Source organism: Paenarthrobacter sp. Y-19, assembly GCF_029223985.1.
In the GTDB taxonomy this organism is placed as follows: domain Bacteria; phylum Actinomycetota; class Actinomycetes; order Actinomycetales; family Micrococcaceae; genus Arthrobacter; species Arthrobacter nicotinovorans.
On the sequence record NZ_CP119414.1, the window covers coordinates 2,853,174 to 2,966,732 of the forward strand.

Consider the following 113,559-nt stretch of genomic DNA (forward strand, 5'->3'; position numbering starts at 1 on the left):
AAGTCGCCGGGGTCGAACTTATCCCTGGTGAAGCCTTGCTCGGCGTCCGTCTCGTGGATCCGAGCAGTCTGGCCGCGCCAGGATCCGTGCCGGTGCCCGAGGGCCTCCAGGAAGTTTCCGTGCAACTCGACGCACAGCGGGTTGTTGGCGGACGACTGGCTGCCGGGGACACCGTAGGCGTCGTTGTGCTGGTCGGTGATTCGGGGCAAACAGAGGCTGACGCGTCAGCTCAGCTCGTCTTCCACAAAGTCCTGGTTACCAGCGTTCAGCGCGCCACAGCTCGAAACACCAACACTGCCCAAGCAAGCTCCGAGCAGGCGAATACCCAACTGCCTGAGGGCTCGTTCATAGTGACGCTCGCACGGAGCGACATCGACGCAACCAAGATCGTCTATGGGGCCAAGTACGGGGACATCTGGCTGACCAAGGAACCGACTGACGCGAAAGAAAGTGCTCGCGTCACCATCAAGAAGGCAGAGGTGCTCCAATGAGCCGTTTCCTTGTAATCACGTCGGATGTTGAGTTTGAAAGGCGCGTACGGCAGGCGGCATCCGGCTTGCATGGCGATGTCCAATCCATCATCGCGGACTATCTGCCCCAGGGGCCAGACGATGTCCTCCGGGTCCTCTCCGGCGAACTGCTCGAAGTCCTCGTGCTTGGCCCCGGCCTCCACGTCGATGATGCCATTCGGTTGGCGAGTCTCTTTGACCTCCAATACCCCGAAATCAGCGTCGTCCTGGCTGCGGGGAATGCAGCCGAAGTGGCGCTGCCGGCCATGCGGGCAGGTATCCGCGACCTTCTGGACCCAACCGCCGACGAGTCTTCCATCCGTGTCCTGCTTGAGCGGGCAAGTCTCGCATCAGCAGGCCGCAGACGTGGATTGGGCGCCCAAGTCGACGGGACCCGGCAAGGTGGCCGGATCATTGCCGTGATGTCACCCAAAGGCGGAGTGGGGAAGACGACGATTTCGACCAATTTGGCCGTCGGGCTCGGACGTATCTCGGCGATGAAAGTGGTCATCGCCGATCTCGATCTTCAGTTTGGCGATGTAGCTTCCGGCCTACTTCTCGAACCCGAAAAAACCATTGCGGATGCCGTCATAGGCGCAGCAGTTCAGGACAGCATGGTGTTGAAGTCCTATCTGACCGTGCACCCTGCTGGTATTTATGCTCTATGCGCGCCCCGTAATCCCTCGCAGATTGACCAGATTTCTGCCGAGCAGGTAGGGCATCTTCTTGAGCAGCTGGCCGAGGAATTTGATTACGTCATTGTCGACACAGCACCAGGTCTTGGCGAACACGTTCTGGCGACACTGGAACGAGCCTCCGATGTCGTTTGGGTGTGCGGAATGGACATTCCGAGCATCAGGGGGCTCCGCAACGGTCTTGAGGTCCTGGACGAGATTGGGTTGATCCCGGAACACCGCCATGTGGTGCTGAATTTCGCTGATAAGCGCAGTGGCCTCACGCTGGCTGACGTGGAAGCCACCGTTGGTTGCCCCGTGGACGTCACATTGCCACGATCACGTTCGCTCCCCTACTCGACCAACAGGGGCGTACCTGTACTACAGGACGGAGCCAAGGACGTGACGCTCAGGGGCTTCCGCCAGCTCGTTGAACGCTTTAAGCCCGGCTGGGAAGAACGGCCACACAAGCAGCTGCACAGAAGGGCGGTAGTCAAATGAGTCTCGCAAAGCGCCTCCAGTCGGTCCGGGGCACAGGACAAGAATCAACTTCCGTTGGGCCGTCGGGCGATCCCTGGGCTATATCAACCACACATGTTCCTGACTACCTCGCTGCGTCACCGCTGCCAGGAGGAATCACCGAGGATTCAAGCCAAGCGTTGGGAGCGGTTAAAGAGCGCACCAGCAACGCGCTGTTTGATCGAATGGGCTCACGGATTTCGGACACAAGCCTCGATGAAGGCGAACTCCACCGGTACGTCAAAGAAGAACTCCGCGCGGTCATCGACGAGGACGACATACCCCTGACGCCTTCTGAACGACAACGTCTCGTGCAGGAGATCGCGGACGACGTTCTGGGCCTTGGTCCTCTTCAACGGTTCCTTGACGACAAGGACGTCACAGAGATCATGGTTAACGGCGCGGACAGGGTCTATGTGGAAATTGCCGGCAAACTCCATCTGACCAATGTCCGCTTTACTTCCGAAGAACACTTGCGCAGGATTATCGAGCGGATTGTGTCCAAGGTGGGCCGCCGCATCGACGAATCATCCCCGCTAGTTGATGCCAGGCTTGTCGATGGTTCCCGCGTCAACGCAATCGTTCCTCCGCTCGCAGTCAGTGGTTCGTCTCTCACGATCCGCAAGTTCGGGCGGGTACCTTTGACCGCACAGAATCTCGTTCAACTGGGAACCATGAGTCCCGAGATCATGGAACTCCTGCAGGCCTGCGTCCAGGCACGGTTGAACATCATAGTCTCGGGCGGTACGGGAACCGGCAAGACCACCCTCCTGAACGTCCTGTCATCGTTTCTTCCTGCAGACGAGCGAATCATTACGATCGAGGATGCCGTGGAACTGCAGCTGCAACAGTCCCACGTTGTTCGATTGGAGAGTCGTCCGAGCAATATCGAGGGTAAAGGCGAGATCGCTATCCGGGATCTCGTCCGTAACTCGCTGCGTATGCGCCCGGACAGGATCGTGGTCGGAGAAGTACGCGGCGGCGAGGCCTTGGACATGCTCCAGGCCATGAACACCGGACATGACGGCTCCATTTCCACAGTTCACGCGAATTCGCCGCGAGATGCCATGGCCCGCCTTGAGACGCTGGTCCTGATGGCTGGGATGGATCTCCCACTCCGCGCAATCAGGGAGCAGATTTCTTCCGCAGTGAACCTGGTCGTCCAAATCTCACGGTTGCGTGATGGAACCCGGCGCATTACCCATGTGACAGAAGTGCAGGGCATGGAAGGCGACGTGGTGACCCTCCAGGATGCCTTCACCTTCGATTACTCCGCCGGAATGGATACCAACGGACGATTCCTTGGAAGGCCGGTACCGACAGGAGTCCGGCCACGATTCGTCGATCACTTCGCCGACCTGGGCATCCGCCTTTCACCGTCTGTCTTCGGATCAGCAGCTATTGGAGGTGGAAAACGATGACTGCTACCAACCCGCTGATACTCGTCGCCGGATTGATCCTCGGTCTCGCGGCACTGGCCATCAGCCTGTTCCTCATCCCGCGGTCACGAAACTCGGAAATCGCGTTGTCGCGGAGGCGTCCCAACGCGGACAATGAAGGTTCGGTGCTGACGCGGGTAACGAATTCGGCCGTCGCCCTGGTGGACAGCAATGTATCCGCAAGCCGTGCTTCGGGAACCAGGCTCCTCTTGGAGCAGGCCGGATTGCGCACGCGACCCGCCGACTATGTTCTGTTGGTCATCTGCGGCACTGTCACCGGCGGGCTGATCGGCTTTGTCCTCGGAGGACTCATCGGAACCATCCTCTTTGCCATCGGGGTACCACTAGCCGCGCGCCTCGTGCTGAAGGTCAGGACATCGCGGCGCCGTGCGCAGTTCGAGGCTCAGCTGGGCGACACCCTGCAGATGCTGTCCGGAAGCATGAGGGCAGGTCACAGCCTGCTCCGGGCAGTCGACGCCGTTGCCCAGGAAGCACAGTCACCCACCCGGGACGAATTCGCGAGGATCGTAGGCGAAACCCGTTTAGGACGCGATCTGCGGGACGCAATGATGGAGGCTGCAGGCCGTCTTCACAGCGAGGACTTCCTGTGGGCCGCGCAGGCCATTGAGATCCATCGCGAGGTAGGCGGTGACCTGGCTGAAGTGCTGGATCACGTAGCCGAAACAATTCGCGAACGCTCTCAAATCAAGGGCCAGGTCCGGGCGCTCAGCGCAGAGGGTCGCCTGTCGGCATACGTCCTTATAGCGCTGCCCACCGGCATGTTCTTCTACCTCAGCCTCGCCAACGGCACCTACATCCGGCCGCTGTTCACCAACCCCATCGGGTGGGTCATGCTGGTGGTCGCCGTCATTCTTCTGGGCGTGGGTACGTTCTGGCTCAGCCGCGTCGTCAAGATCAAATTCTAGGGAGCGACCATGAATCTCATCGCTTGGGCTGCCGTTGCACTGATCGTTCTTCCCGTCGCCTTCATGGCATGGGCTTTCATTTCAGTGGACCGAGCTGGCCTCGCCACTGTCCGTACCAACCTTGGCCGAAGCGCAGGAGCCACAGCCGAGCTTGGACCGCAGTCCTCTGGGGAAACCCTGAAACGCCTCGCGGCCCGGTTGACTCCCAAGGCTTATACGGTTTGGCTCGATAAATTACTCGCCAGGTGGGGACGTCCAGCCGGAATGCCACTGGGACGTCTCCTTGTCCTCAAGCCGATCCTGGCCTTGGGGGCGGGAGCCGTCGGCCTATTCTTCTTTCTCCGGGCACCGTCCGGACCCGGCTTCCTTCTGTACCTCGGCGCAGTCTTCCTGGTCTACTTCATCCCTGACCTTCTGATCCATGGCCGGGCTGCCGAGCGTCAAAAGGCTATCCAGACTGAACTGCCAAACACCCTTGACCAGATGCTTATTTCCGTAGAAGCCGGCCTTGGCTTTGAAGGCGCAATGGCAAGGGCAGGACAAAATGGATCCGGACCTTTGGCCCTTGAAATTCTTCGCACTCTTCAGGACATGCAAGCCGGACGCAGCCGCAAGGAAGCCTACGTTGCCCTTGCTGATCGCGTCGATGTCCACGATCTAAGGGCATTTGTAGGCGCAGTCGTGCAGGCGGATACCTACGGTATTGCAATCGCCAACGTCCTACGCACCCAAGCCAAGCAGATGCGGGTTAAGAGGCGTCAGCGAGCCGAGGAACAGGCCATGAAACTGCCTGTCAAAGTCCTCTTCCCACTGATGTTCTGCATCCTGCCCGTGCTGTTCATCGTGATCATGGGTCCGGCGGTCCTCAACGTCATGAATAACCTGGCCGGTTCCTTCTAGGATCACCCCACCCATAGACCGGCACTTCGCGGATCCCAGACCACGGAGTGCCACAACGGCCCCCTTCCGGTACCCAGAGCCGGGAGGGGGTCCTCCAACGTCCGGGCTAACAACATCCGGGCGAGGACAGGAAGGCTACTCCCGCCGGGCCCGCGTCAATTCAGCCCTGGCGAGCAGCTCACTGTCCGACGGGTAGGCCACTTCTTCGAGGACCAACGGATGAGGCGCGGCGAGCACCGACTTGGCATCGCGTCGGCGCTCCAACAGCCGCGAGTGCAGCCATTCAGGAGTTTCCAGCCCCTCCCCCACCCGCAGAGCCGAACCAACCAACGAACGCACCATGTTGTGGCAGAAAGCGTCAGCCTGAACGGTAGCCACGATGACGCCGTCGCTTCCGCGATCAAACGAGAACTTCTGCAGCTCACGGATGGTGGTGGCACCTTCCCGGGGTTTGCAGTAGGAACGAAAATCCTGGAGCCCCAACAAGGACCGGGAACCCTGGTTCATCAAGGCAACATCCAAGGGCGCCTTGTGCCACAGCGTGATCCCACGAAGCACCGGGTCCCATCTCCCCGGACCGTCTGCAATCCGGTAACTGTACCTGCGCCACAACGCCGAGAAGCGCGCGTCGAAACCCTCCGGCGCCAGACCGGCGTCGTGCACTTCCACTGCACCGGTGAGGTCGCCGAGGATACGGCTCAAGGCTCCGCGGAGGCGTCGCAAAAGGGCGACGGCGGGATCAAGTTCGTGGCCACGCGGCAGTGAGAGCCACTCGGCTTCGGTGACATCGAGATGTACTACCTGGCCGCGGGCATGGACGCCGGCATCGGTGCGGCCGGCAACAGTAACGCGGACGGGTCGTTGCAACAACAGCGCCAGTGCTTCTTCCAAAGAACCCTGCACGGTACGCAGCCCCGGCTGCAATGCCCAGCCGCTGAACGGGCCGCCGTCGTAGGAAAGATCCAGCCGGACACGCAAAAACCCGCCGCCCCCCATAACGGGGGCAGCGGGTTTTCGTTCGTTCATAGACTTAAGTCTACTGTGAAGAATTCAGTGAATTACTTCTTGTCCTCAGCGGCCGGAGCCTCTTCGGTTTCAGCAGCTTCAGCTTCCGGAGCCTCTTCGGTCTCAGCAACTTCAGCGGCAGGAGCCTCTTCAGACTCAGTAGCTTCGGTTTCGACGGCTTCGGTCTCTACGACCTCTTCCTCGGCAGCCGGAGCAGCCTTGGCAGCAGCAGCGGTTGCTTCAGCAACAACGGCCTGCTTCGGGGAAACCGGCTCGAGAACGAGCTCGATGACAGCCATGGGAGCGTTGTCGCCCTTGCGGTTGCCGATCTTGGTGATGCGGGTGTAGCCACCATCGCGGTTGGCAACGGCGCCGGCGATGTCGGTGAACAGCTCGTGGACAACGCCCTTGTCGCTGATCAGGCCGAGAACGCGGCGGCGGGAAGCGAGGTCGCCACGCTTGGCGAAGGTGACCAGACGCTCTGCGTACGGCTTGAGGCGCTTGGCCTTGGTGACCGTGGTGGTGATGCGCTTGTGCTCAAACAGAGCAGCTGCCAGGTTCGCGAGCATCAGACGCTCGTGAGCCGGGCCGCCTCCGAGGCGCGGACCCTTAGTGGGGGTAGGCATAGTTATTTCTCCTGTTGTGTAAGCCGGTCAGGTCCATTGCTGGACCCGGCGGCCAAGATCTGCTGTTTAGAGCTCGTCGTCGCTGAACGCGGCGTCGTCCTCTTCGATGGCTGCGGCGCGGGCTGCGAGATCGAAACCGGGAGGGGAGTCCTTGAGGGACAGACCCAGTTCGACGAGCTTTGCCTTGACCTCGTCGATGGACTTCGCACCGAAGTTACGGATGTCCATCAGGTCAGCCTCGGAGCGGGCAACGAGTTCACCCACGGTGTGGATGCCCTCACGCTTGAGGCAGTTGTAGGAACGGACGGTGAGGTCCAGATCCTCGATCGGCAGAGCCATGTCGGCTGCCAGGGCAGCGTCCGTCGGCGACGGGCCAATCTCGATACCTTCAGCTGCGGTGTTCAGCTCACGAGCCAGACCGAACAGTTCCACCAGGGTGGTGCCTGCGGAAGCAACAGCATCGCGGGGAGCGATTGCCTGCTTGGTCTCGACGTCGACAATGAGCTTGTCGAAGTCGGTGCGCTGCTCAACACGGGTAGCTTCCACGCGGAAAGTTACCTTCATGACCGGCGAGTAGATCGAGTCAACCGGAATACGGCCGATCTCGGAGTCGCCGGACTTGTTCTGAGCTGCCGAAACGTAGCCACGGCCGCGCTCGATGGTCAGTTCGAGTTCGAACTTGCCCTTCGAGTTCAGAGTGGCAATGTGCAGATCCGGGTTGTGGAATTCGACGCCGGCCGGCGGAGCGATGTCCGCGGCGGTGACGACTCCGGGGCCCTGCTTGCGCAGGTATGCAACAACCGGCTCATCGTGCTCGGAGGAAACCGAAAGGTTCTTGATGTTCAGGATGATCTCAGTGACATCTTCCTTGACACCGGGAACCGTGGTGAACTCGTGCAGCACGCCATCGATCCGGATGCTGGTTACAGCGGCACCGGGGATGGAGGAGAGCAGGGTACGGCGGAGGGAGTTTCCGAGGGTGTAACCGAAGCCCGGCTCCAGCGGTTCAATGATGAAACGGGAGCGGTTCTCGGATACAACTTCTTCAGACAGGGTGGGGCGCTGTGCAATGAGCACTTAGGTTTCCTTTCGGCGAGCATCCGCTATATGACGCAACACAGGTGGTGGAAATCGGCTTCGGTTTCCAGCCTGACCAGCCGGGCCATGCTGATGGAAACAAAACCTCCATAGCAGGCCCGGCCAGTCAGGCAGGGAGGACCTAATTAGACGCGGCGGCGCTTCGGGGGGCGGCAACCGTTGTGGGCGCTGGGGGTGACATCCTGGATGGAGCCAACCTCGAGGCCAGCGGCCTGAAGTGAACGGATTGCGGTTTCGCGTCCGGATCCCGGTCCCTTGACGAAGACGTCAACCTTGCGCAGACCGTGCTCCTGGGCGCGCTTTGCAGCGGCTTCGGCAGCCATCTGGGCAGCGAACGGGGTGGACTTACGGGAGCCCTTGAAGCCAACCTCACCGGCGGAAGCCCATGAGATAACAGCACCGTTCGGGTCCGTGATGGACACGATGGTGTTGTTAAAGGTGCTCTTGATGTGCGCCTGGCCAAGCGCAATATTCTTCTTATCCTTGCGACGCGGCTTACGAACCGCTCCACGAGTCTTCGGGGGCATTGTTTCTCCTACAGAAAGTTATCGGGGGAAAACCAGGTCAATCCCGAGGGATTAACGTCCGGCCTTCTTCTTGCCGGCGACGGTGCGCTTCGGGCCCTTGCGGGTACGAGCGTTGGTCTTCGTACGCTGTCCGCGTACGGGCAGGCCCTTGCGGTGGCGCAGGCCTTCGTAGCTGCCGATCTCAACCTTGCGGCGGATGTCAGCGGCTACCTCGCGGCGAAGGTCACCCTCAACCTTGTAGTTGCCTTCAATGTAGTCACGCAGCTGAACCAGTTCGGCGTCAGTCAGGTCCTTGACGCGAACGTCAGCGCTGATGCCGGTGGCAGCCAGGGTTTCGTGTGCACGGGTCTTGCCCACGCCGTAGATGTAAGTAAGCGCAATTTCCAACCGCTTTTCGCGGGGAATGTCTACGCCAGCGAGACGAGCCATAGTGGCGGTACTCCTTGAATAAACCGGAGGTCGTAGGCAGTACACCCGCACGTTCCGTGCGGCCCCAGCCTCCGACCGGGGGTTCGCTGACCAGGCTCTGTAATGCAGTCCTGGCACAGCTTGTGCTGCCTTTATTTACTTGCGTGGGCTAGCAACCCAGGTTTGCCCTTGCGGGCGCTGATTCCCGGAAGGGGAATTAGCCCTGGCGCTGCTTGTGGCGCGGGTTCTCGCAGATCACCATGACCCGGCCGTTACGGCGGATCACTTTGCACTTGTCGCAGATCTGCTTGACGCTCGGCTTGACCTTCATGGCGTTCCTTTGCGTGTTTTGCAGTTGATCTGCTGGAGCGGCTTGGGCACTATTGCCCTGCCGCCCAGCAATTTACTTGTAGCGGTAGACGATACGACCACGTGTGAGGTCGTATGGGCTCAGCTCCACCACTACCCGGTCCTCTGGGAGAATCCTGATGTAGTGCTGACGCATCTTCCCAGAGATGTGTGCGAGAACGACGTGCTTGTTGGTGAGCTCAACGCGAAACATCGCATTGGGCAGCGCCTCAGTCACAACGCCCTCGATCTCAATGACCCCGTCCTTCTTGGCCATATCCTCCGCTAACTGTTGTTTGCCACCGTCCTCCGATGAGGCACCGAAGATCCAGCGGACGTTTTTTTGTTTGCTTGACCGCCTTGGAACCACGACACCAAAAAGGGCGCGGCCGCACAGACAACCAACAAATAACTCTACGCCAATCAGGCTGGAAAGTTAAATCCGACCATGGTAGCGCACGCGTCCCCCGCCGTCACTCCCCCGCTTGGCGATAAGCCGGGAAGTGACCGGCCGCCGTCGTGATGCTTTCGGCCGCCAGGACGCCGTCCAGAATGGCCAACCGGACCGCCTCGGCCGCCGCGCTTTGGAGGGTGATCAGCGATACCTGCCGCGCTTGTTCGGTGCTGCGGTCAAGAGCGACGGAGCCTGTGGCCAGGGCGAAAATGGTGTCACCGTCCGCGAGGGTGTGGGAAGGATCCAGGGCCCGCGCCAGCCCGGCATGCCCGGACGAGGCAGTCCGCTTGCACTCAGCCACATCCAGCACCGCATTAGTAGCGATCACCACGAGCGTGGTGTTGAGTCCCTGGGGTTCGACCCGCGCTGGCTTATCCTCGGCCTGCGGGACTGGAGCCCGGCCGCGCGCGTCTATGGGAGGAACGACCGAGCGCGCAGAGGGCTGCAGGTCCGCAGGACCAAACTGGGGCGAACCCAGCGCGTTAACCACCGCCAGCGCACCTACGATCACGCCGCCGTCGAGAGTGATCGAGGAGCTGCCCACACCGCCTTTGTACTGTCCGCGGGCAACAACGGCACCGGTCCCCGCGCCGACGTTTCCACGTTCGACGGCGGCATGGTCGCCTGAGGCGAACGCTGCCGCAGCTGCCCGGTAACCCATGTCGGCATCGGGTCGGGCGCGCACGTCGCCACCGCGCCCGAGGTCGAAGATGGCAGCAGCGGGAACGATCGGCACGACAGTTCCAGGGACGGCGAAGCCGCGGCCCTGTTCCTCACACCAGAGTTGGGCACCCGTGGCCGAAGCCAAACCGAAAGCACTGCCGCCGGTCAAGACCACGGCATCGACCGTGGACACCAAGGTGGTCGGGTCCAGGGCGTCGGTCTCGTGTGTGCCAGGGCCCCCGCCGCGGACGTCAACGGAACCCACGGTTCCCGGTGGCGGAAGGACGACTGTTACGCCGCTCAGCCACCCGCCGTCGTTCTTCTGCATGTGCCCAACCCGGATACCCGGGACATCGGTGATCGCCGTCATGGGTCCATTCTCCACCCCCGGGCCGGTCATGAAACGGGAGTCGAACCTCAAATACGAACTCGTGAGTAACGCCCGGTAAACGGGTCCGGAAGTGTAAGACAACTCTCGCTACGAAGGACCGTTTTGGCCCGGCCACGCGGCGTCAATGTGGTGAGCTAGGCCTGTCTTCGCCGCCCCTGGCAGGGAGCAGGCGCCCCGCATTCCGCCGAAACCGTGAGTAATACATGACTGTCCCTTTGATGAACAACAGCACCGCCGTGCCCGCAAGACGACGCTGGTCCGGTCGCAGCCGCAAGGACTTCGTGGTGTTCCTTGCCATGGCCTTGCCCAACCTGATCCTGATCGGCACGTTTACCTACTGGCCCCTGATCAACAACATCTACTACTCCACACTGGACTGGACCTTGGGCTCGGCCTCGGCCACCGTTGTCGGGCTGCAGAACTACGTCACGTTCTTCACCAGTGAGGATGCGTCCAAGGTCCTCGGAACCACGGCCATCTTCACGGTGTTCACCGTAGGCGGCTCCATGATCCTTGGCCTACTGGTGGCCCTCGCACTCAATTCGAAAGTCCGTGGAACCACCTTCGCCCGGTCAGCGGTGTTCGCGCCCTACGTACTCTCCGGAGTGGGTGTTGGCCTGGTGTGGCTGTTCATCTTCGATCCCGGTTACGGAGTGCTGGCCTGGATCCTGCGCGGACTCGGGCAACAGAGCCCGCAATGGATCAACGACCCGCAGCTGTCCCTGGTGATGGTCATCATCGTCTACGTGTGGAAGAACCTGGGCTACTGCGCCGTGGTTTTCCTGGCAGGGTTGCAGTCCCTTCCCCGCGACGTGATGGAGGCCGCGGCACTGGATGGTGCCAACAGTTTCCGGCGGTTCTTCAACATCTCTTTGCCGCTGCTCTCCCCCACCACGTTCTTCCTGCTCATCACCACCATGCTCAGCTCCTTGCAGGCCTTCGACCTCATCCGCATCATGACCCCTCTGGGCAACGGCACCAGCACGCTGATCTACGAGGCGTACCTGCAGGCCTTCGGGGCATACAACCGGGCAGGCTATTCGGCCGCAATTTCGGTGATCCTCTTCGCCATCCTGCTGGTCATCACCGTCCTCCAACTGCGGTTCGTTGAGCGAAAGGTCCACTATTCATGAGCGCCCCTGCACCTGTCGTCGTGCGTGAAGAACGCCAACAGACTGCTTCACCGGAGGGTCCGCCCGCCAGGCCCAACCCCCTGTCCAGGTCCAATCTCCTCCAGACCGTGGCCACCGGCTATGTTCCCCTGATCGTCGCAACGCTGGTGGTCTTCCTGCCGCTGCTGTGGATGCTCCTGAGTTCCTTCAAGCAACCCGGCGAAATCGTCACCATGGACCTTCGGATCCTTCCCCAGTCACTGAACCTGCAGAACTACGTCACGGCCATGACCACCGTTCCGTTCGCACAGTTCTTCGCCAACAGCCTGATCGTCACCATCGTGGGCTCGTCGGTCAAAGTGGTTCTGGCAATCCTCACCGCCTATGCCTTGGTGTTCGTGCGCTTCCCGTTCAAAAACGTGATCTTCGTGCTGATTCTTGTGGCTCTTATGGTCCCCGCGCAGGTGTCGATCCTGCCCAACTACATCCTGATCGCCGGCATGGGCGGAAAGAACACCCTGTGGGGCATCATCCTTCCCGGGCTCGGCACGGCGTTCGGCACGTTCCTCCTGCGCCAGCACTTCCTGACGCTGCCGCCGTCGATCCTTGAAGCGGCGGAGATTGACGGCGCCGGACACTGGCGCAGGCTGTGGCAGATCATCGTTCCAGTGTCGGTCCCGTCGATCGCCACCGTGGCGCTGGTGACCGTGGTCAGCGAATGGAACGACTACATCTGGCCCCTCATCATCACGGACCGGCCCGAAACCATGACGCTTCCGGTAGGACTGACACTCCTCCAGAACTCCGAAGGCAACGGAGCCGGCTGGGGAATCCTCATGGCCGGCGCGGTACTGGTGATCGTCCCCATCCTGCTGGTCTTCGCAGCACTCCAGCGCTACATCGTTGCCGGTCTGACCCAAGGCAGTGTCACCGGTTGATTCTCCACCACACCATTCGCATCAAAGTCAGTAATTGAGAGGAAGCATCATGCGCACCAACCTTGACCGCCGCCATTTCCTGGGATTGGTAGGCCTCGGAGCCGGAGCAGCGGCCCTCGCCGCATGCGGCGGACCGTCGACGGCGGGCACGGCAGACGCCGTCGACACCGCCACTATCGACTTCAGTGGCGTCAAGCCGGCCGCCTCCATCGACTTCTGGACGAACCACCCCGGCAAGTCGCAGGATGTGGAAAAGGCGATCATCGAGAAGTTCCACGCCAAGTTCCCCGATATCAAGGTCAACCTGGTCACCGCGGGCGCCAACTATGAAGAGATCGCGCAGAAGTTCCAGACGTCCCAGGCAGCCAAAACCGGTCTGCCCGGGCTGGTTGTGCTCTCCGACGTTTGGTGGTTCCGCTACTTCTCCAACGGCAGCATCATCCCCATCGATGGCCTGGTGAAGCAGCTGGACATCAAGATCGACGACTTCCAGAAATCGCTGGTCGACGACTACAAGTACGACAACAAGCAATGGGCCCTTCCGTACGGCCGTTCCACCCCCTTGTTCTACTACAACAAGGACCACTTCAAGGCAGCAGGCCTGCCGGACCGCGCACCGGCCACGTGGCAGGAGTTCGCCGAGTGGGCTCCCAAACTCAAGGCCACCTCCGGAGCGCAGTACGCCTACATCTACCCGGCCCTGGCGGGCTATGCCGGGTGGACGCTGCAGAACAACCTGTGGGGTTGGGGCGGTGCCTGGTCCAAGGGCTGGGACATCACCTGCGACTCCAAGGAATCCGTGGCCGCGCTTCAGTGGGCCCAGGACTCCATCTACAAGGATGGCTGGGCCGGTGTTTCATCCAAGGAGGCCGCAGACGACTTTGCCGCAGGAATCACCTCGTCCACCATTTCTTCCACGGGTTCGCTCCTGGGGGTCCTGAAAGCAGCCAAGTTCAACGTGGGTGTCGGGTTCCTTCCCGGCGGTCCCGAGGTCCCGAGCAGCGTCTGCCCTACCGGCGGTGCGGGTCTCGGCATTCCCAGCGGCATCACCAAGGAGGAGCAGCTGGCCGCGGCAACCTTCCTTAAATTCATGACCGAGCCGGAGAACACTGCCGCGTTTTCAGCCGCCACCGGCTACATGCCCACCAGGCTCTCGGCAGACATGTCCTCTGTTCTCGCGGCCACTCCACAGATCAAGACAGCCATGGACCAGCTCGCTGCCACCAAGGTCCAGGACAACGCCCGCGTGTTCCTGCCGGGCGCCGATCAGGAAATGGCCAAGTCAGCAGCCAAAATCCTCACGCAGCAGGGCGATGTCCAAGCGACCATGACCGAGCTGAAGAAGACGCTTGAGGGCATCTACACCAAGGACGTCAAGCCGAAGCTGAAGTCCTGACCCCTCTGGAAAAAACAAAAGAGCGCGGCTACTTCGGTAGCCGCGCTCTTCCTTTTGGAGCAGTTACGGGATGGGGACAGGTACGACGCCGAGGGGCGCCAATTGCTCTGCGCCTCCATCGGGGGCGGACAGCACCCAGATGCCCTTTTCATGCACTGCTACGGAGTGCTCCCACTGGCAGGAACGCTTGCCGTCAGTGGTAACCACGGTCCAGTCGTCGTCGAGGGTGGCCGTTTCGATGTCGCCGCGAACCAGCATTGGCTCAATCGCAAGGCACAAGCCCGGGCGGATCTTCGGACCACGGTGGCTGGTCCGGTAGTTCAGGACATCAGGTGCCATGTGCATTTCGGAACCGATGCCATGGCCGACGTAGTCCTCCAGGATGCCCAGCGGCTTGCCCGGGACCGAGGAGACGTAGTCATCGATGGCGTTTCCGATGTCTCCCACGAACTTGCCCTTGGCCAAGGCAGCGATACCCCGCCACATGGCGGCCTCGGTGACGTCCGACAGCCGCTGGTCCTCGGGATCCGCGGTGCCCACGATGACCGTCCGCGCCGAGTCGGAATGCCAGCCATCCACGATGCAGCCGCCGTCGATGGAAATGATGTCTCCGTCTTGGAGGACACGTCCACCGGGGATGCCGTGGACCACTTCCTCGTTGACGGAGGCGCAGATGGTCGCCGGGAACCCGTGGTATCCGAGGAAGTTGGACTTGGCTCCTGCGTCATTGAGGACTGCTGCAAAGACGTCGTCCAGGTCCTTGGTGGTGACGCCGGGCTTGGCAGCCGCAACGGCAGCGTCCAGTGCCCTGCTCAGGACAAGCCCGGCCTGCTGCATCGTACGCATCTGCTCGTTGTTCTTATATTCAATGCGGGGCTGACCGAACGCCATGTTCTCCTCTGGAAGGTTTGCTGTTGGGACCGATCAGGCCCCGTGCTCCAACCATTTTCCCGCATCCGAGACCGTGGTCGAAATTGGCTCGATTCCCAGCTCGTCCCGCAGCCGGTCCAAACGGTACGTCCGCTGCTTTCCTACCTGGCTGACGGCGTAGCGGGTCAGCTTCGGAGCACGGCCTGTAGCCCGCGAAGCTGCTTCCGAAACGGCCGCGAGCGCCATGGCCGCGGGCTCCGGAAGGTAGGTGACGGGGACATCGCTGCGTCCTGAAACATCGAGTACCTGCCTCAATACAGCCCCCAGCTCCACAGGCTGGGCATCCCCCACGTTCACCGCACCACGCACCGTCGACTGGCAGGCGGCCAGGACGGCCCGTGCCAGGTTGTCTACATGGGTCAGTTGATGTTTCACCCCGGGGTGCCCGATGCTGAGCAGCCGCCCTGCACGAATGTTGCTGACGAGGCGGGGCAACAGCGTCCGGTCACCCGGGCCGTACACGGCGTGGGGACGCAGTGCCACGGCATCGCCGTGTTTCCTGGCTTCGACGTCGGCGAGAGCCTTGCTGCGTCCATAGGCATTCAGGTGTCGCGCAGCAACCTCATCTTCGGGACGATCCACGCATGGTTCCCACCACGGATAGACGCTGGAGCTTGAGATATGGACCAGGCGTGTCCCGGCGAACGCTTCGGCGACCGCCCTTGTCCCCTCGACGTTTGCCCGGTGAAAAACGGCAGCTTCTCCCCAGTCGGCCACGTGGGCACCGGCGTGGACAACCGCATCCACGCGCGGAAGCCGGGCAGGCGGCAGCCCCGCCAGGTCCCAGTACTCCAAGCCCTCTCCCTGGCGGCGGGCATAGCGGACGACTTCCCAGCCACGGGCTTCCGCCGCATCCGCCACGGCTCCTCCAACGAACCCCGTCGCGCCTGTCACTGCAATCCTCACGTGGCCTCCCCCGGGTCCCGGCGTGCGGCAAACATCCCGCGCAGGGCCACCCGGTCCGGCTTCCTGTGCCTGCCGGAGGATGGGATGGATTCCACGACTTCGATATGGTCCGGAAGGGCGGACTCGTCGATGAGCATGGGCAGTTCCCTGGCCAGCCGGGACTTCAGCTCAACAGCGGATTGGTCCGGTTCAGGGACCACCGCCAGCCATACCGCCTCGTCTCCGATAGTGTCCGGTACCCCCACCATGACGGCAGTCCGAACCCCTTGCACAGCTGCGATGACCGGCTCATACAACGCGGGGTAGATGTTTGTCTTACCCCGGATGATCATGTCCTTCTTGCGTCCGATCATGACCAGCCTGGGCGCACCGGTTCCTCCGTGGTCCAGCCGGACGAGGTCGCCAGTGGCGTGCTCCACCATGGGGTCCTCGCCCAAGTAGCCACGGCACATGTTCGGCCCACGGGCGAACAGCTCGTGGTCGGCTGTTACGCGGATCCCGACGGCGGGCAGCGGCTCCCCGAGGAAGTCGCCCTCACCGCTGCCATCGGGCGCAGTGAACCCGGCTTCGGCGCCGGACGCGAAGGCCAGTTTCTCCCGGCCATCGGCAATGGCGATGGGCAGCACCTCGGTCATGCCGTAGATGAGTTTGAACCCGACCCCGGGCAGGAGCTTCATTGCCCGTTCAAGGAAGGGAGCAAGGATGGGGGCGGCCCCCAGCATCACTGTTCTCAGTGTCGCGGGCAGAGTGACGGAACCGTCTTCGATGGCGTCCAGGATGGGCGCCAGTTGGGAGGGCACCAGGAAAAGGTGCGTGGCGGCGTCGTACGACGTTTCTTTGCCGGCCACGGCACCCAACTCGCCGGCCAGGCGAAGCGGGTCGATGTGAGCCGAGAAACCATAACCGGGCATCGTCCAGTGGGCGCCGGCGATCAAGGCCGGAAGGCCCATCATGAGCTGCTCGGAGTGGATCCGGTCCCCCTCACCGAAGCTGCAACGCGTCGATAATTGCCCGAAACCTGCTGCCAGGGAACCCCTCGTGTGAATGACCCCTTTGGGTGAGCCGGTGGTACCGGAGGTGAAGATGATCACCGCTTCCTGTTCGGTCACCGTTTCTGTGGGTCTGGCGGACTCTTGCCCCTGAGGGAGTGTTGCCGCAAGCCCTTTTACCGGCGAAGCGCCGCGGGGGACGCCGGGGAGCCACGGCCCGGAGTAGTAGTGGCGGACATCCATGGCCCCGTAGTCCGGGAGCAGCAGGCCGCGGCCGCGTGCGATGGGACGGAGCGGGCTCCTGGCGCTGACGGCATACAGGAGTGACTCCGACGCGGCCCAGCGCGGCGCAGCGAGTTCTGCCCGGTCCCGGAAGAGCGAAGGCCCTATGCCGGGATCGATGAACACCACGGAGCCGCCCGCCCGGACCGCTCCAAGTGCCAGAATGAACGCTTCGGGACTGGGACGGACCGAGAAGAGCATCCGCTCCCCTGTCCCGAATCCGTCATCCTGCAAACGCCGGGCCGTGGCCTCAATGCCATCCACCAACTCGCGGTACGTGATGGTACGACCGGGCCGGACGCCGTCGTTTCTCCGCCGTGCCCACGGTAGCCGGCTTTTGCCTGGTGCCGTGATGGCGGGACGGTCCGGAACACGGTCCGCCACGGCATAGACGGCGGTGATCAGATCCTCTGCCATCAGGGGTAGGCCGGGTGTCTCGTCAGGCATGGGCCAACTCCAACTTCCGATACCCGGGAATCAGCACTCCCCTGCTGACCTGGCGGGCAGCGATCAACCACGGCCGCTGGGCGTACATGTCCAGGAGCATCTCAAGCGTCGTGTTGATTTCCGCCATGGCAAGCGGCATGCCGATACAGAAATGCGGTCCGGCACCGAACCACAGTTGACGTGCCTTCTGTGGTGTCGCCTGTGCCGGATCAAATCCACCCAGGCTCTTGGCTGCGTGGATGGTTGAGAGCAGGATCCTGTCCCCGGCGAAGACCTTCGTACCGCCTATGGATCCATCAACCACTGCGTCCCGCAGCATCATGGGCGAAGGAACCGTGAAGCGCAGGGCCTCGTTGACGGCGGCCGGAACAACGGACCTGTCCGCGGCCAGTTCACTGAGCCGTCCACTGTCAGCAAGCAACGCCACCAGCCTTGGCACAAACGACACCAGCGTCTCAGTGCCCACCATCACGAACGCACTGATGATGCCCATGGCTTCGTCCTCTGACATACCGAGCTCACGCAGCCTGCCGGGGAAGGTACCCGGGTCGCTTTCCCCGTACGCCGTCCGGACCGGTCCAGCCAAAACCGCGACGGCGGATTTTCCCTTGGCCACTTGGCCCGCCGTCAGCGTCGGCCGGCCCAGGCGGACAAGCGACGAGATGGAGGAGCCGAGGTCGAAAAGCTCCCTGTCCGCCAGCCTCCCCGGGGCATCGTCGGGGACACCCAGCAGGCGCGAGATGACCCCGCCGGCCAGTTCTTTGACGCAGTCCACCAGATCCACGCGGCCGTGCGCGTCCAAATCACCGTGCAGGCGCGCCTTCAGAACTGCCGCTGCCGGTTCCACGATGCCCTCCACGGAGCGGGGAGTGAAAAGGTCACCCAGGCGCCGCCGCAGCAGCCTGTGTTCCTCACCATCCATGTTCACCAAGGCCTTGGGCCCCACAACGGGGGTCCACAGCGCACCCGAGCCTGATGGGCCGTTCTTGACGTAGGCGTCCTGGCTCATCAGCACCTCCCGAACCAGTCCCGCTTCGCTGACCAGCACACCGAGTCCCGGGATACGAACCACAGGACGCATGGCACCCAGGCCGCGGATCACGGGATACAACACGGGGTGGGCTCCCAGATGGACGCGGCGCTCCCAACGTTCCGCCGTACTCTGCAGGTTGATCGCTGCAAGGCCCCGCATCACCGGATATCCACGTGTTCGGGGCGGTACCGGTGGTCCGCGTACCAGGCGAGAGTGTTCTTCAGCCCCCACGCTTTGACCCGTCGGGAGGAACCGAACACCACAACATCGCGTCGCAGGGCGTAATTACGCGTCAGTTTACGCACCCGGTTGGACAAGGCGCGGTCCTCATGGAGATCTTCGATCCTGGTCCTGGGGAAACCCCCGGAGCGGTGATACATGTCTGCTGTGATGGCCATGTTGCAACCAGGAAGCATCTGGTACGGACCCAAGTATCCCTCGCCCTTGTTTCCCGGGCGGATCCGGCCGAAGAACGACGCCACCTCGACGGCCAACAACATCATGATCCGCTCACGGGCAGTTATGCCCTCGTCCTCCCTGGGATTCAGCTGTCCGGCAACCAGCTCCAGGCCGTCATCGAATGCAGCCATGATCCGCTCTGTCCAGTCCGGTGCGGCCAGGCAATCGGCATCGGTGCGGGCCAGCCACCGCGCACCGTGCTCCACGCCGAAGCGCATGCCGGTATCAGCTGCCGCGCCCGTGCCCTTCTCGCTGTCGTGAACCAACCGGATATCCATCCCCGGGTGCGCTGACGCGAACTCAGTCACGATGGCGCAGCTGAGATCCGTGGAACCGTTGTCCACCACCACTACCGTGAAATCCTGAAACGTCTGCGCCGCCAGCGAATCCAGTGCCTGCCGTACCAGCTTCTCTTCATTGAGCATCGGCATGGCCACGCATAAGGACTTTGTGGAAGCCGTACTCGCAAGCCTGTTGCGCACCTCTTGCGGGCTCACAGCCGCACCACCGCCATTCCCAGGCTCACGCCGCCGCCCAAACCGACCAATGCCACCAGGTCCCCGGGTCCGGCCCTGCCACTGTCCACGGCAAGCTTCAGTTGCAATGGAAGGCTGACGGAGGCGAGGTTGCCGAAGTCCTCAACGGAATGAACCAGCAGTTCCGCAGGCACACCGGCACCTTCGGCGAATATTTGCCGGTACGGTGCGCTGACCTGGTGTACGCAGACGACAGCGAAGTCCGTCCACGCGAGGTGCATCTCCGCGAGAGTCGCATCAAGGATGTCGGAGCCGAGGTCCAAGAACGCATCCTTGAGCTTTTCCCCGTCCATGTTGAAGTAGCTGGCCTCTGGATCACGGGGGAAGGCCGACCCTCCCGCCGCCAAGGTACCCACGGACCAATGGCTGCTTCGCGCGGTGAAGCCCATGGCCAGGATTCCGGCCGCCCCGTCTGCAGCTGCGGCGGGATCAACCGCGGCCTCCAGCAACACTGCTGCGCCGCCGTCGCTCATGGTGTACCCGGGGAAGCTGGAGGCGAATGTCGGGAAGTCCGGCACCGACCACCGCACCGCCCGGGAAGGCGACTCCCCCGTGACCACCAGAACCCTCCCATAGCGCCCTCCGGCGATCAAAGCGTCGGCAACCTCCATACCGTTGAGGAAACTGTTGCAGGCGTTCTTGACGTCCATCACAGGGCATGAAAGTCCCAGTTTCGCTGCCACCATGTGTCCCGTAGCGGGTTCGACCATGTCCTGGCTGGCAGAGGCAAAGACCAGCAGGTCCACGTCAGGTGCCTGCAATCCGCATTCCGCCAGGACCTTGGCAGCGGCGTTGGCGGCCAGATCCGACGCCTGCTCCGTCGGGGACATGACACTCCTGGAGCGGATTCCCGTGACCCGGCCAATCAGACCCGTCGGCACGCGGAAGCCAGGGCTGGATTCGGCAATGCGGCGTTCGACGGCGGCCGTATCCAGCCGCGTCGGTGGCAGGTAGACCTCAAGCCCCGAAATCCGGCTACGTCCTGACAGAGCTGTCTGCATGCGCTTCCCCCAAGAATGTGCCGCTTCAACGAAAAAGGGTGTGTCCCGCACCCATGGTACGGGACACACCCTTCACTCCAGCTCCGGTTCCCCGGCTATGTGGAAAAACGCTAGACAGCCTTGGCCGACTCGATGGCTGTGAGCACGCGGTCGGTAACTTCATCGATACCGCCGATGCCATCCACCTGAGTAAGGATGCCGCGCTCAGCGTACTTGGCCACAACGGCTTCGGTCTGCTCGTGGTAGAGGTCAAGACGGTGACGGATCACGGCCTCGTTGTCGTCCGAACGTCCCGTTTCCTTGGCACGGCCCAGAAGGCGTGCAACCAGTTCTTCGTCATCCGCGGTCAGCTGGAGCACGACGTCGAGCTCCTGCTCACCCTCAGCGAGGATCTGGTCGAGGTAGTCAACCTGCGCGGTGGTGCGCGGGTAGCCGTCGAGCAGGAAGCCGTTCTCGACGTCGCTCTGGCTCAGTCGATCGCGAACCATGTTGTTCGTGACGCTGTCCGGAACGAAGTCACCGGCGTCCATGTACTTCTTGGCTTCGATACCCAAGGGCGTTTCACCCTTGACGTTGGCACGGAAGATGTCGCCGGTGGAGATTGCGACTACGCCGAGGCGCTCCGAAATCCGCTCAGCCTGCGTACCCTTGCCCGAACCGGGAGGTCCAATGATCAGCATTCTCGTCATCGCAAAAGCCCTTCGTAGTGACGTTGTTGTAGCTGCGCATCAATCTGCTTGACGGTTTCCAGGCCGACACCCACCATGATCAGGATTGACGTGCCACCGAACGGGAAGTTCTGGTTGGCATTGATCAGGACGAGTGCAACCAGTGGAATCAACGCCACGAAGCCCAGGTAGAGGGCTCCAGGCAAAGTGATCCTGGAAAGCACGTACTGCAGGTAGTCCGCGGTCGGTTTACCCGCCCGGATGCCCGGAATGAACCCGCCGTACTTCTTCATGTTGTCCGACACTTCTTCAGGGTTGAAGGTGATGGCTACGTAGAAGTAGGTGAAGAACACGATCATGGCGAAGTAAAGCGCCATGTAGATGGGATGGTCGCCACGGGTGAGGTTGTTATTGATCCACTCAACCCACGGGGCCATCTGCTCCCCTGGCTTCGGCTGGTTGAACTGCGAAATCAAGCCGGGCAGGTACAGCATGGAGGAAGCGAAGATGACGGGCACGACGCCGGCCATGTTCACCTTGATGGGAATGTAGGTGCTGGTGCCGCCCACGGTGCGACGACCAATCATGCGCTTGGCATACTGCACCGGAACACGGCGCTGCGACTGCTCCACGAAAACCACCAGGGCCACCGTAAGCAGGCCGATGGCAAGAACGATGAAGAAGGTTCCCGGGCCCTTGGTCTCCCAGATGGAGCCAAGTGAGCGGGGGAAGCCGGCTGCGATGGAGGTGAAGATCAGCAGCGACATGCCGTTGCCGACGCCGCGCTCGGTGACGAGCTCGCCCATCCACATGATCAGGCCCGTGCCCGCTGTCAGCGTGATGATGAGCAGGAGGGTGGTGATGATGCTCTCATCGGGGATGATCGGCAGGTTGCAGCCGGGCAGCAACTGACCCGAGCGGGCCAAGGAGACCAGGGTTGTGGCGTTCAGCAGGCCCAGTGCGATGGTGAGGTACCGGGTGTACTGCGTCAGCTTGGACTGCCCCGATGAGCCCTCTTCGTACAGCTGCTGGAACCGGGGAATAACCACCCGGAGCAACTGCACGATGATGCTCGCCGTGATGTAGGGCATGATGCCCAAGGCAAAGATCGAGACCTGCAGCAACGCGCCGCCGCTGAACAAGTTCACCAGCTGGTAGATGCCCTGCGAGGTGTCACCGTTGTTCAAGCATTGCTGGACATTCTGGTAGTTCACACCAGGCGAGGGGATGAAAGCTCCCAAGCGGAAGATTGTGATGATTCCCAGCGTGAACAACAACTTGCGTCGCAAATCAGGCGTCCGAAACGCCCGGCCGAATGCGCTTAGCAAGCGTCCTCCTGAGTAGAAAGTACAAGGATGTGGTCGGGCTCAATGAAACCCAACAACCGAGTCTAACTGCTTGTGACGCCGTCGGAATAATCGAGAGTCCACAACCACCAAAAAAATCCCGGTATCCGGGGCCGAAGCCCCGCATACCGGGATTCTTTGTTACAGCGGGCTGATGCCCCACAAACCCTTAGAGGGCGGTGGTGGATCCGCCTGCTGCGGCAATCTTTTCCGCAGCGCTGGAAGAGAATGCGTGCACGGTGACGTCAACCTTGACGGTGATGTCGCCGGTGCCGAGCACCTTTACGGGCTGGTTCTTGCGAACGGCACCCTTCTCTACCAGGGACTCAACGGTGACGGTGCCACCTTCCGGGAACAGCTCGTTGAGCTTCTCCAGGTTTACAACCTGGAATTCAACCCGGAACGGGTTCTTGAAGCCGCGCAGCTTCGGCAGGCGCATGTGCAGCGGCAGCTGGCCGCCGGCAAAGCCAGCCTTTACCTGGTAGCGGGCCTTCGTACCCTTGGTACCGCGACCAGCGGTCTTACCCTTGGAGCCTTCACCACGACCAACACGGGTCTTGGCTGTCTTGGCACCCGGGGCGGGACGCAGGTGGTGGACCTTCAGAGTGTTCTGCTTCTCAGCAGCCTCTGCGGCGGTCTTGTTCTCTGCCATTACTTCGCCTCCTCTACATTCACGAGGTGCGGAACCGTGTTCAGCATGCCAACGGTCACGGCGTCAGCGGTACGGACAACGGTGTGTCCGATGCGCTTCAGGCCGAGGGACCGAAGGGTGGCGATCTGGTTCTGCTTGGCGCCGATGACGCCCTTGATCTGGGTGATCTCCAACTTGGCGTCGGAGGGAGTCAGGTTCTTAGCCATGACTAAACACCTGCCTTCTGGTTCTGGAGCGCGCGCACCAGAGCAGCAGGAGCAACCTCGTCCAGCGGCAGGCCACGGCGGGCAGCCACGGAAGCGGGCTCTTCGAGCTGCTTCAGAGCGGCAACGGTCGCGTGAACGATGTTGATCGCGTTGGAAGAACCGAGCGACTTGGAGAGGATGTCGTGGATACCCACGCACTCCAATACCGCGCGGACCGGACCACCGGCGATAACACCGGTACCGGCGGAAGCCGGACGCAGCAGGACAACGCCTGCAGCAGCCTCACCCTGCACACGGTGCGGGATGGTGTTGCCAACGCGGGGAACGCGGAAGAAGGACTTCTTGGCCTCTTCTACGCCCTTTGCGATAGCAGCGGGAACTTCCTTGGCCTTGCCGTAGCCAACGCCGACCATGCCGTTGCCGTCACCGACGACGACGAGTGCGGTGAAGCTGAAGCGACGACCACCCTTGACGACCTTGGCAACGCGGTTGATGGTGACAACGCGCTCTACGAACTGGCTCTTCTCGGCTTCACGACCGCCGTCGCGGCCACCACGGCCACCACGGTCGCCGCGGCCCTGGCCACGGTCGCCACGCTCGCCGCGACGTCCGCCGCGGCGGTCATCGGTAGCGGGTGCGGTCTCAGTTGCTTCAGCAGCTACAGCTTCAGTCACCTGAATGTCCTTTTCGTTATTTTCAACGGTCACAGTGCCAGCCCACCTTCGCGAGCACCGTCAGCGACGGCGGCGATGCGGCCGTGGTACTTGTTACCGCCACGGTCGAAGACAACAGCTTCGACGCCTGCAGCCTTTGCACGCTTGGCAACGAGCTCGCCGACGCGCTTGGCCTTGGCAGTCTTGTCTCCGTCAAGTGCACGAAGGTCAGCTTCCAGAGTGGAAGCGTAAGCCACGGTTACACCCTTGCTGTCATCGACAACCTGGACGAACATGTGGCGTGCCGAACGGTTGACGACCAGACGAGGACGTGCAGCCGTACCGGTGATGCGCTTGCGGATACGAAGCTGGCGACGGTTGCGTGCAGCCGACTTGCTCTTGTTCGTACGCTTCTTGTTAATTGCGATGGCCATGGTTTACTTACCAGCCTTTCCGACCTTGCGGCGGATGACTTCGCCGGCGTAACGGACACCCTTGCCCTTGTAGGGGTCGGGCTTGCGCAGCTTGCGAATGTTGGCAGCAACCTCGCCGACCTGCTGCTTGTTGATACCCGCAACAGAGAGCTTGGTCGGACCCTCTACTACGAAGGTGATGCCTTCGGGTGCAGAGACGTTAACCGGGTGGCTGTAGCCCAGAGCGAACTCCAGGTCAGAACCCTTTGCCTGAACGCGGTAACCGGTACCAACGATTTCAAGCTTCTTCTCGTAGCCCTCGGTAACGCCCTGGATCATGTTGGCGATCAGGGTGCGGGTCAGGCCGTGCAGCGAACGCGAGTTGCGCTCGTCGTTCGGGCGGGTGACCGTGAGAGTGTTCTCTTCCAGGGAGACCTCGATCGGGCTGGCCACAGTGTGGCTCAGCTCGCCTTTGGAACCCTTGACGCTGATGACGGAGCCATCGAGCTTGACCTCAACTCCGGCAGGAACGGTGATGGGGAGACGTCCAATACGTGACATTATTCTCTTCCTTTCCCGTTACCAGACGTACGCGAGGACTTCGCCGCCCACGCCCTTCTTGCCGGCCTGCTTGTCAGTCAGGAGGCCGGAAGAGGTGGACAGGATTGCGATACCCAGGCCACCCAGCACGTGAGGCAGGTTGGTGGACTTCGCGTAAACGCGGAGACCCGGCTTGGAGATGCGGCGGACGCCAGCGATGGAACGCTCGCGGTTCGGACCGAACTTCAGGTCGATGGTCAGCTTCTTGCCAACCTCGGCGTCCTCTTCCTTCCAGCCGGCAATGTAGCCTTCAGCCTTCAGGATGTCGGCAACGCGTGCCTTCAGTTTGCTGTACGGCATGGACACAGTGTCGTGGTATGCCGAGTTTGCATTGCGCAGACGCGTGAGCATGTCTGCGACAGGATCTGTCATAGTCATTTGGGCTATAGCCCTTCCTCGTACCGGTTTCCGCTGCGCTTGCCCTTACGAGCCTGCGCGGTCGGACCTGTCACGTAGTTAGTTTTCGGTCTTGAACGGGAAACCAAGCGCCTTGAGCAGCGCGCGGCCTTCGTCGTCGGTCTTGGCGGTGGTGACAACCGTGATGTCCATGCCGCGTACGCGGTCGATGGAGTCCTGGTCGATTTCGTGGAACATAACCTGCTCGGTCAGACCGAAGGTGTAGTTGCCGTTACCGTCGAACTGCTTGCCGTTGAGGCCGCGGAAGTCACGGATACGCGGCAGAGCCAGCGAAACCAGACGATCCACGAATTCCCACATGCGGTCTCCACGCAGAGTTGCGTGTGCACCGATCGGCATGCCTTCGCGCAGCTTGAACTGTGCGATCGACTTGCGGGCCTTGGTTACCTGCGGCTTCTGGCCGGTGATGAGGGTGAGGTCGCGGACAGCGCCGTCGATCAGCTTGGAGTCCTTGGCGGCATCTCCAACACCCATGTTCACAACAACCTTCACCAGGCGGGGAACCTGGTTCACGTTCGCGTAGTTGAATTCGTCCTGCAGCGACTTCTTGATGGTCTCTGCGTACTTCGTCTTCAGACGCGGAACGATCTTGTTTGCGACAGTGGTCTCAGACAGTGTTTCACTCATCAGATGTCCTTCCCGGTGGCCTTGGACACGCGGATACGGACGGTCTTGGTAGCGCCATCCTTCTCAACGGTGTCGAGACGGAAACCAACACGGGTCGGCTTCTTGGTCGACGGGTCAACCAGAGCAACGTTGGAAACGTGGATCGGGGCCTCAACGACCTCGATGCCACCGGTCTTGGTGCCGCGCTGCGACTGACCGACCTTGGTGTGCTTGGTGACGCGGTTGATTCCCTCTACCAGCACGCGGTTGGTGGCCGGGAATACGCGCAGGACCTTGCCCTGCTTGCCGCGGTCGCCGCCGCGTTCCTGCTTGGCGCCGGTGATGACCTGAACGAGGTCACCCTTCTTGATCTTAGCCATGGACTAAAGCACCTCCGGGGCCAGCGAAACGATCTTCATGAACTTCTTGTCGCGAAGTTCACGACCAACCGGGCCGAAGATACGGGTACCGCGGGGGTCACCGTCGTTCTTCAGGATCACAGCTGCGTTTTCGTCAAACTTGATGTAGGAACCATCCGCACGGCGGCGTTCCTTCTTGGTACGAACGATGACAGCCTTGACGACGTCACCCTTCTTTACGTTGCCGCCAGGGATAGCGTCCTTGACGGTGGCGACGATGACGTCGCCGATGCCTGCGTAGCGACGACCGGATCCACCGAGAACGCGAATGGTAAGGATTTCCTTAGCACCCGTGTTGTCGGCGACCTTGAGTCGCGACTCCTGCTGAATCAATTTCTACTCCTTGCGTCGCGCCGGTTCTCAGACCGAAATCATGCATACGGAATGAGCCTTGCGGAACGGTTGATCGGGGTGTCTCTTGACCTGCCTGGATTTTGCCAGAACAGGCCTAAACGCCCGTGCCACAAGCATCAGCTTCCCTTGCAGAAAACTCTGCGCGGGGCTGTATGCAGCGGCACGATTGTTTACGAGGTAGTGGACGACGCACAAGTGGCGCCATACAAACTCAATATCCTAGCACGTTCAGGGCCAGTAACCGAACCGGCCGGGAAAGCGGAAAGGCCCGCATTCCATAGGGAATGCGGGCCTTTCCAGTGAATCTCTGCCAGGCGTGCCCGGCGTCGGATTTACTTGGCCTTTTCGAGGATCTCCACCAGACGCCACCGCTTGGTAGCGGACAGCGGGCGGGTCTCAGAGATGAGAACGAGGTCGCCGATGCCGGCGGTGTTCTCTTCGTCGTGAGCCTTGATCTTCGAGGTGCGGCGAATAACCTTGCCGTACAGAGCGTGCTTTACGCGGTCTTCAACCTGAACAACGATGGTCTTTTCCATCTTGTCAGAGACAACGTAGCCGCGACGCGTCTTACGGTAACCGCGCTGTTCAGCGCTGGCTGCTGCTTCCGTCACAGTTTCCTTCTCGCTCACTTGGCGTCCTCTCCAGCTTCAACCTCGGCCTTTTCAGCCTTGGCAGCCTTCTTGGACTTCTTTTCTTCCTTGGCTTCCACAACCGGTGCGGCAACCTCGGCACGAATGCCCAGCTCGCGCTCACGGAGAACGGTGTAGATGCGTGCGATGTCCTTCTTTACCGCGCGCAGGCGACCGTGGTTCTCCAGCTGTCCGGTGGCGGACTGGAAACGCAGGTTGAACAGCTCTTCCTTGGACTTGCGGAGTTCTTCAACGAGACGCTCGTTGTCGAAACCGTCCAGCTGTGCGGGTGCGAGATCCTTCGACCCTACTGCCATTTCTATTCACCACCTTCGCGACGCACAATGCGTGCCTTCAACGGCAGCTTGTGGATTGCCAGGCGCAGGGCCTCGCGAGCTACCTCTTCATTGACACCGGAGAGTTCGAAGAGAACCCGGCCCGGCTTGACGTTTGCGACCCACCATTCCGGAGAACCCTTACCGGAACCCATACGGGTTTCAGCAGGCTTCTTCGTCAGCGGACGGTCCGGGTAGATGTTGATCCAGACCTTGCCGCCACGCTTGATGTGGCGGGTCATCGCGATACGAGCGGACTCGATCTGACGGTTGGTTACGTATGCCGGGCTCAGGGCCTGGATACCGTACTCACCGAAGCTGACCTTGGTGCCGCCCGTAGCAGCGCCGGAACGTCCCGGGTGGTGCTGCTTACGGTGCTTGACTCGACGTGGGATAAGCATTTAAGCCTGTCCTCCTTCTGCTGCGGGGGCAGCAGCTTCAGCGGCCGGTGCTTCAACGGCAGCAGGTGCTGCCTCAGCTGCCGGACGGTCGTTACGACGACGGCGGTCGCCACCCGGGCGGCCCGGACGGTCTCCTGCACGGCCACGGGACGGAGCAGCAGCTGCCTGCTGAGCCAGTTCCTTGGCGGTTACGTCACCCTTGTAGATCCAAACCTTCACACCGATGCGGCCGAAGGTGGTCTTGGCTTCGTAGAAGCCGTAGTCGATGTTCGCGCGGAGGGTGTGCAGGGGCACACGGCCTTCGCGGTAGAACTCCGAGCGGGACATTTCTGCGCCACCCAGACGACCCGAGCAAGCAACACGGATGCCCTTGGCACCCGCACGCTGTGCGGACTGCATTGCCTTCTTCATCGCACGCCGGAAAGCCACGCGGGAAGTCAGCTGCTCAGCGATGCCCTGGGCAACAAGCTGTGCTTCCATCTCGGGGTTCTTGACCTCGAGGATGTTCAGCTGGACCTGCTTGCCCGTGAGCTTTTCGAGCTCGCCGCGGATGCGGTCTGCTTCGGCGCCGCGGCGACCGATGACGATGCCCGGGCGTGCCGTGTGGATATCCACGCGGACACGGTCACGGGTGCGCTCGATCTCGACCTTGGCGATGCCGGCGCGCTCCATGCCGGTGGACATGAGCTGACGGATCTTGATGTCCTCGCGGACGAAGTCCTTGTAGCGCTGTCCGGGCTTGGTGCTGTCAGCGAACCAGTGCGAAACGTGGTCGGTGGTGATGCCGAGTCGGAACCCGTGCGGGTTTACTTTCTGTCCCACTTAGCGAGCCTCCTCTTTCTCGGGGGTTGCCACGACCAACGTGATGTGGCTGGTCCGCTTCCTGATGCGGTAGGCGCGGCCTTGGGCACGCGGCTGGAACCGCTTCATGGTCGGGCCTTCATCAACGAATGCTTCGCTGATGAACAGGTCGCTGTCGTCGAATGCAACGCCGTCACGGTCCGCGAGGACACGTGCGTTGGCCATTGCCGACTGAAGTACCTTGAATACCGGCTCCGAAGCTGCCTGGGGGGCAAACTTCAGAATTGCCAGAGCCTCATTCGCTTGCTTACCACGAACAAGGTTGACGACGCGCCGGGCCTTCATAGGCGTTACGCGGATGTGACGCGCAATAGCCTTGGCTTCCATTGCTTTCCTTCTCTCGTCTAAGACGTAAAGTCAGGCGCCTTAGCGGCGCTTGCCCTTACGGTCGTCCTTAACATGGCCGCGGAATGTCCGCGTGGGAGCGAATTCGCCGAGCTTGTGCCCGACCATCGACTCTGTGACAAACACCGGGATGTGCTTGCGTCCGTCGTGTACGGCGATCGTGTGCCCGAGCATGTCGGGGATGATCATCGAACGACGGGACCAGGTCTTGATGACGTTCTTGGTGCCCTTATCGTTTTCCCGTGCGACCTTCACAAAGAGGTGCTGGTCAACGAAAGGACCTTTTTTCAGGCTGCGTGGCATGTGTCCAGGCTCCTATCGCTTGTTCTTGCCAGTACGGCGGCGACGAACAATAAGCTTGTCGCTCTCTTTGTTCGGACGGCGGGTACGGCCCTCAGGCTTGCCGTTCGGGTTAACCGGGTGACGTCCACCGGAAGTCTTACCTTCACCACCACCGTGCGGGTGGTCAACCGGGTTCATGGCTACACCACGGACGGTCGGGCGAACGCCCTTCCAGCGCATGCGGCCGGCCTTGCCCCAGTTGATGTTCGACTGCTCTGCGTTGCCGACCTCGCCGACGGTTGCGCGGCAGCGCACGTCAACGTTGCGGATTTCACCGGAGGGCAGACGCAGCTGGGCGAAACGACCTTCCTTGGCAACGAGCTGTACCGAAGCACCTGCGGAACGTGCCATCTTGGCGCCGCCACCCGGACGCAGTTCAACTGCGTGGATTACGGTACCAACCGGGATGTTGCGCAGCGGCAGGTTGTTGCCCGGCTTGATGTCAGCGTCGGGGCCAGCCTCGACGAAGTCACCCTGGGACAGCTTGTTGGGGGCGATGATGTAACGCTTGGTGCCATCAACGTAGTGCAGGAGTGCGATGCGAGCCGTGCGGTTCGGGTCGTACTCGATTTCGGCAACGCGGGCGTTGATGCCGTCCTTGTCGTGACGACGGAAGTCGATCAGACGGTACTGGCGCTTGTGCCCACCACCCTTGTGACGGGTGGTGATCTTACCGGAGTTGTTACGGCCGCCGGTCTTGTGCAGCGGACGCAGCAACGACTTTTCCGGAGTCGATCGCGTGATTTCAGCAAAGTCGGCTACGCTCGAGCCGCGACGGCCCGGGGTAGTCGGCTTGTATTTACGGATTCCCATAATTTATTTCCTCGTTAAAGTGGTCTCCGCTACGCGAGCGGACCGCCGAAGATGTCGATTGTGCCTTCTTTGAGGGTGACAATCGCACGCTTGGTGCTCTTGCGCTGTCCCCAGCCGAATTTGGTGCGCTTGCGCTTACCGGCACGGTTGATGGTGTTGATCGAGTCAACTTTGACCGAGAAGATCTTCTCTACGGCCAGCTTGATTTCGGTCTTGTTCGAGCGAGGGTCCACCAGGAAGGTGTACTTGCCTTCGTCGATCAGACCGTAGCTCTTTTCCGAAACGACGGGTGCAAGCACGACGTCGCGCGGATCCTTGATGGTGGTTACGCTCACTTGGAGGCCTCCTCGTTCTTTGCCTTGTCAGCGACGAACGCCTCGAAAGCAGCCTTTGTGAAGACCACGTCGTCGGAGATGAGCACGTCGTAGGTGTTCAGCTGGTCTGCGTACAGAACGTGAACATCCTGGAGGTTGCGCACGGAAAGTGCAGCAACATCGTTGGCGCGCTCGATAACGACGAGCAGGTTCTTGCGCTCAGTGACAGAGCGCAGCGAAGCCAGTGCGTCCTTGGCGGACGGCTTGGTGCCGGCTACCAGTTCAGCGATGACGTGGATGCGTCCGTTGCGGGCGCGGTCAGACAGGGCGCCGCGGAGTGCAGCAGCCTTCATCTTCTTGGGGGTGCGCTGGCTGTAGTCACGAGGTGTCGGACCGTGGACAACGCCACCGCCGGTCATGTGAGGAGCACGGATGGAACCCTGACGGGCGCGGCCGGTGCCCTTCTGCTTGAACGGCTTGCGACCTGCACCGGAAACCTCGGCGCGGGTCTTCGTCTTGTGAGTACCCTGGCGAGCAGCAGCGAGCTGTGCGACGACGACCTGGTGCAGCAGCGGCACGTTGGTCTGGACGTCGAAGATCTCTGCAGGCAGGTCTACCTTGACAGTGCTAGTCATTGAACTAGGCTCCCTTCACGGCGGTGCGTACGAGTACGACCTGGCCGCGGGCACCGGGGACGGCACCCTTGATAAGGAGCAGCGACTTCTCAACGTCAACAGCGTGAACCGTGAGGTTCAGCGTGGTGTGACGCTCGGCGCCCATGCGGCCGGCCATTTTCAGGCCCTTGAAGACGCGGCTCGGGGTGGATGCGCCACCGATGGAGCCAGGCTTACGGTGGTTCTTGTGGGCACCGTGGGAAGCGCCAACGCCGTGGAAGCCGTGACGCTTCATAACACCGGCGAAGCCCTTACCCTTGGAGGTGCCGACGACGTCGATCTTCTGGCCGGCTTCGAAGATCTCAACAGAGAGCTCCTGGCCCAGCTCGTAGGATGCGGCGTCTGCGGTACGCAGTTCGACGACGTGGCGGCGAGGGGTAACGCCAGCCTTTTCAAAGTGACCAGCCAGCGGCTTGGTGACCTTGCGGGGGTCGATCTGGCCGTAGCCGATCTGGACGGCGACGTAGCCATCGACATCTGCGTTGCGCAGCTGCGTGATGACGTTGGAGTCAGCCTGGACGACAGTTACCGGGATGAGCTTGTTGTTCTCGTCCCAGACCTGGGTCATGCCGAGCTTCGTGCCCAGCAGGCCCTTTACGTTACGGGTTGCGGTCATAGTCTCTCAGCACCTCCCTAGAGCTTGATTTCGATGTTCACGTCTGCAGGCAGGTCGAGACGCATAAGCGAGTCAACGGCCTTCGGCGTGGGGTCGATGATGTCGATCAGACGCTTGTGAGTACGCATTTCGAAGTGCTCACGGCTGTCCTTGTACTTGTGAGGAGAGCGAATAACGCAGTAAACGTTCTTCTCCGTGGGCAGCGGCACCGGGCCGACTACCGTTGCGCCTGCGCGCGTGACCGTCTCAACGATCTTCCGCGCTGAAACATCAATGACCTCGTGGTCATATGACTTCAGCCGGATGCGGATTTTTTGTCCCGCCATGTCGCCTGACTCTCTTTCAGCTAGTGCTGCTCTAGTTAGGGCTGCTCTGTTTACTTACCTGTTGATGTGGCCGCCGAGGCGTTTGAGGTTTTACCACCACACGCCGCACAAGCTGAATCCGGATATTCCCGGGTTCCTCAACCTGCCGGCGCACCGACCCCCGCGGTCGGGCGTGTCGCGATTTCCACGCAGACTCGACCGCATTCCATGGGGTTCAGGGTTATGTTTGGGCTTCAACCTGGACCCTGACACCCGGCATTATCCGGATCGGGACACGAAGAAGCGCTTGAACAACTCATCCAGTATGGCGGAAATCCGGAGCAAAGGCCAATCGGCCCGCATTGGGCATTGCCCGACCCCCGCCAACTGGGGATGATGGTGGCATGTCCGTCCAGGATTCAGGCTCAGTGGAAGATCTCGCTGCACGCCTGCGGCCTGGTTTCACGTTAGGGGTAGCGGCGGCCGCCTTCCAGATAGAGGGTTCCCTCACGGCTGATGGACGCGGCCCGTCCGGGTGGGACGCTTTCGCGGAAAAGCCAGGAGCAATCGTCGACGGCGGCTCCCCCACCGTGGCGTGCGACCATTACAACCGCGCGGATGAAGACATAGCCCTGATGCAGGAGCTGGGCGTCGATTCCTACCGTTTGTCATTGTCATGGCCGAGGATCCAACCCGACGGTCGAGGCGCGGTCAACCAGCGCGGCCTGGACTTCTACGACCGTTTGTTGGACAAGCTCCTGGCCGCCGGCATTTCACCCATGGTCACCCTGTACCACTGGGACACCCCGTTGGCCCTTGAACATGAGGGCGGCTGGATGAACAGGGACACTGCCCAGAGGCTCGCCGAGTATGCCGCTGTGGCCGCACGCCGGTTCGGCGACCGGGTGGACCACTGGGTCACAGTGAACGAGCCCGTTTCCGTTACCCTGCAGGGTTACGCATTGGGTGCGCACGCCCCGGGCCGCCAACTCCTGTTCGACAGCCTGCCTGCAGCCCATCATCAGCTGCTGGGCCATGGCCTGGCAGTCAAAGCACTCAGGGCAGAGGGGGCTAAGGGCAAGATCGGCCTGTCCAATATGCACTCCCCCGTGCGGCCGGCCAGCAACCGGCTCTCGGACCGTCTGATGGCTGAGGCCCTGGACCTGATACTGAACCGCATTTACGCCGACGCGGTCCTTCTTGGCCAATACCCCAAGCCTTCGCTTCCCCTGTGGCCTTGGTTCCGCTCCCTGGGTCCCGTGCTCGACGGTGACCTCGAGACAATAAACCAGCCCTTGGATTTCTACGGCTTGAACTACTACTACCCCATCAAGGTGGCTTCCGGGCGGGGGCCTGCCGAGATCCCTACCGGGCAGGCAGAAGAGATGGCCAATATCCCTTTCCACCTTGCCGCCTACCAAGAGTACGAGACCACCGGCTTCGGCTGGCCCGAGGCCCCGGAACAACTCGCCACGGTTCTCCAGGAGATGAAGCAGCGGTACGGGGAGGCCCTGCCACCAATTTTCATCACGGAGGGCGGCGCGAGTTTTCCGGAGCCCGCCCATGTCGACGGACCTGTCCCGGACACCAACCGCATCGCGTATCTGGCTGAGCATCTGGGCCACGCCGTCACCGCGACGGGTCCCGGCGGCGCTGCGGAAGGCGTGGATCTGCGCGGTTATTACGTGTGGACGCTCCTGGACAACTTCGAGTGGGCAGCGGGCTACTCGCAGAGGTTCGGCCTGGTCCACGTGGACTTTGAAACCCTGGAACGGACCCCGAAGGAATCGTTCTACTGGCTCAGGGCGCTGGCTCGCGCGCGTAGCCGCAACGAGTAGCGCAGCGGGGTTAAATCGCTATCGGGTTTGACCGCGGGCGCCGGTCAGGCAGCCGGCGTCACCGCCCGAAGCTACTGGTTCTTGTTGGCGCGCCGGATGCGCTTGGCACGCTCGATCTCTTGCCGGAAGTTCTTGCGCCCCCACAGCACCCCACCGCCGATGGCCGCTATCACTGCCAGGAAAATCAGGAATTCCACACCGTGCTCCTCTTCGTAGAATCCAACCCTATCGGACGCCACCATAGCCCCGCGAGGACGCCGTGTCATCCGAACCATCGCCGGCGGCCGGGCCTTGGGGACCAGCGGGCGGCTTACGGTTCAAGCGCCACACCGCAAGCACAATGAGGCCCACGGCTACCAGGGCCAGCATTGCGAAGGCATAGGTGCGAAGCGCCCACATGATGCTCAGCACCACGCCGATGGCCCCCCAAGCCACCAGCAGGCGCTCGGCTACGACAAGTCCCACGGCGAGCAGCACCACGTGTGCCACAAGTACATAAAGTTGCTGCCCGGAGCTTCCACCAAAGATGGTGCCCGCGGATGTCAGGGATAGGATCCCGGCTCCGATGCACAGGCGCAGCAGGCCTTCCCCGCGCTGTCCCCTGATGTAGCGCAGTCCTGCCAAAACAGCAGCTGCCACGACGTACCACTGGGCAGTCCAGAACCAGTCGGGGCTGGCACCACCAACGAACAGCAAGGCCCGCTGCAGGGCAGCCACGGCTATCACCCCGGCAACTTCTCCGGCCAGCCATTTCCCTCGGGGAAGTTCAGCCACCACCACTGCGCCCGCAGCCAACACCACTACGAAGGCCATCAGGGCAGTCTCGTCGTGGATCATGCCCGCCACCGCCGCGGTCGCCAGGCCGGCGACCGCGGTGCCGGCCAGGGATCTCTGGCGCCATAGCTGACGGCGAATCGCAGGCGGGCCAAAGACCTTCGCCGCGTACAAGCCGGCTGCCGTACCTCCGGCGCCCAGGAGCCAGACGGCGTAGTGGGCCCACACGTCCGACGGCAGGTTGCGGAGCAAGCCCTCGACGGCGGGTACCGCACCGAACAGGGCCGCTGGTGCGGCCGCAGCGTAGAGACGAGGCAGGCGTTCCACGTGGGAGGCAGCGAACAGGACGCCGGCCAGTGTCAGCACCGACAACCCGGTCAGGGCGTAGTCAATGCGCAAGGTCAGCACGACGCCGACGAGAACGAAGGCCAGCGACGACGCCAACCAGAACCAGCGCTCCGCCGCGATCAGGGTCGTCGAGCCAGGCTTTTGGATCCGCGACGGGAAGGCAATCCGGAAGACAACCAGGCAAGCAGCGAGTCCGAACAAGGCCACTGGCACCTGCGACCCATTCAAGAGCGGCTGGGCCAGCCACGTATAAGAAGGGAATCGAAGCGCCGGCCCCGAAACCAGTACCAGGACCCCGACAGCAGCGGCACCCAGGTATTGGGCGCCACGGAGCCCGAGGAACCGCCAGGCGATAGCCACCGCTGCCGGGACGATGACCAAGCAGGCCATAACCACCCAACGGCCACCGCCGTCGTAATTCCCGGACGCCAAGTAGGCCAAAGGAAGCAACAGTTGCGCACCCAAGGCGGCCCACGTCGTCGGCTGTTGGAAGGCAACATCAACGTGGCGGTGACGCAGATACAAGGTCACAAGGTGCTGGAGCAGCAGAAGCAGGGCCAGCACGATGGTCACAGCGGCCGACGAGTCCGTAGCGTCCGCCACCACTACGGTAATGAGGGACGCCCCGAGAATCCGAAGCCCCAGCAGATAGGCGCCACGTATGCGGGAATCCCGGGCCAGGCCCATCATGACGGCGCTGCAGCCGGCAAAGACGCCCAGGAGGATCTCGACGTCGCGGACGTACCCGAGCCGAAGCGGCACAAGCAGTGCCAACGCGGCCGGAGCAAAAATCCAGGCGCCAGCGCGACCACGCAGGGCCACGGTGCACGCCGCCGCAGCGAAAGCGGTGGCGACGGCTGCCACCCCTGCTTGCCAACTGTCCCTGGGCAACCACCCTCCCGCTGCCACAGCAAACGACAATGCGGTGGTGGCTCCCGCCATGACCGCGACCGTCACCGCTGCGTCCACCACGGAAGCCCGCGGGAACCTTTGCTGGAACCGGCCTGTCAGGGGGAATGCCAACTGCAATGCTGCAGCAACTGCTACGACAAGCGGAATCCCAGGGGTCTCCCCCGCGGTCTGCACGTTCCACCCACCACGCAGCGCGTCCACATAGGCAGAGGCCATCAGCAAGGTTCCGGCAGCACGTGCAAGCCACCAGTACCCTTGGCGAGGATTCGCCGACCGGACCCGCAGCGCGGTAACGCCGAAGTATGCGGTTGTTACCAGGAGCACCAAGTTCGCCAATGTGAGCGATACAGCAGCGGCGGCTACGGCACCGGCAACGTTGGCAGTGACGGGGGCCAGCACCTCCCCGACGGTTGGCGTCCACGTCTCCCGGCCGGTTCCGATGCCCTTTCCCGAGGGCAAAAGCAGCATTCCGGAGGCCAGCCCCGCGGCCAGGACCAGAAGAACCGCCACCGAAACACTCGGACGCCCCGCGGCGTGGTCAACGAAGGGCAGCAGCAGGAGCGTGGCCATCGCGACGCCCCCGAACACAGCTGCAGTCGCCTGCGGTGCCACAAGCCGGACACCGCGCCGCCTCATTATTGCACTGCCAAGTTCCTGAACGGCCGCCGCAGCAATGAGCGCCAGCAGGGTGTAGGCAGCCCTTTCCTGGCTGTACTCAAAGATGGCTGCCACAGTGCTGGGGACGGCCGCGGTCAGTGCTATCCGGCCAGCCAGGACCAAGTGCTGACGGTTGGCTGCTGGTCGAAGCAAAGCGGTCAGAAGCCAGTAGGAACCAGCCGCTGCCAAGAGCACGGCAACCGGCAGTGCCCCCAACAGGACTGCGAAGACGAGGCCGTTCCCCGCTACGGCAGCTGGCGCAAAAAGGACAGCGGCGGTGGGCACCGGACCCCTGGCAAGCCTCCAACCCAACACCATGGAGGTCACCATGCTCACGTACAGGGGCATCTGGACGGGGAGATCGAAGTTGCCGAAGCCCAGAGCCGCCGTCAGTACGGCGGCGGCCGCCAGTTGCAGGCCCCAGCACGACACCGCGTCATTCCATCGCAGGCTGGGAGCCAGCATGGCGCCACCGAACGCAACCCCCAGTGACTGGACGCCGAGGCAGAGCACCGCCGCCAGCAGCACTGCGCTGACGTCGGCTGTGGCATCCCACACCAGACCCAGGAGGGACAGGGTCAGCGCCGCCCTGGCCGCATAGAAGTGTTGAAGCCTGTACCGGGCGCGGGGCACCAGGACCATCACTGTGAAGTAGCAACCACACATCAGCATCACCAGGGCATACTCACCGTGGGACAAAAGGTGCGGCGTGCAGGTTACTGCCAAGGCCACCAGCGGAACAACATAGGGGTGCAGCAACATCAGGGGGCGCACATATAGCGGAGGAATCCAACGTGGACGAAGCAACGCACCCAATGTCAGGACGATGGCAACACCGATGAGCGCAGTGAAATACCACACCAGCGCACCGCCAAGGATGGAGACTCCCGACCATGCGGTGGAGACAACGAAACTGATCGACAAGTAGGCCAGGATCTTGTTGTCCAACTTGACCGCCGTATACGCATAGACCGCGGTCCCCAGCAATGAGGTGGCCAGCCAGGCAGCGGGGCCGTTGTGCAGAACGAAGTTGTACATGGCAAGGCCGGTAACGGGAATGAGGGCGAGTCCGGTCCCTACAAAGGCCGTGGCCGCCGGCCGCAGTCGCGGGATCTTCGCATGGATAACCAATCCCGAGACGTAGAACAACGCCGTGATGAACCAGATCCCCGCGAAACGGAACAGTTCCGGAAGGCTGGTTCCTACAAACAGGGCCCCCGCGGCCACCAACAGGAGGCTAGCGACATAGAGGGTGATGTTGATGTTCTGTTGGTCGCGGCGGGCTTTCCTCGCCGCCACCTCTGCGGGCGACTCCCGCACCGGCGGTGGTCCCTGCACCGGGGGCGGACCCTGCACCGGTGGCGGCCCCTGCACCGGGGCTCCTGCCGGCTGGGCCGGCCGCTGATGTACGGGCGCTGGCCCTGCATACGAAGGGCGCCCGGGTGGGAACGGCACAGGGACGCGCTGGGGTGCAACAGTCCCCTGGCTCGTGGGCAGGACAGCGGCAGGCGCAGACTGTGCCGGTGGCTGTGCACTGCTCCCTTGGCGCTTGGCCTCGGCGTCACGCCAACCTGCCATATGTCCGGCCAGGTAGCCCGCCTGGTACTGGGCGCTCGGCATCCCGGGGCGGGTACCATCGCGAAGCGCCGCCCGGCGCCCTTGGCTCCGGCCCAATGCATTGCCGACCACCCCGGCTATGGCAAGAAGCATCACGATCAGCAGGGCGTTCATTGCGACTCCTCGGTATCACTGGCATAGGGCGTCAACCAGTGTTTTATCCATTCGATAGATAAATAATAGCAAAGAAGAACCCCACCACAGAAGCGGTGGGGTTCTTCCGAGCAAACTACCGGCTGGGCCGGGAGATCACCGATCTACAAGCAGTGACTACTTGATGATCTTGGTGACACGTCCCGAACCAACGGTGCGGCCGCCTTCGCGGATAGCGAAGCCGAGGCCCTCTTCCATAGCGATCGGCTGGATGAGCGCAACGGTCATCTCAGTGTTGTCGCCAGGCATAACCATTTCCGTGCCTTCCGGCACGGTGATAACGCCGGTTACGTCCGTGGTACGGAAGTAGAACTGCGGGCGGTAGTTGGAGTAGAACGGGTTGTGACGTCCGCCTTCGTCCTTGGAAAGGATGTAGACGTTTGCCTCGAAGTCGGTGTGCGGGGTGATGGAACCCGGCTTGACGACAACCTGGCCACGCTCGACATCGTCGCGCTTGAGACCGCGGAGCAGGAGGCCACAGTTCTCGCCGGCCCATGCTTCGTCGAGCTGCTTGTGGAACATCTCGATACCGGTAACCGTGGTCTTCTGGATCGGGCGGATGCCAACGATCTCGACCTCGGAGTTGATGGCGAGGGTTCCACGCTCGGCGCGGCCCGTAACAACGGTTCCACGACCGGTGATCGTGAAGACGTCTTCGATCGGCATCAGGAACGGCTTGTCGCGGTCACGTACGGGGTCCGGAACGGACTCGTCGACAGCTGCCATCAGATCCTGGACGGACTTGACCCAAACCGGGTCGCCTTCCAGAGCCTTGAGACCGGAAACGCGAACAACCGGAGCCTCATCGCCATCGAAGCCCTGCGAGCTCAGGAGCTCACGAACTTCCATTTCGACGAGGTCGAGGAGTTCTTCGTCATCAACCATGTCGGACTTGTTCAGTGCGACCAGCAGGTAGGGAACACCAACCTGGCGGGCGAGCAGAACGTGCTCACGGGTCTGAGCCATCGGACCATCGGTTGCAGCAACCACGAGGATTGCGCCGTCCATCTGGGCAGCACCGGTGATCATGTTCTTGATGTAGTCAGCGTGACCGGGGGCGTCTACGTGTGCGTAGTGGCGCTTCTCGGTCTGGTACTCCACGTGGGAGATGTTGATGGTAATACCGCGCTGGCGCTCTTCCGGAGCGGAGTCGATCGACGCGAAGTCGCGCTGCTCGTTGAGATCCGGGTACTGGTCGTACAGCACCTTGGAAATGGCGGCAGTCAGCGTCGTCTTACCGTGGTCAACGTGACCAATGGTGCCGATGTTGACGTGCGGCTTAGTCCGCTCGAACTTTGCCTTTGCCACAGGTTCCTCCTAGAACGATTTCAAGTGAAGTGCTCCTCGGCCGCGCTTTTCGCGGCAGAAACTTTAGCAAGTCTACTTGGGGGCTTGGTTTTGGTGAAATTGCAGATTCAGGAACCAATGATAGTTCCTAGAGCCTGTTTGCGCAGGGGCCGGGCTGCGGCTCTCGCCACAGCCCCGCCTCAAGCGCTTAGATGCCTTCCCGATACCGGAATTGCATCCGTTACCGGGAGATTACTCGCCGCGGGTTTTCTGGATGATCTCGTCGGCTACTGCCTTCGGGACCTCCGCGTAGCTGTTGAACGTCATGGAGTACACGGCGCGACCCTGGGTCTTGGACCGCAGGTCACCGATGTAGCCGAACATGCCGGACAGCGGAACGTGTGCACGGATAACCTTCACACCTGCTGCGTCCTCCATGGACTGCATCTGGCCACGGCGGGCGTTCAGGTCACCAATAACATCACCCATGTATTCCTCAGGTGTGCGGACCTCAACATCCATCAGCGGTTCAAGCAGAACAGGGTTCGCCTTGCGTGCGGCTTCCTTGAAAGCCATACGTCCGGCGATCTTGAACGCCATTTCCGAGGAGTCAACATCGTGGGACGCGCCGTCGATCAGCGTGGCCTTGATGCCGACAACCGGGTAACCGGCCAGGACGCCGTCGTTCAGTGCATCCTGGATACCGGCGTCGACAGACGGGATGTATTCGCGCGGAACGCGGCCACCAGTGACCTTGTTCTCGAACTCGTACAGTTCGCCCGAAGAGGTGTCCATCGGTTCGATCGCAATCTGGATCTTTGCGAACTGACCCGAACCACCGGTCTGCTTCTTGTGCGTGTAGTCATGACGCTCGACTGCGCGCTTGATGGTTTCGCGGTAGGCAACCTGCGGCTTGCCGACGTTTGCCTCGACCTTGAATTCGCGGCGCATGCGGTCCACCAGGATGTCCAGGTGGAGCTCGCCCATGCCGGCGATAATGGTCTGGCCCGTGTCTTCGTTGAGGGAGACCTGGAAGGTCGGGTCCTCGGCGGAGAGCTTCTGGATGGCCGTGGAGAGCTTCTCCTGGTCACCCTTGGTGTTGGGCTCGATGGCAACCGAGATCACGGGCTCCGGGAAGCTCATGGACTCGAGGACGATCTGGTTGTTGGCATCACACAGGGTGTCACCCGTGGTGGTGTCCTTCAGACCGATGGCTGCGTAGATGTGGCCCGCGGTAGCGCCTTCAACAGGCATTTCCTTGTTGGCGTGCATCTGGAACAGCTTGCCGATACGTTCCTTCTTGCCCTTGGTGGAGTTAACCACCTGGGCGCCGGCCTCAACGTGACCGGAGTACACGCGGACGAAGGTCAGCTGGCCGAAGAACGGGTGCGCAGCAATCTTGAAGGCGAGGGCCGAGAACGGCTCGTCTGCAGACGGCTTGCGGGTCAGTTCCTTCTCTTCGTCGCGGGGATCGTGACCGATCATCGGCGGGACGTCGAGCGGGTTCGGCAGGTAGTCGACAACAGCGTCAAGCATCGGCTGTACACCGCGGTTCTTGAAGGCAGAGCCACAGAACACGGGGTAGAGCTCGGAGTTGATGGTCATCTTGCGGATGCCGGCCTTGAGTTCCTCAAGGGTGAGTTCTTCACCTTCGAGGTACTTCTCCATGAGTTCTTCGGAAGCCTCGGCCACAGTCTCAACGAGCTGTGCGCGGTACTCTTCGGCCTTGGCCTGGAGGTCCGCCGGGATTTCCTGCACTTCGTAGGAAGCGCCCATGGTGACGTCACCCTTTGCGTCGCCAGGCCAAACCAGGGCGCGCATTTCGAGGAGGTCAACCACACCGATGAAGTCGTTCTCGGCACCGATCGGCAGCTGCATGACCAGCGGCTTGGCACCAAGGCGGGAAATGATGGTGTCTACGGTGAAGTAGAAGTCGGCACCCAGCTTGTCCATCTTGTTGACGAAGCAGATACGCGGAACGTTGTACTTGTCAGCCTGGCGCCAAACAGTCTCGGACTGCGGCTCCACGCCTTCCTTGCCGTCGAACACTGCGACTGCGCCGTCGAGGACACGCAGGGAGCGCTCAACCTCGACCGTGAAGTCCACGTGGCCCGGGGTATCGATGATGTTGATCTGGTTCTGGTTCCAGAAGCAAGTCACGGCGGCAGACGTGATGGTGATGCCGCGTTCCTTTTCCTGTTCCATCCAGTCAGTCGTCGAGGCGCCGTCGTGCGTCTCGCCGATCTTGTGGTTCACACCCGTGTAGAACAGGATGCGCTCGGTAGTGGTGGTCTTGCCGGCATCGATGTGGGCCATGATGCCGATATTGCGGACCTTGTTAAGGTCGGTAAGCACGTCCTGTGCCACGGGGTCTCCCTTTCGGATGGACTACACGTCCGCCGCCGGCTCGGTGGAGCCGGCGGCGTTCGGGAAGTTTTACCAGCGGTAGTGTGCGAAGGCCTTGTTCGACTCGGCCATCTTGTGGGTGTCTTCGCGACGCTTGACAGCGGCACCGAGACCGTTGGAGGCATCCAGGATTTCGTTCTGGAGGCGCTCGGTCATGGTCTTCTCCCGGCGGGCCTTGGAGTAGCCCACGAGCCAACGCAGAGCGAGGGCGGTGGAGCGGCCCGGCTTGACCTCAACCGGAACCTGGTAGGTGGCGCCACCAACGCGGCGTGAACGCACCTCGAGGGAAGGCTTGACGTTGTCCATGGCCTTCTTGAGAGCGGCAACGGGGTCGCCGCCGGACTTGGCACGTGCACCTTCGAGTGCGCCGTAAACGATGCGCTCTGCGGTGGACTTCTTGCCGTCAACCAGAACCTTGTTGATCAACTGAGTGACCAACGGGGAGCCGTAAACGGGATCGGAAACTAGCGGCCGCTTCGGGGCCGGACCCTTGCGAGGCATATTACTTCTTCTCCATCTTTGCGCCGTAACGGCTGCGGGCCTGCTTGCGGTTCTTGACACCCTGGGTGTCGAGTGCGCCGCGGACGATCTTGTAGCGGACACCCGGAAGGTCCTTCACACGACCACCACGGACGAGCACGATGGAGTGCTCCTGGAGGTTGTGGCCAACACCGGGGATGTAAGCGGTAACTTCCACGCCACCGTTGAGGCGCACACGTGCCACCTTACGGAGAGCCGAGTTCGGCTTCTTGGGGGTGGTGGTGTAAACGCGGGTGCAAACACCGCGACGCATCGGGCTGCCCTTCAGCGCGGGAGCCTTGGTCTTGGAGACCTTCGGCGTGCGGCCCTTGCGGACCAGCTGGTTAATCGTAGGCACTTTCGTGTTCTCCGTTGTTTGATCTCTGCCCCCACACACAGGCGCCAGCCGGTGTAAACGTGGGAACTTTGGCGTTGCTCGTGCAGCCGGCCGAAACTCCGGTAGGCGTGCAAAAGTGCGGCATTCGTTGCGCATGTTGCCCGCAACCCGGAAACAGGCTCCACCCAGCACCATGAGAACAAAACCAAAATGATGCTGCGGCGGCCTTCATCCACTGCCACACAGAACAATTACAGAAAGTCTAGCACGGCTTGATCTGGAGCCTTAATCGGGTGTATGGAGGACGACGGCGGCAGGTGACTGCCGCCGTCGTCGCCCCGCTCCCCCGGGTACCCGGGGAAAAGCGACGTTAACGGGCCAGGCCCCGCACTCGAAAGTGCGGGGCCTGACCGTCATAACGCCGACTGCCGCTTCTAGCGGAAGTCGTTGCCGAGATCGTAGTCATCCAGCGGGATGGCGTGGAACTCGGGAGCGCCGTCGCCACCCAGGGCGTCATAGGAGAAGTCGGTGAAAGCGCTGGGGCCCGTGAACAGGCTTGCCTTTGCTTCTTCCGTCGGCTCCACAGTGACCTCTGTGTAGCGGGGCAGACCCGTACCAGCCGGGATGAGCTTACCGATGATGACGTTTTCCTTCAGGCCGAGCAGAGGATCGCTCTTGCCTTCCATGGCCGCCTGCGTCAGGACGCGGGTGGTCTCCTGGAAGGAAGCTGCCGACAGCCAGGACTCGGTAGCCAAGGAAGCCTTGGTGATACCCATGAGTTCCGGACGACCCGAAGCCGGGGACTTGCCCTCGGACACGACGCGGCGGTTCTCGTCTTCGAAGCGGGCGCGCTCTGCAAGCTCACCGGGGAGCAAGTCGGAGTCGCCGGACTCGATGACGGTCACGCGGCGCAGCATCTGGCGGACGATAACCTCGACGTGCTTGTCGTGGATACCAATACCCTGGCTGCGGTAAACGCCCTGCACTTCGTCCACGAGGAACTTCTGTGCGGCACGCGGGCCCATGATGCGCAGAACCTGCTTCGGGTCCACCGGACCGTTGATCAGCTTCTGGCCGACGCTGACGTGCTCGCCATCCTCGATGAGGAGGCGGGAACGGCGCAGCACCGGGTAGGCGATCTCTTCGGAACCATCGTCCGGAGTGATGACCAGGCGCATCTGGCGCTCGGACTCTTCGATGGTGATGCGGCCGGCTGCTTCAGCAATCGGTGCGACACCCTTCGGAGTACGGGCTTCGAAAAGCTCCTGGATACGGGGCAGACCCTGGGTGATGTCGTCGCCACCACCGGCGGAAACAGCACCACCGGTGTGGAACGTACGCATGGTCAGCTGGGTACCGGGCTCACCGATGGACTGCGCGGCGATGATGCCGACAGCCTCGCCGATGTCAACGGTCTTGCCGGTGGCCAGCGAACGGCCGTAGCAGAGCGCGCAGGTGCCGACCTTGGACTCACAGGTGAGTACGGAGCGGACCTTGACCTCGGTGATGCCTGCAGCCAGCAGCTGGTCGATGACGACGTCGCCGCAGTCGGTGCCGCCGGCAGCCAGGACGTTGCCCTGGGCATCGACGACGTCGACAGCCAGCGTACGTGCGTAGGCGCTGTTCTCGACGTTCTCGTCCAGGACGAGCTCACCGTTGGAATCCGGCACGGCGATCGGGGTGACCAGACCGCGCTCAGTGCCACAGTCCTCTTCACGGACGATGACGTCCTGCGAAACGTCCACCAGACGACGGGTCAGGTAACCCGAGTTGGCGGTACGCAGAGCGGTATCGGCCAGACCCTTACGGGCACCGTGCGTGGCGATGAAGTATTCCAGAACCGACAGGCCCTCGCGGTAGGAGGACTTGATCGGGCGAGGAATGATCTCACCCTTCGGGTTGGCCACAAGACCACGGATACCCGCGATCTGGCGGACCTGCATCCAGTTACCACGTGCACCGGAGGACACCATGCGGTTGATGGTGTTCATCGGGGACAGGCTGTCGCGCATCGCCTGGGCGATCTCGTTGGTTGCCTTGTTCCAGATCTCGATCAGTTCCTGGCGACGCTCGTCGTCGTCGATCAGGCCCTTGTCGTACTGGCCCTGGATCTTGGCAGCCATGTTCTCGTAACCAGCCAGGATGGCGGGCTTGGAAGTCGGCACCTCGATGTCGGAGATTGCCACAGTGACACCCGAACGGGTGGCCCAGTAGAAACCGGCATCCTTCAGGTTATCCAGCGTTGCCGCCGTAACAACCTTCGGGTAGCGCTCTGCAAGGTCGTTGACGATCCGGGACAGTTCGCCCTTGTCGGCAACAGCCTCAACCCACGGGTAATCCTCAGGCAGCGTCTGGTTGAAGATGACCTGGCCGAGGGAGGTTTCAACGAGAGCCGGCTGACCGGGCTCCCAACCTTCCGGAGCTTCCCAACCTGCGTACGGCACGAAGTCGTCCAAGCGGATCTTGACCTGGGAGTTCAGGTGCAGCTCACGGGCGTCGTACGCCATGATTGCTTCCGAAACCGAGGAGAAGATACGGCCTTCGCCGGCAGAACCGACACGCTTGGTGGTCAGGTGGTAGAGACCGATGATCATATCCTGCGAAGGCAGGGTCACCGGGCGGCCATCGGACGGCTTCAGGATGTTGTTCGAGGACAGCATCAGGATGCGTGCTTCGGCCTGGGCTTCCGGGCTCAGCGGCAGGTGGACTGCCATCTGGTCGCCGTCGAAGTCAGCGTTGAAGGCGCCACAAACCAGCGGGTGAAGCTGGATTGCCTTGCCTTCCACAAGCTGCGGTTCGAAGGCCTGGATGCCGAGGCGGTGCAGGGTAGGTGCACGGTTGAGCAGCACCGGGTGTTCGGTGATGATCTCTTCCAGCACGTCCCAGACCTGCGGACGGTAACGCTCAACCATGCGCTTCGCCGACTTGATGTTCTGGGCGTGGTTGAGGTCAACCAGGCGCTTCATCACGAACGGCTTGAAGAGCTCCAGGGCCATCTGCTTGGGCAGACCACACTGGTGCAGCTTCAGCTGCGGACCGACAACGATGACCGAACGGCCGGAGTAGTCGACGCGCTTGCCGAGCAGGTTCTGGCGGAAGCGGCCCTGCTTGCCCTTGAGCATGTCGCTCAGGGACTTCAGGGGACGGTTGCCCGGACCCGTGACGGGGCGGCCACGACGGCCGTTGTCGAAGAGGCTGTCAACAGCTTCCTGAAGCATGCGCTTCTCGTTGTTGACGATGATCTCCGGAGCACCCAGGTCAAGCAGTCGCTTGAGGCGGTTGTTGCGGTTGATCACACGACGGTAGAGGTCGTTGAGGTCGGAGGTCGCGAAGCGGCCACCATCCAGCTGGACCATCGGGCGCAGTTCCGGCGGGATCACCGGGACGGCGTCCAGAACCATGCCCAGGGGACTGTTGTTGGTGGTCAGGAATGCGTTGACAACCTTCAGGCGCTTCAGGGCACGCGTCTTGCGCTGGCCCTTGCCGTTCTGGATCGTGTCGCGCAGGGACTCGGCCTCAGCCTGCATGTCAAAGGTTTCGAGGCGCTTCTTGATTGCCTCGGCGCCCATGGAGCCCTCGAAGTACAGACCGTAGCGGTCGCGCAGTTCGCGGTACAGGCCCTCGTCGCCTTCAAGGTCGGCGACCTTGAGGTTCTTGAAGCGGTCCCAGACCTGCTCAAGGCGCTCGATGTCGGCGTCGGCACGCTTACGGACGTTCGCCATCTGGCGGTCGGCAGAGTCGCGGGCCTTCTTCTTGTCGGCAGCCTTGGCGCCTTCGCCTTCGAGACGGGCAAGCTCGTCTTCAAGGTCGCGGGCGATCGTGGCGATGTCGCTGTCGCGGTTGTCGATCATCTGCTTCTTCTCGAGGTCGTGCTCAACCTGGAGGTTCGGCAGTTCGGCGTGACGGCTTTCGGTGTCAACGCTGGTGATCATGTAGGCAGCGAAGTAGATGACCTTCTCGAGGTCCTTCGGTGCCAGGTCCAAGAGGTAGCCCAAGCGCGAGGGAACGCCCTTGAAGTACCAGATGTGGGTTACAGGCGCGGCCAGTTCGATGTGGCCCATGCGCTCACGACGCACCTTGGCGCGGGTGACTTCAACGCCACAACGCTCGCAAATGATGCCCTTGAAGCGCACGCGCTTGTACTTGCCGCAGTAGCATTCCCAGTCGCGGGACGGGCCGAAGATCTTCTCGCAGAAGAGGCCGTCCTTCTCAGGCTTAAGCGTGCGGTAGTTGATGGTTTCCGGCTTCTTGACCTCACCGTAAGACCAGCCACGGATGTCTTCCGCGGTGGCGAGGCCGATCTGCATGAGGCCGAAGGAGGATTCGCTGGACATATGGTCCCTGTTCTCTCTTGTTCTCTAAATTCTGAAGTCTTGGTTACGGGAAGAGGGAGCTGTCCCGGCGGGCAGCCACAAAGCGGTGCCCGCCGGAACGGCTGCTAGACCTCTTCTACGGAACTGGGCTCTGCGCGAGACAGATCGATGCCCAGTTCTTCCGCAGCCGTGAAGACTGCGTCATCAGAGTCACGCATTTCGATCGTGGTTCCGTCGGTGGAAAGAACTTCCACGTTCAGGCACAACGACTGCATTTCCTTGATCAAGACCTTGAAGGACTCGGGAACGCCAGGCTCAGGGATGTTCTCGCCCTTGACGATGGCTTCGTAGACCTTCACACGACCATGGATGTCATCGGACTTGATCGTGAGGAGTTCCTGAAGCGTGTAGGCGGCACCGTAAGCTTCGAGCGCCCACACTTCCATTTCACCGAAGCGCTGGCCACCGAACTGAGCCTTACCACCCAGCGGCTGCTGCGTGATCATGGAGTACGGGCCGGTGGAGCGCGCGTGGATCTTGTCGTCCACCAGGTGGTGGAGCTTCAGGATGTACATGTAACCGACGGAGATCGGGTCCGGGAACGGCTCGCCGGAGCGGCCGTCGAACAGACGGGTCTTGCCGGAGGAGTCGATCAGGCGGTCGCCATCGCGGGTCACGTTGGTGGAGTCAAGCAGGCCCGTGATTTCTTCTTCGCGGGCGCCATCGAACACCGGGGTGGCAACGGTGGTCTGGCCGGTTTCACGGGGCAGGTTCGGGAGGTTCTTGACCCACTCCGGCTCGCCTTCGATCTTCCAACCGGTCTTGGCAACCCAACCGAGGTGGGTTTCCAGGACCTGGCCAACGTTCATTCGACCCGGAACACCAAGCGGGTTCAGGACGATGTCCACCGGGGTACCGTCTGCAAGGAAGGGCATGTCCTCGATCGGGAGGATCTTGGAAATAACACCCTTGTTGCCGTGACGGCCGGCGAGCTTGTCGCCGTCGGTGATCTTGCGCTTGGCTGCAACGTAGACGCGGACCAGCTGGTTCACGCCCGGGGGCAGCTCGTCGTCGTTGTCGCGGTCGAAGACGCGAACGCCGATGACCGTACCGGACTCGCCGTGGGGAACCTTCAGCGAGGTATCGCGGACTTCGCGGGACTTCTCACCGAAGATGGCGCGGAGGAGCCGCTCTTCCGGGGTCAGCTCGGTTTCACCCTTGGGGGTGACCTTGCCTACCAGGATGTCGCCTGCTTCAACCTCGGCACCGATGTGGATGATGCCGCGCTCGTCCAGGCCCGCCAGGACTTCCTCGGACACGTTCGGGATGTCACGGGTGATTTCCTCGGCACCAAGCTTGGTGTCGCGGGCATCGATTTCGTGCTCCTCGATGTGGATGGAGGAAAGGACGTCCTCAGCAACAATGCGCTGGGACAGGATGATGGCGTCCTCGAAGTTGTGGCCTTCCCATGACATGAATGCCACGAGCAGGTTCTTACCGAGGGCAAGCTCACCCTGGTCCGTTGCGGGACCGTCAGCGATGATGCCGCCAACCTCCAGGCGCTGGCCTTCGTTGACCAGGACACGGTGGTTGTAGCAGTTGCCCTGGTTGGAACGGGCGAACTTGTTGATGCGGTAGTTGGTCTCGGTGCCGTCGTCGTTGATCATGACAACGAGTTCAGCGGAAACCTCGGTGACCACACCGGCCTTCTTCGCGATGACAACGTCACCGGCGTCGACGGCTGCTGCACGTTCCATGCCGGTGCCCACGAAAGGAGCCTCGGAACGGACCAGCGGCACAGCCTGGCGCTGCATGTTGGCACCCATGAGTGCGCGGTTGGCGTCGTCATGCTCGAGGAACGGGATCAATGCCGTTGCCACGGACACCATCTGGCGCGGGGAAACGTCCATGAACTGAACGTCTGCAGCGGGAACCAGGACGGGCTCGCCTCCACCACCACGGGCACGGACAAGAACGGTCTCTTCGGAGAACTTCTTGTCGGCATCCAGCGGAGCGTTGGCCTGTGCGATCAGGACCTCGGCTTCGTCATCGGCCGTGAGGTACTGGACCTCGTCCGAGACAACACCGTTGGAAACCAAGCGGTAAGGGGTCTCGATGAAGCCGAACGGGTTGATGCGGCCGTAGGAAGCCAACGAACCGATCAGACCAATGTTCGGGCCTTCAGGAGTTTCGATGGGGCACATACGTCCGTAGTGGGACGGGTGAACGTCACGGACTTCCATGCCTGCGCGGTCACGGGACAGACCACCCGGGCCAAGTGCCGACAGGCGGCGCTTGTGGGTCAGACCCGAGAGCGGGTTGTTCTGGTCCATGAACTGCGACAGCTGGGAGGTTCCGAAGAACTCCTTGATGGCTGCCACAACGGGACGGATGTTGATCAGCGTCTGCGGCGTGATGGCTTCGACGTCCTGCGTGGTCATGCGTTCGCGGACGACGCGTTCCATACGGGAAAGACCGGTGCGGACCTGGTTCTCGATCAGTTCGCCGACGGCGCGGATGCGACGGTTGCCGAAGTGGTCGATGTCATCGATGTCGACGCGGAGCTCGTGGTCTTCGCCGTCGCGCTTGCCCATGATGGTCTTCTCGCCGGCGTGGAGCGCAACGAGGAACTTGATCATGGCAACGATGTCTTCAACGTGCAGGACCGAAGCTTCCTTGTCACCAAGGGAGCGGTCGATGCCGAGCTTGCGGTTGATCTTGTAACGGCCAACCTTGGCAAGATCGTAGCGCTTGGCGTTGAAGTACAGGTTGTCCAGCAGGGACTGGGCAGCCTCGACTGTGGGCGGCTCGCCCGGACGCAGCTTGCGGTAGATGTCCAGAAGCGCGTCTTCGCGGGTCTCGGTGGCGTCCTTCTCCAGCGTTGCGCGCATGGAGTCGTACTGGCCGAACTCTTCCAGGATCTGGCCTTCGGTCCAGCCGAGGGCCTTCAGGAGAACCGTGACCGACTGCTTGCGCTTGCGGTCAAGGCGTACGCCCACCTGGTCGCGCTTGTCGATTTCGAGTTCGAACCAGGCACCGCGGGACGGGATGATCTTCGCAGTGAAGATGTCCTTGTCACTGGTCTTGTCTGCAGTGCGCTCGAAGTAGGCGCCCGGCGAACGGACCAACTGGGAGACAACGACACGCTCGGTGCCGTTGACGACGAACGTTCCCTTCTCAGTCATGAGGGGGAAGTCGCCCATGAACACGGTCTGCTGCTTGATTTCGCCCGTGTTGTTGTTCATGAACTCGGCCTTGACATACAGCGGGGCCGAGTAGGTGGCGTCACGGTCTTTGCATTCGGCCATGGTGTACTTCGGGTCAGCGAACTCCGGCTCGGAGAAGCTCAGGGACATGGTGCCCTGGAAGTCCTCGATAGGGGAGATCTCTTCGAAGATGTCGGCAAGTCCGGAGGTGGTGGCGACGCTGAGGTCGCCCTCCTCGACAGCCTTCGCTACCCGCGCCTGCCAGCGTTCGTTTCCGACGAGCCAGTCAAAGCTGTCCGTCTGCAGGGCGAGAAGATTCGGAACATCAAGGGGTTCGTGAATCTTTGCGAATGAGAGGCGACGGGTGGCACCATCGGTGCTTGCCGTGTTAGCGGTTTCGTTATTAGAGGTGCTCGAGGCGACCAAGAGGGATCCTTCCACAGACCTTCAGGCGTTTTCAGATCTCCCCCGTTTGCATTCTGCAGAGTGCTCCGCAGGATACTTAATCCGGTTCCGCTATATGACCCGGACCCAGTCTGCGCATGGTTGTGCACGTTTCGGAACGGCACGTCAATGACGCAGCTGAGAGGTAAAGCCCACCGCTATATGAAGGCTGAAGGTTAACAGGGAAGACGCAAATATCTACAATACGGCAAAGCAGCCTTCCTGTCTACCCCAGATCGTCCGTGATTGCAAGCACCGTTGCCGCAGGCACCCAATGAAGGAAGTCCCGGCCACCCGGAATGCGCGGGCGGGCAGGATCGTTTAACGGTTAGTCACAAACACCGCGATAGCCTTGCTACACCATTCCCGGACCGGAAGAGAGACCATGAGCAACTCCGCTGACGACAATGACGTTGTCATCCTCGCCGCTTCCCGCACCCCGCAGGGTCGCCTCAACGGACAATTGGCGGGCTTCACCGCCGTCGAACTCGGCGCGCACGCCATCGGCGCCGCACTGGCGGCGAGCGGCGTAAAGCCCGAACAGGTTGACGCCGTCATCATGGGCCAGGTCCTCCAGGCCGGTGCCGGACAGAATCCGGCCCGCCAAAGCGCAATCGCGGCCGGCGTGGGCTGGAACATCCCGGCCGTGACCATCAACAAGGTGTGCCTCTCGGGTCTGACAGCGGTCATTGATGCCGCGCGTATGATCCGCAGCGGCGATGCCACCGTGGTGGTCGCGGGCGGCCAGGAGTCCATGACAAGGGCCCCGCACCTCCTCCCCGGTTCCCGCCAGGGCTGGACGTATGGCTCCATCCAGGCATTGGATGTTGCCGCCCACGACGGCCTCACCGACGCTTTCGACGGACAATCCATGGGTCTGTCCACGGAAACCAAGAACGTCACCCTGGGCATAGACCGCAAGGCCCAGGACGAGGTCGCGGCGGCTTCGCACCAGCGTGCCGCGGCTGCGATCGCGGACGGAATCTTCGACGTCGAAATTGCTCCCGTGAAGGTCAAACAGCGAAAAGGCGATCCACTGGTCCTCACCACGGACGAGGGTGTCCGCCCCAACACCACGGTGGAAACCCTCGCCCCGCTGCGGGCCGCCTTTGCGACGGACGGCACCATCACGGCGGGTAACTCCTCTCCCCTGTCCGACGGCGCCTCCGCACTCGTGCTGACCAGTCGCCGCTTCGCCCGGGACAACGGGCTGGAATACCTCGCCGTTGTCGGCAAGCCCGGGCAGGTTGCCGGGCCTGACAACTCGCTGCACTCCCAGCCGTCGAATGCGATCGCCCAGGCGTTGAAGCGTGCCGGGTGGACGGCCGAAGACCTCGACTTCATTGAAATCAACGAGGCATTCGGGTCGGTGGCGGTGCAGTCCCTCAAGGACTTGCGCTATCCCCTGGAGAAGTGCAACATCCACGGAGGAGCCATCGCTTTGGGCCATCCGATCGGAGCGTCCGGCGCTCGGCTTGCCCTGCATGCTGCCCATGAACTCAAGCGCCGGGGAACCGGCAAAGCCGCGGTTTCCCTGTGCGGCGGAGGCGGCCAGGGCGAAGCACTACTGCTGTACCGCGACTGATGGGCGGCATTGAGACTGAGGGTGCGGAGCGGTTCCTTGCCGACGCCGCCGCCCGCGGACTGGACGTCGACGTCGTCGAACGTCCCGCAGCGCGCAGCCTGGAAGAGGCCGCCACCATCCTGGGGATCAGGCCGGCGGACATTGTGAAGTCCCTGGTGGTCAAGCACCGGGACGGCAGCTTCCTCTTCGCTTTGATTCCCGGGGACCGCCAGATCTCCTGGCCCAAGCTGCGCGCGTTGGTGGGCGTCAACAAGTTGTCACTCCCACCCGCGGAGGTGGCGTTGGACGCCACCGGCTATGAACGCGGAACCATCACTCCCCTGGGCAGCACCACGGCATGGCCCGTGTACGCCGACGCCACGATTACGGGGCGGCGCATCTCCATGGGAGCCGGGGCACACGGCCGCAGCGCTTTTGTTGACGCCGATGCGCTGACCTCAGCCCTGGGCGCCGTCGTAGCGGACATCAGCGACCCTTCTTAAAGCAACGCGGGGTCACTTATGGCCGGTAAATCCCCTTGGGATGGGCCATAAGTGACCCCGCGTTGCTGTTTAACGCAGGAAGCCCCGCCCGGCGAACCGGACGGGGCTTCCAAAGCAAAACGAGTTACTTGAGGGTAACCGTTGCGCCAGCTTCTTCGAGCTGAGCCTTTGCCTTCTCTGCGGCTTCCTTGTTGGCGCCTTCGAGAACAGCCTTCGGTGCGCTGTCAACCAGGTCCTTGGCTTCCTTGAGGCCGAGGGAGGTGATGGCGCGAACTTCCTTGATCACTGCGATCTTCTTGTCGCCAGCAGCTTCGAGGATGACGTCGAAGTCAGTCTTCTCTTCAGCAGCTTCAGCAGCACCGCCGGCAGCGGGGCCAGCAACTGCAACAGCAGCAGCCGTAACTTCGAAGGTCTCTTCGAAGAGCTTGACGAACTCGGAGAGCTCGATGATGGTCAGTTCCTTGAAAGCTTCAATGAGCTCTTCGTTGCTGAGCTTCGCCATGGTGGCGTCCTTCCATTAGTTGGTGCAGGTCCGGACGATGCCGATCCATACACCAGAGTTTGTTTGGGGGGAGAACTTAGTTCTCTTCGGTTGCAGCTTCAGCGGCTTCGGCCGGAGCCGCAACCTCTTCAGCAGCAGCCTCTTCGGCCGGGGCTTCATCAGCGGCCGGTGCAGGTGCGCCGCCCTCTTCTTCAAGCTTGAGGCGCAGAGCGTCGATGATGCGGGCAGCAGCAGATGCGGGAGCCTTGAGGACACCAGCAACGCGTGCAAGCTGCAGTTCGCGGGACTCCAGGGCTGCCAGTGCGGCAACTCCTGCTGCGTCCAATGCCTTGCCTTCGAAGACGCCGGTCTTGATAACCAGCTGCTTGTTGGCCTTGGCAAAGTCCGTCAGGCTCTTGGCAGCAGCAACAGCGTCACCCTTGATGAAGGCGATTGCAGTGGGGCCGGCAAGCTGATCGTTGAATGCTTCAACTCCAGCTTCCTTGGCTGCAATGGCGCTCAGGGTGTTCTTGACGACCGAGAACTTGGTGTCCTGGCCGAGCGCAACACGCAGTTCCTTGAGCTGTGCAACAGTGAGCCCGCGGTATTCGGTCAGGACAGCCGCGTTCGATTCCTTGAAATCGTTGGTGATCTCCGCAACTGCGGAAACCTTGCTAGGCGTTGTCATAACCCTCCTTCCGGGGAATAAAGCCGGTCTTCCGGGTCCCCGCTCACGAGAGCTAAAACTAAAAACGCCCCGCGCAGATGCACGGGGCTTGGCTCAACACGGTTCGATCCGTGGAGACTAGCTTCGTTCACCTGCGCCGGCCGCCCTATGTTCAGGGTCCTTCGTCAAGGAATTCACTTTGTTCTCAGGGGCGTGGCTGCAGAATTGAGCTGTGCTCGAAAGAGTGGATTCCCATCAACCGACGGTCTTTGGTACTTCAAGGTTACGGGACAGTGTGCGGCAAACCAAATCGGGGCGCGGCAGTACAGCTCGCGGTTGCCCCTATTCGGAGACTGTCGGCCCCTTATCCCGGCCCGGCAGTTCCTTCTGCCACAGTCCGGTGATGCCGGCCGTCGTGAACCCCAACTGCTTGTTGACAGTCAGGAGGTAACGGTTTTCCGGCGCGTTCCAGGTGTAGATCACTCTTGCGTCCGGAAACTGCTCGCTGAGCCGTTCCATGTTGGCCACTTTGATGAGCAAACCCAGTTTGTTTCCGCGGTGCTCCTGGAGGACCAGGGTGTCGTCCTGGAAGACCACGTCCTGGCGGTGGGCCAGGACACTGATGGTGGTCAGGCCCACCAGCTTGCCGCTCTCAAGATGCTCGACGGCGGTAACCACCGTGCGCCGTCCCTGCGCCAATGCGGCGTCTTCAGTTTCCCGAAGGACGGCGGTGTCGAAAACCATTCCGCTCGCTTCAACCTCGGGAGCATCGTCCTCGGCATCGTCACGCACAACCTCGCCTGCTGCGTTTTCCAACGCGGCAACAGCATCCAGCCAGGCGTCCGGGCAGCGGTCCGTCCAGTGGTGGAGGGCATAGCGGCCCCCGTTGGCTTCCTCCGCTTCCAGCTGGAGGTCAGCTACGAGCTGGGAGTCCAGGGGAAGGATGCAGGAGCTGAACTGTTCGATGTGCTGGAGTGTGTAGCCGGCTCTCTTGGCGAAGTCCACCTCCCTGCTGCTGACAGGGACAAATCCGGCCCCGCTGCCCGGAATCAGCTGGTCCTCTGGTACCTCCGTCAGGGACGTTGCAGGGTGGTTGGTGTCCACCAGGATCATGGTCCGGCCTTCGGCGCGGGCCAGCTGTTCGGCGGCCTCCAGCAGTTGCCGTCCGACTCCTTGCCCTTGGTACTCGGGAAGGATGTCCAGGGTGAATTCGGCCAGGTCCATGTTGTCAGCCAAGGGCAAGGCGATGTCCACGACACCGACGATGGCGCCTTCGACCTTGGCAACCAGGATGATCTGGCGTTCATAGGGATCGGAAAATTCCAGCAGCTTTTCCAAGGGCGTGTAGGCGAGGTCGTCGCTCCCCCACGTTTCCATGCGCACCCGGCGTCCGACTTCCACGGCGTCCAGGAAATCGGCGGCCTCAGGGCTGTCCAGGGTGTCAGGCACCCACAGCTGCCCGACCTGAACGGTACCCGTCTCGTCTACAGTCATCCCAGCCGTTTCTGCCATTCGCCTTCAAAGCCGGACGGCTTGAATCCAAGGGCGATATTTATGGCTAGCATATGCTGGTTTTCAACGGCGTTCCATGTCATGACCGACGTGGCGTCCGGCCAGAGTTCCTGTGCGCGGCGAAGGTTGCCGGTTTTCACCAGCATCCCTAAACCGTGTCCCCGGTGCCCGGGAGCCACCAAGGTGTCCTCTTGGTAGATCACCGCCGGCGCCTCTTCACGGTGCGTCAGGACCGTATAGGCGGCCAGCTCCCCCGTAGCGTCGTGGCGGGCTGCGCACACGGCGGACTCCACACCGCTGGCTTGCCAGGTGGCTTCCTCCCGGCGGACCCGGGCAGCGTCCCACACCTCGCCTTCCCACCCGAGGCCCGCGATGGGAACCTCTGTGCTCATGAGGCTCTTGAGGCGGGCGAAAGCGCCCACGAGGTGGTCCGGGCAACGCGACTTCCAGCCCAGGACGCTGTAGCCCGCCGAGCGTCTCAAGGCCTCCGCTTCCAGGACCCCAAGCGATTCCCCGGAAACGGGAAAGGCAAGCGTGCTGTTCGTTTCGACCTGCTCCAACGAGTAACCGTGGCGGAGGGCAAAGCGTGTGGATGCCGCGTCCAAAGGCACACCGCCTGAGCCGGACTTGGCCTCCAACAACTCCACGCCGGCCTCGACGGGCGCGATGGGTTCTCCGCAGTATGCATCGAACGAAACCCGCCCGCGGCCACTGGCCAGTTCCTCCAACAGGGCCAGGATCCGGGATCCAAAGCCACGGCGCCGGAAGGGCGCGTCGACAAGCACGTCCACACCCGCCGTCGTCGTGTTTTCACTCAGGGGCAGCGTCAAAGTGCCGCAACCCACCACCTCACCATCGAGGCGGGCCAGATGGACCTGGCGCTCTTCGTATTCATTTCCCTGCCAGAAAAGGACGGCCTCGGCCAGGGTAGCGCAGCGGTCCAGGTTGCCCCACAGTTCCATGGCGTGGACGACGTTCAGTTGGTGAAAGGCCTGGAAGTCAGGGGCATCTGCGGCGTCCGGACTCGTGGGAACACGGATCCGTTCCACGGTCAATCCGGAAGGCCCTGAGATGTTCGACGACGTCACGCACCACAGCCTACGGCCCGCCTCCCGCGCGGAACAGACGGAGACAAGAAAACAGGCTGGAAGCGAATGCAGGCAGGGACAGAAAAAGGACCGCCCGGCAAAAGCCGGACGGTCCTTTTCAGAGCCAGTGCTCGCGAAGCTTACGCGTCGGTGAGAACCTTGGTGACGTTCGGGTCAACGGTGATGCCCGGGCCGAACGTGGTGGCAACGGTAGCCTTCTGGATGTAGCGGCCCTTGGAAGCGGACGGCTTCAAACGAAGCACCTCTTCCAGTGCTGCTGCGTAGTTCTCAGCCAGCTTGGTGGCGTCGAAGGACACCTTGCCGATGATGAAGTGAAGGTTGGAGTGCTTGTCGACGCGGAAGTCGATCTTGCCGCCCTTGATGTCGTTGACAGCCTTGGTGACGTCCGGGGTAACCGTGCCGGTCTTCGGGTTCGGCATGAGGTTACGCGGGCCGAGAACCTTACCGAGGCGGCCAACCTTGCCCATGAGGTCAGGGGTTGCCACTGCGGCGTCGAAGTCGGTCCAGCCGCCGGCGATCTTTTCGATCAGGTCATCGGAACCAACGAAGTCGGCGCCGGCAGCGATTGCTGCTTCAGCCTTGTCGCCGGTTGCGAAAACGAGGACGCGGGCGGTCTTACCGGTGCCGTGGGGCAGGTTGACGGTGCCACGAACCATCTGGTCGGCCTTACGCGGGTCAACGCCCAGGCGGAAAGCGACCTCAACGGTTGCGTCGAACTTGGAAGGGTTGGTGTCCTTCGCGAGGGTGATGGCCTCGAACGGGGCGTAGACCTTGTCTGCCTCGATCTTGGCTACGGCTGCCTCATATGCTTTGCTGCGCTTTGCCATGCTGCTGTTTCTCCTTGTGCAGTTGTGGTCTGCGGACCGCGCTGGGCCCTGCCACAGTCGGGGATCCGGCAAGGATCCTGCGACATTTCAATGTTTCAGATACCGGTTGCCCGGCGGGTGAAGGCCACGATAGGCCTTCGAGGGTTCTAGCCTTCGACCGTGATGCCCATGGAGCGGGCGGTGCCGGCGATGATCAGGGCAGCAGCCTTGATGTCGTTGGCGTTCAGGTCTTCCATCTTGGTGGAAGCAATTTCCTCAACCTGTGCCTGGGTCAGCTTGGCAACCTTGACGGTGTGCGGGGTAGCCGAACCCTTGGCGACGCCTGCAGCCTTCTTGATGAGCTCTGCAGCCGGCGGGGTCTTGGTGATGAAGGTGAAGGAACGGTCCTCGTAGACCGTGATTTCAACCGGGATAACGTTTCCGCGCTGGGATTCCGTTGCAGCGTTGTACGCCTTGCAGAATTCCATGATGTTGACACCGTGCTGGCCAAGTGCAGGACCGATCGGCGGGGCCGGGTTAGCGGCACCTGCCTGGATCTGCAGCTTGATGAGGCCGGTGACCTTCTTCTTGGGAGCCAATGTAGGGTCCTTCTCTCAATAGCTTCCTGGGACACAGGAGCGCGTCCCAGGTTGGTGGCCGCCATGGCGAGGCGGCCGGCCGCTCCCGAACTGCTAAGCAGGCAGGACAGGAGCGAAATTTTGGAATCAGCTAGATCTTGGTGACCTGGTTGAATGCGAGCGTCACCGGGGTTTCGCGCTCGAAGATCGAGACCAGAACCACCAGGGTCTGGGACTCGGGCTTGATTTCGGAGATCGTTGCCGGAAGGGTCTCGAACGGACCTTCCTTGACGATGACCGACTCGCCGACCTCGAAGTCGACGGCCACGGGGGCCTGGTTCTGCTTGTTGACCGGCTTGCCCTGCTCTGCCTGCTCTTCTTCGAAGACCGGGGCGAGCATGGAGAAGACCTCGTCAAGGCGGAGCGGGACCGGGTTGTGGGCGTTGCCCACGAAGCCGGTAACACCGGGGGTGTGACGGACGGCGCCCCACGAGGCGTCGGTCAGGTCCATGCGGACCAGGACGTAACCGGGGATGCGGACGCGGTTGATAACCTTGCGCTGCGCATTCTTGATCTCGACGACCTCTTCCATGGGCACCTGGATCTCGAAGATGTAATCTTCCATGTCCAGGGTCTGGATGCGGGTCTCAAGGTTGGCCTTGACGCGGTTTTCGTAACCGGCGTAGGAGTGGATGACGTACCAGTCACCCTCCTGGCGGCGCAGCTTGGCCTTGAACTCCTCCGCGGGATCAGCAGGCGCTGCTGCAGCAGCGGCAGCCAGCTGGTCGCCGTCGGACTCTTCCGCGGTCTCGACGTCGGCAGCCTCGCCGGACGCGTCATCGGACTCTTCATCCACGTCGGACTCGAAGTCCTCTTCGGAATCCTCAGAGTCGACGTCGGCAGATTCGGGCGCAGCGGAATCGACCTCGGACTCTTCCGCGACAATTGCCGTGGCGTCGGCTGAGTCCTCGGCGGATTCGCCCAGCTCAGTCTCGTTTACCTCGAGCTCCTGCTCAGACACTTGGTCTCCTGCTTCCTCATTGCCTAACATGCCTATTTAAATGGCTCAATTCCGCAAACCCCGCAAAATTCCCGGCGAACCAAGGGATTTCACACAGTTTGCGGACAGATCCGCTTAGCGGTCCGTAGCGCCTGACCCACCGAAGACCCAGCTGACTCCCGTGCCGAAGGCGAGATCCAGAAGGGTGACGATGACCATCATGATGACCACGAACACCAGCACCACGAGCGTGTAATTGATCAGTTCCTTGCGGGTGGGTGCAACGACCTTCTTCAGCTCGCCGATGATCTGGCGTACGAAGAGTGCAATACGGGCGAAGAAGCCGCGATCGGCTTTCTTGGCGGGACGGCCCTTCGAGCTGCTGGCAGCTGTTTCGGTCACCTGGTCCTCACTCACCTTGCAAAGTCGTTGACCCGACTCTGATCAGAGCCATGGTTGCTGCGCGTGCCCCGGCGTTTCCGCCGGAACAGCTTGCGCAGGGCAGACAGGACTCGAACCTGCAACCTGCGGTTTTGGAGACCGCTGCGCTACCAATTGCGCCACTACCCTATGGATCGAATCCATGTTTCAGGCCGCACTTCAGCCTGTGATGCTTTTCAACACCGGTGAACCAGTCTACGCAAGAATTTCGCGATAGTCGAACCGGCCTTGTTCCGGACCTCCCTGTCCCCTTTTCGGCCTGTGACCAGCATTATCAGTCACAAAGCCGGGTGGGCACGCGGGAGCTCCGCAGAACAGCATAAGGTAGTTTACGTCGAATCCCATCATCCAGCCCACGAGCTGCCTGCGAAGAACGGTACATAGATGTCTGCCGGAACAACTGCCGCCCGCATTTCACAGCGAATCTCAGCCATTGCCGAGTCCGCCACCCTTGCCGTTGACGCCAAGGCCAAGGCACTGAAGGCCGCGGGTCGTCCCGTGATTGGTTTCGGTGCCGGCGAACCGGATTTCCCCACCCCCGACTACATCGTCCAGGCAGCCATCGAGGCAGCCGGGCAGCCGAAGTACCACCGCTATTCCCCAGCTGGCGGGCTTCCGGAGCTGAAGAAGGCCATCGCGGATAAGACCCTCCGCGACTCGGGCTACAAGGTCGATCCCGCCCAGGTCCTGGTGACCAACGGCGGCAAGCAGGCCGTGTACAACACCTTTGCCACCCTGGTGGATCCGGGCGACGAAGTCATCATCCCCACCCCGTTCTGGACCACCTACCCGGAGGCAATCCGCCTGGCCGGCGGCGTGCCCGTCGAGGTTTTCGCCGGGCCGGAGCAGGGCTACCTGGTGACCATCGAGCAGCTTGAAGCAGCTGTCACGGACAAGACCAAGATCCTCCTGTTCGTTTCCCCCTCCAACCCGACCGGCGCCGTCTACAGCCCGGAACAGGTTGCGGAGATCGGCAAGTGGGCGGCATCCAAGGGCCTGTGGGTCGTCACGGACGAAATCTACGAGCACCTGACCTACGACGGCGTCCAGTTCACCTCCATCGCCACGGCCGCTCCGGAGCTTGGCGACAAGGTGGTCATCCTCAACGGCGTTGCCAAGACCTATGCCATGACCGGCTGGCGCGTCGGCTGGATGATCGGCCCTGCCGACGTCATCAAGGCCGCTACCAACCTGCAGTCGCACGCCACGTCCAACGTCTCCAACATCATGCAGATCGCAGCCGCCGCTGCCCTCACGGGTCCGCTGACCGCCGTCGACGAAATGAAGGTGGCCTTCGACCGGCGCCGCAAGGCGATCGTCGCCGGACTCAACGCGATTGACGGCGTTGAATGCCCGACGCCGACCGGCGCCTTCTACGTGTACGCGGACGTCCGCGGTCTGCTGGGCAAGGAATTCGAAACCTCGAACGGCCCGGTCCGGCCGAGCACCTCTGCTGAACTCGCCGCGCTCATCCTCGACGAAGTCGAAGTAGCCGTGGTTCCGGGCGAGGCGTTCGGCCCCTCCGGCTACGTCCGCCTTTCCTACGCATTGGGCGACGACGACCTCGCTGAAGGTGTCCGCCGCATCCAGGAATTCCTGGGCAAGGCCAAGTAGCAAGCAGCCAACGCAAACGCTCTTCCACCGTGACAGGTGGAAGAGCGTTTGCGTTTAAGGCTTGGGATGTGAGCAAGCGTTGGGAAATCCCCCGCGGGATGTGAGCAAGCGTCAGAGGAGGCGTCGCTCCGCTGCCCACTTGGTGAGTTCGTGGCGGCTGGAGAGCTGGAGTTTCCGCAGGACGGCTGAGACGTGCGTTTCCACTGTCTTGATGGAGATAAACAGCTCCTTGGCAACTTCCTTGTAGCTGTATCCCCTGGCGATGAGCCGCATGACTTCGAGTTCCCGGGCGGAGAGCTTGTCCAGTTCATCATCCGCGATGTCCGCCGGAGCCGTTCCGAAGGCGTCCAGCACGAATCCTGCGAGCCGGGGAGAAAACACGGCATCTCCATCGGCAACCCGGATCACGGCGTCGGAAATTTCCTTGCCGGAAATGGTCTTGGTGACGTAACCGCGGGCGCCGGCCCGGATCACCGAAACCACGTCCTCCGCGGCGTCGGACACGCTCAGGGCCAGGAAACTGGTGGTACCCAGCAAGGCGGACGAACCGGCGATGACCTCGCGGCCGCCGCCGCCCAGGCCACCGGGAAGGTGAACATCCAGGAGCACTACCTCGGGGCGGGTCTCGGCGATTACTGCGATGGCCTGCTCCACCGTTCCGGCTTCGCCCACTACGTCCATGCGTGCGTCAAGATCGGCCTTCAGCCCGGACCGGAAAATGGTGTGGTCATCCACGATCACCACCCGCACAGTGCGTCCCGGACCACCATCAGGATTGATCGTCATTGCTTCATTTCTCCGTTCCGGACTTCACTGTTTCGAGCCTCACTCATGAAAGCTTCACCTTTCCGCTGCTCATTCGCCTCCGAAGGTGCTGACGGAAGGGCCAAGCGGACTTCCGTGCCGTCGCTGCTGCTGTTGATGACCGCGGTTCCACCGTGCCGTTTCATCCGGCCGATGATTGATTCCTTGACGCCCAGGCGATCGTCGGGCACAGCGTCAAGGTTGAAACCGGGGCCGCGGTCCTTGATGAAGATCTCAGTGTTGCCGTCGGTGCTCTCAAGGTAGACCGATACCGTCCCGCCACCGTGCCGTGCCGCGTTGAGCATCGCTTCCCTGGCCGCCTGTACCAGGGCCTCGTGCCGTTCCGTCATTTCGGTATCGCCCACGGTGACCACTTCCACCGCATTGCCGTGGGAGTCCTCCACTTCGGCTGCGATCGCCTTGATCCGTTCAGCCAGGAGGCCCGTTTCCTTGGCGGGGTCGCTGAAGAGCCAGGTCCGGAGTTCGCGTTCCTGCGCACGTGCCAAGCGGACCACGTCCTGTTCGGATCCCGCCCGCCGCTGGATCAGTGCGAGGGTCTGGAGCACTGAGTCGTGCAGATGGGCGGCGATTTCAGCGCGCTCGGTCTCCCGGACACGGCCGGCCCGCTCTGTTTCGAGGTCCTTCCAGAATTTCAGCCCCCAGGGCAGCAATACCAAGGCAACGCCGCCCAGGACAGCCACGGAGGCCAGCAGGGCAAGCCAGGTCTGTTCCCAGGAACCCGAACCGGACACCATCACCAGGACGCCTGCCACAACCAGCGCCAGGCCCGCTGCGAGACGGACCCAGCCACCGGCTTGGTCGGCCTTCGTCTTGTCCACCAGGCCGGCCCTGCGGGTTTCGTCCAGCTGCATCCAGGCAATCGCCGCACCACCGAGGATGGCTGCTGCCGGAATCAGAGTGCCCAAGGGGACGTCGACCCCGAATTGGCGGGCGATCAGAATGGCAGCAACCAGAAGCAGCGCGGCACCGAGGAGGATCTCCTTGCCGTATTGAATCTTCCGGAACGAGAACCACGATGCCAGGGCGCTGCCGTCCCACCAACCTCCGGGCGGGTTTGCGCCTGCGTCCGGAGCTGTTGCGGCGGGACCTGTGGCTCCGGTGGCCGCCGACCCGCCGCCCGGAGCACCAGCCACCGCCGGTCCGCTGAAAGCCGCCGGTGCGGCGCCGGCGTCGTACGCCCTTGGCGCCCGGGCGGTGTCAATGCTTCCAGGGGCCACAGGCGGCAGGCTCACGGCAGGAGCAATGGGCGACGCCGGTCGGCGGGCATTGCGCTTGGCGTTCTCGTCCGCGGTGGGAACCATGGTCCACAGCCACGCATAGAACGCCACACCTGCCCCGCCGGCAAAACTGGCCAGCACCATGCCAAGCCGCACAAACTTGACCGGCCACCCCAGGTGATCCGCCAGGCCGCTGCAGACGCCCGCGATCATGCGGTCGCTGCTGCGGACCAGCGGGGGGCGTTCAACGGCGGTTCTCATGTACCAATCCAAGCACGGATCAGGGTTCCCCGAACCGGATTCCGGCAGGGTCAGGGGCTCTCTCAGGGATCATTCAGGGTATCCCCCAGTAGAGGGCATGTGGGCCCGGGCGGCAGGATCGAAGTATGAACGCGAACAGCATGAATCCAGAGGAACCCGGAACGTCCGGCACCGCCGGCCCGTCCGGCTCCAGCGGCACCGCCGGCCCGTCCGGCTCCAGCGCATCCACCGGAGCTTCCGGATCACCTTCCGGGGCGTCGGACCAGCCCACTGCCGGAGCGTCTGCCGGCACTGGCCCTGCTGCCGGGACCTACGCGCCGGCGGAGGACGCTCCCCAGGCGCCCCAACAGAACTTCTTCGATTGGATCCGGGACCAGGGCATCCGCCGTGGACCTGACCGTTGGATCGGCGGGGTTGCCAGTGGTGTAGCCCACCGGTTCGGCATTGATCCGTTGATCGTGCGCGGAATCTTCATTGTCCTTGCGCTCTTCGCCGGTGTCGGGGTCCTCCTCTACGGCATCGCGTGGGCACTCCTGCCCGAACCTGATGGCCGGATCCACGTCCAGGAGGCAGGCGCCGGACGGTGGTCGGGTGGAATGACAGGTGCTCTGATCACGGTCATCATCGGACTTCCAAGCCTGGGCCGCGGTTTCTGGGGATGGGGCTGGAACGGGCTTCCCGGCCTGTTCTGGACGCTTTTCTGGATGGGCGGTGTCTTCTACCTCATCTACTTCCTGGTCCAGCGGAACAAAGCGTCGAAAGGAGCCGCGCCCATGAGCCCGCAGAACTACGCGGCCGCACCTGGCGGAACCGCAGCGTACGGTGCTCCGGCCTCCTACCCGGCCACGGGAACCAATGCCGGCGTACCTGTCTACGGTCCGGGCACGCCTGCGGGATCACGCAGCGGAGCTTACAGTCCGGGCAATTACGGTTCCGGGCCGACCCCTCCTTCAGGTCCGCGTCCTCCGTTCGGCCCCACTCCCCCGCACGGCCCTACTCCGCCGCAGGGGTGGGAACAAAAACCGGCCACACCCAAACGCAAGGGACCCGGCGCGGCCATCGTCGCAGTGTCTGCCGGTGCAGCGCTCCTGGCCGGCGGCACGTTGAAGGCGCTCGACGCCGGCAACGTCATTGATCTGGGCAACACCGCCAACGCCGTGGTGTGGGCAACCGGTGCTGCCGTGCTGGGCCTGGGCATCCTGGTCGCGGGACTTCGGGGACGGACATCCGGCCTCCTGGGCTTCCTGGCCGTCGTAGCCCTGATCGTTGGCGGAATCTTCAATGTAGTTCCCCGGAATGGCGATCGCTGGACCTTCCACGACGTCAACTGGGCACCGACAAGCCTGGAACAGGCACGCCAAGGCATTAGCGTCACCGGAGCCAAGGGAACTGTGGACCTGAGCAATGTCACCACCACGCCGCCGCTGATCTCCGAGGTCCTGGTCCCTGTGGACGCAACCGCCAGCAACGTCACGGTCATCATCCCGGACGATGTTCCCGTGGAGGTCAAGGCAGACATGACTTTCGGCAACCTCAACGAACGCGGCGCAGACCGCGGTGGCCGGCTCCAGGACGACAGCACCCTCTACAACACCGGCAAACCCGGGGCCAACCTCGTAGTGGAAATCGACGGAACCTTCAGCAACGTGACCATCAAGGAAGGAAACTGACATGAGCACGAACGAGCCCTTCACGACCCCCGGATCTCAGCCCACCGAGCCACTGCCCAAGGAAACCCGCCCTACGGAAGCCCTGCCGAAGCCCGGTCTCCAGCCGATCCCCCTCACACCGCCTTTGGAGCCCAGCTTCCGGGTGGAACACCAAGAGGAGGACGAACCCAGGCAGGCCCGCATTGGAACCGTAGTGTGGGGTCTGATCGTGGTGGCCCTGGCGGCACTGATCATCATCTCCACTCTTGGCTGGGTGTCATTGAACGGTACCTATGTGCTGATAGGCCTGATGATCGGAGCCGGGGCCGCACTGGTGGTCGGCGGACTCCTCTCGGCCCGTAAGGGCTCCGCGAAATCCAAGAGCCCTGCCCCGTGATCCACCCGATCCATCCGATCCACGTGACAAAGCAACCACAACAGGGAAGTGTGTAGCCATGGACAAGTTCTTCAGCATCGTCAGGGGCTTCGGCCTGAAGCGGGGACCACAACGCTGGCTGGGTGGCGTGTGCGGAGGCATCGCCGCGAAGCTCAGGGTAGATGTGGCTTACGTCCGGGTGGCCTTCCTGCTCTTCTGCCTGCTCCCCGGGCCGGCAGTGGTGGTGTACATCCTCGGCTGGCTCATCCTTCCGGACCAGAACAACAAGATCGCCCTCGAATCCTTCATCAGCCAACGCTCCCGGTAACCATTCGGGCAAACCTGCCGAACCCGGACAGAACATGAAGCGCCCCGCCGGCCCGGCGGGGCGCTTTTCGCTGATTTCGGCCATGTTTCCAGCACCGCACATCCGTGCTCGAAGGTAACCGTTTGTGTCCTACCCCACATGCCCGTCTACAATCATGGGGAGCTCAGCGTGGCGCTCTTGCACGTATTCCTCCAAGCCATGAGTGAGCAAACATGAAAATTGGCATTCTTACCAGCGGTGGCGACTGCCCCGGACTCAACGCAGTGATCCGGGGAGCAGTCCTCAAAGGCATTGCCATCCACGGCCAGGAATTCGTCGGCTTCCGCGACGGCTGGCGCGGTGTGGTTGAAGGCGATGTCATAGACATCCCCCGCACCATGGTCCGCGGTATCGCCAAGCAAGGTGGAACCATCCTGGGTACTTCCCGGACGAATCCGTTCGAAAACGGCGGCGGTCCGGATGTCATCAAGGCCCACATGGAACGCCTGGGCATTGACGCCATCATCGCCATTGGAGGTGAGGGAACCCTGGCTGCGGCCAAGCGCCTCACCGACGCCGGCCTGAAAATCGTTGGCGTGCCCAAGACCGTGGACAACGACCTCGATGCCACTGACTACACCTTCGGCTTCGACACCGCAGTCCAGATCGCGACCGAAGCCATCGACCGGCTCCGCACCACTGGCGAGTCGCACCACCGCTGCATGATCGCGGAGGTCATGGGACGGCACGTTGGCTGGATTGCCCTCCACGCGGGCATGGCAGCGGGCGCCCACGCGATCCTGATTCCGGAGCAGAAAGCCAGCATCGAACAGATCACGGAGTGGGTACAGGAAGCCCACGACCGTGGCCGCGCCCCTTTGGTGGTTGTGGCGGAGGGCTTCGTCCCGGACCACATGGAATCCCCGCACTCCGAGCGCGGCCTGGATACTTTCGGCCGCCCCCGTCTGGGTGGCATCGCCGACCAGCTGGCCCCCGAGATCGAGGCCCGTACAGGCATTGAAACCCGTGCCACCATCCTCGGCCACATCCAACGCGGTGGCGTGCCTACGGCCTACGACCGCGTCCTGGCTACCAGGCTCGGCATGGCTGCCATCGACTCCGTGGTCGAAGGCCGCTGGGGCACCATGGTTGCCCTCAAGGGCACGGATATCTCGCACGTGGGCTTCGAGGAAGCCCTCGGCAAGCTCAAGACCGTGCCGCAGCACCGCTACGACGAAGCATCGGTCCTGTTCGGCTAGGCTGAATCCATGACTCTGGAGCCCACGTCCGCTGCAATCATCCAGCTGGCGTGGGCTCGCCATTTGGGGCTCGACGACGACGCTTTCGCCGGCGCCGCTGCCGCACTCGCCCCTGAAGGGACTGCTCCGGGCGACCCCGACGCCAGGATCATCCGCGTTGACGAATCAGCCCGGGCGCTGGTGTTCCTGCGGCTGTTCGGCGTGTCGGCCCTGGTGGGTCCGCAGTGGGCAATGGACGCGGCGGAGGGAATCCCCGATACCGAGTTGGCCCAGCACGTGACATTGTTGACGCTGACGCGGTCGCACGGTGGGCACGGACTTGGCTCGTCGGCCCTGTTCTTCGCAGATGATCTTCCCCTGCAGCAGCCGTCCGAAGACCTCACGGTTTCCCACGGCAATCCCGAGGCCATCAGCCTGGAAGGTCTATGCCCTCCCGACGATGTGAATGAAGTGGGACTCCAAAACCTGGAGCACCGCTTCACCATCATGCATCCGGAAGAGGAGCAACCCACCCCTGTGGCCTGCGGCGCCTACTCCGAGTGGGAGGGAATCCTGGCCAACATGGGAGTGCTGGTGGCTCCCCCGTGGCGCAGGCGCGGAATCGGAAGGTTGGCTGCTTCGATCGCCGCCCACGAAGCACTTGCTGCCGGACTGACCCTGCAATGGAAGGCAGATGTGAGCAACACCGGAGCACTCGCGATGGCCCGCAGCCTTGGCTTCGCCACGGGCGGGCTTCACGCGAGCGTGCTCCTCGGCTGATTCCGCCCGGAGTTTTGTCCAGCCAATGCCCTTCGGGGAGTCTCCCCCAGGGCATCAGCCGGACAAAGACTCCACGCTTAGCGCTGGAGTTCGGCGTCGGCCGTTTCAGCCTGGGCAGGAGCCTTCGCGCCCCAACCGGAAACGGACTTCGGTTTGCCGAAAAACAGAGCGACGACGGCGCCCAGCAGGATCGCGAAGGCCGGCAGCATGATGGACTGGCTCATCGCCGTCGAGAATCCCGCGTGCAGGAACTCCGGCAAAGTGCCGCCCATGGAGACCTCGCCGACCGGCGCGCCTGCTGGTGCGGCCGGGAGCTCAGCCGCCAGGCGTGACTGGATCAGGGCAGCGATCGCAGCCGAACCCAGCACGGCACCGATCTGGCGCGTGGTGTTGAAGACGCCCGAGCCGGCACCGGCCTGGCGCGGTTCCAGGTTGCGGGTGGTGGCGTTGGACACTGGCCCCCAGATGAAGGCATTGGCAACACCCTGCAAGGCGCTGGGCAGCAGGAACATCCAGATGGGAGTGTCCGGGCCCAGCAAGGAAGCGGTCCAGAACAGGGCTCCGGAGAGGCAAAGCAGGCCGAAGGACGCGAACCATCGAGGGTTGGCCCGGTCGATCAGCTTGCCCACGAAGGGCGCCAGGGCACCTGAGATCACTGCCATGGGGATCATGAGCAGGGCCGACTGGGTCGGCGTCAGGCCCCGGACTGTCTGGTAGTAGAAGATGGTGGGCAAAGGGAACGCTGTCACCGTGAAGCCGACTGCCATGATGGTGGTGTTGCCCAAGGAGAAGTTGCGTTCCTTGAACAGTCCCAGGGGAAGCAGCGGTTCACCTCCGCGGCGTTCGAGGATCCACTGCCAGAGGACAAAGACCACGAGAACCGCGAGACCGGTGATGATCAGGCCCCACACCGAAATGAACCCAGTCACAGTGCCCCACTTGTAGGTCTGGCCTTCCTGGATTCCGAATACCAGCAGGAACATGCCGACGGCGGAAAGCAGCACGCCCAGAACGTCGAAGGAGTGGCTGTGCGTGGTCAGTTTGGGTACGAACCGCATGACCAGGATGAAAGCCACAAGACCGATCGGGACGTTGACGAAGAAGATCCACTCCCAGCCGAGGCTGTCGACCAGCACGCCGCCCAGGATGGGGCCCACCAGTACGGCCATGCCTGCAGTGGCTCCCCACAGGCCCATGGCGGCACCGCGCCGGTCCGGCGGGAAGATACGCGTGATGACGGCCATGGTCTGGGGAGTCATCATGGCGGCACCGAGTCCTTGCACCGCCCTGGCAGCGATCAGCATGGTCACGTCGCCGGAAAGGCCGCACCACAGCGAGGCCAGGGTAAAGACCACCAAGCCGATGAGGTACAGGTTCTTGGGTCCGAAGCGGTCACCAAGCCTGCCGGTGATGAGAAGGGGTACTGCATAGGCCAGCAGGTAGGCGCTGGTGACCCAGATAACGGCGTTGATGTCAGTATTGAGGCCTTCCATGATCCGCGGATTCGCGACCGACACAATGGTGGTGTCGATGAGGATCATGAAGAAGCCAACCACGAGTGACCACAGTGCGGGCCATGGCTTAGCTATGTTTTCCAAGGGATTCCTTTGGCTTGTTTGAAAGTCCGGTGAGGGCAGGGCGGGGTTCATCCCAAGGCAGCTGCCCGGTGCCCAACTCCTCAAGGAGACCGCGGATCCACGCGATCTCGGTTCGAAGCATGGCTTGCTGATAAGTGATGTCGATCCAGTATTTGCGGTCCAGCCCCTTGGCCGTCACGGCCTCCTGGGCATGGACCAGGAAGTCGAGGTCGGCGTTCAAGGCGACCAGCCGGTCCTCCAGGAGGCCTGTCACCACCTCCGCGGGGAGGTGGTGCGCTTCGGCAATGGCATGGGGAAAGACAGGGTATTCGTTGACGGGAGCAGCGAGCATGGCCTGGAGCCGCGCGTCCAATGCCGCATGTCCAGCCTCCGTAATCCGATAGGTGGTCCGCTCGGGGCGGTTGCCTTCGCGCTCCGTCCCTGTCGCCTCCACGAGTCCGTGTTCCTCAAGCCGTCCGACCGCGTGATAGAGCGTGCCCGGACGGACCTTGACCAACCGGTCCTCGTGACGGGCCATCAGTACTTGGTACATCTCGTAGGGATGCATGGGTTGCTCGGCGAGAAGCGCCAATGACGCAACGCCCAACGGCGTCAACTCAGCACTTTTGGCCACAGCCTGCTCCTCCCACCAAGAATATTCCACAACAACTATTCCACGTGGAGTAATCAGGTGCAAGTAAACCCCGGCTGCTGCTGCGGCCGGGGTTTACCTGGAAAGCCCGGTCAGCCCAGGAGGGCCAGGATTTCCGTGCGGGCGAACATCGAGGCGGCGTCGCGCGCGCTGGGCGTACCGGCGTCGGGATCCGCTCCCGCATCCAACAGGGCCCTGGCGACCCCCGTGTATCCCTTGAAAACGGCGCCTGCGAGAGGCGTCTGTCCGCGGTCGTTCGCAGCGTTGACATCGGCACCATGGTGGATGATCAACTGCACGGCGTCCTCATGTCCGTGGTAGGCCGCGAGCATCAACAGCGAATCCCCTGCCGCGTTGGTGAGGGTGGCGGGGGCTCCGGCGTTCAGATAGCCCCGCAGCAACTCCGTGTTTCCCTCACGGGCGGCGTCGAACAGGGCATGGGCCAGAGCCAGCGTCTCCTCATCGGGGCCTGTCTGGTCGTTTGTGGCAGCAGGGCCATCGCTTGGGGTCATCGGTGGGGTCCCTTCAGGAATCCAGTCTGGCGCCCGACAACCTGTCCGGCGTCGGGGGCGACGATCACTTCCTGGGCTGCGATGTAAGGCTCCTCGCCGTCCATCACCGTGAGGGTTTCCTCCGCGGAAACGGACCGCTTGATCACGGCCAACGCCACAGGGCCCATCTCGAAGTGCTGCGCCACCGATGTCAGAGTACCCACCTTGCGTTCCCCGGCAAATACAACACTGCCCACAGCCGGCAAGGTGTGCTGGGAACCATCGAGCTGAAGGAACACCAGCCGCCTCGGCGGGTGCCCGAGATTGTGGACCCGGGCGATGGTTTCCTGGCCCTTGTAGCAACCCTTGTTCAGGTGCACCGAGGTGCGCAGCAGATCCAGTTCATGCGGAATCGTCTTCTCGTCGGTCTCCGCGCCCAGACGGGGCCGCCAGGCAGCCACCCTCAACGCGTCCGCTGCCATGGCGCCGGCCAGCGGGAGGCCCTCCACCGCGGTCTCGAGCTCAGCTGCGGGAACAAGGAATTCGTACCAGGGCCGCTCCAGCCCGGGGTGGGATTCCTCCGGCACGATGCTGTACGCGTAACCCCCAAGACCCACGTGCGGCCACGGATCCTCCCACACAAGGCGGGAGGAGAACTGCTCCAGCGGTTTGGTGGCCCCCACCACGGCCCACTGCTCCGAGACGTCGTCGATCTCCACCCGGAGCATGAACTTCATTTTGTTCAGCCAGTCAGCCAGGGGCGCCGCTTCGGCCGCTTCGACGATCAGCCAGGTGGTCCCGCCGTCGTCAATTACGCGGGCGTCGAACTCGATGCGCCCTTGGACGCTCAACAACAAAAGTTCGCTGGAGACGCCCGGCTGCAGGTTGGTGAGCTGCTGGGAGGACAGCGTGTTCAGCCAGCTCAGGCGGTCCGGTCCGGCCACGGTCACCACGCCGCGGTGGGACAGATCCACGACGGCGGTGCCCGCTGCCAAAGCGCGCTGCTCACGCAACGGTTCGCCGTAGTGTGCCGCGACGCCTTCGTCCAGACCGGTATCTTCAACGGCGCCAGGGCGCGACAACAGAGGGCTCTTGTAAGTCATATGTAGTAGAAGTCCTTGCGGCTCAGGGGTATTCCGGGTTGGGCAATATTTCGCTTCAGCGGTACTCCGGGTTATCAAAATCGAACCGGGTGCCGGCCTTCCACTCTTCGGGCAGGTTGCCGTAGGCGGGAATGCCCCCGGCATCACGCAGGAGCTTGGCCATATGGAGCAGGTTCCAGGTCATGAAGGTGGTGTTCCTGTTAGTAAAATCACTCTCCGGGCCACCGGATCCTTCGTCCAAATAGCTGGGTCCCGGTCCCACAGCACCGATCCAGCCGGCATCGGCCTGGGGCGGAATGGTGAAACCGATGTGCTGGAGACTGTAGAGCACGTTCATGGCACAGTGCTTGATGCCGTCCTCGTTGCCGGTGATCAGGCAACCGCCCACCTTGGGGTAGAAAGCCCACTGCCCCTTGCTGGTCAGCTCACCGGAGTGGGCATACAGCCGCTCAATGAGTTTCTTGGTCTGGGAGGAGTTGTCGCCCAACCAAATGGGACCCGCAACCACCACGATGTCAGCGTCACGGACAGCGGGATAGAGTTCCGGCCATTCGTCTGTCTTCCAGCCGTGTTCACGCATGTCCGGATAGACGCCGCTGGCGATGTCGTGGTCCACGGTGCGGATAAGGCGTGTCGTGACGCCTTGCTTTTCCATGATGTCCCGGCTGATCCGGATCAGGCCATCGGTGTTGCTGAGCTGCGGTGAGGGCTTCAGGGTGCCGTTGAAGAAGACGGCCTTAAGGCCCTCGTAGCCGCCTGGTTTGGGGTGATCGGTCACTTTCTGCTCCTTCTGCCTGGCGTGCTGCGCGGAACGTACGGTGAACCCTTTGGGTCAGGAAACCTTGTGCAGGAACGCCGATGCGTGGGCTTCGAGGGTCTTGCCGTTGGCTGCGACATCCCAGCGCCACAGGAGGTTGCCGTCCACCAAGCCGAAGATCCGGGTGGCTGCAGTGTATTCCTTGGAGTGGCTCCCGCGCATCACCATGTCGGTGCTCAGCTGGATCTGGGGTCCCTTGATCTGGCCGTAGTAAAGCTCGGTGATGCCGCCGGGGTGGGCGATCGAGACGGAGATATCGAATCCGCCGTCCTTGTTGCGGCGCTCTTCGACTTCATCTGCCGTTTTGAGAACGGGGACGATGTCCGCCGGGATCAGTCCAGGTCCGCCGTCGCCTTCCTCAAGTTTCCGCTCCAACGCCCAGAACCCGGTCTCCACTGTCAACGGACGCAACTTTGCGCCGGCGTCGTCGCTGATCCAGGTCTCGGCCCGGTATTGCAGGTACGGCAGGCCGTTGTGGGTGAACGAAACGTGCTGGACGAAATGTTCCGAATCCTCGTCGCCGCTGCCGAGCCGGCCGCGGCCCTCCCACTCACCAATGAGCCAGGAAAGGGGAACGAGTTCGGGCGTCAGATCTGTGGGGATCTCAATAGGCACAACAGTTACCTCGGTTGGGCTGCAGAACCAGAAAGCTTACTTCTGGCCCTTGAAAAGGCGGTAGACAACAAATCCTGCAAACCACGCCATGGCGATGCTGGCCAGGCCAAGGAGAACGAGGAAGAAGATTTCAAATGCGAGTACAGACATGATGCAATCCTAACCGCTAGTAGATGAGTAGTTTGTCTATGAAGTAAGCCAAGGCGCCCACGGCCCAGACCGGGGCCACGCCCATTCCAACAGCTGCAGGAATGTTAAGCCTCCCCCGCCTGAGGGTGGTCATGCGGCGGAAACACACCAGTACCGAACCCACCACGACACCCACCAAGGCAGCGGGCAGCACAGCGATGTCCGAGAAAACGAGGCCGGCGAGGGGACCCATGAGGCCCGCCATGACCACTCCGAGCGGCGCCACGATGCGGTCCGGCCAACGGATGATGCCTACCAACAGCGCAACGGCTGCGCTCAGGCCGGCAACGAGGACCATTTCCCTGACGCCGTTGAACCTGGCACCGGCTATCCAGCCTGCGCCCAGGCAGTTGAGCAGCACGCCGGCACTGCAGCCAAGGGTTGACTCCAGGCGTTGGGCCTGGCCCGTGCCCCGGACGAGTTGGACAATGAAGACGGCCATCACGCCAAGGGCAACAAAAGCCGGAGTTCCGTCAAGGAAGCCAGGGGCAGGCAGGTACGCGGCAGCTACTGCCGATCCCGCGCCGGCCAGTCCAATGACAGCTGCCAGCGTCTTCTTGGCCGGAACTCCCAGGAAATGCGGCCAGCCGATGCCTACTGCTGCAGACGCCGCGATGCCCACGCCAACCATGGCTTCCCGGGAAACGAAGGTGCTGGCCACGATGGCTGCGAGCGCCACGAGTCCGAATACCCCGATGCTCCAAGACTTCACTGTGTGCCCGACCTCAATCCGATGCGCCTTCTACGGCCTCCCGACAATCCTGCCTTATACCGGCCCAATATGTCGTAATTCCCCTGCCAACCCGTCACGAATCCATGTGTCGCAGGGCACTGATGGGTATACTCAGACTTCAACAGCGCACTGTCCTGGCCTCGATCCCGTCACAACGGGCAAGGGCCGCGGGGCGCTGGGACCGGCCGGTGAAACTCCGGTTTCGACGCCCGATGATGCGCGTACAGCCCATTGGAGGAACTATGTCGCACATCCTGCTCCTGACGAACAGCACCGGCTCTTCGGTGGACATTTTGCCTGCCTTGGAGTTGTTGAACCACCGCGTGCACATCCTCCCGGCAGAACCAACCGCTTTGCTCGAAACCGATCCCACAGACATCGTCTTCCTTGATGCCCGCAAGGATCTGGTAGGAGCCCGCTCGCTGACGCAATTGCTCAAGGCAACCGGACTCAGCGCGCCTTTGATGCTGATCCTTACCGAAGGCGGCATGGCTGCTGTTTCTTCGGCCTGGGCCGTGGACGACATCGTGCTCGACTCCGCCGGACCTGCCGAGGTGGAAGCCCGCATCCGGCTGGCCATGGCGCGTGCCGTGCCCGGCGAGGAAGAAACCCAGACTGAAATCCGGGCCGCCGGCGTCGTTATTGACGAAGCAAGCTATACCGCCCGCGTCAGCGGCCAACCCCTGAACCTGACGTTCAAGGAGTTCGAGCTCCTGAAGTACCTGGCACAACACCCCGGCCGCGTCTTCACCCGGCAGCAACTGCTGACCGAGGTCTGGGGCTATGACTACTACGGAGGCACCCGCACGGTGGACGTCCACATCAGGCGTCTTCGCGCCAAGCTCGGCGTGGACCATGAGAACCTCATCAGCACGGTCCGCAACGTCGGCTACAGGCTCACCCTGGTGCGGTTGCCCGACGACGAGCTCTCCGAAGCCTGACGGTTTAGACACAGGAAAGGTTTAGACACAGGAAAGGCCGGGATCCACACGGATCCCGGCCTTTCCTGCGTTCCTTGGTGGAGGACATACGGGTCGAACGTATCGAGGCCACCCCACTGGTGGATCCCCCCTGTACCCGGCCAAAGCCGAATGAGATAACGAGACTACCTCCGTTGCTCCGAGACATCAAATTACGGGGCTTGCCCGGGGCGTATAGCCTTGCACCATGAGTCAAGCACACCCGGAGAACTGGCCTGTACTGATCATCAAGGGCGCTTTGGACGCCGAACTCCTCAGGGATTTCAGGGCACTCACCGCCGCGGCGGAGGAGTCCGACGGGAACCCGCCCCTGTCCGAGCAGACCCTGGTGATGCTGCGTGGTGCCGACGGCGGCGATCATTCCGTCGTGTCTTTCGCACTGTATGCGCCGATCGAAGGCTCAGACCCGGCAACGGCAGAAGACCTGGCGGGAATCGCCGTCGTCGTTGACGCGCCGGACGCCAGCGGAGTCCTGGAACTGGCCGTCCACCCCAGTTACCGGAACCAGGGGGTGGCCGGACGGCTGTTGGACGCCCTGCAGAAGGAACGGAGCCTTGAAGGCCTCAGCGCCTGGTCGCACGGCGGCCACGAGGCCGCTGCGCAGTTGGCCACCCGTTTCGGTTACGGGCCGGTACGCGAACTGTGGAAGATGCGGCTGATGTCGTCGACATCCGCACTGCCCGACGCCGCCCTCCCGGACGGCGTTTCGCTGCGCGCCTTCGTGCCGGGCCAGGACGAGCAGGCGTGGCTGGCCGCCAACCGCGCCGCTTTTTCCCACCACCCCGAACAGGGTTCCATGACGCGCGAGGACCTCGAGGCCCGGAAAGCAGAAGACTGGTTCGATCCCGAAGGCTTCTTCCTGGCCGTCGACGACGCAGACGAACTCCTGGGATTCCACTGGACCAAGGTCCACCCCCGGCAAGGGCCGCACCCGGCAATCGGCGAGGTGTACGTGGTGGGCGTTACTCCGGCCGCACAGGGTTCGGGGCTCGGAAAAGCCTTGACTGTTGCCGGAATCAAACACCTCCAGGATCAGGGCCTCCACGCCGTGATGTTGTACGTGGACGCCGACAACCAGGCTGCTGTGGCCCTATACCAGAAACTGGGATTCGTCCGCTGGGACACCGATGTGATGTACGGTCCGTTAACGAAAAATTAACCTGGCGCGATCACCGCAGGGAAAGGCGGCGGCTCATTGGATTCGGACACCGCGATTGCTTGTAATGTGGGAGGAAACCCAGTCCTGAGCTTAGGAGAGCCCCATGCAGCCGGACCCCGTCGGCATCGCCGGATCCACCTCTAAGGGGGCGACACTGCCTCCGCGCTTCGGATCGTCTGAAGTGCCGGCCTCGCGGGCCACCCAGGACCGCATCGATATTCCCGAATTCGCGCCGAGTCTGGAACCCGAAGGCGACATCTCCCCGGACCGCTTCCTGGACCGCGAGCTCAGCTGGCTTGCCTTCAACTCCCGAGTGCTGGAGCTTGCCGAGGATCCCGATCTGTTCCTGCTGGAGCGCGTCAACTTCCTCTCGATCTTCGCTTCCAACCTGGATGAGTTCTTCATGGTCCGCGTGGCCGGCCTCAAGCGCCGTATCGCCACCGGACTGGCTGTCCCCTCCCCCGCGGGGCTCAGCCCCATCGAGGTGCTGGAGCAGATCGGTGAAGAGGCCCACAAGCTGCAGGAACGCCACGCCCGCGTTTTTGCCGAGCAAATCCGGCCGGCCCTGGCCTACGAACACATCCACCTCATGCATTGGCATGAGCTGGACGAGGATGCCCGGCAGCGGATCAGCGTCATGTTCCAGGAGAAGGTCTTCCCCATCCTGACTCCCCTGGCCGTGGATCCTGCCCACCCCTTCCCGTACATTTCGGGCCTCTCCCTGAACCTGGCCGTGATCGTCAGCAACCCGATCAGTGACAAGGAGCTCTTCGCCCGCGTCAAGGTTCCGGACCAGTTGCCCCGCCTGATCTCCGTGGACGGGCCTCGCGCAGGTGCCATTCCCGGCCGCGTTGCCCGGTTCATCGCTTTGGAAGAAGTCATAGCTGTCCACTTGGACAAGCTCTTCCCGGGCATGGAGGTCCTGGAACACCACACCTTCCGGGTGACCCGCAACGAGGACCTGGAAGTTGAAGAGGACGACGCCGAGAACCTCCTGCAGGCTTTGGAGAAGGAACTGCTGCGACGCCGTTTTGGCCCTCCCGTGCGTTTGGAAGTCACCACGGACATCAACCCGAACATCAAGGCCCTGCTCATTAGGGAACTGGGTGTTGAGGAGTCCGAGGTGTACTCCGTACCCGCGCCGCTGGACTTGCGGGGGCTCTCCGCGATCAGCGGCATCGACCGTGCCGATCTCCACTACCCGAAACACGTCCCGCACACATCCCGCTACCTCAACGAGTCCGAGACCTCCAAGGCGGCGAATGTCTTCGCGGCAATGCGCCGCAGGGACATCCTGTTGCACCACCCCTACGACTCCTTCTCCACCTCGGTCCAGGCGTTCCTCGAACAGGCCGCAGCGGATCCCAAGGTCCAGGCCATCAAGCAGACTCTTTACCGGACGTCCGGTGACTCCCCGATCGTGGACGCGCTGATCGACGCTGCGGAGGCTGGCAAGCAGGTTCTGGCCCTGGTGGAGATCAAGGCCCGTTTCGATGAGCAAGCCAACATTTCCTGGGCGCGCAAGCTGGAACAGGCCGGTGTCCATGTTGTGTACGGCATCGTCGGCCTGAAAACCCACTGCAAGCTGTCCCTGGTGGTTCGCCAGGAAGTGGATGGCCTCCGCCGCTACTGCCACATTGGCACGGGCAACTACCACCCGCGCACGGCCCGCTACTACGAAGACCTCGGTTTGCTGACCGCCAACGAGCAGGTGGGCGAAGACCTTTCCAAGCTCTTCAACCAGCTGTCCGGCTATGCGCCGAAGTCCACCTTCAAGAGGCTGCTGGTGGCACCGCGCTCCGTCCGGGCCGGCCTGGTGGAGCGGATTGAAACTGAAATCCGCAACGCCCGTGCCGGCATTCCCGGCCTGGTGCAGATCAAGGTCAATTCCATGGTTGACGAAGCCATCATCGACGCCCTGTACCGCGCGTCCCAGGCGGGCGTGAAGGTGGTCGTCGTGGTTCGTGGCATTTGCTCCCTCCGCCCCGGTGTTCCCGGCCTCAGCGAGAACATCACGGTCAGGTCCATCCTTGGCCGCTTCCTTGAACACTCGCGGGTGTTCGCCTTTGGCAACGGCGGCGATCCCGTGGTGTACATCGGTTCCGCCGATATGATGCACCGCAACCTGGACCGCCGCGTGGAGGCCCTGGTGCAGCTGTCCAGCAAGGAGGACATCACCACGGTCATGGATCTGATGCGCCGCTATGTTGACGACGGAACGGCCAGCTGGCACTTGGATAACCAAGGGCACTGGACCAGGCACCACCTGGATGCCGATGGCAAGCCGTTGCTGGACATGCAGTCCTGGCTGTTGGAGTCGCGTTCGCGCCAGCGTGCGTCGGCACGGAGGTAAGGAAGATTTGAACAGCGATACCCCCGTGGAGGACCAGACAGACCACCCCGGCGAGCCGGTAGCCGTCGTCGCTGCCGGCGCCATCCCGTGGCGCCTCAACAAGGGTGCCTTGGAGGTTCTGTTGATCCACCGGCCCCGCTATGACGATTGGTCATGGCCCAAGGGAAAGCTCGACGCCGGCGAAACGGTTCCGGAATGCGCTGCCCGTGAAGTGTGGGAAGAGATTGGCCTGCGGGCACCGCTGGGGATTCCCCTCCCGGCCATCCACTATCACGTGTCGGCGGGCCTCAAGGTGGTCCAGTATTGGGCCGCCAAAGTCAACGGTGAACCGCTCCGTCCCGATGGCAAGGAAGTGGACAGCGTGATGTGGTGCAGCCCTGACCGGGCGGCGTCATTCCTCAGCAATCCCACGGACGTGAAGCCCTTGGAATATCTGGAGAAGGCACACGTCCGGGGTGAACTCGACACGTGGCCTTTGATCCTGATCCGTCATGCAAAAGCCAAGCCGCGATCGTCCTGGACCAAGGCCGAGGGTGACCGTCCCTTGGCGGCCACTGGCCAGCGGCAGGCCATTGCGGTGCAGCGGCTTCTTGACGTCTGGAAACCGCAGCGCCTGGTGACCAGTCCATGGACCCGCTGCGTGGCAACCATAGCGCCCTATGCGAAAGCGTCGGGGGCGAAGGTCAAGTTGGTGGAGGCGCTCACCGAGCACCACCATCAGCGTTCTCCGAAAAAGACGGCTGCAGCCATCGAGGCCTTGTTCGACAAGCAACTGCCCATAGCCGTTTGCACGCACAGGCCCGCCCTGCCTACCGCACTGAAGCAACTGGGGCAGCACATGCCCCAAAACCTGCGCGCAGTCCTCCCCTCCGCGGATCCCTTTCTTTCGCCGGGTGAGGTCATCGTGTGCCAGGTGGCGCGGGGATCCGAGCGGAAGATAGTTTCCGTGGAGCAGGTCAAGCCTTTCGACGACTAGGTACCGGCACGGTTGACTCCCAAGTCTTTGTATCAAATACTTGACACATTGTTTCTAAGACTTGGGGGTCTTTACCGTGTCCTTTGATGTGCCGCCGTTGCTTTTGGTGGGGCCCGTCGTGGGCGCCGTCTTGGTGTACCTGTTCCTGCGGGTACAAGTGTGGTCCAAGCCCGACGCCACCTCTGTGGCATCACACGGCCTGTGGGTCGGCATCATTGGCTGGATGGCCAGCTCCCTGCAAGGAGCCATGAGCGCGGGTGTGATCCGGGCCAGTCCGACCTCATCAAATGCGCCCTTCACCTCGGAAGACCTCCTGGCGGCCCTGGCTTGGCCGATCGCCGCGTCCTTGGTGGTCCATGCCTTGGGTCAGTGGAGCTACCCGGCCCCCAAATCCCCGCACAGGTACGCTGAACTCACCGTCCGCAGGATCCGCGATTTCCTCCCGGCGAAACTCGCCTGGACAACAGTCGTGATCGTTGCCTATGCCGGTACCGCCATAGTCTCGATTGCAGCCCTGCCCGCTCACGCTCCGGTGCTTCCCGTCCCCGCTCCCCCATCATCAATAGGAACGACGGTCTACACAGGCCAGGGCCAGGATGGAAGGATCGCGGGTTCGGAACTTGCCGGGTGGCTTGGTGGCGCCTTAGTGGTTTTGGTTGCAGGGACCTGGCTCGTCCTGGTACTCATCGCACGACGGCGCCAACTGGAGACGCTAAGCAGTGACGACAACCGCACGCTTCGAGCCATTGCAGCCAACAGGCTGCTGCGGACCGTTGCCACCATCGCCGCAGGCCTCGCCAGCATCGCGGGAAATTTTGCCGCCCTCCCGACGCCTGGGGCAACGTGGCAATCGTCGTGGTTCAACGTTTTGGGTCTTGTCAACATGGCTGTGCTGCTGGTCATGTGGTGGTGGAAGGTGCCGGTCCTTCCTTCGCTTCAGGCATCGGCGAAAGCCATCAGCGGCACTGCTCTCCGCGCCGATCCCCGCACCCACGGCGCAGCAAAACTCAGCGTTTCCCTCGGAGCGGTCCTGGGAGTCGCTGCCGTCTTGCCGCTTGTGACACTGGTGTTCTGGTTCGGTTTCATTCCGGTAGAAGGCCAGCGCTCCCTTGCCCCGGCGATTGTCGTCACCGTGTCTGCCGTCCTGGTCCTGCTCACCATTGCCGCAGGCGAGTTACTGATCGCCCGCAACTATGGCCACCCGGAGGTGCCCCTCGGTTGGCCGCGGCAGCCGGTGTCCAAGGGGTTGCTCACCTTCAGCATTGTTTCGGCCACGGTCTTTGCGGTAACGCTCGTCCTTACAGGTACAGGCCAATCACTCCTGGTCGGCCCACCCGCCTGGCCCGCCAACCTCTTTCTCACGATGGGGGTCGGACTGATGGGCGCTGCCGCGATCCTGGCCACGCGCCGTCGTCGAGGTCTTCCTGAAGTGGGGGACGAGAGAGGGCTTGATGCCGCACTGCGCGCCATTTCGATGTACCGGATTGTCCGAACCCTGGCAGCATTCCTTCTGGCACATTCAGCGGTGATGATGCTTGGCAACGCCGAAGCATGGGGAACATTGTTCCCGGCTTTCAATCAGCTGGGACCGAGTCCTGTGTACATGACAGGAGTCGTTGTAGCAGTCATTGCCGTCGTCGTCGCGGTTACGCCTGTCCGGAGCCTTTTCCGGGCGATTCCCAGGGGCACCGAACCCAAGCAGAACCAGCCGACGCCATGACCGCCGGAATCTCCATCGACCTCGCAGATCCGGTTCCGCCCTACGAACAGATCCGCCGGCAGCTCAGCTCCCTGATCGCCGTCGGGGTCCTGGAACCTGGAAACCGCCTGCCAACAGTGCGCAGCCTGGCCGCGGACCTCGGCATCGCCGCAGGGACGGTGGCGCGTGCCTACAAGGAACTTGAGCTGTCCGGCGTCATCGAATCACGACGCCGGAACGGCACTGTCGTCGTCGGGCCGCCTCGGGCGCCGCACCGTGTGGCGGGCGGAGACGCTGCGGTGATCGCCGCCGTCGACGGCTTGATCCTGGCCGCCCGCGACGCGGGTGTGGGTGACGCAACGCTCATTGATCTTCTTCGTGGACGGCTGGCGGTTAATGGGCACGGTACAAGTAAGCTTGAACCGTGATTCCCACCCCGTATGAAGACCTCCTGCGCGACGTCATGGCCAACGGCACACACAAATCGGACCGCACCGGCACCGGAACGCGCAGCGTTTTCGGCCGCCAGCTGAGGTTCGATCTCGCCGGGAGCTTCCCTCTCATCACCACCAAGCGGGTCCATTTCAAGTCCGTGGCCGTGGAACTGCTGTGGTTCCTGCGCGGGGATTCGAATGTGAAGTGGATGCAGGACCAGGGAGTGACCATCTGGGACGAGTGGGCGGACGCGGACGGCGAACTCGGCCCCGTCTACGGCGTGCAGTGGCGCAGCTGGCCCACCCCCGACGGCGGCCACATCGACCAGATCTCCGAAGTGATGAAGAGCCTCGCCGCGAACCCGGACTCCCGGCGCCACATCGTCTCCGCATGGAATGTTTCCGAACTCAAGGACATGGCGCTGCCGCCGTGCCACGCGTTCTTCCAGTTTTACGTTGCCGACGGCAAGCTCTCCTGCCAGTTGTACCAGCGCTCGGCCGACACTTTCCTGGGTGTCCCCTTCAACATCGCCTCCTACGCGCTCCTGACGCTCATGGTGGCCCAGCAGCTTGGCCTCGAACCCGGCGAATTCGTGTGGACCGGGGGCGACGTCCACGTCTACGACAACCATGTGGAGCAGGTCGCGGAGCAGCTGAGCCGTGAACCGTACGAGTACCCGCAGCTGAAGATCCTCCGCAAGCCGGACTCCATCTTCGACTACACCGTTGACGACTTCGAGGTGGTCGGCTACCGCCACCACCCCACCATCAAGGCACCGATCGCGGTATGAGCGCTCCTTCCTCCGAGGATCCGGCCCAGCTTCCCGGCGTCATCTTCACGCAGGAAACCGCTGCCAGAATGACCGGCATCGGCATGATTTGGGCGCAGACCAAGTCCGGCGTCATCGGCAAGGACGGGACCATGCCGTGGCACCTGCCTGAAGACATGAAGCACTTCAGCCGGATCACCACCGGGCACCCCGTCATCATGGGCCGGCGGACCTGGGAATCATTCCCGGAAAAATACCGTCCCCTCCCGGGCCGCACCAACATCGTGGTGACCCGCAACGAAAAGTGGGCATCCACGCCCGAGGCCCAGGGCGCCGTCGTGGTTTCCTCCCTGGACGAGGCACTGCTGGAATCCCAGTTTGCACCCGGAGGCCAGAAGGTGTGGATTGTCGGCGGTGGCGACATCTACCGCCAGTCCATGGGTATCGCCAACCTGGCGGTCATCACCATCATCGACACCGATGTGGAGGGTGACACCTACGCGCCCGAACTCGGCGATGACTGGACCTTTGACACCATGGCGCCCGCCGAAGGGTGGCTCACCGCCAAGAACGGCACCAACTACCGGTTCACTACATGGCGCCGGAACGCAAACCAGAAAAGCCAGGAAGACTAAGCATGCTGAAAAAACCCGAAACCCTGTTCGTACTGGGCTACATGCTGCTGCCGCTCTTCGCCCTGCTCTCAGCCATTGTTGGCCTGACCATGATCCTGGGCGGCAACAAGATCGTTGGAATCATCGTCCTGGTGGTCGTGACGCAGGTGTTCACCTTCGGTGCTTTCTTTGCCCTGCGCAAGCGCAAGGCCGCCCTGCTGCAGGAGTCGGACGCACTGCCGGCTCCCCGCGACTGAGTCAGCAGCATCACTGTGGCGGGTGCCGGCGTCGTGCTTCGCGTGCGTGACGTAACCAACAGCGGCACTTTGCTTCGAAAGTTTAGACTTGGTGAATGACTACAGCAGCTAATCCGTCCGTTGGACTGGTCGGTTGGCGTGGCATGGTCGGCTCAGTCCTGATGCAGCGCATGCAGGAAGAGAACGACTTCGCCAACATCAACCCGGTATTATTCTCCACCTCGAACGCAGGAGGTGCCGCCCCGTCCTTTGCAGAGGGGGCAGGCAAGCTCGAGGACGCGTTCGATATTGAGACGCTTGCCAAGCTGCCGATTATTGTCACCGCGCAGGGCGGCGACTACACCAAGCAGGTCCATGGCGAACTCCGTAGCCGCGGCTGGGACGGCCTCTGGATCGATGCTGCCTCCACCCTGCGCATGAACGATGACTCGATCATCGTGCTGGACCCCATCAACCGCGACGTCATCGACGCCGGACTCTCCGGCGGCGTGAAGGACTTCATCGGCGGAAACTGTACGGTCTCCTGCATGCTCATGGGCCTCGGCGGCCTGTTCAAGAACAACCTCGTGGAGTGGGGCACGTCCATGACGTACCAGGCCGCTTCAGGCGGTGGCGCGCGCCATATGCGCGAACTCCTCAACCAGTTCGGCACCCTCAACAACGAGGTCAGCAGCGAACTGGACGACCCGGCATCGGCCATCCTGGAGATCGACCGCAAAGTGCTTGCCACCCAGCGCACCGGGGTTGACGCCACGCAGTTCGGCGTTCCGCTCGCGGGCTCGCTGATTCCCTGGATCGACGCCGACCTCGGCAACGGCCAGTCCAAGGAAGAGTGGAAGGCCGGCGTCGAGACCAACAAGATCCTCGGCACCGGAACCGGAACCGCGGGCAAAGACCACATCGCCATGGACGGCCTGTGCATCCGCATCGGAGCCATGCGTTCCCACTCCCAGGCCCTCACGCTGAAGCTGCGCGAAGACCTGTCTGTGACGGAGATCGAAAACCTCCTGGCCAAGGACAACGAGTGGGCCAAGGTTGTTCCGAACACCAAGGAAGCCTCCATGGCAGACCTGACCCCGGTTGCGGCATCAGGCACGCTGGACATCCCCGTGGGCCGTATCCGCAAGCTCGAAATGGGTCCGGAATACATCAGCGCCTTCACCGTGGGCGATCAGCTCCTGTGGGGCGCAGCCGAGCCCCTGCGCCGCATGCTCAACATTGTGACGGGCAAGCTCTAGGCTTCTCCGCCTCTCGTTCGAAACCCGCTGTTCCGCTGCTTTCCCGCAACGGAACAGCGGGTTTCGACGTTCTGCCGTCGCCCGCAGAAACGGGTCAGCCGGCCATGAACTTCAGGTAGGCCCGGCCCTGTGCCTGGAACGACCGTTCCGCCGCCGGCCCCAACGTCCCCGCGAACGGCTCAGGCTCGACTCCGATGGTCTTGCCACTCGCCGTCCTCGCCCAAGTCCCGATCACTTCACCCCCGGAGACGATGATCCGCTTGAACACGCCGTTCTTTCCCGGGACCACCAACTCCGCGAATTCAGGGGCAAGGACCAGGCTCCGGTCCTGGTAGCCGAGCAGGTATTCGTCGAACCCGGGAAGAGCCAGCAACGAGCGCGAGCCGGGGACGCCGTCGTCGAGCATTGCAGCTGACTCCGGCGAGAGCCAGTAGCTGGTGCCGCCGGACTCCAGCTCAACCAGGCCGTCCCGGACTGTATCTAGGGCAGCCCGCGCCTCCTTCAAGGGAATCTGGCTCCACCACGAGAAATCCTTGATGGTGGCCGGCCCGCGACTCCTCAGATAGCGGAAGAGCAACTCAGCGATGCCTTCCTCCCTGTCCAGCTCCCGTGACTGGTGGATCCATTCATCGAAAGGCACAAACAGCTGCTGCACGCCCACCTTGCCGTTGGACACCGCCATGGGCCCCTGAACCAGCCATGCACGCTGGCAGAGGCTGCCGAGCAGGTGGATGCCGCGTTGGGCTTTGGTGAGCTGGCCGGCCTCCTCGAACGCAAGGAAAAGCTGCTCGCGGCTTGCGCCCGGCGCGCCTTCGGCCTTGAGCGTGTCGAAAGTTGTGAAGGCGATGTCCCGGCAGTGGGCTATGTCGTCGGGCGTGATGGCAAGTTCCCGGTGGCGCCCGGCCACCATGTTCATCAAGCGGCCACTGGTGATGCCCAGGATCCAACGGAGGTCCTCTGGTGCCAGCAGATGCAACGTGCCGCGCATCGGCCACGAACGCACCACCGTCCCGGCGTCGAGGGCCGCACGGACGTCGGATGCCGCAATACCGGGAACCCGCTGCCCCACCGCCCACAGCGCAGCGCCAAGGTCCTGTGCCTGCAGGGCGGTCATCCAACGGACGGCAGCGGGGACGGTCGGAAGGCCGTTACCCAACAGGCCTTGGGCAGCGAGCCGCAAGCGGCCCAGGACGCGCGGGGTGAGGGGTGCAGGCATGCTTCATCCTAAAAGGACCGGCAAGTACAGGGAACCTTGCCGCGCCTCCCAGCCGTCACCCAGCAGCGGCTCCTAGGATGAATTCATGCTTTTTGGTGATCTCGCTCCGTTTGTGCGGCCATTGAGCCGGTGGCTGGCAACCGCCGGCTGGTTCTGCACGCTCGTGGGACTTGGCTCCGGGCTGATCGTGGCGGTGGGAACGGGAGTAAGCCTCTCCCCCTCCATGCAAGCCATCCAGACCGTGAGCTTGGTGGCAACCGCTGCGGCGGCGCTGCTGATCGGAACGGCAGCGGCCAGCCAGCCCCTTGCGGATCGCCACGACGACGCCCCGGAACCCTGGTACTACCCCGCCGCCGCAGCGCAGGTCCGCAGCTTCCTCCTCGGAGCGATCGTGCTGCTGCTCGGCTTGGTGGGATTCGCCACGGCCGGCGTGTTCATGCCCAGCGGCCCGTCGCCGCAAAGCATCGCGTTCAGCCAGATCTTCCTGTTGGGATCGGTCAGCTGCGGACTCACGTTCCTGCTGCTCAACAAGGTGCTGCCAATCGCCGAACGCCGCACACGCTAGCCCACACGCGCCGAGGGGCGGGATCTCAACCCTAAGCCACGCCCTATACACCCGAAAGCTTGCCCCTCGCGGGAACACGCGAGGGGATTAGAGGCTGGCGCCGATCAGCAGCGGCTCCGGGTGCAGTTCAATGCCGAAGCGTTCGACGACGCCAGCCCTCACCTCGCGCGCGATGGCGAGCATATCCTCCGTGGAGGCCGAGCCTCGGTTGGTGATGGCCAGGGTGTGCTTGGTGGACAGGGAAGCCCTCCCCCCGGAAACGCTGGTCTCCTCCAGCCCGAAGCCCTTGCCGAATCCGGCCTGGTCGATCAGCCACGCAGCGGAGAGTTTCACCAGGCCGTCTGAACCGGCCGGATACTTGGGGGCATTCTCCGGCAGCCCTGCCGCCTGGTCGGCGGGGACAATGGGGTTGGTGAAGAAGGAACCCGTGGAGTAGGTGTCGCGATCGGACGCGTCCAGGACCATGCCCTTGGATCCCCGGAGCCGCAGGACTTCCCGGCGGACGTCGTTCGAGTAGGCACGCTTGCCTGCCTCTACGCCCAGCGCCCGGGCCAATTCCGCGTAGCGGACCGGGGCGCTCATCCGGCCCAACGGCAGCTGGAACTCCACGGTCAGGACCACGTAGCGCGGCGATCCCTCAACAGTGGTTTGCTTCAGGATTGAGTCACGGTAGCCGAACTTCAGCTCGGAATTGGTGAAGGTCTGGACAGCGTTGCGCTCCCGGTCCCACGTCCGGACCGCGGCAATGGTTTGTGACACGTCCGCGCCGTACGCGCCAACGTTCTGCACCGGGGTGGCGCCCGTGGCACCCGGGATGCCGGACAACGCCTCCAAGCCTGACCACGCGTGCAGCACGGAATATTCCACCAGCGCATCCCAGTTGTGGCCCGCCTGTACCACCACGGAGACACCGCCGCAGCTGTCCTCGGAGTTCACGGTAAAGCCCTCGGAAGCGATTTTTACCACGGTGCCGGGGAAACCGTCGTCGGAGATCAGCAGATTGGACCCGCCGCCAATGATCAGGAGTTTCTCTCCCGCGGCGTCTGCCGAGCGGACGGCGTCGATGATTTCGGCTTCGGTGCGGGCTTCAATGTAGTTCCCTGCGGGGCCGCCGACGGCTGCTGTGGTCAAGTCTGAAAGAAGCATCTGGGTCACCAATCAAGCCTAACGGGCATCGGCCGGCTCCACCGACGAGGCCTTTTGCTTGCCCGCCAGGGGTGCCAGGAAGAAACTGACCACCAACAGCGCCAGAGGGGCCAGCAGCGAATGGAGGATGCCGAAGTGCTCTGCCAGCAATCCAAGGAGCGGAGGACCGCACAGGAACGCCCCGTAGCCGATGGTTGACACTACGGAGACACGGGCGGCGGCATGAACGGGATCATCGGCGGCAGCAGACATTCCGACGGGGAAGCCCAACGAAGCGCCCAGTCCCCACACCGCCAGCGCAACGAACGCAAGCCACGGAACCGGCGAAAACACGAAAAGCGCAAGACCCACGACGGCGGTGGCCGAGCACCAGCGCATCACCAGCACCCGCCCGAACCGGTCGAGGATGACCGTCCCCGTGAAGCGGCCGATGGTCATGAACGTCACGAACACCCCGTAACCTACGGCGCCCGCTGCGTCGCTTTGGCCGTGCCCGTCTGCCAGTGCCAGAGCCACCCAGTCACCCGCCGCACCCTCAGCCAAAGCCAGGCCAAGGACAAGGACTCCGATCAGCAGCGTCCGGCGGTCACGCCATGCGAGGGCCACAAGCCGTTTGTTGTCCAGCGGTGCGGTTGCCTTGCCGCCCTCTTGGCCGGCCGGCGTTGGAGTAATAACAGGCAGCGGGCCCGTGGAGGGGTCCCGGAAGGTATCGGTCTCGTGGGGGCTGAATTTAGAGGTGGCTTGGGCGGTCTTTTCCGAGCGGAACCAGAAGCCGGCAGTCACCACCGAGGCCGTCACCACGAAGCCGGAAATCAGGAAGTGCCAGAACACCGGCATGTGCACGGCAGCTGCCCAGGCCCCGAAGCCCGCCGCAGCCACGGTTCCCAGGCTGAACGCGCCGTGCAGGTGCGGCATGATGTGCCGTTCAAGTTCGCGTTCAAGCGCCGCACCCTCGACATTGGACGCAGTATTCCAACTTGCCGTACCCAGGCCGAGGACCACCAGTCCTGCGGCAACCACTAACGGATTGGCGGCAAGCGAGGTCCCGATGCCGACCACAACCAGCCCCGCCCCCACCATGCAGCTGCCGATTCTCGTGGTGAGCTTGGGACCGAGCCGAAGCACGATGAGGCCCGAGGCTGAAATCGAGATGAAGGACGCCACCGTCATGCACATCAGCAGCAGCCCGATGCCGCCCGGAGTCAGGTCCAGGCCGTCCCGGATGGCCGGCAGCCGGGACACCCAGGTAGCGAAGGCCACCCCGCTGGCAGCATAGGACGCCAGAACAGCGGCGCGCCACCGCAACATCGCAGTCGCAGTGGCGCTCGGTTTGCTGCCGTGTGGGGTGGTGTTCTGTTGGTTCAAGAGACCTTCACAACCGCCTGCGACTTCATGAGGACTTTCTGTCCGGCCGCTACCACGGTGAGGTCGATGCGGGCGGTGCGGGCATCGGCGTCGAGCGCTCCCACCACGCCGGTGACGTCAATGACAGCGCCGGCCTCATCCGTGCCGGTTGTGTCGGCGACCAGGACGGGCTTGGTGAAGCGAGTCTGGTAATCGACGACGGCGGCAGGGTCGCCGGCCCAGTCGCTCACCAACTGGACTGCGGCGCCCATAGTGAACATGCCGTGGGCGATGACGCCCGGGAGTTCCACGGAGGTAGCGAAGGCTTCGTTCCAGTGGATGGGATTGAAGTCCCCCGACGCTCCTGCGTACTTCACCAGGTCCTGGCGGGTGACGGGAATGCTCCGCGTGCCGATCTCCTGGCCAACGCTGAGTTCTTCGAATGTGTGGCTCATGGTTACTGTCCCTCTCCGCGGACCAAAATGGACGAGGTGGTGGTGGCGACCTTCTCGCCGGCTTCCGTGGAGATTTCGGAGCGTGTGGTGATCATCGCTCCCCCACCCATGGCCCGGACGCCGTCGACATGCAGCTCGGCTACCAGACGGTCGCCGGCAACGATCGCGCGGTGGTGCGTGAACCGCTGGTCGGCGTGGACCACCCGGGAGAAGTCGATGCCCGATTCGGGATCCTCAACCAGTTGGGCATCGGCACGTTGGGCGACAATAATGGCGAACGTTGGCGGTGCCACGAGGTCGCTGTGGCCCAGGGCCTTTGCTGCCTCAACATCGAAGTGCGCCGGATTGGTGGCCTTCACGGCCTTGGCGAACTCGCGGATTTTTTCACGGCCGACGTCGTAAACCTCTGCGGCAGGGTAGCTGCGGCCCTGCAGGTCCGGATTGATACTCATGGTCCAACCCTATCGGGCGGCGGCTTCCCGGGCAGCGTGAAAACCGCGGGCACGCTACTTCTTGTAGCTCTTGCGGATCTTCTGGCCCCGGACCACCATTCCGGTGACGTGCAGGATCAAGCCGACACCGATCACGGGCAAAGAGGCCATGGCCAGCGCCTGGTTCCCTGTGGTGTTCCCAACAATGGACAGGATGAGTCCCACAGCGATCAGCCCCATGGCGCTGAAAACCAGCGCTTTGTAGGAGGTGGAGGCGGTGGCCCAGAATTGTTCAAGCACCGTCCAAGTCTAGCGGGGTGGGTGCGAGGGGTTGGCTTTCAAGGGAAAGAAGCCCTTTTTAGGGTCGGGATGTCGCCCCTCGCCGCAACGGAAGGTCAGAAGAGCGAGTCCTGCAAGGCCGGGATCTCGGTCGTGTGCGGACCGAATTCGATCTTGCGGCCCTTCAAGGCGCCCAGGTCGGCAACGAAGCTGCCCTCGACCTCGTTGCCTGCAGCGTCCGGCAGGCCCGCCAAGGCGATAGATCCGGACAGTGAGTGGATCCGCAGACCGTGCCCGCCGTCGTCGAACGTTGCCGGGTAGCGGTGACGCACGCCGCCGGGACGGACAGTGCAGAGGGTGTCGGCCAGGGCGGGCCTGTCCCACTCTTCCTCCACAACGGCAAAACCGGTCATGGCCAGCCCGCCCAGCAAGCTGCGCACGCGCCCGGCGTGCTGCCGGTTCACGGCTGAAAGCTCGACGGCGTCGCGCGGCTCCACGAGTCCGGCCACCTTGGCAGCGGAACGGACCTGCTGCACGAGGCCGAGCTCGCGGGTCACAAGGTCCTCCAGGACCCGGACAACACGGCCATCTTCGGCATGGGCCACGTAGGAAGCGTGAACCGCTCCCTGCTCCGCGAGCCTGTTCCATTTGCGCGGCGCCGACGCGGTACCGATTTTGGTAGCCCCGTTCGCGAAGGTAGCCACGTAGAGCCAATGCGGTTGCATCAGGTACGCGCGGAGGCCCGTGGGAACGGAGCCGCCCCGGTGGAAGTCGTGCATCAGCCGGGAATCATCGCGGGCGAAGCAGCTCCCGCATTGCTGGCCCCGTTCGGCAGGAGAGCCGCTGGGGCAGGGAACGTGCGTGCGCTCACCCGGGCCGTGGACTTTGCTGTGGCCCAGGCACCACAAACCGGGGGAAACGCGCAGGCCCAAGGCTGAGCCCCGGGCCAACGCAACATCAGTGAACTCCGACTCCGGCGACCAAAGCCGCAACGCCGCAGAGGACGAGTCCCAAACGACTCCGTGGACGAGCATATCTACCTGACCGGCATGCCTACAGCGAAGGCTGGACTCCGAAGGCGACGGCGAGCTTCATGATCTTCTCGGCGCGGCCCAGGCGCGGGAGGTCGGAGCCGTCGCGGATCACGCGGCCGTTGGCTTCGAAGTCGTTCATGAAGTCGGTGGCCCAGGCGACGTCGGACGGCGTGGGGCTGATGACCTCGTTGATCACAGTGGTCTGGTCAATGGCCAGGCAAAGCTTGCCGGTCATGCCCATGGTCACGGTGATGCCGGTCTGCTCGCGCAGGATGGGGTGGTTGGTGCCGACGGTGGGGCCATCGATCGGTCCCGGCAGGTTGCCGACGCGGCTGGCGACGACGAGCTTGGCCCGCGGGTACGCCATGGCTTCCGGGGTGGCCGCCATGCCGGTGTCGCGGCGGAAGTCGCCCGAACCGAACGCGAGCCGGAATGCTCCCTGCGCACGGGCAATGTTGTTGGCTTCCTCAATGCCGAGGGCGGACTCAACCAGCGGAATAACGGGAGTCTTGCCGTCCATGCGGTGGTAGGACTCGGTGACCTGGTCGGCGGACTCGGTCTTGGCCAGCATCACGCCGAGCAAGCCGGGAGTTCCGCGCAGTCCTGCGAGGTCGTCGGCCCAGAACTTGCTGGTGGCATCGTTGATGCGGACCCAGGCCTGGCCACCTGCGGTCAGCCAGTTCACCACGTTCTCGCGTGCAGCATCCTTCTGGGACGGGTCCACGGCGTCTTCGATGTCAAGAATGATGGCGTCAGCGCGCGAACCCGCGGATTCGTCGAAAAGCTCCGTTTTCATCGCGTTCACAAGAAGCCATGAGCGGGCGATGTCGGCGGGAATGTTGCGGGTGGGCCGAATGGATTCGGCGGCGATGCTAGACGTCATGTATCTACCGTATCTGCCCTGCCGCCCGCTAGGCGAAGAATTCGGCCTCCTTGTGAGGATCAATACGAACTAAACCCCATATGACTGTGGAGTCCCGCAGTATGAACGTCCGACGGCGGTCCGCGCCAGTCATTTCAGGCGCACCTGTCGCTGTTGTTCACGGGACTCAATACGGCGTCTTTGAGTCCTCCGATTGCCGGACGTGGCTCAGGATTTCGCCCCGTTTCGGGCTGTTTCGCAGCGTTTCCGGGCGTTACCGCGCCACTTCCCACACGCCGTCGCCATGGGCTTTCATCGTTCCCAAGCCGTTGCGCAAGGTCCCCGGCCATTGCGTTAGCCGGCTCACCCGACACCCAACCCAACCCACCCCAACCCATCGAAAGTAGCTCCCATGAAACTGCATCTGCCCCTCCTGAGCGTCGCGGCCGCCGTCGTACTAGCGCTGACGGTGAGCGGCTGCGGCGGTGCAGCCGAAGCCGGACAAGGCGGCCAGCCTGGCAACGAAGTCAAAGAACTTCGGTACCAGGGCTCGGCCAACAACGTGACTTTCCCCGAACTGGCGGCAGACCTCGGATACCTGGGCGACCTGAAACTCGACTGGGTGGGTAACACCACCAGCGGTCCCCAGGACATCCAGTCCGCTGCGACGAACCAGACAGACTTCGGCGGCGCTTTCTCCGGCGCGGTAGTCAAGCTGATCGAGGCCGGAGCCCCCGTCAAGGCTGTGGTCAACTACTACGGTTCGGATGAGAAAACCTTCAGCGGCTACTACGTCAAGGCGGACAGCTCCATCAAGGAACCCCGTGACCTGATCGGAAAAAAGATCGCGGTCAACACCCTTGGCGCCCACCATGAAGCCGTCATCAACAGCTACCTGACCAAGAACGGCCTGAGCCAGGACGAGATCAAGCAGGTCCAGCTGGTTCCTTTGGCCCCCAACGACACGGAAGAAGCAATCCGCCGCGGACAGGTGGATGCGGGCACCCTGGGCGGTGTCCTCCAGGACCGGGCCATTGAGGCCGGCGGCCTGCGGTCCCTGTTCAGCGATGTTGGACTTTTCGGCAACTTCGCCGGCGGCCAGATCGTCCTCCGCAGCGACTTTATTGAAAAGAACCCGAACACCACACGCACCTTCACCACGGGCGTTGCCAAGGCCATCAAGTGGGCTGCGGAAACACCGCGTGATGAAGTCATTGCCCGGTTCACCAAGATCATCGAAAGCCGCGGACGCAACGAAAGCACGGCAAACCTGAAGTTCTGGAAGAGCCCCGGCGTGCCGGATGCAGGCGTGATCCAGGACCAGGACTTCACGCGGTGGGAGGCGTGGCTGAACTCGGCCGGAATCGTCAAGGACAAGCTGACGCCGTCCAAGTACTACACCAACGACTTCAACGATCTCGCCGCTGCGAAGAAGGGATGACCATGACCGCGAAGATCAGCCTCAGGAATGTCAGCAAACAATTTACGGTCCGGGCCTCGAAGTCCACTCCCGCGACGACGCTCACAGCCATCGATTCCCTCAGCCTGGATGTCCGCGACGGCGAATTCCTGACCCTGGTGGGGCCCAGCGGTTCGGGCAAGACCACACTTCTGGACCTGCTTGCCGGGCTTTCCACGCCCACCTCGGGAGAGGTATTGGTGGACGGCAAGGCAGTAACCGGACCGGGCAAGGACCGGGCCGTGGTGTTCCAGCAGTACGCTTTGTTCCCTTGGCGCACGGCCTCGGCCAACGTGTCGATCGGGCTTGAAGGAGCCGGCCCGGATGGCAGGAAACTGAACCGCCGTGAGCGCGCCGCGAAAGCCAGCGAGTACCTGGCGCTGGTGGGCCTGGCGGGCTTCGAGGACCGCTACCCGCACGAGCTGTCCGGCGGTATGAAGCAGCGTGTAGCCATCGCCCGGAGCCTGGCCTACGAGCCGGATGTGCTGCTGATGGATGAGCCGTTCGCAGCCCTGGACGCGCAGACCCGCGAGCAACTCCAGGACGAGCTCCTCAGGATCTGGAAGGCCACGGGCAAGACGATCGTGTTCATCACCCACGGCATCGACGAAGCCGTGTACCTCGGCGAGCGCGTTGCCGTGCTCAGCGCCCGCCCGGGACGCCTCAAGGAAATCGTGGACATCGATATCCCGGACCGGGAGGGCGACGAGGACATCCGTTCCCACCCCGCCTTCGTGGAGCACCGCCATCAGGTATGGACCCTGCTGCACGACGAAGTCCGCCGGGCACAGGACGCAGGCCACCGCAAGATCCTGCCCGACGGCAGCGCCCCTGACGAACCCGCCGCCATCCCCGAAAGGAGCGCAGCCTGATGACCACCACGCTTACGCAAAAAGAAGCGGCACCCCAGGCCGGCGTCGTGACCGGTGCGAGGAAGGCCGTCGCACCTTCCCGCACGCAGGACCCCCACACGGAACGTTCGACGCCGGCAGCCGGCCGGGTCCGGCGGGTCACCGCGGCGCTGGGCTCGGGCTTGTGGAAGTCCGCAGCGATCCTGGCGTTCCTGGCGCTGTGGGAGCTAGGGCCGACGTACTTGGCGAGTCCATCGACGCGGGTGTTCCTGCCTCCGCTGCATGAGGTCCTGCTGGCGTGGGGAAAGCTGTTCGAATCCGGGACCATCCAGGGCCATATCGCGGCCAGCCTGACCCGCTCGGTAGCCGGCTTCGGCGCGGCCCTGGTGGCGGGCGTTTCGCTGGGCCTCCTCATCGCCTGGTACGGACGACTGAACTCGGTGCTGAACCCGTTGCTGGAGCTGTTCAGGAACACGGCAGCGCTGGCCTTGCTGCCGGTGTTCACGCTGCTGCTGGGCATTGGCGAGGAATCCAAGATCAGCATCGTGGCGTACGCTGCGTTCTTCCCGGTCCTCCTTAACACGATCGCCGGTGTGAAGACCGTGGACCCGCTGCTGATCAGGGCTGCGCGGTCGCTGGGACTCAACAGCTTCCGGCTGTTCCAGAAGGTCATCCTGCCCTCTGCCGTTCCCACGATCTTCACGGGCATCCGCATGGCCGGCACCGCGTCCATCCTGGTCCTGATTGCTGCTGAAATGGTGGGCGCCAAGGCCGGTTTGGGCTACCTGATCGTGAACGCGCAGAGCAGCTTCCTGATCCCGGACATGTACGCGGGCATCCTCACGGTGTCCTTGCTGGGACTCGGCGTGAACTTCCTGCTGGTCGGACTTGAACGGCACTTCTCCCGTTGGCGGACCGCCGTGGGCGCCGCAGCTTCCTAGAAACCACCCCCGCGGCATCCGCCGCAACCATCACAACAAGTAAGGAAACAGAACCATGACCGTCATTACCGAAACCAAGCTCGAATTCGCCAAACTCGGTTCACGCATCGGCGCCGAAATCCGCGGGCTGGACATCAGCGGAGACCTCAGCGAGGACACTGTTGCGCAGATCCGGGCAGCGCTCAACGAACACAAGGCGCTGGTGTTCCGGGAGGCGAACATCCTCAGCGATGAGGCACAGGTGAAGTTCGCTTCGCACTTCGGCCCGCTCACCAAGGCGCACCCGACAGTGGCATCGGTGGAGGGCGAAGAGAACGTCCTTCCCGTGGACAGCGAGAACGGCTCGGCCAACAACTGGCACACGGACGTCACTTTCGTGGTCAACCCGCCGCAGGCTTCCACGTTGCGCAGCATCGACCTGCCCGCCTATGGCGGCGAGACCCTGATCGCGTCCTCGGCCGGCGCGTACCAGGACCTCCCCGATGAGCTGCGCACCTTCGCCGATTCCCTGTGGGCCATCCACACCAACGATTACGACTACTCGGTGCCCAAGAACCTGGAACACCAGAACGCCGAGGAACGCCGCAAGGAATTCACCCGGCTGAAGTTCGAGACGGCCCACCCTGTAGTGCGGGTCCACCCTTTGACCGGCGAGCGCGGATTGTTCATTGGGGGCTTCGCGCAACGGCTCAGGATCGTGGGCTTGTCCAACACCGAATCGAAGGACATCATCCGTCTGCTGCAGGCGTATGTGACACGTCCGGAGAACGTGGTCCGGGTGAATTGGGAGCCGAACCAGGTGGTCCTATTCGATAACCGCATCACACAGCACTACGCACCGGACAACTACGACGGCCAGCCGCGCAAGCTCAACCGGGTGACCATTGCCGGTGACATCCCGCTCAGCATCGAAGGCAAGCCGAGCCAGGCGCTCCAGGGCGACTCAAGCACGTACTCCGTGGTCGCTCCGGTGACTGCGCCTGCCGTTTCGTAGGGGCCTGTATGTGTTGCTGTTTTAACCCGGCTGAGTCGCAGTCGGGATCGTTCCGAACGCCGGGAGCGATCCCGGCTGCGACTCAGTCCGGGTTAAGGTCAGTCCGGGTTAGGGGAGGTTGCTTCCGCGCACCGTTGTCCACAGGCCATACCACTGGGCCCGGGTCATGTCCTTGGCCACGGCGGCGGCGTCGGCGCACGCTGTGATCCGGGCGGGATTGGTCGTTCCAACCACCGGCGAGATGCGGGCCGGGTGTTTCATCAGCCAGGCAAGCAGCACCGATTCAGGGGTTGTGCCGTGCACGCCGGCCAGTTCTTCGAGCATCGTCGCTGTTGCCGACTCAGCCAGGGACAGGTCACCGGACTTCGCACCTGTATAACGCCCCTGGGCCATGGAACCGTAGGCCTGCAGCTCGATCCCGTGGGACATGCAGTACTCCAAGGTCCCATGCGGGAAGCTGTAGCCCGCATCCCCGGGATGATTGACCAGCACGGTGCTCTCCAGCCAGTCGCTGCGAAGCAGGCTCATTTCAAGCTGGTTGGCCACGATGGGAGTCTCCAGCGCATCCTGCAGGAAAGCGATCTGAGCGCCGGACATGTTGGACACACCCAATTGCCGCACCTTGCCTTCGGCCATTAACTGCCCGACGGCGTCAGCTACCTCGCGCGCGTCCATCAAAGGATCCGGCCGGTGCAGGAGCAGGACGTCCACGTAGTCCGTTTGAAGGCGTTTCAGGCTTTCGTTGACCCGTTCGAGAATCGCTTCACGGCTCAGGTCGTAGTGCGTTTGCAGGCCCCGCTCCCCCAGCCTGATTCCACACTTGGTTTGGAGCGTGATCTTTTCGCGCAGACCCTGCGAACGGGCGAGGACTTCGCCGAACACGGCCTCGGACTTTCCGTTGCGGTAAATGTCCGCGTGGTCGAAAAGGCTTATCCCGATGCCCTGTGCAGCGTCCATCACGGCGGCGGCCTGGTCAATCTCGGCAGCACCGTAGGACGTGCCGTCCCAAGGACCGCCGAGCCCCATGCAGCCATAGATGAGGCGTCCCCGCCCGTTCGCATTGGTCAATGTGGCTCCTTTAGGCCTTGGCAACGATCCAGGCCGTGGTGTCGGACGGCAGCTTTCCGTTGTCCAACGGACCGCTTGCGACGACAAGCTCACCTTCCGGCAGGTCAACCGGTTCCCCGCCGAAGTTCGTGACCGTGTGCCATCCGCCGGGCCGGCTGAAGTGCAGCACCTCGGCGTTGCCGGTCTCCACCCACTCGAGTTCTTCATCCGTTTGCAGTTCACTGCGCAGGCGTAGTGCCCGCCGGTACAGTTCCAGGGTGGAACCCTCGACGCCTTCCTGCTTTGCTACGGCGTAGTCCGCGAACCATTCGGGCTGGGGCAGGTGCGCCTGGCCGGTACCGAAGCCGAAGGAGGAGCCCTCCGCAGTCCACGGCAACGGGACACGGCAACCATCGCGGCCGATCTCCACGCCCGGGTTCCTGAAGAACGACGGGTCCTGGCGTTCGGAGTCGGGGATTTCCGTTACTTCGCGAAGGCCCAGTTCCTCCCCCTGGTACAGGTAAGCGGAGCCCGGAAGCGCAAGCAGCAGGAGCGTCGCGGCGCGGGCGCGACGCAAGCCGAGTTCGACGTCGAGCTCCTCGGCCGGCGCGCCGGCAAGCAGCCAGCCTTTTCCGTCCTGGCCTTTGGGCTCTCCGCCCGTGATGTCCTGCGCCGCGTTGGTTCCCTGCGCCACGGAACCACCCTTGGGCAGGCCGTAGCGTGTGGCGTGCCGGACGACGTCGTGGTTGGAGAAGACCCACGTGGATGAAGCTCCGGACTCCTTGGCGGCCACCAGATTGTCCGTGATGATCTTCTTGAACGACGCGGCATCAAAGTCGGACTGCAGCAGGTCGAAGTTGAATGCCTGGCCGAGACCTTCCGGGCTGGCGTAACGGGCACGGCGGGACTCGTGGACCCAGGCCTCGGCCACAGCGGTGCGCGGCGGGTTGTACTCGTTGAAAAGCTTGCGCCACTCGGCGTACACCTCGTGGACTTCGTCGCGGTCCCAGAACGGGTGGGAACCGTCAATGAAGCCGTCGGTGCCGTGGGCCTTTGCCTCAAGGTCCGCCTTCATGGGCAGCGGCTCGGAAAGGTCTTTGGCCATGCCGTGGGCTACGTCGATGCGGAAACCATCCACGCCGCGGTCCGACCAGAAGCGCAGGGTCTTCAGGAAGTCCTCCCGGATCTCCGGGTTCTCCCAGTTGAAGTCCGGCTGCTCCTTGGCGAAGATGTGCAGGTACCACTGCCCCGGGGTGCCGTCGGGTTCGGTGATCCGTTCCCAGATGGGTCCGCCAAACACCGAGTCCCAGTCCGACGGCGGCAACTCGCCGTTCTCGCCCTTGCCGTCACGGAAGATGTAGCGTTCGCGAGCCGCTGAGCCCTTGGGCGATGCCAGGGCTTCCTTGAACCATTCGTGACGGTCGGAGGAGTGGTTGGGAACGATGTCCACCACGATCTTGATGCCGGCTGCGTGCAGGGCAGCTGCCATCTCGTCGAAGTCCTCGAGCGTCCCGAGCTTCGGGTCCACGTTGCGGTAGTCGTCGACGTCGTATCCGCCGTCGGCGAGCGCTGACGGATAGAACGGGCTCAGCCAGACGGCGTCGATCCCCAGTTCCTTCAGGTAGGGAACCTTGGCCGTGATGCCCTTGATGTCGCCCAGACCGTCTCCGTTCGCGTCATAAAAGCTACGCGGGTAGATCTGGTAGACAGCCGCCTGGCGCCACCAGTTGGGATCGGACATGCGGTCTGCGTCGGTTTGGTGTGCCTGAGTGGCGGAGGTGCTCACGAAACTCCTTTGATTTAGAATCTAAATTTAGCTCCGGGACCAGTATGAAACGCCGGTCGCGGAAGGTCAACATTTGGTCTAGCCCTTGACGGCGCCTTGGGTGACACCGGCCATGACCCACCTCTGCGTGAAAAGGTAGGCGATGATTGCCGGTGCCATCGCCATCAGGTACGAGGCAAAAGACACGTGGTAGTTGTTGCTGAATTGGGTCTGGAACAGGTTTTGCCGGACCGGAAGCGTCTGCAGCGCCGGATCCGAAATGATCAGCGACGGCATCATGAAGTCATTCCACGCATAGAGGAAGGCAAAGATCCCTACTGTGGCGCTCATGGGTGCCAGGAGCGGGAAGATCAGCTTCCAAAAGGTCTGCCACGTGGTGGCTCCGTCAATCCTGGCGCTCTCTTCAAGTTCCATGGGGATTGAACGCAGAAACGCCGTGAAGAGCAGCACGCTGAAGCTCAGCTGGAACATGGTAGCCAAGAGGATGACGCCGAAAGGGTTGTCCAGTCCGAGGCGGCCCGTGAGTTGGATCTGCGGGAGGGCAACCACCGGGAACGGAATGAACATGGCACCCAGCAGGTAGAAGAACGAGTACCTGAAGAACCGGCGTTCCCAGTTGCGCACGATTGCATATGAGGCAAAGGCAGCCAGGACGATGGTGGCCACGACGGTCCCCGCCGTGACCAGCAACGACATCGCAGCGCCCACCGGGAAATTCGTCAAGGTCCATGCCTGGACGAAGCCGTCAATGCTGAACGGTGCGGGAAGGGAAAATGCGTTGCCGTCCACTGCCTGGCCCTGGGTCTTGAAGGCCATTGAGATCGTCACATACAGGGGCAGCAGGACAGTCACCGCACACAGCACAAGGATGGTGGTTGCCGGCCAGTTGACGCGCTCCGGGGACGGAACAGCTTTCTTCCGCCGGTCGGTCCGGGTACCGGTCCCGCGTTGGGTGTCATCAATGGTGAGGGTGGCTTGAGTGGTCATCAGAGTGCGTTCCGTCCGCGAGTCAGCGAAAGCTGAAGGAGAGAGATCAGGATGGCGACCACGAAGAAGATCGTGGCGTTGGCCATTTGGTAGGCGTAGTCCCCGCCATTGAAGCCCGCAATCACTGTCATGGCGATGCTTCTGGTGGAGGTTCCCGGGCCACCGTTCGTCAGCCCCACAATGATGTCGAAGGCGTTCAGGAAGCCCTTGAAACCGAGGATGACGTTGATTACCACATAGCCGGCAACGAGTGGAAGCGTGATCCTTGTCAGCTGCTGGAACTTTCCGGCACCATCGATCTCGGCGGCCTCGTAGACATCCCCCGGCACGGCCACCAGCCCCGCGATGTAGATCAGCAATGCTCCCGGAACGGCCTGCCAGGCAGTCACCAGCACCACCGCGATCCAAGCGCGGTCCGGGTTGGCCAACAGGCTGTTTTCCAACCACGGGATTCCTGCCGCAGCGCCGGCCGCGGGCAGGGAATTCGAGAACAGGAAGTTGAAGACGTAAGCGATGATGATGCCGGAGACCACCATCGGAATAACGAAGACCGTCCGCAGTGCTGTCTTCATCCGGATGCGCGCGGTCAGTCCCACAGCCAGCAGGAAGGCAACCAGGTTGACGGCGATTACCGTGACGATCGAAAAACCGAACGTGAACAGGTAGCTCTGCAGGATGGCAGGATCACTGAAGATCGCGATGTAGTTGGTGAGGCCGACGAAGTCCCAGTCCCCGATTCCGATGGAGTCGGTGAAGCTGAAGAAGATGCCGATAATGCCGGGAACCGTGATGGCCAGGGTGAACAGGACCAGGCTCGGCACCAGGAAGAAGTAGAAGATGGGTTCCACCCGGCGCTTGCTCCACAGTGCGGGGCCGGCCTTTTGCCGGCGGGCTTGCCCTTGGCCGGACGTGGTGGATGTGGATGACGTGGTCATGCTGGACATGTGTCTGACTCCCTGGAATCTGCACTACTGGCGGAACGCCAGCCGCGCCCAATCTGCGTCGAGTGTGCGGAGGGTGGATGCAGGGGATGCGCCGAAGACGATTGCCTGCGTGTAGTTCATGATGGGGATGGTGCGCGGAACCAGCACCGATGGGCCTTGGTACACGCGGGACTGCTCGTAGTACTCCACCATTCCCGCAACCCGGGGGTCGGTGGCCTTGGCGGAATCCTTGGTGGGCGCAAAGCCCAGCTGCGATGCGTTGTAGGAGTCGATTACTTCAGGACGGTAGAGGTACTCCAGGAAGTCGCGCGCGGCTTCCTTGTGCTGTGACGCTTCCGGGATCCAGGCCGCAAGGTCGACGTTGACGCGGACGCGCAGATCCTGGGGGTCCTCGGTCATCGGCAAGGGGAACGTACCCAGGTCCATGCCGGGGGCCGTCTTGGCAATTTCACTGAACGCCCAGGGCCCCTGCAGGTACATGGCCGCCTTGCCTTGGGAGAACGCGAGGTTGCCGTCCCCGTACGCCCGGCTCGCGGCATCCTTGTTGACGTAGTTCTGCGCCAGCGTCAGCATCTTCCCCACGGGCTGGTCAAAATCCTTTTGGAAGGACGCCGATGAATCCGGCCCCACCCGGGTGCCTTCGGCGTCGAGCTTCTTGAAGAAGTCAAGGGTGTCCACTTGGCCGCCCACCGAGTAGTCGAACCATCCTTGCGCAATCGTCCAGTCGTCCTTCCACGTGGCGTAGAAGGGGGTGACACCCGCTGCCTTCAGGGCTTCACAAGCTGCGATCAGTTCGCTCCAGGTCCTGGGCACGGCGATGTTGTGCGCTGCGAAGATCTCCTTGTTGTAGATCACCGAGGACGCCATGACCGAGTACGGCAATGCACTGGTGCGGCCGGGATAGGAACCGTACTGGTCCATAAGCGGCTGGAGGTCCCCACGGATACGGCCGGCAGCTTCAGTGCCGGACAAGTCACTGAGTGCTCCCCTTTGCACGAAGCGGGAAGTCTCCATGTTGTAGTTCGCCAAGGCCACGTCCGGCGGGTTGCCCCTGACGAAGCTGGCCGAAACGACGTCCACGCCAGAGGTGTCCAGTACTACCTCGGTTTTGTCCTGGGAGGCGTTGTAGTCTGCGACGAGCTTGGTCATGAAGCCGATGGCCTCCCGCTTGCTGAAGGTGAAGCGGATGGTCTCCTTGCCTGGTGCCCCGGTACAGCCCGAGAGGAGACCGGCCAGGAGGGCCAACCCCAAAACCATCGCCGCCAGGCGTTTCCTGCGCGTTGCTTTCACAGACTCCGTAGTCCTTTCGTCGCGGGAACTCCGGATGGCTTCCATGCCATGGCGGAGTGGCCGGCCGCGGCCTCGTCCCCAACTTTTGATAGGTGATAAATTTATAACCCATCGATAATGTTGGGTGATGGGCGCCACAGCGTCAAGTGATGGACGAAATGTGTTGTCATCTAAATTTATGCACTAAATTTAGATGCACCGTCCCGTCACTCCGATGGGCGGCTTCCTCATCCATCGGGAGTCGGAATGCTGACCGGAACTGCTCCGTCCACCCAACTCGTCCGCCGGGTCAATGCCGGCGCGATGCTCAAGGCCATGCGCGGCGCCGGAGTGGTGACAGGCACGGAACTGATGGCGTCCACCGGGCTCTCCCGCGCCACGGTCATCTCCATCTGCGACGAACTGGTCAGGCTCGGGTGGCTCCAGGAACTGGAGAACCAGCGGGGAGCCGGGGAATACGTCAAAGGCAGGCCGGCCCGACGCTTCGTTTTCGACGACAGCGCGGCCACCGTGATCGGAATCGACATCGGCGCCAACAAGATCACCGCGATCGTGGCTGACATGGCCGGCACTCCACTCTCCCAAGTCACCATGTCCTTCCGGACGGACACCGTGGGCGCCGATGAGCGTGCCGATGTCCTGGACAAGATCGCAGCAGACGCGTTGGAGAAGGCGGGCGCGACAGCGGACTCCGTACTGGCCGTTTCCGTCGGAGTTGCTGCCCCGGTCAGCCGTGACGGGGAAGTCCTGACCGCCCAGGAATTCTGGAAGTCCTTCGATGTCCGCGGGATCATCTCCGAGCGGCATGGATGGAAAGTACTCCTGGAAAACGATGCCAACCTGGCCGCGTTGGCCGAGCGATGGCAGGGCACAGCCCAAGGCGTGGACAACCTGGTGGTCATGCTGGCCGGCGACCGGCTGGGTTCCGGCATCCTGGAGTCCGGCCGCTTGCTGCACGGCCAGCGTGGCGGATTCGGGGAGCTCGGGTTCCTCGAAAACGTAGACGGCGTCGGCGACACCTACGGAATAGCCCACTACGCAGTGCTCTGGGGACAGGAGGCCCTTGAATCGCCGGGGGACAACTCGGTACTGGGCGAACTCTGCGGCCACGATCCCGCCGCACTGACCGCTGAAATGGTCTTCAAGGCAGCGGCCGACGGCGACCACGCCGCTTTGAAGGCCCTGGAGCGCGTGGCAGGGCGCATGGCCCGGGTGATCGGTTCCATCGCCACGTTGGTCAACCCTGAGCTGGTGGTCATTGCAGGCGGCGTGGCACCCTCGGCCCAAGCTCTGCTTCCTGGCATTGCCAAGCAGCTGCCGGACTTCACCTTTACTCCCCCGCGGCTGGCTGCCTCGGTCCTGGGCGACGGGATCGTGTCGCTTGGCGCAATCCGCCACGCCCTGGACTACGTAGAGGAACACGCCCTGGACCTTTACCCGGCGTCCTTACCGAAACACCCGGCGTCGAAACACTAAGCGTCGACACATACAGCGCGGAAACACTAAGCGTCGACACATAAAGCGCCGAAAAACAGAGTGGCCGATTAGTCCGGCATCGACATGGTGCGCAGGTCCAGCTGACGCAGGACCCTGTCCGCGACCTCGGGGTCGGTCCCCAATTCGTTGCGGGCTGCCACCACTTCCTGGCGTGCCGCATCGAGGGCAATGGTCTGCACGGCGATGGACAGTTCGCGTCCCCGCTTGCGCTTTTCGGCCGCCGATTCATTCCGCAAGGTGCCGTCCAGCAGTTCGGCGTGGAGACGCCGCATCTTCTCCTTGATCAAGGCAACCTTCTCCGGCGGAAGTTCCTTCATGAGATCGTGCTCCTTGAGCGCGGCAACTGCGGCAGACTGGGCCCGCTTGGCCAGCTCCTTGGCTGCGTCCTTTTCATGGGAGCCGTCCTCCGTGGCGTCCAGAACCCGCATCAGCCATGGGAGGGTTAGCCCGGGAAGAACCAGGGTGGCCAGAAGCACGGCGCAGGAAATGACCAGGATCTCGTGCCGGGCCGGGAAATCGCTGCCATCAGGCAACGTCAGCGGCAGTGCCAACGCAAGCGCCAACGTGGCAAGCCCGCGCATTCCGCACCAGGTCAGGATCAGCACCTCCTTGGGCGAGGTAGGCTGCAGGAGGTTGCGCCGCCGTCGGGCCGTCAGGGCAAGCAGCCCAAGCCATAGGTACCGCACCACGAAAACAAGAACACAGATGACAACCGCCATCCCGATCATCCCGAAGATGGCTGTTCCTTCGTCCCGGATGACCTGGCGGATTTCCAGCCCCACCAGGCCGAAGGCAAGGCCCGTGGCGAGCAGCTCCACCACGTCCCAGAACGCCGTCCTGGTGACGCGCTCAGCGGCATCCTGCGGACGCGCATGGCGCTGCAGTTCCAAAGCGGTGACGACGACGGCCACCACACCTGAGGCGTGGAGCTCTTCGGCGAGGATATACGCCGCAAAAGGAACCACCAAGGTCACGGCGCTGCGGGCCACCATGGAAGTCACCAGCTTGGTGATGAACCGGGTCAGCAAGCCCATGGCAATGCCGATCACCACGGCCAGTGCCGCGCCCAGCACGAACTGGGGGATCACCTCCGGGCCCACTTCCTTGCCGGACATCGTGGCGGCCACGGCGGCCTGGAAGATCACGATGGCTGCGGCATCGTTGAAGAGGCCTTCGCTTTGCAGGACCGTCACGAGCCGGCGCGGCATATGCACCCGCCCGGCCACGGACTCCACTGCCACGGGATCGGGGGGCGCCACCATGGCACCCAATGCGATCGCAGCAGGGATTCCAATGCCCGGAATCATGAGCCAGGCAGCACCGGCCACCGCAGCAGTGGAGACCACCACCAGGGCAACGGCCAGCAGCAGCAGTGTCCGCCAGCGCACCCGAAACACCGCCCACGAACTCTTCTGCGCCGTGGCGAACAGCAACGGAGGAAGGAAGATCGGCAGGATCAGTTCCGGCGAAATTTCAAACTCGGGGAAGCCCGGAATGAAGGTGAGCGCGACCGCAAGGAGCAGCATCAGGACCGGATAAGGAAGCCGGAGCCGGTCCCCCAGGCCAACAGCAACCACCGTTGCAAGCAGCAATCCGACTATGAGCGCCAGCTGATCCATGTTCCTGCTTCCCCGGATGGTGTAAGGCCCTTCCCCGGGCAACACCGGAAAAGTTCCCTACCAACATATCCCGAGGCACAGGCCTTCCCCCGACCGCAGCCCACCCATGAGGGGAACCGGTCCGGGTGTCAGTCCTTGGTGAGGGCGTCCACCACGTCCTCGGTCCCGTCCTTGAACGGGATGGTACGTCCAACGGTCCCGGGCAGTTCCAGGACGGCCGCAGCGACGAGCGCAACATTGGCCCGGGAGGTCCCGGTGCCCTCGCCCGGATTTTCCGGGTTCAGCTCGATCAGGCCGGTGGCGGGGTCGTCCGTCAGGGTGCCAGGGCCCAAAACAGTCCAGTCCAGCTCAGTGCCGCGCAGGTAGTCATCGGCCGCGGCCTTGGACTCCGCGTAGGCGAAGAAGGGGTTCTCCGGAGGGACCCCGTGATCCTTGGAAGCACCGAGGTAGGAAACCATGACATACCTTTGGACGTCCGCTTCTGCCGCGGCGACCATGGAACGGATGGCAGCGTCCCGGTCCACGGCGTATGTCCTGGCAGGATTGCCTCCGCCTGCGCCTGCGGACCAGACCACGGCGTCATGGCCCCGGAGCGCTTGGGCGAGTTCCGCCGTCGTCGAATTTTCAACGTCGAGCACCTCGGCGGAGGCGCCCGTCTCCGTGACATCCGCCACGTGGTCGGGATTGCGGATGAACGACGTGACGTCGTGACCTTCACCACTAAGAATCCGGGACAGATGCAGGGCCACTTTCCCGTGGCCGCCAATAATCGCGATTCGGCTCATGGACCCATTGTGTCCCATAAACGAAAAACCCCGCAGACAACATCTGCGGGGTCTTGCTCTGTAGCGGTGGGGAGGCTCGATCTCCCGACCTCACGATTATGAGTCGTGCGCTCTAACCAACTGAGCTACACCGCCACGAATGAGAAAAACCTGTGTCAAGCCGGTCAAAACCGCCTTGACACAGGCCCTCATCCAGAGCCCCCCACCGGAATCGATCCGGTGACCTCGTTCTTACCAAGAACGCGCTCTACCACTGAGCTAGGGGGGCAACGAGTAAATACTCTACCGGACGTTTTCAGAAGCTACAAATCGGCGAATCGACGGGGAAAAACGGCGTCGACACAATTTGCAAAGACGCACTTTTGCTGATCTACAAACGGAGAAAATCAGGGCAGGCGCAGCACTTGGCCCGGGTAGATCTGGTCGGGATTGGGCACCGTGTCCGCATTGCTTGCGATCAAGGCACCAAGGTCCACTCCGAACTGCGCAGCGATCCCGCTCATGGTGTCCCCCTGCTCCACCACGACTTCGATGACACGCGGCGCCACCGGCCCGGGCTGTCCTGTCCCTGCTGCGGCCTCAGCGGCCGCCTCCTGCGCCTGTGGCTGCACTTCCGGGGCATTGGGTTCCAGTCCCTCCTGCGAGGCCTCCTCTGCGGCTGCAGCGTCCGCTGCTGCCTGCTGCTGCGCAGCTTGGGCTGCCGCGGCTTCGGCTGCGGCAGTGTCCGATGCTGAAACCTCGACGGCGGCGGCGTCCTCCGCGGCCTGGGTCACGGCAGTCTGGTCCTCCTGGGGCCCGGCAGCGACGCTGTCCACAGGAACGCTGTCCGTGTGTTGCCTGTCGTCGTGCTCTGTGTCCCTATGTCCTGGGGCCGGCTGGCCTCGGTCCGCGTGTTCCTTGTCCCCGAAGCCAAGGTTCTTCTTCAATTTATCCAGCAATCCCATGGAGCACTCCCCTGTTCTGCGCGGTTCGGTCTGTGCCTCGATCGTACGGCCGGTGTCAGCCGGGCGGAACCCGGTCCTGCCCGATATGCCGCTGCACAACGCGAAGGGTCGGGCGAACAAGACCGGGACTGGCCCGTTAAATGCCTCAGGGGGCCGGCTCGAAAGCCGGCCCCCTGAAGGGAACTACCTAATGTTTACTACCGGGCTGGTGTTTACCACTTGCCCTTGCGGTTGAAGTCGCGGTTGCTGCCTTCGCCACCCGTGCGGGGCTTGCGGGCACCGTCACCGTGACCACCGAAGCGTGAGCCGCTGGCCTGGCCGCGGTCACGGTCGCCGTAGCTGCCTGCCGTGCGCTCGGTGCGGTCGCTGTAGGAGCGGCCGCCACGGTCAGCGGAGGAACGCTCGCCGTCGGACTTGCGGAATTCCTTCTTGAATCCGCCGTTGCCCTTGAAGTTGCCGCCTCCGCGGTTTTCACGGTCGCCGTAGCCGCCGCGTCCGCCACCGGAGTAGCCGCCACGCTCGCTGTTGGGCCTGCGGCCGTTGTCCAGCTCAAGGTGGATCAGCTCGCCACCAATGCGGGTGCGGGACAGTGCGCGCAACTGCTCGGGGCTCAGGTCTGCCGGGAGCTCCACCAGGGAGTGGTCCGAGCGGATGTCGATGCCACCGATCTGTGCGGAGGAAATGCCGCCTTCGTTGGCAATGGCACCCACGATGGAGCCCGGCATGACGCGCTGGCGGCGTCCGACGGCGATCCGGTAGGTTGCGTTGCCCTCGGTGAGCGCACGGGTCGGGCCACGGGAACCGAAGCCGTCCTTGGAGCGCTCGCGCTTCTGGTACTCCGGAGCTGCGGGCAGTTCCTTGACCAGCAAGGGCTGTCCACCCTGCGCCATGACGGCCAGGGCGGCTGCGATCTCCGAAGCCGGAACGTTGTGCTCTTCCTCGTAGGAGGCGATGAGGTCGCGGAACGCAGCAACATCCTCGGACGCGAGCGTCTCGGTGATGCGCTCGGCGAACTTGCCCAGGCGAAGCGTGTTCACGGTCTCCGCGGTCGGCAGGTGCATCTGCTCCACCGGCTGGCGGGTGGCCTTTTCGATGGAACGCAGCAAGTACTTCTCACGCGGCGTCATGAAGAGGATCGCGTCACCGGAACGGCCTGCACGGCCGGTGCGGCCGATGCGGTGCACGTAGGACTCGGTGTCGTGGGGGATGTCGTAGTTGATGACGTGGCTGATGCGCTCAACGTCAAGGCCACGGGCCGCGACGTCGGTAGCCACCAGGATGTCGATACGGCCTTCCTTGAGCGCGTCAACAGTGCGTTCGCGCTGCTGCTGCGGGATGTCGCCGTTGATGGCGGCAGCCTGGAAGCCACGGGACTTCAGCTTGTCGGCGAGGTCCTCGGTAGCCATCTTGGTGCGCACGAAGGCGATGACGCCGTCGAAGTCTTCAACCTCAAGGATGCGGGTCAGGGCGTCCAGCTTGTGCGGGCCCATGACCTGGAGGTAACGCTGCTTGGTGTTGGCACCCGTGGTGGTCTTCGACTTCACGGAGATTTCGGCAGGGTTGTTCAGGTACTGCTTGGACATGCGACGGATCTGGCCCGGCATGGTGGCAGAGAACAGGGCAACCTGGCGGCTCTCCGGGGTCTGCTGGAAGATCTGCTCCACGTCATCGGCGAAGCCCATGCGCAGCATTTCGTCAGCTTCGTCAAGAACAAGGTACTGAAGCTCGGAGAGGTCCAGCGAACCCTTGGCGATGTGGTCGATCACGCGGCCGGGGGTACCGACAACAACCTGGGCACCGCGGCGCAGGCCGGCGAGCTGGGGGCCGTAAGCCGAGCCACCGTACACCGGGAGGACCGTGAAGTCATCAATGTGTTTGGCGTAGGAAGTGAACGCCTCGGCAACCTGCAGGGCCAGTTCACGCGTAGGAGCCAGGACCAGGGCCTGGGTCTTGCGGGACGGGCCGTTGAGGTCGTGGAGTTCGGCCAGGCGGGAAAGGGCAGGAACAGCGAAAGCTGCGGTCTTGCCGGTACCGGTCTGGGCGAGACCGACGACGTCGCGGCCTTCAAGCAGCAGGGGGATGGTGGCTGCCTGGATGGGGGACGGCTTTTCGTAGCCGACATCCTGCAGGGCGGCCAGAACGCGGCCATCGATACCAAGATCGACGAACTTAACGCCTTCTTCTTCCTCTTCTTCTGCCTTGGGGGCAGGAGCTTCGGTCTCTTCTGCCTTGGGGGCAGGAGCTTCGGTGAAGGCGGGGGCTGCAGACTCAGCTGCGGCAGTCTCGACGGGGGCAGCGGCAGCAGCCGGTGCTTCAGCTTCGGCGGGTGCGGTGACCTCTGCTGTTTCAGCGGAGTCGGTGTTCCGTGCGTCGAAGTTTTCGTTGAGATTTTCGGTCATAGGGGGAAATTCCTCATCCATAGGGCAGTCGGCGCGGCCCGGTTGGGCTTGGCCGCATTACTCGTCGCAAAAGCAGGCAAGGTGCCCTGCTTTCGCAAGAAGTCCGGCGCTATCGCAATCCCATGGCAGGACTTCCCGCTGCATCTCTTGGCTGCTATCCCAGCAGTCTGTACAGCGTTTTCTTTAGCCGGCTCTCCCTATGAAAATGCCCGCACACATTTGCGGGCCCCAACACTTACCAGTCCTGCCTCAAGAATTGGGCAGGATAAAGGGATTTCCGGAGTGGGGGATATTCCAAGTGTAGGGCACAGGGTGGCCCCACCGCGACTTAAGAACCCGCGATGGCCGGGTGAGCTTGTTCACACCCGGCATCCGGAGCTGCTAAAGTCCGCTCCTCCGCAGCACTTTTTCGAACTCGGGGCGGTAATCCTCCTGCAAACGGATCTCCCCGTCCGCCTCCGCATCAAGCAGGGTCTGGACCAGTTCCGGAGTCGGATCGCTGAACCACTGGCCAACGGTGATTCCGTGCTTGGGAATGAACGTGCGGTGGATATGGTCCCCCGCTGAGATGCTTCCCGTCTTGACCACCCGCAGGTAGGTGCCCACCCGCCCGGCCTCGGAAAAGCGCTTGACCCACTTTGGTTCCCCCAAAACGCGCTGGAAGGTGGCGCAGGGTGTCCGGGGAGAGGTCACTTCAAGTTCCACATCCAGTCCGACCTTCCACCTTTCGCCGATCACAGCACCCGTGGTCTCAATGCCGGATACACGCAGGTTCTCGCCAAAGATTCCCGCGGGAAGGTCCCGCTGCAACTCGCCGGACCAGTAATCGGCGTCCTCCTGCGAATAGGCGTAAATGGCCTGGTCTTCCCCACCGTGATGCAGACGGCTGGCCTGCACGTCCCCATGGATACCCAGCTTGTGGACCTTGACCGGTCCCTCGATGGGACGTTTGTCGATGGCGGTGACGCCCACGCTTCCCAGGGGATCGGGAAGCAGTTGATGGACGCGGCAAACGGCAAGGACGGAAGCGGTGTTCATGGGCACCAGTCTACGGATGGGCGGGCAGGGGATTAAGGATCAAAACGGTAGCCCATCCCCGCTTCCGTATGCAGGTGGCGGGGTTCAGCGGGGTCCCGTTCCAGCTTGCGCCTCAGCTGGGCGATGTAGACCCGCAGATACTGGGTTTCCTTGGCATAGGCCTGCCCCCAGACCTGGGTGAGGATCTGCTGCTGGCTGACCAGCTTGCCCTTGTTCCGGACCAGCAGCTCGAGGATGTTCCACTCAGTGGGGGTCAGCCGGACTTCGGCCCCGTCCTTCACTATCCGCTTGCCGGCCAGGTCCACCACGAAATCGGCGGTGGCCAACGTTGGCTCTTCGGCCCCGGTGACCACACGACGCGACGCCACCCGGAGCCGGGCAAGAAGCTCATCCAAACCGAAGGGCTTGGTCACGTAGTCGTCCGCACCGGCGTCGAGCGCCTCCACTTTGTCCTCCGAAGCGTGCCGGGCCGACAAAACGATAATGGGCATGCTGCTCCAGCCGCGGATGCGGCGGATGATCTCCACGCCATCGATGTCCGGCAAGCCAAGGTCCAGCACCACGATGTTGACCGGATGCTTCGCGGCCGCACTTAGCGCGTCGGCTCCGTTGCCCACTGTCAGGGCCTGGTATCCGTGGGCTTGGAGGGTGACCTGCATGGCCCGGGCAATGCGGGCCTCGTCCTCAACGATCAACACCAGCGTCACAGCGGATCACCTGCCCACAGCGGCAAGGTGACAACCATGGTCAAGCCGCCACCCGGCGTCGGCTCCGCCGCGAGCCTGCCGCCCATGGCCTCGCTGAAGCCCTTCGCCACGGCAAGCCCCAAACCGATTCCGCCGCCGGTCCCTGTTCCTCCCACGGGCGCGCCCGTAGACGAATCACCAAAGCGCTGGAACGGCTGGAACATGGTGAGGACCTCCTCGTGGCCCACACCCTTCCCGTGATCCGTGATCCGCAGTTCGCTGGCGGGCTGCTCCCCCAGGGTGATGCCCTCGCCGGTCCTGGCCGTCAGCACTACATCCGAGTCGGGGGCGTACTTCATGGCGTTCTCCACAATATTGGCGACAACCCGCTCCAGCATCCCTGCGTCCGCCTGGACGGGCGGCAGGTTGGGTGGCAGTTCGTTGCGCAGCCGCTCGTGCGGCACGCCCCGCAACGCGTCCGGCAGCACATCCGCCCATAAAATCCCGCTCAACAATGGATTTACTGCGTCGGCAGTAATGCGGGACATGTCCAGGAGGTTGTCCACCAGGTGGTCCAGGCGGTCCGCATAATCCTCGATGGTCTCCAACAGCTCCCGCTCGACTTCCCGGGGAAACGTCACATCCTCCTGCCGGAGACTGCTGACAGCGAGCTTGATTCCGGCCAAGGGAGTCCTCAAATCGTGGGACACCGCCCGGAGGATGGACGTCCTCATCTTGTTGCCCTCGGACAGCCGGATGTTGTCCCTCCTGCTCTTCACCAACTGCTGCCGCTCCCGCACCGCCACCACGAACGCGCCGAACGCCACCAGCATCCGCTGATGCTGCGGAGACAAGGGCCCTCCGCGCAGCAGCAACGTGTAATGCGGATCGACGACGGCGGCGTGGTCGGCAGCGGCATGCGTCACCGGCGGATTGGGGCCGGCGCTGGCGAGGACGCGCCATTCGGCAGGGGCGCCTCGGGCGGCGGTGGCCGTCGAGCCGAGGAGCGTCACGGCATCCATGCCGAGATTGCCGCGTACTTTCTCCAGGAAGGTCTCCAGGCTCCCATCCGAGCTCAGTATCCGGAGGGCAAGTTCACTCAGTGCCGTGGCCTCCGCCCCTGACCTTGCCGCTTCCTGCGCCCGGCGGCTGGCCAGGCCCACGGCCAAGGCCACTCCGCAGGCTACGGCCAGGAAGACGACCAAGGTGAACAACGTGGTGGGATCCGCAATGGACAACGAACCAACAGGGTCTGCGGAGAAGTAGTTAAGGAGGAAGCTGCCCAGGACCGCTGCCACTACGGCCGGCCAGAGACCCCCAATGGCCGCTACCGCTACAGCCACAGCCAGTTGGAGAAGCATGATCATGGCGAAGTTGCGGAAATTAAGGACAGTAACCGCCAGTTCCACCGCGGGCGGCAACAGAAGCGCCAGGACCAGTCCTGCCGTTACCCGTCCACGGCCGATACCGCGCACGGTGGGAAACCTCAGCAGCGCGCCGTCATCGCCGTTGCCCTGAGCCTCAGTTCCCGCCATGGCTACATCCTTACACGGTTCCAAAGGTGGGTACTTCTCCCCACTTTCCGCCGGGGTGAGTGCCTGCGGCGTTCGCAAGGACTAGGCTTGCTCTGAGCATTCCGGTCCCGGCGTGGCGCCGGGCACACCACGGTCTATCCAGGGGGATACACATGGACCCGAAAGACAGCCCTGACGCGGCCGGCAACAAAGGCAGCGGCGGGGACCACAACGATGCCTTCAACGCGGCCAACAACCCTCCCAAGCCGCCGCCATGGCAGGTACCGAAGCCGGAACTCCATCCTGAGCTCTTCACCCCTGTCGAAGACGGTCCGGAAGAGGGCGGAAAGCCGGCAAAGAACAAGCCGGCGAGGAACAAGAAGGTACCAGCCGGGGCAACAGCTGCCAGCGGCGCAGCAGGCCAACCCCAGCCGGGGCAACCCCTCCCCGTCGTGGACCCGTTCGAACGCGAACGCGAACGTGATGCCGCCGCCGCAGCCAAGAAGAAGAAGCGTTCCCAGCGCCGCACCGTCGTGGTGGGCTTGGGCGTGACGGCCCTGCTGGC

115 protein-coding genes and 3 tRNA genes (2 of these 118 running past the window's edge) are annotated in these 113,559 nt (G+C 62.8%); 34 read left to right on the forward strand and 84 right to left on the reverse strand.

Annotation, left to right across the window (positions count from 1 at the left end; all coding sequences use genetic code 11):
- The 5 genes in view from cpaB to PYR64_RS13345 are tightly spaced (at most 9 nt apart) and all read left to right on the forward strand, a layout consistent with a single transcriptional unit that may run on beyond the window.
- On the forward strand, positions 1–491 hold the 3' portion of the coding sequence (gene cpaB / locus PYR64_RS13325; protein WP_229778555.1) for a Flp pilus assembly protein CpaB. It extends 256 nt beyond the left edge of the window; the window shows 491 of its 747 coding nt (coding positions 257–747); its start codon lies off the left edge, out of view; it ends in the stop codon at positions 489–491.
- A complete protein-coding gene (locus PYR64_RS13330; protein ID WP_039242378.1) occupies positions 488–1,684 on the forward strand; it encodes an AAA family ATPase in 1,197 nt (398 codons plus the stop codon). Before cpaB ends, PYR64_RS13330 begins: the two co-directional genes overlap by 4 nt.
- Positions 1,681–3,123: a CpaF family protein gene (locus tag PYR64_RS13335; protein WP_039242380.1), complete on the forward strand. Its 1,443-nt coding sequence runs from the start codon at positions 1,681–1,683 to the stop codon at positions 3,121–3,123. Before PYR64_RS13330 ends, PYR64_RS13335 begins: the two co-directional genes overlap by 4 nt.
- Positions 3,120–4,067 carry a type II secretion system F family protein gene (locus PYR64_RS13340; RefSeq protein WP_275775654.1) on the forward strand — a complete coding sequence of 316 codons (948 nt, stop codon included), beginning with the start codon at positions 3,120–3,122 and terminating at the stop codon, positions 4,065–4,067. The genes PYR64_RS13335 and PYR64_RS13340 overlap by 4 nt, the downstream gene beginning before the upstream one ends.
- A gap of 9 nt (positions 4,068–4,076) precedes the next feature.
- Positions 4,077–4,967 (forward strand): type II secretion system F family protein, encoded by an 891-nt coding sequence (locus PYR64_RS13345; protein WP_275775656.1) that lies wholly within the window; start codon positions 4,077–4,079, stop codon positions 4,965–4,967.
- Between the two features lie 135 nt (positions 4,968–5,102).
- On the opposite strand, the gene PYR64_RS13350 is transcribed toward PYR64_RS13345, so the two are convergent.
- The 8 genes from PYR64_RS13350 to PYR64_RS13385 form a co-directional block, all read right to left on the reverse strand.
- A complete protein-coding gene (locus PYR64_RS13350) occupies positions 5,103–5,993 on the reverse strand; it encodes a tRNA pseudouridine synthase A (protein ID WP_227453537.1) in 891 nt (296 codons plus the stop codon).
- A gap of 32 nt (positions 5,994–6,025) precedes the next feature.
- Complete coding sequence (gene rplQ, locus PYR64_RS13355; RefSeq protein ID WP_275775659.1) at positions 6,026–6,598, reverse strand: 50S ribosomal protein L17; 573 nt, start codon at positions 6,596–6,598, stop codon at positions 6,026–6,028.
- A 66-nt stretch (positions 6,599–6,664) separates the two neighbouring features.
- On the reverse strand, positions 6,665–7,675 hold the full coding sequence (locus tag PYR64_RS13360) for a DNA-directed RNA polymerase subunit alpha (protein ID WP_011775567.1): 1,011 nt from the start codon (positions 7,673–7,675) through the stop codon (positions 6,665–6,667).
- A 146-nt stretch (positions 7,676–7,821) separates the two neighbouring features.
- Positions 7,822–8,223, reverse strand: coding sequence for a 30S ribosomal protein S11 (gene rpsK / locus PYR64_RS13365; RefSeq protein ID WP_014922380.1), 402 nt, complete (start codon positions 8,221–8,223; stop codon positions 7,822–7,824).
- A gap of 51 nt (positions 8,224–8,274) precedes the next feature.
- Positions 8,275–8,652: a 30S ribosomal protein S13 gene (gene rpsM / locus PYR64_RS13370; protein ID WP_011775569.1), complete on the reverse strand. Its 378-nt coding sequence runs from the start codon at positions 8,650–8,652 to the stop codon at positions 8,275–8,277.
- Positions 8,653–8,848: 196 nt separating this feature from the next.
- Positions 8,849–8,962, reverse strand: coding sequence for a 50S ribosomal protein L36 (gene rpmJ, locus PYR64_RS13375; protein WP_011775570.1), 114 nt, complete (start codon positions 8,960–8,962; stop codon positions 8,849–8,851).
- Between the two features lie 72 nt (positions 8,963–9,034).
- Positions 9,035–9,256 carry a translation initiation factor IF-1 gene (infA, locus tag PYR64_RS13380; RefSeq protein ID WP_011775571.1) on the reverse strand — a complete coding sequence of 74 codons (222 nt, stop codon included), beginning with the start codon at positions 9,254–9,256 and terminating at the stop codon, positions 9,035–9,037.
- Between the two features lie 196 nt (positions 9,257–9,452).
- Positions 9,453–10,466 carry a P1 family peptidase gene (locus tag PYR64_RS13385; protein ID WP_275775670.1) on the reverse strand — a complete coding sequence of 338 codons (1,014 nt, stop codon included), beginning with the start codon at positions 10,464–10,466 and terminating at the stop codon, positions 9,453–9,455.
- 224 nt (positions 10,467–10,690) lie between these two features.
- On the opposite strand from PYR64_RS13385, the gene PYR64_RS13390 reads away from it, so the two are divergent.
- From PYR64_RS13390 to PYR64_RS13400, 3 genes are read left to right on the forward strand one after another with little or no spacing between them, the layout of a single operon-like run.
- Positions 10,691–11,620 (forward strand): sugar ABC transporter permease, encoded by a 930-nt coding sequence (locus tag PYR64_RS13390; RefSeq protein ID WP_193589835.1) that lies wholly within the window; start codon positions 10,691–10,693, stop codon positions 11,618–11,620.
- Entirely contained in the window at positions 11,617–12,537 is a 921-nt protein-coding gene (locus PYR64_RS13395; protein WP_275775673.1) for a carbohydrate ABC transporter permease, read from the forward strand. The genes PYR64_RS13390 and PYR64_RS13395 overlap by 4 nt, the downstream gene beginning before the upstream one ends.
- 49 nt (positions 12,538–12,586) lie before the next feature.
- Positions 12,587–13,933 (forward strand): ABC transporter substrate-binding protein, encoded by a 1,347-nt coding sequence (locus PYR64_RS13400; protein ID WP_275775675.1) that lies wholly within the window; start codon positions 12,587–12,589, stop codon positions 13,931–13,933.
- A gap of 63 nt (positions 13,934–13,996) precedes the next feature.
- Here the strand turns inward: PYR64_RS13400 and map are convergent, their stop codons facing one another.
- The 28 genes from map to rpsJ all read right to left on the reverse strand — a co-directional run bounded on the left by map (position 13,997) and on the right by rpsJ (position 32,506).
- Positions 13,997–14,824, reverse strand: a complete 828-nt coding sequence (map, locus tag PYR64_RS13405) for a type I methionyl aminopeptidase (RefSeq protein ID WP_018776668.1) — start codon at positions 14,822–14,824, stop codon at positions 13,997–13,999.
- Between the two features lie 33 nt (positions 14,825–14,857).
- Entirely contained in the window at positions 14,858–15,769 is a 912-nt protein-coding gene (locus PYR64_RS13410; protein ID WP_275775678.1) for an NAD(P)-dependent oxidoreductase, read from the reverse strand.
- Positions 15,766–17,487, reverse strand: a complete 1,722-nt coding sequence (locus PYR64_RS13415) for a class I adenylate-forming enzyme family protein (RefSeq protein ID WP_275775679.1) — start codon at positions 17,485–17,487, stop codon at positions 15,766–15,768. The genes PYR64_RS13410 and PYR64_RS13415 overlap by 4 nt, the downstream gene beginning before the upstream one ends.
- Positions 17,480–18,679 (reverse strand): cytochrome P450, encoded by a 1,200-nt coding sequence (locus PYR64_RS13420; protein WP_275775681.1) that lies wholly within the window; start codon positions 18,677–18,679, stop codon positions 17,480–17,482. Before PYR64_RS13420 ends, PYR64_RS13415 begins: the two co-directional genes overlap by 8 nt.
- Entirely contained in the window at positions 18,679–19,410 is a 732-nt protein-coding gene (locus tag PYR64_RS13425; protein WP_018776672.1) for a glycosyltransferase family A protein, read from the reverse strand. Before PYR64_RS13425 ends, PYR64_RS13420 begins: the two co-directional genes overlap by 1 nt.
- Positions 19,411–19,472: 62 nt before the next feature.
- Complete coding sequence (locus PYR64_RS13430; protein WP_055971671.1) at positions 19,473–20,516, reverse strand: 3-oxoacyl-[acyl-carrier-protein] synthase III C-terminal domain-containing protein; 1,044 nt, start codon at positions 20,514–20,516, stop codon at positions 19,473–19,475.
- A gap of 110 nt (positions 20,517–20,626) precedes the next feature.
- Entirely contained in the window at positions 20,627–21,196 is a 570-nt protein-coding gene (locus PYR64_RS13435) for an adenylate kinase (RefSeq protein WP_018776674.1), read from the reverse strand.
- 5 nt (positions 21,197–21,201) lie between these two features.
- A complete protein-coding gene (gene secY, locus PYR64_RS13440; RefSeq protein ID WP_039242402.1) occupies positions 21,202–22,512 on the reverse strand; it encodes a preprotein translocase subunit SecY in 1,311 nt (436 codons plus the stop codon).
- Between the two features lie 187 nt (positions 22,513–22,699).
- Entirely contained in the window at positions 22,700–23,182 is a 483-nt protein-coding gene (gene rplO, locus PYR64_RS13445; RefSeq protein WP_018776676.1) for a 50S ribosomal protein L15, read from the reverse strand.
- Positions 23,182–23,388, reverse strand: a complete 207-nt coding sequence (gene rpmD, locus PYR64_RS13450) for a 50S ribosomal protein L30 (RefSeq protein WP_018776677.1) — start codon at positions 23,386–23,388, stop codon at positions 23,182–23,184. The genes rplO and rpmD overlap by 1 nt, the downstream gene beginning before the upstream one ends.
- 2 nt (positions 23,389–23,390) lie before the next feature.
- On the reverse strand, positions 23,391–24,062 hold the full coding sequence (gene rpsE / locus PYR64_RS13455) for a 30S ribosomal protein S5 (RefSeq protein WP_179128297.1): 672 nt from the start codon (positions 24,060–24,062) through the stop codon (positions 23,391–23,393).
- Positions 24,063–24,091: 29 nt separating this feature from the next.
- Positions 24,092–24,475 carry a 50S ribosomal protein L18 gene (rplR, locus tag PYR64_RS13460; RefSeq protein WP_018776679.1) on the reverse strand — a complete coding sequence of 128 codons (384 nt, stop codon included), beginning with the start codon at positions 24,473–24,475 and terminating at the stop codon, positions 24,092–24,094.
- 3 nt (positions 24,476–24,478) lie between these two features.
- Complete coding sequence (gene rplF, locus PYR64_RS13465) at positions 24,479–25,015, reverse strand: 50S ribosomal protein L6 (protein WP_018776680.1); 537 nt, start codon at positions 25,013–25,015, stop codon at positions 24,479–24,481.
- Positions 25,016–25,033: 18 nt separating this feature from the next.
- Positions 25,034–25,432 carry a 30S ribosomal protein S8 gene (gene rpsH, locus PYR64_RS13470; protein WP_011775584.1) on the reverse strand — a complete coding sequence of 133 codons (399 nt, stop codon included), beginning with the start codon at positions 25,430–25,432 and terminating at the stop codon, positions 25,034–25,036.
- A 78-nt stretch (positions 25,433–25,510) separates the two neighbouring features.
- A complete protein-coding gene (gene rplE / locus PYR64_RS13475; RefSeq protein WP_018776681.1) occupies positions 25,511–26,098 on the reverse strand; it encodes a 50S ribosomal protein L5 in 588 nt (195 codons plus the stop codon).
- A complete protein-coding gene (gene rplX, locus PYR64_RS13480; protein ID WP_018776682.1) occupies positions 26,098–26,457 on the reverse strand; it encodes a 50S ribosomal protein L24 in 360 nt (119 codons plus the stop codon). The genes rplE and rplX overlap by 1 nt, the downstream gene beginning before the upstream one ends.
- 3 nt (positions 26,458–26,460) lie before the next feature.
- Positions 26,461–26,829 (reverse strand): 50S ribosomal protein L14, encoded by a 369-nt coding sequence (gene rplN, locus PYR64_RS13485; RefSeq protein ID WP_003803789.1) that lies wholly within the window; start codon positions 26,827–26,829, stop codon positions 26,461–26,463.
- Between the two features lie 353 nt (positions 26,830–27,182).
- Positions 27,183–27,479, reverse strand: a complete 297-nt coding sequence (rpsQ, locus tag PYR64_RS13490) for a 30S ribosomal protein S17 (protein WP_011775587.1) — start codon at positions 27,477–27,479, stop codon at positions 27,183–27,185.
- Positions 27,476–27,796 (reverse strand): 50S ribosomal protein L29, encoded by a 321-nt coding sequence (gene rpmC, locus PYR64_RS13495; protein WP_014922387.1) that lies wholly within the window; start codon positions 27,794–27,796, stop codon positions 27,476–27,478. Before rpmC ends, rpsQ begins: the two co-directional genes overlap by 4 nt.
- Positions 27,797–27,798: 2 nt before the next feature.
- Positions 27,799–28,215: a 50S ribosomal protein L16 gene (gene rplP / locus PYR64_RS13500; protein WP_003803795.1), complete on the reverse strand. Its 417-nt coding sequence runs from the start codon at positions 28,213–28,215 to the stop codon at positions 27,799–27,801.
- On the reverse strand, positions 28,216–29,037 hold the full coding sequence (gene rpsC / locus PYR64_RS13505) for a 30S ribosomal protein S3 (RefSeq protein ID WP_011775589.1): 822 nt from the start codon (positions 29,035–29,037) through the stop codon (positions 28,216–28,218).
- Complete coding sequence (gene rplV, locus PYR64_RS13510) at positions 29,038–29,403, reverse strand: 50S ribosomal protein L22 (RefSeq protein ID WP_018776683.1); 366 nt, start codon at positions 29,401–29,403, stop codon at positions 29,038–29,040. It lies immediately after the preceding gene.
- A 39-nt stretch (positions 29,404–29,442) separates the two neighbouring features.
- A complete protein-coding gene (gene rpsS, locus PYR64_RS13515; RefSeq protein WP_011775591.1) occupies positions 29,443–29,724 on the reverse strand; it encodes a 30S ribosomal protein S19 in 282 nt (93 codons plus the stop codon).
- Between the two features lie 12 nt (positions 29,725–29,736).
- Entirely contained in the window at positions 29,737–30,576 is an 840-nt protein-coding gene (gene rplB / locus PYR64_RS13520; RefSeq protein ID WP_011775592.1) for a 50S ribosomal protein L2, read from the reverse strand.
- Positions 30,577–30,605: 29 nt separating this feature from the next.
- Positions 30,606–30,911, reverse strand: coding sequence for a 50S ribosomal protein L23 (rplW, locus tag PYR64_RS13525; protein ID WP_011775593.1), 306 nt, complete (start codon positions 30,909–30,911; stop codon positions 30,606–30,608).
- Positions 30,908–31,525, reverse strand: a complete 618-nt coding sequence (rplD, locus tag PYR64_RS13530) for a 50S ribosomal protein L4 (protein WP_018776684.1) — start codon at positions 31,523–31,525, stop codon at positions 30,908–30,910. Before rplD ends, rplW begins: the two co-directional genes overlap by 4 nt.
- 4 nt (positions 31,526–31,529) lie before the next feature.
- Complete coding sequence (gene rplC / locus PYR64_RS13535; protein WP_018776685.1) at positions 31,530–32,180, reverse strand: 50S ribosomal protein L3; 651 nt, start codon at positions 32,178–32,180, stop codon at positions 31,530–31,532.
- A 17-nt stretch (positions 32,181–32,197) separates the two neighbouring features.
- A complete protein-coding gene (gene rpsJ, locus PYR64_RS13540) occupies positions 32,198–32,506 on the reverse strand; it encodes a 30S ribosomal protein S10 (RefSeq protein ID WP_003803825.1) in 309 nt (102 codons plus the stop codon).
- A gap of 383 nt (positions 32,507–32,889) precedes the next feature.
- Here rpsJ and PYR64_RS13545 point away from each other — a divergent pair, with 383 nt between their 5' ends.
- Positions 32,890–34,323, forward strand: a complete 1,434-nt coding sequence (locus PYR64_RS13545; RefSeq protein ID WP_018776686.1) for a GH1 family beta-glucosidase — start codon at positions 32,890–32,892, stop codon at positions 34,321–34,323.
- Between the two features lie 71 nt (positions 34,324–34,394).
- On the opposite strand, the gene PYR64_RS13550 is transcribed toward PYR64_RS13545, so the two are convergent.
- The 8 genes from PYR64_RS13550 to rpoB form a co-directional block, all read right to left on the reverse strand.
- The gene (locus tag PYR64_RS13550; protein ID WP_255520211.1) at positions 34,395–34,520 is read right to left on the reverse strand and encodes a hypothetical protein; all 126 of its coding nucleotides are present in this window, start codon (positions 34,518–34,520) and stop codon (positions 34,395–34,397) included.
- Between the two features lie 28 nt (positions 34,521–34,548).
- The gene (locus PYR64_RS13555; RefSeq protein WP_275775695.1) at positions 34,549–38,745 is read right to left on the reverse strand and encodes a hypothetical protein; all 4,197 of its coding nucleotides are present in this window, start codon (positions 38,743–38,745) and stop codon (positions 34,549–34,551) included.
- A gap of 156 nt (positions 38,746–38,901) precedes the next feature.
- Positions 38,902–40,092 carry an elongation factor Tu gene (gene tuf, locus PYR64_RS13560; RefSeq protein WP_275775696.1) on the reverse strand — a complete coding sequence of 397 codons (1,191 nt, stop codon included), beginning with the start codon at positions 40,090–40,092 and terminating at the stop codon, positions 38,902–38,904.
- 231 nt (positions 40,093–40,323) lie between these two features.
- The gene (gene fusA, locus PYR64_RS13565) at positions 40,324–42,438 is read right to left on the reverse strand and encodes an elongation factor G (RefSeq protein WP_018776690.1); all 2,115 of its coding nucleotides are present in this window, start codon (positions 42,436–42,438) and stop codon (positions 40,324–40,326) included.
- A 69-nt stretch (positions 42,439–42,507) separates the two neighbouring features.
- Positions 42,508–42,978 carry a 30S ribosomal protein S7 gene (gene rpsG / locus PYR64_RS13570; RefSeq protein ID WP_003803829.1) on the reverse strand — a complete coding sequence of 157 codons (471 nt, stop codon included), beginning with the start codon at positions 42,976–42,978 and terminating at the stop codon, positions 42,508–42,510.
- A gap of 1 nt (position 42,979) precedes the next feature.
- Positions 42,980–43,354: a 30S ribosomal protein S12 gene (gene rpsL / locus PYR64_RS13575; RefSeq protein ID WP_009358312.1), complete on the reverse strand. Its 375-nt coding sequence runs from the start codon at positions 43,352–43,354 to the stop codon at positions 42,980–42,982.
- 413 nt (positions 43,355–43,767) lie between these two features.
- On the reverse strand, positions 43,768–47,667 hold the full coding sequence (locus PYR64_RS13580) for a DNA-directed RNA polymerase subunit beta' (RefSeq protein ID WP_018776691.1): 3,900 nt from the start codon (positions 47,665–47,667) through the stop codon (positions 43,768–43,770).
- Positions 47,668–47,771: 104 nt separating this feature from the next.
- The gene (rpoB, locus tag PYR64_RS13585) at positions 47,772–51,278 is read right to left on the reverse strand and encodes a DNA-directed RNA polymerase subunit beta (protein ID WP_026267008.1); all 3,507 of its coding nucleotides are present in this window, start codon (positions 51,276–51,278) and stop codon (positions 47,772–47,774) included.
- A gap of 403 nt (positions 51,279–51,681) precedes the next feature.
- Here rpoB and PYR64_RS13590 point away from each other — a divergent pair, with 403 nt between their 5' ends.
- Together PYR64_RS13590 and PYR64_RS13595 are read left to right on the forward strand one after the other, a co-directional pair.
- A complete protein-coding gene (locus tag PYR64_RS13590) occupies positions 51,682–52,881 on the forward strand; it encodes an acetyl-CoA C-acetyltransferase (RefSeq protein WP_018776693.1) in 1,200 nt (399 codons plus the stop codon).
- Positions 52,881–53,363, forward strand: coding sequence for a YbaK/EbsC family protein (locus PYR64_RS13595; protein WP_275775700.1), 483 nt, complete (start codon positions 52,881–52,883; stop codon positions 53,361–53,363). The genes PYR64_RS13590 and PYR64_RS13595 overlap by 1 nt, the downstream gene beginning before the upstream one ends.
- 124 nt (positions 53,364–53,487) lie before the next feature.
- Here PYR64_RS13595 and rplL read toward each other — a convergent pair whose 3' ends face one another.
- The 9 genes from rplL to PYR64_RS13640 form a co-directional block, all read right to left on the reverse strand.
- A complete protein-coding gene (gene rplL, locus PYR64_RS13600) occupies positions 53,488–53,865 on the reverse strand; it encodes a 50S ribosomal protein L7/L12 (RefSeq protein ID WP_018776695.1) in 378 nt (125 codons plus the stop codon).
- A 76-nt stretch (positions 53,866–53,941) separates the two neighbouring features.
- The gene (rplJ, locus tag PYR64_RS13605) at positions 53,942–54,532 is read right to left on the reverse strand and encodes a 50S ribosomal protein L10 (protein WP_018776696.1); all 591 of its coding nucleotides are present in this window, start codon (positions 54,530–54,532) and stop codon (positions 53,942–53,944) included.
- A gap of 321 nt (positions 54,533–54,853) precedes the next feature.
- Positions 54,854–56,005 carry a GNAT family N-acetyltransferase gene (locus PYR64_RS13610; RefSeq protein WP_039242552.1) on the reverse strand — a complete coding sequence of 384 codons (1,152 nt, stop codon included), beginning with the start codon at positions 56,003–56,005 and terminating at the stop codon, positions 54,854–54,856.
- The gene (locus PYR64_RS13615; RefSeq protein WP_189075259.1) at positions 56,002–57,111 is read right to left on the reverse strand and encodes a GNAT family N-acetyltransferase; all 1,110 of its coding nucleotides are present in this window, start codon (positions 57,109–57,111) and stop codon (positions 56,002–56,004) included. The genes PYR64_RS13610 and PYR64_RS13615 overlap by 4 nt, the downstream gene beginning before the upstream one ends.
- Positions 57,112–57,251: 140 nt before the next feature.
- Positions 57,252–57,959 carry a 50S ribosomal protein L1 gene (gene rplA, locus PYR64_RS13620; protein WP_018776699.1) on the reverse strand — a complete coding sequence of 236 codons (708 nt, stop codon included), beginning with the start codon at positions 57,957–57,959 and terminating at the stop codon, positions 57,252–57,254.
- Positions 57,960–58,105: 146 nt separating this feature from the next.
- A complete protein-coding gene (rplK, locus tag PYR64_RS13625; protein ID WP_011775609.1) occupies positions 58,106–58,537 on the reverse strand; it encodes a 50S ribosomal protein L11 in 432 nt (143 codons plus the stop codon).
- Between the two features lie 130 nt (positions 58,538–58,667).
- Entirely contained in the window at positions 58,668–59,537 is an 870-nt protein-coding gene (gene nusG, locus PYR64_RS13630) for a transcription termination/antitermination protein NusG (RefSeq protein WP_018776700.1), read from the reverse strand.
- A 114-nt stretch (positions 59,538–59,651) separates the two neighbouring features.
- Positions 59,652–59,933 (reverse strand): preprotein translocase subunit SecE, encoded by a 282-nt coding sequence (gene secE, locus PYR64_RS13635; RefSeq protein ID WP_026267011.1) that lies wholly within the window; start codon positions 59,931–59,933, stop codon positions 59,652–59,654.
- Between the two features lie 80 nt (positions 59,934–60,013).
- Positions 60,014–60,086, reverse strand: a tRNA-Trp gene (locus PYR64_RS13640).
- A gap of 255 nt (positions 60,087–60,341) precedes the next feature.
- Here PYR64_RS13640 and PYR64_RS13645 point away from each other — a divergent pair.
- Positions 60,342–61,571: a pyridoxal phosphate-dependent aminotransferase gene (locus PYR64_RS13645; RefSeq protein WP_018776702.1), complete on the forward strand. Its 1,230-nt coding sequence runs from the start codon at positions 60,342–60,344 to the stop codon at positions 61,569–61,571.
- A gap of 111 nt (positions 61,572–61,682) precedes the next feature.
- On the opposite strand, the gene PYR64_RS13650 is transcribed toward PYR64_RS13645, so the two are convergent.
- Together PYR64_RS13650 and PYR64_RS13655 are read right to left on the reverse strand one after the other, a co-directional pair.
- Complete coding sequence (locus tag PYR64_RS13650) at positions 61,683–62,357, reverse strand: response regulator transcription factor (protein WP_018776703.1); 675 nt, start codon at positions 62,355–62,357, stop codon at positions 61,683–61,685.
- On the reverse strand, positions 62,354–63,874 hold the full coding sequence (locus tag PYR64_RS13655; protein WP_064721586.1) for an ATP-binding protein: 1,521 nt from the start codon (positions 63,872–63,874) through the stop codon (positions 62,354–62,356). Before PYR64_RS13655 ends, PYR64_RS13650 begins: the two co-directional genes overlap by 4 nt.
- 125 nt (positions 63,875–63,999) lie before the next feature.
- Here PYR64_RS13655 and PYR64_RS13660 point away from each other — a divergent pair, with 125 nt between their 5' ends.
- From PYR64_RS13660 to PYR64_RS13680, 5 genes are all read left to right on the forward strand, one after another.
- Complete coding sequence (locus PYR64_RS13660; protein ID WP_275775707.1) at positions 64,000–65,544, forward strand: PspC domain-containing protein; 1,545 nt, start codon at positions 64,000–64,002, stop codon at positions 65,542–65,544.
- 1 nt (position 65,545) lies between these two features.
- Entirely contained in the window at positions 65,546–65,920 is a 375-nt protein-coding gene (locus PYR64_RS13665) for a hypothetical protein (protein ID WP_055971654.1), read from the forward strand.
- Between the two features lie 58 nt (positions 65,921–65,978).
- Positions 65,979–66,227 (forward strand): PspC domain-containing protein, encoded by a 249-nt coding sequence (locus tag PYR64_RS13670; RefSeq protein ID WP_018776707.1) that lies wholly within the window; start codon positions 65,979–65,981, stop codon positions 66,225–66,227.
- A gap of 212 nt (positions 66,228–66,439) precedes the next feature.
- Positions 66,440–67,465: a 6-phosphofructokinase gene (locus tag PYR64_RS13675; RefSeq protein ID WP_018776708.1), complete on the forward strand. Its 1,026-nt coding sequence runs from the start codon at positions 66,440–66,442 to the stop codon at positions 67,463–67,465.
- 9 nt (positions 67,466–67,474) lie between these two features.
- Positions 67,475–68,224 (forward strand): GNAT family N-acetyltransferase, encoded by a 750-nt coding sequence (locus PYR64_RS13680; RefSeq protein WP_018776709.1) that lies wholly within the window; start codon positions 67,475–67,477, stop codon positions 68,222–68,224.
- 77 nt (positions 68,225–68,301) lie between these two features.
- Here PYR64_RS13680 and PYR64_RS13685 read toward each other — a convergent pair whose 3' ends face one another.
- From PYR64_RS13685 to PYR64_RS13715, 7 genes are all read right to left on the reverse strand, one after another.
- On the reverse strand, positions 68,302–69,822 hold the full coding sequence (locus tag PYR64_RS13685; protein ID WP_055971651.1) for a DHA2 family efflux MFS transporter permease subunit: 1,521 nt from the start codon (positions 69,820–69,822) through the stop codon (positions 68,302–68,304).
- A complete protein-coding gene (locus PYR64_RS13690; protein WP_079580759.1) occupies positions 69,806–70,435 on the reverse strand; it encodes a PadR family transcriptional regulator in 630 nt (209 codons plus the stop codon). Before PYR64_RS13690 ends, PYR64_RS13685 begins: the two co-directional genes overlap by 17 nt.
- A gap of 110 nt (positions 70,436–70,545) precedes the next feature.
- Positions 70,546–70,965 (reverse strand): ankyrin repeat domain-containing protein, encoded by a 420-nt coding sequence (locus PYR64_RS13695; RefSeq protein ID WP_018776712.1) that lies wholly within the window; start codon positions 70,963–70,965, stop codon positions 70,546–70,548.
- Entirely contained in the window at positions 70,962–72,047 is a 1,086-nt protein-coding gene (locus tag PYR64_RS13700; protein ID WP_275775713.1) for a folate-binding protein, read from the reverse strand. The genes PYR64_RS13695 and PYR64_RS13700 overlap by 4 nt, the downstream gene beginning before the upstream one ends.
- Positions 72,048–72,102: 55 nt before the next feature.
- Positions 72,103–72,825 (reverse strand): flavodoxin family protein, encoded by a 723-nt coding sequence (locus PYR64_RS13705; protein WP_039242420.1) that lies wholly within the window; start codon positions 72,823–72,825, stop codon positions 72,103–72,105.
- A 54-nt stretch (positions 72,826–72,879) separates the two neighbouring features.
- Positions 72,880–73,479, reverse strand: a complete 600-nt coding sequence (locus PYR64_RS13710; RefSeq protein WP_018776715.1) for an FABP family protein — start codon at positions 73,477–73,479, stop codon at positions 72,880–72,882.
- Positions 73,480–73,645: 166 nt separating this feature from the next.
- On the reverse strand, positions 73,646–74,380 hold the full coding sequence (locus PYR64_RS13715) for a hypothetical protein (RefSeq protein ID WP_018776717.1): 735 nt from the start codon (positions 74,378–74,380) through the stop codon (positions 73,646–73,648).
- A gap of 263 nt (positions 74,381–74,643) precedes the next feature.
- Here PYR64_RS13715 and PYR64_RS13720 point away from each other — a divergent pair, with 263 nt between their 5' ends.
- The 10 genes from PYR64_RS13720 to asd all read left to right on the forward strand — a co-directional run bounded on the left by PYR64_RS13720 (position 74,644) and on the right by asd (position 84,881).
- The gene (locus tag PYR64_RS13720) at positions 74,644–75,342 is read left to right on the forward strand and encodes a response regulator transcription factor (protein WP_018776718.1); all 699 of its coding nucleotides are present in this window, start codon (positions 74,644–74,646) and stop codon (positions 75,340–75,342) included.
- 226 nt (positions 75,343–75,568) lie between these two features.
- On the forward strand, positions 75,569–76,540 hold the full coding sequence (mshD, locus tag PYR64_RS13725) for a mycothiol synthase (protein WP_275775718.1): 972 nt from the start codon (positions 75,569–75,571) through the stop codon (positions 76,538–76,540).
- Positions 76,541–76,643: 103 nt separating this feature from the next.
- Positions 76,644–78,893 (forward strand): RNA degradosome polyphosphate kinase, encoded by a 2,250-nt coding sequence (locus PYR64_RS13730; RefSeq protein ID WP_275775720.1) that lies wholly within the window; start codon positions 76,644–76,646, stop codon positions 78,891–78,893.
- Positions 78,894–78,900: 7 nt separating this feature from the next.
- Positions 78,901–79,869 carry an NUDIX hydrolase gene (locus PYR64_RS13735; protein WP_039242427.1) on the forward strand — a complete coding sequence of 323 codons (969 nt, stop codon included), beginning with the start codon at positions 78,901–78,903 and terminating at the stop codon, positions 79,867–79,869.
- Between the two features lie 76 nt (positions 79,870–79,945).
- Positions 79,946–81,589 (forward strand): hypothetical protein, encoded by a 1,644-nt coding sequence (locus PYR64_RS13740; RefSeq protein WP_275775723.1) that lies wholly within the window; start codon positions 79,946–79,948, stop codon positions 81,587–81,589.
- Positions 81,586–81,996, forward strand: coding sequence for a GntR family transcriptional regulator (locus tag PYR64_RS13745; RefSeq protein WP_064721582.1), 411 nt, complete (start codon positions 81,586–81,588; stop codon positions 81,994–81,996). The genes PYR64_RS13740 and PYR64_RS13745 overlap by 4 nt, the downstream gene beginning before the upstream one ends.
- Before the next feature lie 35 nt (positions 81,997–82,031).
- Positions 82,032–82,793, forward strand: a complete 762-nt coding sequence (locus PYR64_RS13750) for a thymidylate synthase (RefSeq protein WP_052247255.1) — start codon at positions 82,032–82,034, stop codon at positions 82,791–82,793.
- Positions 82,790–83,407, forward strand: coding sequence for a dihydrofolate reductase (locus tag PYR64_RS13755; RefSeq protein ID WP_275775725.1), 618 nt, complete (start codon positions 82,790–82,792; stop codon positions 83,405–83,407). The genes PYR64_RS13750 and PYR64_RS13755 overlap by 4 nt, the downstream gene beginning before the upstream one ends.
- Positions 83,408–83,409: 2 nt before the next feature.
- The gene (locus PYR64_RS13760; RefSeq protein WP_018776726.1) at positions 83,410–83,643 is read left to right on the forward strand and encodes an NF038396 family protein; all 234 of its coding nucleotides are present in this window, start codon (positions 83,410–83,412) and stop codon (positions 83,641–83,643) included.
- Positions 83,644–83,738: 95 nt separating this feature from the next.
- Positions 83,739–84,881, forward strand: coding sequence for an aspartate-semialdehyde dehydrogenase (gene asd / locus PYR64_RS13765; protein WP_275775727.1), 1,143 nt, complete (start codon positions 83,739–83,741; stop codon positions 84,879–84,881).
- A 94-nt stretch (positions 84,882–84,975) separates the two neighbouring features.
- Here the strand turns inward: asd and PYR64_RS13770 are convergent, their stop codons facing one another.
- Positions 84,976–86,097, reverse strand: a complete 1,122-nt coding sequence (locus PYR64_RS13770) for a winged helix DNA-binding domain-containing protein (RefSeq protein ID WP_275775729.1) — start codon at positions 86,095–86,097, stop codon at positions 84,976–84,978.
- Between the two features lie 85 nt (positions 86,098–86,182).
- On the opposite strand from PYR64_RS13770, the gene PYR64_RS13775 reads away from it, so the two are divergent.
- On the forward strand, positions 86,183–86,662 hold the full coding sequence (locus PYR64_RS13775) for a hypothetical protein (protein ID WP_018776729.1): 480 nt from the start codon (positions 86,183–86,185) through the stop codon (positions 86,660–86,662).
- Positions 86,663–86,749: 87 nt separating this feature from the next.
- Here the strand turns inward: PYR64_RS13775 and PYR64_RS13780 are convergent, their stop codons facing one another.
- The 7 genes from PYR64_RS13780 to PYR64_RS13810 form a co-directional block, all read right to left on the reverse strand.
- Entirely contained in the window at positions 86,750–87,817 is a 1,068-nt protein-coding gene (locus PYR64_RS13780; RefSeq protein WP_189075267.1) for a UDP-N-acetylmuramate dehydrogenase, read from the reverse strand.
- Between the two features lie 9 nt (positions 87,818–87,826).
- Entirely contained in the window at positions 87,827–89,173 is a 1,347-nt protein-coding gene (locus PYR64_RS13785) for an MFS transporter (RefSeq protein ID WP_275775732.1), read from the reverse strand.
- On the reverse strand, positions 89,170–89,607 hold the full coding sequence (locus tag PYR64_RS13790) for a MaoC family dehydratase (protein WP_018776732.1): 438 nt from the start codon (positions 89,605–89,607) through the stop codon (positions 89,170–89,172). The genes PYR64_RS13785 and PYR64_RS13790 overlap by 4 nt, the downstream gene beginning before the upstream one ends.
- A gap of 2 nt (positions 89,608–89,609) precedes the next feature.
- Entirely contained in the window at positions 89,610–90,059 is a 450-nt protein-coding gene (locus tag PYR64_RS13795) for a MaoC family dehydratase N-terminal domain-containing protein (RefSeq protein WP_018776733.1), read from the reverse strand.
- A gap of 54 nt (positions 90,060–90,113) precedes the next feature.
- On the reverse strand, positions 90,114–90,338 hold the full coding sequence (locus PYR64_RS13800) for a DUF3188 domain-containing protein (RefSeq protein ID WP_018776734.1): 225 nt from the start codon (positions 90,336–90,338) through the stop codon (positions 90,114–90,116).
- Positions 90,339–90,433: 95 nt separating this feature from the next.
- Positions 90,434–91,351 carry a DUF2797 domain-containing protein gene (locus PYR64_RS13805; protein ID WP_275775735.1) on the reverse strand — a complete coding sequence of 306 codons (918 nt, stop codon included), beginning with the start codon at positions 91,349–91,351 and terminating at the stop codon, positions 90,434–90,436.
- Positions 91,352–91,370: 19 nt separating this feature from the next.
- On the reverse strand, positions 91,371–92,234 hold the full coding sequence (locus tag PYR64_RS13810; RefSeq protein ID WP_018776736.1) for a CoA ester lyase: 864 nt from the start codon (positions 92,232–92,234) through the stop codon (positions 91,371–91,373).
- Between the two features lie 391 nt (positions 92,235–92,625).
- Here PYR64_RS13810 and PYR64_RS13815 point away from each other — a divergent pair, with 391 nt between their 5' ends.
- The 4 genes from PYR64_RS13815 to PYR64_RS13830 are packed head-to-tail and all read left to right on the forward strand — an operon-like array spanning position 92,626 to position 96,458.
- Positions 92,626–93,654, forward strand: coding sequence for an ABC transporter substrate-binding protein (locus tag PYR64_RS13815; RefSeq protein WP_018776737.1), 1,029 nt, complete (start codon positions 92,626–92,628; stop codon positions 93,652–93,654).
- Positions 93,655–93,656: 2 nt separating this feature from the next.
- The gene (locus PYR64_RS13820; RefSeq protein WP_275775738.1) at positions 93,657–94,544 is read left to right on the forward strand and encodes an ABC transporter ATP-binding protein; all 888 of its coding nucleotides are present in this window, start codon (positions 93,657–93,659) and stop codon (positions 94,542–94,544) included.
- A complete protein-coding gene (locus PYR64_RS13825; RefSeq protein ID WP_275775740.1) occupies positions 94,544–95,464 on the forward strand; it encodes an ABC transporter permease in 921 nt (306 codons plus the stop codon). The genes PYR64_RS13820 and PYR64_RS13825 overlap by 1 nt, the downstream gene beginning before the upstream one ends.
- Positions 95,465–95,519: 55 nt before the next feature.
- Positions 95,520–96,458 (forward strand): TauD/TfdA family dioxygenase, encoded by a 939-nt coding sequence (locus PYR64_RS13830; RefSeq protein ID WP_055971613.1) that lies wholly within the window; start codon positions 95,520–95,522, stop codon positions 96,456–96,458.
- A gap of 108 nt (positions 96,459–96,566) precedes the next feature.
- Here the strand turns inward: PYR64_RS13830 and PYR64_RS13835 are convergent, their stop codons facing one another.
- The 5 genes from PYR64_RS13835 to PYR64_RS13855 all read right to left on the reverse strand — a co-directional run bounded on the left by PYR64_RS13835 (position 96,567) and on the right by PYR64_RS13855 (position 102,479).
- Positions 96,567–97,526: an aldo/keto reductase gene (locus PYR64_RS13835; RefSeq protein ID WP_275775742.1), complete on the reverse strand. Its 960-nt coding sequence runs from the start codon at positions 97,524–97,526 to the stop codon at positions 96,567–96,569.
- A gap of 10 nt (positions 97,527–97,536) precedes the next feature.
- The gene (locus PYR64_RS13840) at positions 97,537–99,291 is read right to left on the reverse strand and encodes a glycoside hydrolase family 13 protein (protein ID WP_275775744.1); all 1,755 of its coding nucleotides are present in this window, start codon (positions 99,289–99,291) and stop codon (positions 97,537–97,539) included.
- Positions 99,292–99,369: 78 nt separating this feature from the next.
- Positions 99,370–100,278 (reverse strand): carbohydrate ABC transporter permease, encoded by a 909-nt coding sequence (locus PYR64_RS13845; protein ID WP_179128299.1) that lies wholly within the window; start codon positions 100,276–100,278, stop codon positions 99,370–99,372.
- Complete coding sequence (locus PYR64_RS13850; RefSeq protein WP_275775747.1) at positions 100,278–101,222, reverse strand: sugar ABC transporter permease; 945 nt, start codon at positions 101,220–101,222, stop codon at positions 100,278–100,280. The genes PYR64_RS13845 and PYR64_RS13850 overlap by 1 nt, the downstream gene beginning before the upstream one ends.
- Before the next feature lie 24 nt (positions 101,223–101,246).
- A complete protein-coding gene (locus PYR64_RS13855; RefSeq protein WP_275779962.1) occupies positions 101,247–102,479 on the reverse strand; it encodes an extracellular solute-binding protein in 1,233 nt (410 codons plus the stop codon).
- A 279-nt stretch (positions 102,480–102,758) separates the two neighbouring features.
- On the opposite strand from PYR64_RS13855, the gene PYR64_RS13860 reads away from it, so the two are divergent.
- On the forward strand, positions 102,759–103,988 hold the full coding sequence (locus tag PYR64_RS13860) for an ROK family protein (RefSeq protein WP_110503813.1): 1,230 nt from the start codon (positions 102,759–102,761) through the stop codon (positions 103,986–103,988).
- Between the two features lie 68 nt (positions 103,989–104,056).
- On the opposite strand, the gene PYR64_RS13865 is transcribed toward PYR64_RS13860, so the two are convergent.
- The 9 genes from PYR64_RS13865 to PYR64_RS13905 form a co-directional block, all read right to left on the reverse strand.
- Complete coding sequence (locus PYR64_RS13865; protein WP_039242464.1) at positions 104,057–105,628, reverse strand: Na+/H+ antiporter; 1,572 nt, start codon at positions 105,626–105,628, stop codon at positions 104,057–104,059.
- A 128-nt stretch (positions 105,629–105,756) separates the two neighbouring features.
- On the reverse strand, positions 105,757–106,413 hold the full coding sequence (locus PYR64_RS13870) for an SDR family oxidoreductase (protein WP_018776748.1): 657 nt from the start codon (positions 106,411–106,413) through the stop codon (positions 105,757–105,759).
- Positions 106,414–106,474: 61 nt separating this feature from the next.
- Positions 106,475–106,548 (reverse strand) — tRNA-Met (locus PYR64_RS13875).
- A 61-nt stretch (positions 106,549–106,609) separates the two neighbouring features.
- Positions 106,610–106,681 (reverse strand) — tRNA-Thr (locus PYR64_RS13880).
- 118 nt (positions 106,682–106,799) lie between these two features.
- Entirely contained in the window at positions 106,800–107,357 is a 558-nt protein-coding gene (locus tag PYR64_RS13885) for a LysM domain-containing protein (protein ID WP_275775750.1), read from the reverse strand.
- A gap of 212 nt (positions 107,358–107,569) precedes the next feature.
- Entirely contained in the window at positions 107,570–109,756 is a 2,187-nt protein-coding gene (locus tag PYR64_RS13890; RefSeq protein WP_079580800.1) for a DEAD/DEAH box helicase, read from the reverse strand.
- 381 nt (positions 109,757–110,137) lie between these two features.
- Positions 110,138–110,794 carry an MOSC domain-containing protein gene (locus PYR64_RS13895; protein WP_275775753.1) on the reverse strand — a complete coding sequence of 219 codons (657 nt, stop codon included), beginning with the start codon at positions 110,792–110,794 and terminating at the stop codon, positions 110,138–110,140.
- 32 nt (positions 110,795–110,826) lie between these two features.
- Positions 110,827–111,501, reverse strand: a complete 675-nt coding sequence (locus PYR64_RS13900) for a response regulator (protein ID WP_018776752.1) — start codon at positions 111,499–111,501, stop codon at positions 110,827–110,829.
- Entirely contained in the window at positions 111,498–113,015 is a 1,518-nt protein-coding gene (locus PYR64_RS13905) for an ATP-binding protein (protein WP_275775755.1), read from the reverse strand. The genes PYR64_RS13900 and PYR64_RS13905 overlap by 4 nt, the downstream gene beginning before the upstream one ends.
- A gap of 152 nt (positions 113,016–113,167) precedes the next feature.
- Between PYR64_RS13905 and PYR64_RS13910 the strand changes: the two genes are divergently transcribed.
- Positions 113,168–113,559: the 5' portion of a Tat pathway signal protein gene (locus tag PYR64_RS13910; protein ID WP_275775758.1), read on the forward strand. 331 nt of this gene lie beyond the right edge of the window; the window shows 392 of its 723 coding nt (coding positions 1–392); it begins with the start codon at positions 113,168–113,170; the stop codon falls past the right edge of the window.

What these genes read in the sequence shown, in the direction of transcription:
- rpsH (WP_011775584.1), bottom strand. Translation starts at nt 25,432, where the DNA reads ATGACTATGACAGATCCTGTCGCAGACATGCTCACGCGTCTGCGCAAT.
- PYR64_RS13580 (WP_018776691.1), bottom strand. Translation starts at nt 47,667, where the DNA reads ATGTCCAGCGAATCCTCCTTCGGCCTCATGCAGATCGGCCTCGCCACC.
- PYR64_RS13695 (WP_018776712.1), bottom strand. Translation starts at nt 70,965, where the DNA reads ATGACCCCAAGCGATGGCCCTGCTGCCACAAACGACCAGACAGGCCCC.
- rplQ (WP_275775659.1), bottom strand. Translation starts at nt 6,598, where the DNA reads ATGCCTACCCCCACTAAGGGTCCGCGCCTCGGAGGCGGCCCGGCTCAC.
- PYR64_RS13700 (WP_275775713.1), bottom strand. Translation starts at nt 72,047, where the DNA reads ATGACTTACAAGAGCCCTCTGTTGTCGCGCCCTGGCGCCGTTGAAGAT.
- rplR (WP_018776679.1), bottom strand. Translation starts at nt 24,475, where the DNA reads ATGGCCATCGCAATTAACAAGAAGCGTACGAACAAGAGCAAGTCGGCT.
- PYR64_RS13590 (WP_018776693.1), top strand. Translation starts at nt 51,682, where the DNA reads ATGAGCAACTCCGCTGACGACAATGACGTTGTCATCCTCGCCGCTTCC.
- PYR64_RS13340 (WP_275775654.1), top strand. Translation starts at nt 3,120, where the DNA reads ATGACTGCTACCAACCCGCTGATACTCGTCGCCGGATTGATCCTCGGT.
- PYR64_RS13425 (WP_018776672.1), bottom strand. Translation starts at nt 19,410, where the DNA reads ATGCCGATGCTCAATGAAGAGAAGCTGGTACGGCAGGCACTGGATTCG.
- PYR64_RS13390 (WP_193589835.1), top strand. Translation starts at nt 10,691, where the DNA reads ATGACTGTCCCTTTGATGAACAACAGCACCGCCGTGCCCGCAAGACGA.
- PYR64_RS13865 (WP_039242464.1), bottom strand. Translation starts at nt 105,628, where the DNA reads ATGGATCAGCTGGCGCTCATAGTCGGATTGCTGCTTGCAACGGTGGTT.
- rpmJ (WP_011775570.1), bottom strand. Translation starts at nt 8,962, where the DNA reads ATGAAGGTCAAGCCGAGCGTCAAGCAGATCTGCGACAAGTGCAAAGTG.
- PYR64_RS13645 (WP_018776702.1), top strand. Translation starts at nt 60,342, where the DNA reads ATGTCTGCCGGAACAACTGCCGCCCGCATTTCACAGCGAATCTCAGCC.
- PYR64_RS13655 (WP_064721586.1), bottom strand. Translation starts at nt 63,874, where the DNA reads ATGAGAACCGCCGTTGAACGCCCCCCGCTGGTCCGCAGCAGCGACCGC.
- rpsS (WP_011775591.1), bottom strand. Translation starts at nt 29,724, where the DNA reads ATGCCACGCAGCCTGAAAAAAGGTCCTTTCGTTGACCAGCACCTCTTT.
- PYR64_RS13555 (WP_275775695.1), bottom strand. Translation starts at nt 38,745, where the DNA reads ATGAACGCCCTGCTGATCGTGATGCTTCTTGCCATAGCCGGGGTGGTC.
- rplB (WP_011775592.1), bottom strand. Translation starts at nt 30,576, where the DNA reads ATGGGAATCCGTAAATACAAGCCGACTACCCCGGGCCGTCGCGGCTCG.
- PYR64_RS13760 (WP_018776726.1), top strand. Translation starts at nt 83,410, where the DNA reads ATGCTGAAAAAACCCGAAACCCTGTTCGTACTGGGCTACATGCTGCTG.
- rplE (WP_018776681.1), bottom strand. Translation starts at nt 26,098, where the DNA reads ATGAGTGAAACACTGTCTGAGACCACTGTCGCAAACAAGATCGTTCCG.
- PYR64_RS13650 (WP_018776703.1), bottom strand. Translation starts at nt 62,357, where the DNA reads ATGACGATCAATCCTGATGGTGGTCCGGGACGCACTGTGCGGGTGGTG.
- PYR64_RS13345 (WP_275775656.1), top strand. Translation starts at nt 4,077, where the DNA reads ATGAATCTCATCGCTTGGGCTGCCGTTGCACTGATCGTTCTTCCCGTC.
- PYR64_RS13395 (WP_275775673.1), top strand. Translation starts at nt 11,617, where the DNA reads ATGAGCGCCCCTGCACCTGTCGTCGTGCGTGAAGAACGCCAACAGACT.
- PYR64_RS13745 (WP_064721582.1), top strand. Translation starts at nt 81,586, where the DNA reads ATGACCGCCGGAATCTCCATCGACCTCGCAGATCCGGTTCCGCCCTAC.
- PYR64_RS13805 (WP_275775735.1), bottom strand. Translation starts at nt 91,351, where the DNA reads ATGCTCGTCCACGGAGTCGTTTGGGACTCGTCCTCTGCGGCGTTGCGG.
- rplA (WP_018776699.1), bottom strand. Translation starts at nt 57,959, where the DNA reads ATGGCAAAGCGCAGCAAAGCATATGAGGCAGCCGTAGCCAAGATCGAG.
- PYR64_RS13895 (WP_275775753.1), bottom strand. Translation starts at nt 110,794, where the DNA reads ATGAACACCGCTTCCGTCCTTGCCGTTTGCCGCGTCCATCAACTGCTT.
- PYR64_RS13665 (WP_055971654.1), top strand. Translation starts at nt 65,546, where the DNA reads ATGAGCACGAACGAGCCCTTCACGACCCCCGGATCTCAGCCCACCGAG.
- PYR64_RS13335 (WP_039242380.1), top strand. Translation starts at nt 1,681, where the DNA reads ATGAGTCTCGCAAAGCGCCTCCAGTCGGTCCGGGGCACAGGACAAGAA.
- rpmC (WP_014922387.1), bottom strand. Translation starts at nt 27,796, where the DNA reads ATGGCAGTAGGGTCGAAGGATCTCGCACCCGCACAGCTGGACGGTTTC.
- rplJ (WP_018776696.1), bottom strand. Translation starts at nt 54,532, where the DNA reads ATGACAACGCCTAGCAAGGTTTCCGCAGTTGCGGAGATCACCAACGAT.
- PYR64_RS13610 (WP_039242552.1), bottom strand. Translation starts at nt 56,005, where the DNA reads ATGACTGTAGACGAGACGGGTACCGTTCAGGTCGGGCAGCTGTGGGTG.
- PYR64_RS13795 (WP_018776733.1), bottom strand. Translation starts at nt 90,059, where the DNA reads ATGAGTATCAATCCGGACCTGCAGGGCCGCAGCTACCCTGCCGCAGAG.
- PYR64_RS13415 (WP_275775679.1), bottom strand. Translation starts at nt 17,487, where the DNA reads ATGCCTGACGAGACACCCGGCCTACCCCTGATGGCAGAGGATCTGATC.
- rplX (WP_018776682.1), bottom strand. Translation starts at nt 26,457, where the DNA reads ATGGCTAAGATCAAGAAGGGTGACCTCGTTCAGGTCATCACCGGCGCC.
- PYR64_RS13870 (WP_018776748.1), bottom strand. Translation starts at nt 106,413, where the DNA reads ATGAGCCGAATCGCGATTATTGGCGGCCACGGGAAAGTGGCCCTGCAT.
- PYR64_RS13595 (WP_275775700.1), top strand. Translation starts at nt 52,881, where the DNA reads ATGGGCGGCATTGAGACTGAGGGTGCGGAGCGGTTCCTTGCCGACGCC.
- PYR64_RS13330 (WP_039242378.1), top strand. Translation starts at nt 488, where the DNA reads ATGAGCCGTTTCCTTGTAATCACGTCGGATGTTGAGTTTGAAAGGCGC.
- PYR64_RS13675 (WP_018776708.1), top strand. Translation starts at nt 66,440, where the DNA reads ATGAAAATTGGCATTCTTACCAGCGGTGGCGACTGCCCCGGACTCAAC.
- rplV (WP_018776683.1), bottom strand. Translation starts at nt 29,403, where the DNA reads ATGGAAGCCAAGGCTATTGCGCGTCACATCCGCGTAACGCCTATGAAG.
- rpsJ (WP_003803825.1), bottom strand. Translation starts at nt 32,506, where the DNA reads ATGGCGGGACAAAAAATCCGCATCCGGCTGAAGTCATATGACCACGAG.
- map (WP_018776668.1), bottom strand. Translation starts at nt 14,824, where the DNA reads ATGGCGTTCGGTCAGCCCCGCATTGAATATAAGAACAACGAGCAGATG.
- PYR64_RS13720 (WP_018776718.1), top strand. Translation starts at nt 74,644, where the DNA reads ATGTCGCACATCCTGCTCCTGACGAACAGCACCGGCTCTTCGGTGGAC.
- rplL (WP_018776695.1), bottom strand. Translation starts at nt 53,865, where the DNA reads ATGGCGAAGCTCAGCAACGAAGAGCTCATTGAAGCTTTCAAGGAACTG.
- rplO (WP_018776676.1), bottom strand. Translation starts at nt 23,182, where the DNA reads ATGGCAGAGAACAAGACCGCCGCAGAGGCTGCTGAGAAGCAGAACACT.
- PYR64_RS13815 (WP_018776737.1), top strand. Translation starts at nt 92,626, where the DNA reads ATGAAACTGCATCTGCCCCTCCTGAGCGTCGCGGCCGCCGTCGTACTA.
- rpsK (WP_014922380.1), bottom strand. Translation starts at nt 8,223, where the DNA reads ATGCCCCCGAAGACTCGTGGAGCGGTTCGTAAGCCGCGTCGCAAGGAT.
- PYR64_RS13750 (WP_052247255.1), top strand. Translation starts at nt 82,032, where the DNA reads ATGGCCAACGGCACACACAAATCGGACCGCACCGGCACCGGAACGCGC.
- PYR64_RS13420 (WP_275775681.1), bottom strand. Translation starts at nt 18,679, where the DNA reads ATGCGGGGCCTTGCAGCGATCAACCTGCAGAGTACGGCGGAACGTTGG.
- rpmD (WP_018776677.1), bottom strand. Translation starts at nt 23,388, where the DNA reads ATGGCTAAGAACCTGACTCCCTCCGACGCCAAGTTGGAGATCACCCAG.
- PYR64_RS13660 (WP_275775707.1), top strand. Translation starts at nt 64,000, where the DNA reads ATGAACGCGAACAGCATGAATCCAGAGGAACCCGGAACGTCCGGCACC.
- PYR64_RS13830 (WP_055971613.1), top strand. Translation starts at nt 95,520, where the DNA reads ATGACCGTCATTACCGAAACCAAGCTCGAATTCGCCAAACTCGGTTCA.
- PYR64_RS13850 (WP_275775747.1), bottom strand. Translation starts at nt 101,222, where the DNA reads ATGTCCAGCATGACCACGTCATCCACATCCACCACGTCCGGCCAAGGG.
- rplP (WP_003803795.1), bottom strand. Translation starts at nt 28,215, where the DNA reads ATGCTTATCCCACGTCGAGTCAAGCACCGTAAGCAGCACCACCCGGGA.
- mshD (WP_275775718.1), top strand. Translation starts at nt 75,569, where the DNA reads ATGAGTCAAGCACACCCGGAGAACTGGCCTGTACTGATCATCAAGGGC.
- PYR64_RS13770 (WP_275775729.1), bottom strand. Translation starts at nt 86,097, where the DNA reads ATGCCTGCACCCCTCACCCCGCGCGTCCTGGGCCGCTTGCGGCTCGCT.
- asd (WP_275775727.1), top strand. Translation starts at nt 83,739, where the DNA reads ATGACTACAGCAGCTAATCCGTCCGTTGGACTGGTCGGTTGGCGTGGC.
- infA (WP_011775571.1), bottom strand. Translation starts at nt 9,256, where the DNA reads ATGGCCAAGAAGGACGGGGTCATTGAGATCGAGGGCGTTGTGACTGAG.
- PYR64_RS13905 (WP_275775755.1), bottom strand. Translation starts at nt 113,015, where the DNA reads ATGGCGGGAACTGAGGCTCAGGGCAACGGCGATGACGGCGCGCTGCTG.
- PYR64_RS13730 (WP_275775720.1), top strand. Translation starts at nt 76,644, where the DNA reads ATGCAGCCGGACCCCGTCGGCATCGCCGGATCCACCTCTAAGGGGGCG.
- PYR64_RS13810 (WP_018776736.1), bottom strand. Translation starts at nt 92,234, where the DNA reads ATGACGTCTAGCATCGCCGCCGAATCCATTCGGCCCACCCGCAACATT.
- PYR64_RS13430 (WP_055971671.1), bottom strand. Translation starts at nt 20,516, where the DNA reads ATGCAGACAGCTCTGTCAGGACGTAGCCGGATTTCGGGGCTTGAGGTC.
- rplC (WP_018776685.1), bottom strand. Translation starts at nt 32,180, where the DNA reads ATGACCGCAACCCGTAACGTAAAGGGCCTGCTGGGCACGAAGCTCGGC.
- PYR64_RS13885 (WP_275775750.1), bottom strand. Translation starts at nt 107,357, where the DNA reads ATGGGATTGCTGGATAAATTGAAGAAGAACCTTGGCTTCGGGGACAAG.
- PYR64_RS13845 (WP_179128299.1), bottom strand. Translation starts at nt 100,278, where the DNA reads ATGACCACTCAAGCCACCCTCACCATTGATGACACCCAACGCGGGACC.
- PYR64_RS13755 (WP_275775725.1), top strand. Translation starts at nt 82,790, where the DNA reads ATGAGCGCTCCTTCCTCCGAGGATCCGGCCCAGCTTCCCGGCGTCATC.
- PYR64_RS13825 (WP_275775740.1), top strand. Translation starts at nt 94,544, where the DNA reads ATGACCACCACGCTTACGCAAAAAGAAGCGGCACCCCAGGCCGGCGTC.
- PYR64_RS13545 (WP_018776686.1), top strand. Translation starts at nt 32,890, where the DNA reads ATGTCCGTCCAGGATTCAGGCTCAGTGGAAGATCTCGCTGCACGCCTG.
- rplF (WP_018776680.1), bottom strand. Translation starts at nt 25,015, where the DNA reads ATGTCACGTATTGGACGTCTCCCCATCACCGTTCCTGCCGGAGTTGAG.
- PYR64_RS13855 (WP_275779962.1), bottom strand. Translation starts at nt 102,479, where the DNA reads ATGGTTTTGGGGTTGGCCCTCCTGGCCGGTCTCCTCTCGGGCTGTACC.
- PYR64_RS13680 (WP_018776709.1), top strand. Translation starts at nt 67,475, where the DNA reads ATGACTCTGGAGCCCACGTCCGCTGCAATCATCCAGCTGGCGTGGGCT.
- PYR64_RS13890 (WP_079580800.1), bottom strand. Translation starts at nt 109,756, where the DNA reads ATGACCGAAAATCTCAACGAAAACTTCGACGCACGGAACACCGACTCC.
- PYR64_RS13790 (WP_018776732.1), bottom strand. Translation starts at nt 89,607, where the DNA reads ATGAGCCACACATTCGAAGAACTCAGCGTTGGCCAGGAGATCGGCACG.
- PYR64_RS13350 (WP_227453537.1), bottom strand. Translation starts at nt 5,993, where the DNA reads ATGAACGAACGAAAACCCGCTGCCCCCGTTATGGGGGGCGGCGGGTTT.
- rpsG (WP_003803829.1), bottom strand. Translation starts at nt 42,978, where the DNA reads ATGCCTCGCAAGGGTCCGGCCCCGAAGCGGCCGCTAGTTTCCGATCCC.
- rplD (WP_018776684.1), bottom strand. Translation starts at nt 31,525, where the DNA reads ATGACTAGCACTGTCAAGGTAGACCTGCCTGCAGAGATCTTCGACGTC.
- rpsM (WP_011775569.1), bottom strand. Translation starts at nt 8,652, where the DNA reads ATGGCTCGTCTCGCTGGCGTAGACATTCCCCGCGAAAAGCGGTTGGAA.
- PYR64_RS13775 (WP_018776729.1), top strand. Translation starts at nt 86,183, where the DNA reads ATGCTTTTTGGTGATCTCGCTCCGTTTGTGCGGCCATTGAGCCGGTGG.
- PYR64_RS13860 (WP_110503813.1), top strand. Translation starts at nt 102,759, where the DNA reads ATGCTGACCGGAACTGCTCCGTCCACCCAACTCGTCCGCCGGGTCAAT.
- PYR64_RS13670 (WP_018776707.1), top strand. Translation starts at nt 65,979, where the DNA reads ATGGACAAGTTCTTCAGCATCGTCAGGGGCTTCGGCCTGAAGCGGGGA.
- PYR64_RS13400 (WP_275775675.1), top strand. Translation starts at nt 12,587, where the DNA reads ATGCGCACCAACCTTGACCGCCGCCATTTCCTGGGATTGGTAGGCCTC.
- PYR64_RS13385 (WP_275775670.1), bottom strand. Translation starts at nt 10,466, where the DNA reads ATGACGGCGATCACCGATGTCCCGGGTATCCGGGTTGGGCACATGCAG.
- PYR64_RS13820 (WP_275775738.1), top strand. Translation starts at nt 93,657, where the DNA reads ATGACCGCGAAGATCAGCCTCAGGAATGTCAGCAAACAATTTACGGTC.
- PYR64_RS13435 (WP_018776674.1), bottom strand. Translation starts at nt 21,196, where the DNA reads ATGCTGATCATTGGACCTCCCGGTTCGGGCAAGGGTACGCAGGCTGAG.